Source organism: Bacillus sp. OV166, assembly GCF_900177675.1.
Classification (GTDB): domain Bacteria; phylum Bacillota; class Bacilli; order Bacillales; family Cytobacillaceae; genus Neobacillus.
This window is the reverse complement of sequence record NZ_FXWM01000001.1, coordinates 6,382,030-6,491,000: the sequence shown is the minus strand read 5'-3', so window position 1 is coordinate 6,491,000 and position 108,971 is coordinate 6,382,030. Positions and strand designations below refer to the sequence as shown.

At 42.5% G+C, this 108,971-nt stretch carries 113 protein-coding genes and 3 pseudogenes (1 of these 116 running past the window's edge); 88 read left to right on the top strand and 28 right to left on the bottom strand.

What is annotated here, in order from left to right; all coding sequences use genetic code 11:
* A partial coding sequence (locus CCK98_RS31755; protein ID WP_142292222.1) for a DUF2529 family protein occupies window positions 1–139 on the bottom strand: 139 nt, incomplete at its 3' end.
* Window positions 140–309: 170 nt separating this feature from the next.
* Between CCK98_RS31755 and CCK98_RS31750 the strand changes: the two genes are divergently transcribed.
* From CCK98_RS31750 to prmC, 11 genes and pseudogenes are all read left to right on the top strand, one after another.
* Complete coding sequence (locus tag CCK98_RS31750) at window positions 310–681, top strand: response regulator (protein ID WP_088090228.1); 372 nt, start codon at window positions 310–312, stop codon at window positions 679–681.
* 248 nt (window positions 682–929) lie between these two features.
* Entirely contained in the window at window positions 930–1,787 is an 858-nt protein-coding gene (locus tag CCK98_RS31745; protein ID WP_088090227.1) for a class II fructose-bisphosphate aldolase, read from the top strand.
* A 110-nt stretch (window positions 1,788–1,897) separates the two neighbouring features.
* Window positions 1,898–2,081, top strand: a pseudogene (locus tag CCK98_RS31740) (fructose-6-phosphate aldolase); the annotation flags it as partial.
* Window positions 2,082–2,264: 183 nt separating this feature from the next.
* Window positions 2,265–3,551: a UDP-N-acetylglucosamine 1-carboxyvinyltransferase gene (locus tag CCK98_RS31735; protein WP_088090226.1), complete on the top strand. Its 1,287-nt coding sequence runs from the start codon at window positions 2,265–2,267 to the stop codon at window positions 3,549–3,551.
* 143 nt (window positions 3,552–3,694) lie between these two features.
* Window positions 3,695–4,657 (top strand): class II fructose-bisphosphatase, encoded by a 963-nt coding sequence (gene glpX / locus CCK98_RS31730; RefSeq protein ID WP_088090225.1) that lies wholly within the window; start codon window positions 3,695–3,697, stop codon window positions 4,655–4,657.
* 494 nt (window positions 4,658–5,151) lie between these two features.
* Window positions 5,152–6,417 carry a transcription termination factor Rho gene (gene rho, locus CCK98_RS31725; RefSeq protein ID WP_088090224.1) on the top strand — a complete coding sequence of 422 codons (1,266 nt, stop codon included), beginning with the start codon at window positions 5,152–5,154 and terminating at the stop codon, window positions 6,415–6,417.
* 238 nt (window positions 6,418–6,655) lie between these two features.
* Window positions 6,656–6,871, top strand: coding sequence for a 50S ribosomal protein L31 (gene rpmE / locus CCK98_RS31720; RefSeq protein WP_088090223.1), 216 nt, complete (start codon window positions 6,656–6,658; stop codon window positions 6,869–6,871).
* Window positions 6,872–6,979: 108 nt separating this feature from the next.
* On the top strand, window positions 6,980–7,579 hold the full coding sequence (locus CCK98_RS31715; RefSeq protein WP_088090222.1) for a thymidine kinase: 600 nt from the start codon (window positions 6,980–6,982) through the stop codon (window positions 7,577–7,579).
* Window positions 7,580–7,825: 246 nt separating this feature from the next.
* Window positions 7,826–8,431: a hypothetical protein gene (locus tag CCK98_RS31710; protein WP_142292221.1), complete on the top strand. Its 606-nt coding sequence runs from the start codon at window positions 7,826–7,828 to the stop codon at window positions 8,429–8,431.
* Window positions 8,432–8,612: 181 nt separating this feature from the next.
* Window positions 8,613–9,686 (top strand): peptide chain release factor 1, encoded by a 1,074-nt coding sequence (prfA, locus tag CCK98_RS31705; protein WP_088090220.1) that lies wholly within the window; start codon window positions 8,613–8,615, stop codon window positions 9,684–9,686.
* Window positions 9,679–10,548, top strand: a complete 870-nt coding sequence (prmC, locus tag CCK98_RS31700) for a peptide chain release factor N(5)-glutamine methyltransferase (RefSeq protein WP_088090219.1) — start codon at window positions 9,679–9,681, stop codon at window positions 10,546–10,548. Before prfA ends, prmC begins: the two co-directional genes overlap by 8 nt.
* 73 nt (window positions 10,549–10,621) lie before the next feature.
* On the opposite strand, the gene CCK98_RS31695 is transcribed toward prmC, so the two are convergent.
* Window positions 10,622–11,029: a nuclear transport factor 2 family protein gene (locus tag CCK98_RS31695; protein ID WP_088090218.1), complete on the bottom strand. Its 408-nt coding sequence runs from the start codon at window positions 11,027–11,029 to the stop codon at window positions 10,622–10,624.
* A 188-nt stretch (window positions 11,030–11,217) separates the two neighbouring features.
* On the opposite strand from CCK98_RS31695, the gene spoIIR reads away from it, so the two are divergent.
* The 33 genes and pseudogenes from spoIIR (at window position 11,218) to nuoN (ending at window position 42,933) form a co-directional block, all read left to right on the top strand.
* Window positions 11,218–12,147 carry a stage II sporulation protein R gene (gene spoIIR, locus CCK98_RS31690; protein WP_179195988.1) on the top strand — a complete coding sequence of 310 codons (930 nt, stop codon included), beginning with the start codon at window positions 11,218–11,220 and terminating at the stop codon, window positions 12,145–12,147.
* Window positions 12,148–12,309: 162 nt separating this feature from the next.
* Window positions 12,310–12,756, top strand: coding sequence for a GNAT family N-acetyltransferase (locus CCK98_RS31685; protein ID WP_088090217.1), 447 nt, complete (start codon window positions 12,310–12,312; stop codon window positions 12,754–12,756).
* A gap of 184 nt (window positions 12,757–12,940) precedes the next feature.
* A complete protein-coding gene (locus tag CCK98_RS31680) occupies window positions 12,941–13,984 on the top strand; it encodes an L-threonylcarbamoyladenylate synthase (protein WP_088090216.1) in 1,044 nt (347 codons plus the stop codon).
* 405 nt (window positions 13,985–14,389) lie between these two features.
* Complete coding sequence (locus CCK98_RS31675; protein WP_088090215.1) at window positions 14,390–14,947, top strand: manganese efflux pump MntP family protein; 558 nt, start codon at window positions 14,390–14,392, stop codon at window positions 14,945–14,947.
* Between the two features lie 84 nt (window positions 14,948–15,031).
* The gene (locus CCK98_RS31670) at window positions 15,032–15,469 is read left to right on the top strand and encodes a low molecular weight protein arginine phosphatase (RefSeq protein ID WP_088090214.1); all 438 of its coding nucleotides are present in this window, start codon (window positions 15,032–15,034) and stop codon (window positions 15,467–15,469) included.
* Window positions 15,470–15,640: 171 nt separating this feature from the next.
* Entirely contained in the window at window positions 15,641–16,087 is a 447-nt protein-coding gene (gene rpiB, locus CCK98_RS31665; protein WP_088090213.1) for a ribose 5-phosphate isomerase B, read from the top strand.
* Between the two features lie 48 nt (window positions 16,088–16,135).
* The gene (locus CCK98_RS31660; protein ID WP_088090212.1) at window positions 16,136–16,702 is read left to right on the top strand and encodes a TIGR01440 family protein; all 567 of its coding nucleotides are present in this window, start codon (window positions 16,136–16,138) and stop codon (window positions 16,700–16,702) included.
* A gap of 268 nt (window positions 16,703–16,970) precedes the next feature.
* Window positions 16,971–18,212: a serine hydroxymethyltransferase gene (gene glyA / locus CCK98_RS31655; protein ID WP_088090211.1), complete on the top strand. Its 1,242-nt coding sequence runs from the start codon at window positions 16,971–16,973 to the stop codon at window positions 18,210–18,212.
* 333 nt (window positions 18,213–18,545) lie between these two features.
* Window positions 18,546–19,175, top strand: coding sequence for a uracil phosphoribosyltransferase (gene upp, locus CCK98_RS31650; protein WP_088090210.1), 630 nt, complete (start codon window positions 18,546–18,548; stop codon window positions 19,173–19,175).
* Window positions 19,176–19,770: 595 nt separating this feature from the next.
* A complete protein-coding gene (locus tag CCK98_RS36650; protein WP_256942513.1) occupies window positions 19,771–19,899 on the top strand; it encodes a hypothetical protein in 129 nt (42 codons plus the stop codon).
* A gap of 15 nt (window positions 19,900–19,914) precedes the next feature.
* Window positions 19,915–20,790, top strand: a pseudogene (locus tag CCK98_RS31640) (nuclease-related domain-containing protein); the annotation flags it as partial.
* A 127-nt stretch (window positions 20,791–20,917) separates the two neighbouring features.
* A complete protein-coding gene (locus tag CCK98_RS31635) occupies window positions 20,918–23,197 on the top strand; it encodes a S8 family serine peptidase (RefSeq protein ID WP_088090207.1) in 2,280 nt (759 codons plus the stop codon).
* A gap of 374 nt (window positions 23,198–23,571) precedes the next feature.
* The gene (locus CCK98_RS31630; RefSeq protein ID WP_088090206.1) at window positions 23,572–23,796 is read left to right on the top strand and encodes an AtpZ/AtpI family protein; all 225 of its coding nucleotides are present in this window, start codon (window positions 23,572–23,574) and stop codon (window positions 23,794–23,796) included.
* Window positions 23,797–23,798: 2 nt separating this feature from the next.
* Window positions 23,799–24,173 carry an ATP synthase subunit I gene (locus tag CCK98_RS31625; RefSeq protein WP_088090205.1) on the top strand — a complete coding sequence of 125 codons (375 nt, stop codon included), beginning with the start codon at window positions 23,799–23,801 and terminating at the stop codon, window positions 24,171–24,173.
* A 22-nt stretch (window positions 24,174–24,195) separates the two neighbouring features.
* Window positions 24,196–24,909, top strand: a complete 714-nt coding sequence (gene atpB, locus CCK98_RS31620) for a F0F1 ATP synthase subunit A (RefSeq protein ID WP_088090204.1) — start codon at window positions 24,196–24,198, stop codon at window positions 24,907–24,909.
* An 86-nt stretch (window positions 24,910–24,995) separates the two neighbouring features.
* Window positions 24,996–25,208 carry a F0F1 ATP synthase subunit C gene (gene atpE, locus CCK98_RS31615; RefSeq protein WP_348982654.1) on the top strand — a complete coding sequence of 71 codons (213 nt, stop codon included), beginning with the start codon at window positions 24,996–24,998 and terminating at the stop codon, window positions 25,206–25,208.
* A 99-nt stretch (window positions 25,209–25,307) separates the two neighbouring features.
* Window positions 25,308–25,838, top strand: coding sequence for a F0F1 ATP synthase subunit B (gene atpF / locus CCK98_RS31610; protein WP_088090202.1), 531 nt, complete (start codon window positions 25,308–25,310; stop codon window positions 25,836–25,838).
* Complete coding sequence (locus CCK98_RS31605; protein WP_088090201.1) at window positions 25,835–26,371, top strand: F0F1 ATP synthase subunit delta; 537 nt, start codon at window positions 25,835–25,837, stop codon at window positions 26,369–26,371. Before atpF ends, CCK98_RS31605 begins: the two co-directional genes overlap by 4 nt.
* Before the next feature lie 25 nt (window positions 26,372–26,396).
* Window positions 26,397–27,905 carry a F0F1 ATP synthase subunit alpha gene (atpA, locus tag CCK98_RS31600; protein ID WP_088090200.1) on the top strand — a complete coding sequence of 503 codons (1,509 nt, stop codon included), beginning with the start codon at window positions 26,397–26,399 and terminating at the stop codon, window positions 27,903–27,905.
* Window positions 27,906–27,999: 94 nt separating this feature from the next.
* A complete protein-coding gene (atpG, locus tag CCK98_RS31595) occupies window positions 28,000–28,857 on the top strand; it encodes an ATP synthase F1 subunit gamma (protein ID WP_088090199.1) in 858 nt (285 codons plus the stop codon).
* Between the two features lie 180 nt (window positions 28,858–29,037).
* Window positions 29,038–30,459 (top strand): F0F1 ATP synthase subunit beta, encoded by a 1,422-nt coding sequence (gene atpD, locus CCK98_RS31590; RefSeq protein WP_088090198.1) that lies wholly within the window; start codon window positions 29,038–29,040, stop codon window positions 30,457–30,459.
* Window positions 30,460–30,480: 21 nt separating this feature from the next.
* Window positions 30,481–30,888: a F0F1 ATP synthase subunit epsilon gene (locus CCK98_RS31585; protein WP_088090197.1), complete on the top strand. Its 408-nt coding sequence runs from the start codon at window positions 30,481–30,483 to the stop codon at window positions 30,886–30,888.
* Between the two features lie 1,354 nt (window positions 30,889–32,242).
* On the top strand, window positions 32,243–32,617 hold the full coding sequence (locus CCK98_RS31580; RefSeq protein ID WP_088090196.1) for an NADH-quinone oxidoreductase subunit A: 375 nt from the start codon (window positions 32,243–32,245) through the stop codon (window positions 32,615–32,617).
* Window positions 32,608–33,120, top strand: a complete 513-nt coding sequence (locus CCK98_RS31575) for an NADH-quinone oxidoreductase subunit B family protein (protein ID WP_088090195.1) — start codon at window positions 32,608–32,610, stop codon at window positions 33,118–33,120. The genes CCK98_RS31580 and CCK98_RS31575 overlap by 10 nt, the downstream gene beginning before the upstream one ends.
* 3 nt (window positions 33,121–33,123) lie before the next feature.
* A complete protein-coding gene (locus CCK98_RS31570) occupies window positions 33,124–34,350 on the top strand; it encodes an NADH-quinone oxidoreductase subunit C (protein WP_088090194.1) in 1,227 nt (408 codons plus the stop codon).
* A gap of 3 nt (window positions 34,351–34,353) precedes the next feature.
* Window positions 34,354–35,454, top strand: coding sequence for an NADH-quinone oxidoreductase subunit D (locus CCK98_RS31565; protein WP_088090193.1), 1,101 nt, complete (start codon window positions 34,354–34,356; stop codon window positions 35,452–35,454).
* Window positions 35,454–36,458 carry an NADH-quinone oxidoreductase subunit NuoH gene (gene nuoH, locus CCK98_RS31560; protein WP_088090192.1) on the top strand — a complete coding sequence of 335 codons (1,005 nt, stop codon included), beginning with the start codon at window positions 35,454–35,456 and terminating at the stop codon, window positions 36,456–36,458. Before CCK98_RS31565 ends, nuoH begins: the two co-directional genes overlap by 1 nt.
* A 125-nt stretch (window positions 36,459–36,583) precedes the next feature.
* Window positions 36,584–37,003: an NADH-quinone oxidoreductase subunit NuoI gene (gene nuoI / locus CCK98_RS31555; RefSeq protein WP_088090191.1), complete on the top strand. Its 420-nt coding sequence runs from the start codon at window positions 36,584–36,586 to the stop codon at window positions 37,001–37,003.
* On the top strand, window positions 37,000–37,518 hold the full coding sequence (locus CCK98_RS31550) for an NADH-quinone oxidoreductase subunit J (RefSeq protein WP_088090190.1): 519 nt from the start codon (window positions 37,000–37,002) through the stop codon (window positions 37,516–37,518). Before nuoI ends, CCK98_RS31550 begins: the two co-directional genes overlap by 4 nt.
* A complete protein-coding gene (gene nuoK, locus CCK98_RS31545) occupies window positions 37,515–37,829 on the top strand; it encodes an NADH-quinone oxidoreductase subunit NuoK (RefSeq protein ID WP_088090189.1) in 315 nt (104 codons plus the stop codon). Before CCK98_RS31550 ends, nuoK begins: the two co-directional genes overlap by 4 nt.
* A 206-nt stretch (window positions 37,830–38,035) precedes the next feature.
* Complete coding sequence (gene nuoL / locus CCK98_RS31540; protein ID WP_088090188.1) at window positions 38,036–39,907, top strand: NADH-quinone oxidoreductase subunit L; 1,872 nt, start codon at window positions 38,036–38,038, stop codon at window positions 39,905–39,907.
* The gene (locus tag CCK98_RS31535) at window positions 39,904–41,415 is read left to right on the top strand and encodes an NADH-quinone oxidoreductase subunit M (RefSeq protein WP_088090187.1); all 1,512 of its coding nucleotides are present in this window, start codon (window positions 39,904–39,906) and stop codon (window positions 41,413–41,415) included. The genes nuoL and CCK98_RS31535 overlap by 4 nt, the downstream gene beginning before the upstream one ends.
* Before the next feature lie 6 nt (window positions 41,416–41,421).
* Window positions 41,422–42,933, top strand: coding sequence for an NADH-quinone oxidoreductase subunit NuoN (nuoN, locus tag CCK98_RS31530; protein ID WP_088090186.1), 1,512 nt, complete (start codon window positions 41,422–41,424; stop codon window positions 42,931–42,933).
* A gap of 119 nt (window positions 42,934–43,052) precedes the next feature.
* On the opposite strand, the gene CCK98_RS31525 is transcribed toward nuoN, so the two are convergent.
* The 3 genes from CCK98_RS31525 to CCK98_RS31515 form a co-directional block, all read right to left on the bottom strand.
* The gene (locus CCK98_RS31525; protein ID WP_088090185.1) at window positions 43,053–43,622 is read right to left on the bottom strand and encodes a general stress protein; all 570 of its coding nucleotides are present in this window, start codon (window positions 43,620–43,622) and stop codon (window positions 43,053–43,055) included.
* Window positions 43,623–43,709: 87 nt separating this feature from the next.
* Window positions 43,710–43,880, bottom strand: coding sequence for a CsbD family protein (locus tag CCK98_RS31520; RefSeq protein ID WP_088090184.1), 171 nt, complete (start codon window positions 43,878–43,880; stop codon window positions 43,710–43,712).
* A 26-nt stretch (window positions 43,881–43,906) separates the two neighbouring features.
* A complete protein-coding gene (locus CCK98_RS31515; RefSeq protein ID WP_088090183.1) occupies window positions 43,907–44,221 on the bottom strand; it encodes a hypothetical protein in 315 nt (104 codons plus the stop codon).
* Between the two features lie 457 nt (window positions 44,222–44,678).
* Between CCK98_RS31515 and CCK98_RS31510 the strand changes: the two genes are divergently transcribed.
* On the top strand, window positions 44,679–46,184 hold the full coding sequence (locus tag CCK98_RS31510) for a mechanosensitive ion channel (RefSeq protein ID WP_088090182.1): 1,506 nt from the start codon (window positions 44,679–44,681) through the stop codon (window positions 46,182–46,184).
* A 110-nt stretch (window positions 46,185–46,294) separates the two neighbouring features.
* The gene (locus CCK98_RS31505; protein WP_088090181.1) at window positions 46,295–47,590 is read left to right on the top strand and encodes a hemolysin family protein; all 1,296 of its coding nucleotides are present in this window, start codon (window positions 46,295–46,297) and stop codon (window positions 47,588–47,590) included.
* 60 nt (window positions 47,591–47,650) lie between these two features.
* Here CCK98_RS31505 and CCK98_RS31500 read toward each other — a convergent pair whose 3' ends face one another.
* The 3 genes from CCK98_RS31500 to CCK98_RS31490 form a co-directional block, all read right to left on the bottom strand.
* Window positions 47,651–48,475, bottom strand: a complete 825-nt coding sequence (locus CCK98_RS31500; RefSeq protein ID WP_088090180.1) for an STAS domain-containing protein — start codon at window positions 48,473–48,475, stop codon at window positions 47,651–47,653.
* A gap of 252 nt (window positions 48,476–48,727) precedes the next feature.
* A complete protein-coding gene (locus CCK98_RS31495; protein ID WP_088090179.1) occupies window positions 48,728–49,456 on the bottom strand; it encodes a hypothetical protein in 729 nt (242 codons plus the stop codon).
* Window positions 49,457–49,514: 58 nt separating this feature from the next.
* On the bottom strand, window positions 49,515–49,784 hold the full coding sequence (locus CCK98_RS31490; protein ID WP_088090178.1) for a hypothetical protein: 270 nt from the start codon (window positions 49,782–49,784) through the stop codon (window positions 49,515–49,517).
* Between the two features lie 170 nt (window positions 49,785–49,954).
* Between CCK98_RS31490 and CCK98_RS31485 the strand changes: the two genes are divergently transcribed.
* Together CCK98_RS31485 and CCK98_RS31475 are read left to right on the top strand one after the other, a co-directional pair.
* A complete protein-coding gene (locus CCK98_RS31485; protein WP_088090177.1) occupies window positions 49,955–50,899 on the top strand; it encodes a magnesium transporter CorA family protein in 945 nt (314 codons plus the stop codon).
* Between the two features lie 356 nt (window positions 50,900–51,255).
* Window positions 51,256–51,621: a hypothetical protein gene (locus CCK98_RS31475; RefSeq protein ID WP_088090175.1), complete on the top strand. Its 366-nt coding sequence runs from the start codon at window positions 51,256–51,258 to the stop codon at window positions 51,619–51,621.
* Window positions 51,622–51,801: 180 nt separating this feature from the next.
* Here CCK98_RS31475 and CCK98_RS31470 read toward each other — a convergent pair whose 3' ends face one another.
* Entirely contained in the window at window positions 51,802–52,209 is a 408-nt protein-coding gene (locus CCK98_RS31470) for a hypothetical protein (RefSeq protein WP_088090174.1), read from the bottom strand.
* 206 nt (window positions 52,210–52,415) lie between these two features.
* Here CCK98_RS31470 and CCK98_RS31465 point away from each other — a divergent pair, with 206 nt between their 5' ends.
* From CCK98_RS31465 to CCK98_RS31430, 8 genes are read left to right on the top strand one after another with little or no spacing between them, the layout of a single operon-like run.
* A complete protein-coding gene (locus tag CCK98_RS31465; protein WP_088090173.1) occupies window positions 52,416–53,243 on the top strand; it encodes an STAS domain-containing protein in 828 nt (275 codons plus the stop codon).
* Window positions 53,244–53,245: 2 nt separating this feature from the next.
* A complete protein-coding gene (locus tag CCK98_RS31460; RefSeq protein ID WP_373408518.1) occupies window positions 53,246–53,632 on the top strand; it encodes an STAS domain-containing protein in 387 nt (128 codons plus the stop codon).
* Window positions 53,611–54,012 carry an anti-sigma regulatory factor gene (locus tag CCK98_RS31455; RefSeq protein WP_088090171.1) on the top strand — a complete coding sequence of 134 codons (402 nt, stop codon included), beginning with the start codon at window positions 53,611–53,613 and terminating at the stop codon, window positions 54,010–54,012. Before CCK98_RS31460 ends, CCK98_RS31455 begins: the two co-directional genes overlap by 22 nt.
* Before the next feature lie 14 nt (window positions 54,013–54,026).
* Window positions 54,027–55,025 (top strand): PP2C family protein-serine/threonine phosphatase, encoded by a 999-nt coding sequence (locus CCK98_RS31450; RefSeq protein WP_088090170.1) that lies wholly within the window; start codon window positions 54,027–54,029, stop codon window positions 55,023–55,025.
* 58 nt (window positions 55,026–55,083) lie between these two features.
* The gene (locus tag CCK98_RS31445) at window positions 55,084–55,428 is read left to right on the top strand and encodes an anti-sigma factor antagonist (protein WP_088090169.1); all 345 of its coding nucleotides are present in this window, start codon (window positions 55,084–55,086) and stop codon (window positions 55,426–55,428) included.
* Window positions 55,412–55,894: an anti-sigma B factor RsbW gene (gene rsbW / locus CCK98_RS31440; protein WP_088090168.1), complete on the top strand. Its 483-nt coding sequence runs from the start codon at window positions 55,412–55,414 to the stop codon at window positions 55,892–55,894. Before CCK98_RS31445 ends, rsbW begins: the two co-directional genes overlap by 17 nt.
* Window positions 55,860–56,657, top strand: coding sequence for an RNA polymerase sigma factor SigB (gene sigB, locus CCK98_RS31435; RefSeq protein ID WP_088090167.1), 798 nt, complete (start codon window positions 55,860–55,862; stop codon window positions 56,655–56,657). Before rsbW ends, sigB begins: the two co-directional genes overlap by 35 nt.
* Window positions 56,650–57,249, top strand: a complete 600-nt coding sequence (locus CCK98_RS31430) for a PP2C family serine/threonine-protein phosphatase (RefSeq protein ID WP_088090166.1) — start codon at window positions 56,650–56,652, stop codon at window positions 57,247–57,249. The genes sigB and CCK98_RS31430 overlap by 8 nt, the downstream gene beginning before the upstream one ends.
* 280 nt (window positions 57,250–57,529) lie before the next feature.
* Here the strand turns inward: CCK98_RS31430 and CCK98_RS31425 are convergent, their stop codons facing one another.
* On the bottom strand, window positions 57,530–57,988 hold the full coding sequence (locus tag CCK98_RS31425; RefSeq protein ID WP_088090165.1) for a Dps family protein: 459 nt from the start codon (window positions 57,986–57,988) through the stop codon (window positions 57,530–57,532).
* A gap of 233 nt (window positions 57,989–58,221) precedes the next feature.
* Between CCK98_RS31425 and cls the strand changes: the two genes are divergently transcribed.
* Together cls and CCK98_RS31415 are read left to right on the top strand one after the other, a co-directional pair.
* On the top strand, window positions 58,222–59,721 hold the full coding sequence (gene cls, locus CCK98_RS31420) for a cardiolipin synthase (RefSeq protein ID WP_088090164.1): 1,500 nt from the start codon (window positions 58,222–58,224) through the stop codon (window positions 59,719–59,721).
* A 40-nt stretch (window positions 59,722–59,761) separates the two neighbouring features.
* On the top strand, window positions 59,762–61,228 hold the full coding sequence (locus CCK98_RS31415; protein ID WP_088090163.1) for an alpha-amylase: 1,467 nt from the start codon (window positions 59,762–59,764) through the stop codon (window positions 61,226–61,228).
* 133 nt (window positions 61,229–61,361) lie between these two features.
* Here CCK98_RS31415 and CCK98_RS31410 read toward each other — a convergent pair whose 3' ends face one another.
* A complete protein-coding gene (locus CCK98_RS31410; RefSeq protein ID WP_088090162.1) occupies window positions 61,362–61,616 on the bottom strand; it encodes a GlsB/YeaQ/YmgE family stress response membrane protein in 255 nt (84 codons plus the stop codon).
* A gap of 161 nt (window positions 61,617–61,777) precedes the next feature.
* Between CCK98_RS31410 and CCK98_RS31405 the strand changes: the two genes are divergently transcribed.
* From CCK98_RS31405 to CCK98_RS31370, 8 genes are all read left to right on the top strand, one after another.
* Window positions 61,778–62,254, top strand: a complete 477-nt coding sequence (locus CCK98_RS31405) for a TraR/DksA C4-type zinc finger protein (RefSeq protein WP_088090161.1) — start codon at window positions 61,778–61,780, stop codon at window positions 62,252–62,254.
* A 155-nt stretch (window positions 62,255–62,409) separates the two neighbouring features.
* Window positions 62,410–62,730, top strand: a complete 321-nt coding sequence (locus tag CCK98_RS31400) for a general stress protein (protein ID WP_088090160.1) — start codon at window positions 62,410–62,412, stop codon at window positions 62,728–62,730.
* Between the two features lie 502 nt (window positions 62,731–63,232).
* On the top strand, window positions 63,233–63,490 hold the full coding sequence (locus tag CCK98_RS31390) for a DUF1146 family protein (protein WP_088090158.1): 258 nt from the start codon (window positions 63,233–63,235) through the stop codon (window positions 63,488–63,490).
* Between the two features lie 168 nt (window positions 63,491–63,658).
* Window positions 63,659–64,435, top strand: coding sequence for a YwmB family TATA-box binding protein (locus CCK98_RS31385; RefSeq protein ID WP_088090157.1), 777 nt, complete (start codon window positions 63,659–63,661; stop codon window positions 64,433–64,435).
* Between the two features lie 32 nt (window positions 64,436–64,467).
* A complete protein-coding gene (gene murA / locus CCK98_RS31380; RefSeq protein ID WP_088090156.1) occupies window positions 64,468–65,778 on the top strand; it encodes a UDP-N-acetylglucosamine 1-carboxyvinyltransferase in 1,311 nt (436 codons plus the stop codon).
* Window positions 65,779–66,160: 382 nt separating this feature from the next.
* Window positions 66,161–67,198, top strand: coding sequence for a stage II sporulation protein D (spoIID, locus tag CCK98_RS31375; protein WP_088090155.1), 1,038 nt, complete (start codon window positions 66,161–66,163; stop codon window positions 67,196–67,198).
* Window positions 67,199–67,277: 79 nt separating this feature from the next.
* Window positions 67,278–67,415 (top strand): hypothetical protein, encoded by a 138-nt coding sequence (locus tag CCK98_RS35795; RefSeq protein WP_179195987.1) that lies wholly within the window; start codon window positions 67,278–67,280, stop codon window positions 67,413–67,415.
* A gap of 278 nt (window positions 67,416–67,693) precedes the next feature.
* The gene (locus tag CCK98_RS31370; RefSeq protein ID WP_179195986.1) at window positions 67,694–68,653 is read left to right on the top strand and encodes a nuclease-related domain-containing protein; all 960 of its coding nucleotides are present in this window, start codon (window positions 67,694–67,696) and stop codon (window positions 68,651–68,653) included.
* A gap of 21 nt (window positions 68,654–68,674) precedes the next feature.
* Here CCK98_RS31370 and CCK98_RS31365 read toward each other — a convergent pair whose 3' ends face one another.
* The gene (locus CCK98_RS31365; RefSeq protein ID WP_088090153.1) at window positions 68,675–69,091 is read right to left on the bottom strand and encodes a VanZ family protein; all 417 of its coding nucleotides are present in this window, start codon (window positions 69,089–69,091) and stop codon (window positions 68,675–68,677) included.
* Between the two features lie 159 nt (window positions 69,092–69,250).
* Between CCK98_RS31365 and CCK98_RS31360 the strand changes: the two genes are divergently transcribed.
* From CCK98_RS31360 to CCK98_RS31350, 3 genes are all read left to right on the top strand, one after another.
* A complete protein-coding gene (locus CCK98_RS31360; protein WP_088090152.1) occupies window positions 69,251–70,090 on the top strand; it encodes a M23 family metallopeptidase in 840 nt (279 codons plus the stop codon).
* 198 nt (window positions 70,091–70,288) lie between these two features.
* The gene (locus CCK98_RS31355; RefSeq protein ID WP_088090151.1) at window positions 70,289–72,283 is read left to right on the top strand and encodes a penicillin-binding transpeptidase domain-containing protein; all 1,995 of its coding nucleotides are present in this window, start codon (window positions 70,289–70,291) and stop codon (window positions 72,281–72,283) included.
* Window positions 72,284–72,654: 371 nt separating this feature from the next.
* The gene (locus CCK98_RS31350; RefSeq protein ID WP_088090150.1) at window positions 72,655–75,495 is read left to right on the top strand and encodes an Ig-like domain-containing protein; all 2,841 of its coding nucleotides are present in this window, start codon (window positions 72,655–72,657) and stop codon (window positions 75,493–75,495) included.
* Between the two features lie 51 nt (window positions 75,496–75,546).
* On the opposite strand, the gene CCK98_RS31345 is transcribed toward CCK98_RS31350, so the two are convergent.
* Window positions 75,547–75,876, bottom strand: coding sequence for an MGMT family protein (locus CCK98_RS31345; protein WP_088090149.1), 330 nt, complete (start codon window positions 75,874–75,876; stop codon window positions 75,547–75,549).
* A gap of 463 nt (window positions 75,877–76,339) precedes the next feature.
* The gene (locus CCK98_RS35025; RefSeq protein WP_142292218.1) at window positions 76,340–76,570 is read right to left on the bottom strand and encodes a hypothetical protein; all 231 of its coding nucleotides are present in this window, start codon (window positions 76,568–76,570) and stop codon (window positions 76,340–76,342) included.
* 38 nt (window positions 76,571–76,608) lie between these two features.
* On the opposite strand from CCK98_RS35025, the gene spoIIID reads away from it, so the two are divergent.
* The 5 genes from spoIIID to CCK98_RS31320 all read left to right on the top strand — a co-directional run bounded on the left by spoIIID (window position 76,609) and on the right by CCK98_RS31320 (window position 80,326).
* Complete coding sequence (gene spoIIID, locus CCK98_RS31340) at window positions 76,609–76,881, top strand: sporulation transcriptional regulator SpoIIID (protein WP_088090148.1); 273 nt, start codon at window positions 76,609–76,611, stop codon at window positions 76,879–76,881.
* Between the two features lie 195 nt (window positions 76,882–77,076).
* Window positions 77,077–78,078 carry a rod shape-determining protein gene (locus CCK98_RS31335; protein ID WP_088090147.1) on the top strand — a complete coding sequence of 334 codons (1,002 nt, stop codon included), beginning with the start codon at window positions 77,077–77,079 and terminating at the stop codon, window positions 78,076–78,078.
* 460 nt (window positions 78,079–78,538) lie between these two features.
* Window positions 78,539–79,252, top strand: a complete 714-nt coding sequence (locus CCK98_RS35020; protein WP_142292217.1) for a DNA-directed RNA polymerase subunit beta — start codon at window positions 78,539–78,541, stop codon at window positions 79,250–79,252.
* Window positions 79,253–79,344: 92 nt separating this feature from the next.
* Window positions 79,345–79,779, top strand: coding sequence for a 3-hydroxyacyl-ACP dehydratase FabZ (fabZ, locus tag CCK98_RS31325; protein WP_088090146.1), 435 nt, complete (start codon window positions 79,345–79,347; stop codon window positions 79,777–79,779).
* Window positions 79,780–79,975: 196 nt separating this feature from the next.
* Window positions 79,976–80,326: a hypothetical protein gene (locus CCK98_RS31320; RefSeq protein ID WP_142292216.1), complete on the top strand. Its 351-nt coding sequence runs from the start codon at window positions 79,976–79,978 to the stop codon at window positions 80,324–80,326.
* A 39-nt stretch (window positions 80,327–80,365) separates the two neighbouring features.
* On the opposite strand, the gene CCK98_RS31315 is transcribed toward CCK98_RS31320, so the two are convergent.
* Window positions 80,366–80,803: a YwpF family protein gene (locus tag CCK98_RS31315; RefSeq protein WP_088090144.1), complete on the bottom strand. Its 438-nt coding sequence runs from the start codon at window positions 80,801–80,803 to the stop codon at window positions 80,366–80,368.
* A 245-nt stretch (window positions 80,804–81,048) separates the two neighbouring features.
* Between CCK98_RS31315 and ssb the strand changes: the two genes are divergently transcribed.
* Both ssb and CCK98_RS31305 read left to right on the top strand, forming a co-directional pair.
* Window positions 81,049–81,420, top strand: a complete 372-nt coding sequence (ssb, locus tag CCK98_RS31310; RefSeq protein WP_088090143.1) for a single-stranded DNA-binding protein — start codon at window positions 81,049–81,051, stop codon at window positions 81,418–81,420.
* Window positions 81,410–81,637 carry a hypothetical protein gene (locus CCK98_RS31305; protein WP_088090142.1) on the top strand — a complete coding sequence of 76 codons (228 nt, stop codon included), beginning with the start codon at window positions 81,410–81,412 and terminating at the stop codon, window positions 81,635–81,637. Before ssb ends, CCK98_RS31305 begins: the two co-directional genes overlap by 11 nt.
* A gap of 302 nt (window positions 81,638–81,939) precedes the next feature.
* Here CCK98_RS31305 and CCK98_RS31300 read toward each other — a convergent pair whose 3' ends face one another.
* Complete coding sequence (locus CCK98_RS31300) at window positions 81,940–82,353, bottom strand: helix-turn-helix domain-containing protein (protein WP_088090141.1); 414 nt, start codon at window positions 82,351–82,353, stop codon at window positions 81,940–81,942.
* Window positions 82,354–82,561: 208 nt separating this feature from the next.
* On the opposite strand from CCK98_RS31300, the gene CCK98_RS31295 reads away from it, so the two are divergent.
* From CCK98_RS31295 to CCK98_RS31280, 4 genes are all read left to right on the top strand, one after another.
* On the top strand, window positions 82,562–82,978 hold the full coding sequence (locus tag CCK98_RS31295) for a hypothetical protein (RefSeq protein WP_088090140.1): 417 nt from the start codon (window positions 82,562–82,564) through the stop codon (window positions 82,976–82,978).
* A gap of 355 nt (window positions 82,979–83,333) precedes the next feature.
* Window positions 83,334–84,473: a 3D domain-containing protein gene (locus CCK98_RS31290; RefSeq protein WP_088090139.1), complete on the top strand. Its 1,140-nt coding sequence runs from the start codon at window positions 83,334–83,336 to the stop codon at window positions 84,471–84,473.
* Between the two features lie 276 nt (window positions 84,474–84,749).
* Window positions 84,750–86,435, top strand: coding sequence for a hypothetical protein (locus CCK98_RS31285; RefSeq protein ID WP_088090138.1), 1,686 nt, complete (start codon window positions 84,750–84,752; stop codon window positions 86,433–86,435).
* 47 nt (window positions 86,436–86,482) lie between these two features.
* On the top strand, window positions 86,483–87,829 hold the full coding sequence (locus CCK98_RS31280; protein WP_088090137.1) for a right-handed parallel beta-helix repeat-containing protein: 1,347 nt from the start codon (window positions 86,483–86,485) through the stop codon (window positions 87,827–87,829).
* A gap of 196 nt (window positions 87,830–88,025) precedes the next feature.
* On the opposite strand, the gene CCK98_RS31275 is transcribed toward CCK98_RS31280, so the two are convergent.
* Complete coding sequence (locus CCK98_RS31275) at window positions 88,026–88,397, bottom strand: helix-turn-helix domain-containing protein (protein ID WP_088090136.1); 372 nt, start codon at window positions 88,395–88,397, stop codon at window positions 88,026–88,028.
* Window positions 88,398–88,575: 178 nt separating this feature from the next.
* On the opposite strand from CCK98_RS31275, the gene CCK98_RS31270 reads away from it, so the two are divergent.
* From CCK98_RS31270 to CCK98_RS31245, 6 genes and pseudogenes are all read left to right on the top strand, one after another.
* Complete coding sequence (locus CCK98_RS31270) at window positions 88,576–89,781, top strand: MFS transporter (RefSeq protein WP_088090135.1); 1,206 nt, start codon at window positions 88,576–88,578, stop codon at window positions 89,779–89,781.
* A gap of 306 nt (window positions 89,782–90,087) precedes the next feature.
* Window positions 90,088–90,912: an aldo/keto reductase gene (locus CCK98_RS31265; RefSeq protein ID WP_088090134.1), complete on the top strand. Its 825-nt coding sequence runs from the start codon at window positions 90,088–90,090 to the stop codon at window positions 90,910–90,912.
* 368 nt (window positions 90,913–91,280) lie between these two features.
* Window positions 91,281–91,796: pseudogene (locus CCK98_RS31260) on the top strand (methyltransferase domain-containing protein); the annotation flags it as partial.
* A 157-nt stretch (window positions 91,797–91,953) separates the two neighbouring features.
* A complete protein-coding gene (locus CCK98_RS31255) occupies window positions 91,954–92,271 on the top strand; it encodes a hypothetical protein (RefSeq protein ID WP_088090132.1) in 318 nt (105 codons plus the stop codon).
* Window positions 92,272–92,366: 95 nt separating this feature from the next.
* Window positions 92,367–93,425: a hypothetical protein gene (locus tag CCK98_RS31250; RefSeq protein ID WP_088090131.1), complete on the top strand. Its 1,059-nt coding sequence runs from the start codon at window positions 92,367–92,369 to the stop codon at window positions 93,423–93,425.
* A gap of 31 nt (window positions 93,426–93,456) precedes the next feature.
* The gene (locus CCK98_RS31245; protein WP_088090130.1) at window positions 93,457–94,011 is read left to right on the top strand and encodes a DUF4865 family protein; all 555 of its coding nucleotides are present in this window, start codon (window positions 93,457–93,459) and stop codon (window positions 94,009–94,011) included.
* A gap of 74 nt (window positions 94,012–94,085) precedes the next feature.
* Here CCK98_RS31245 and CCK98_RS36645 read toward each other — a convergent pair whose 3' ends face one another.
* Together CCK98_RS36645 and CCK98_RS35790 are read right to left on the bottom strand one after the other, a co-directional pair.
* Complete coding sequence (locus CCK98_RS36645) at window positions 94,086–94,220, bottom strand: hypothetical protein (RefSeq protein ID WP_256942512.1); 135 nt, start codon at window positions 94,218–94,220, stop codon at window positions 94,086–94,088.
* A gap of 167 nt (window positions 94,221–94,387) precedes the next feature.
* The gene (locus CCK98_RS35790) at window positions 94,388–94,534 is read right to left on the bottom strand and encodes a hypothetical protein (RefSeq protein ID WP_179195985.1); all 147 of its coding nucleotides are present in this window, start codon (window positions 94,532–94,534) and stop codon (window positions 94,388–94,390) included.
* Window positions 94,535–94,867: 333 nt separating this feature from the next.
* Between CCK98_RS35790 and CCK98_RS31240 the strand changes: the two genes are divergently transcribed.
* Entirely contained in the window at window positions 94,868–95,713 is an 846-nt protein-coding gene (locus CCK98_RS31240) for an STAS domain-containing protein (protein ID WP_256942511.1), read from the top strand.
* A 143-nt stretch (window positions 95,714–95,856) separates the two neighbouring features.
* Here the strand turns inward: CCK98_RS31240 and CCK98_RS31235 are convergent, their stop codons facing one another.
* The 3 genes from CCK98_RS31235 to CCK98_RS35785 form a co-directional block, all read right to left on the bottom strand.
* Window positions 95,857–96,279 carry a VOC family protein gene (locus CCK98_RS31235; RefSeq protein WP_088090128.1) on the bottom strand — a complete coding sequence of 141 codons (423 nt, stop codon included), beginning with the start codon at window positions 96,277–96,279 and terminating at the stop codon, window positions 95,857–95,859.
* 1,197 nt (window positions 96,280–97,476) lie between these two features.
* A complete protein-coding gene (locus CCK98_RS31225; protein ID WP_088090127.1) occupies window positions 97,477–100,419 on the bottom strand; it encodes a DEAD/DEAH box helicase in 2,943 nt (980 codons plus the stop codon).
* A 433-nt stretch (window positions 100,420–100,852) separates the two neighbouring features.
* Window positions 100,853–100,999: a hypothetical protein gene (locus tag CCK98_RS35785; protein WP_179195984.1), complete on the bottom strand. Its 147-nt coding sequence runs from the start codon at window positions 100,997–100,999 to the stop codon at window positions 100,853–100,855.
* 75 nt (window positions 101,000–101,074) lie between these two features.
* On the opposite strand from CCK98_RS35785, the gene CCK98_RS31220 reads away from it, so the two are divergent.
* Window positions 101,075–101,977, top strand: coding sequence for a PdaC/SigV domain-containing protein (locus CCK98_RS31220; protein WP_088090126.1), 903 nt, complete (start codon window positions 101,075–101,077; stop codon window positions 101,975–101,977).
* A 116-nt stretch (window positions 101,978–102,093) separates the two neighbouring features.
* Here CCK98_RS31220 and CCK98_RS31215 read toward each other — a convergent pair whose 3' ends face one another.
* From CCK98_RS31215 to CCK98_RS31200, 6 genes are all read right to left on the bottom strand, one after another.
* Window positions 102,094–103,725, bottom strand: coding sequence for an SWIM zinc finger family protein (locus CCK98_RS31215; protein WP_088090125.1), 1,632 nt, complete (start codon window positions 103,723–103,725; stop codon window positions 102,094–102,096).
* A gap of 1,030 nt (window positions 103,726–104,755) precedes the next feature.
* Window positions 104,756–104,893: a hypothetical protein gene (locus tag CCK98_RS35780; protein WP_168240856.1), complete on the bottom strand. Its 138-nt coding sequence runs from the start codon at window positions 104,891–104,893 to the stop codon at window positions 104,756–104,758.
* Between the two features lie 209 nt (window positions 104,894–105,102).
* Window positions 105,103–105,744 (bottom strand): cupin domain-containing protein, encoded by a 642-nt coding sequence (locus CCK98_RS31210; protein ID WP_088090124.1) that lies wholly within the window; start codon window positions 105,742–105,744, stop codon window positions 105,103–105,105.
* Window positions 105,745–105,885: 141 nt separating this feature from the next.
* Window positions 105,886–106,395 (bottom strand): CBO0543 family protein, encoded by a 510-nt coding sequence (locus CCK98_RS36885; protein ID WP_306298980.1) that lies wholly within the window; start codon window positions 106,393–106,395, stop codon window positions 105,886–105,888.
* Window positions 106,396–106,659: 264 nt separating this feature from the next.
* The gene (locus tag CCK98_RS31205; protein ID WP_088090123.1) at window positions 106,660–108,414 is read right to left on the bottom strand and encodes an alkaline phosphatase; all 1,755 of its coding nucleotides are present in this window, start codon (window positions 108,412–108,414) and stop codon (window positions 106,660–106,662) included.
* A 488-nt stretch (window positions 108,415–108,902) separates the two neighbouring features.
* Window positions 108,903–108,971 carry the 3' portion of a hypothetical protein gene (locus CCK98_RS31200; protein WP_088090122.1) on the bottom strand. It continues 141 nt past the right edge of the window, so only the last 69 of its 210 coding nucleotides appear in the window; its start codon lies beyond the right edge, outside the window — the gene reads right to left on this strand; its stop codon occupies window positions 108,903–108,905.

The following is a 108,971-nucleotide window of genomic DNA, read 5'->3' as shown; positions in this document are numbered from 1 at the left end:
CCGCCTTCATTTCCTTCGTGGCAAAAATATATATCGGCCCTTGCGCAAGCAAGCGGGCGCCATCTTCAAAGGAATATTCCTCTTTTTCCTCAATCCGCTTCAATAGACCGGTTAATTGAGTAGTAAACATTTTTAACATTAAAACCCTCCTATTCACCCTATTATTATAAGCATTTTTTCGCCACTGCAAAAATAAAAGAAAAATATCAAAATTTCTGCAGGAGAATTTCTCTTTCAGCGAGAAATATAACAAGTGAGAGATAGAGGGATAATAAAAAAGCAATTTAAAAATAAGGAAGAGGTGGAGTTATGAAAGACAAAATTTTAATCGTTGATGATCAGTTTGGCATTCGAATCTTACTAAACGAAGTGTTTCAAAAAGAAGGGTATCAGACCTTTCAGGCTGCCAATGGCATTCAGGCTCTTGAAATTGTAACAAAGCATGACCCCGACCTTGTCCTATTGGATATGAAAATTCCTGGAATGGACGGTATCGAGATTTTAAAAAGAATGAAAGTAATCGATCCGGAAATCCGCGTCATTATCATGACAGCTTATGGCGAGCTGGATATGATTCAAGAAGCGAAGGACCTTGGAGCGATCACTCATTTTGCCAAGCCGTTTGACATTGATGATATTCGTGCAGCCGTTCGAAAACACATCCCTCAAAAGATGAATTAACGTCATTTTTTTATAAAAAACATAAGAACTGTGGGAATAGTTAAATGGACGCGCTTTCATTATGACAGTTTATAAAACTCTGACTTTTTAATGGCATTTCGAACCTTGGTTTGATATGATACATATGAACTTTTTACTGGTTGGTTATCTTTTTCAAGTAATACATAATCCGTAAAATTGAGGGAAAACCTTAATACGGAAGGCCCATTTTTGAAAAAGATAGCGACCTAAACTAAGGAGGAAGAGAAATGCCATTAGTTTCAATGAAAGAAATGCTCATCAAAGCAAAAGCAGAAGGCTATGCGGTTGGGCAATTTAACTTAAATAACCTAGAATTTACACAAGCCATTCTTCAAGCTGCACAAGCTGAAAATTCACCAGTTATCCTTGGGGTATCTGAAGGTGCTGCCCGTTATATGTCTGGCTTCAAAACCGTTGTAAAAATGGTTGAAGGCTTAATGGAAGACTTGAAAGTGACAGTACCAGTGGCCATTCACCTTGACCACGGTTCAAGCTTTGAAAAATGTAAAGAAGCGATTGATGCAGGCTTCACATCTGTTATGATCGATGCTTCTCACCACCCATTTGAAGAAAATATCGAAATTACTTCTAAAGTAGTTGACTATGCTCATTCAAAAGGTGTTTCTGTTGAAGCGGAATTAGGAACTGTTGGCGGCCAAGAAGACGATGTTATCGCTGAAGGCGTCATTTACGCAGATCCAAAAGAATGTGAAGAACTTGTAAAACGCACAGGTATCGACTGCCTTGCACCTGCATTAGGTTCTGTTCACGGTCCTTACAAAGGCGAACCAAACCTTGGTTTTTCTGAAATGGAAGAAATTGGCAAGATTACTGGTCTTCCATTAGTCCTTCACGGCGGAACTGGTATCCCATTAAAGGATATCCAAAAATCTGTTTCACTTGGAACAGCAAAAATCAATGTGAATACAGAAAATCAAATCGCATCTGCAAAAGCTGTTCGTGAAACATTAGCAGTAAAAACAGAAGAATACGATCCACGTAAATATTTAGGACCAGCTCGTGATGCCATCAAAGCAACTGTTATTGGCAAAATTCGCGAATTCGGTTCTTCAGGCAGAGCGTAAGACAATTCTGAAAAACGGGAACAATGTCGTTTTTATATTTGTTCCAAATATGATAAAATGAAAACCGTCCTTACCAAAGGGCGGTTTCAGTTTGTGAAAGAAAACTGAAAATTGAATCAGAAATCATTGCAGCCTCCATTCGTAATCCAGTTCACGTGACAAAAGGCCGCATTAAGAGGCGCTCATATTGCAACCATTCCATACAAAGTATTAATGGGATTATTCCATCATCCATTAACAGATAAGGGCATTGAAGGCTTCCTAACAGACTGGAAAGCTCGTACAGAGGCATAAATTTCCAGTTTTATGAAAAAATTTTTCATTACCATACATGAAAATAGAATTTTGGTGTAAACTAAAGGATAGACAAACTGTCGGATTTTGACTTTTCGTGATGGAAAAATATACCTAGAGCCTCATTCAGTAATAAGCGGATGCGTACCGATTGACTTACAAGGGCTTAGAAGGGAGTCGAAAATGGAAAAACTTAAAATTGCGGGCGGATATCCGTTAAAGGGAACTGTACGGATCAGCGGGGCAAAAAACAGTGCCGTCGCGTTAATTCCTGCAACAATTTTAGCGGAATCACCAGTGACAATTGAGGGATTGCCGGACATTTCAGATGTTGAAATCTTGAAGGACCTCCTTGAAGAAATCGGCGGAAACGTTCAGCTTTCTGATAACGATATGACGGTCGACCCATCTACCATGATTTCCATGCCCCTGCCAAACGGGAAAGTAAAAAAGCTCCGTGCTTCTTATTACTTAATGGGTGCGATGCTCGGCCGATTTAAAAAAGCGGTAATTGGCTTACCTGGCGGCTGCCATTTAGGACCAAGACCGATTGATCAGCATATTAAAGGTTTCGAAGCACTTGGGGCCCAAATCACCAATGAACAAGGGGCGATTTATTTACGGGCGGACGAGCTTCGCGGCGCACGGATTTATCTTGACGTCGTCAGTGTGGGAGCAACGATTAATATCATGTTGGCGGCTGTTCGGGCCAAAGGCCGAACGGTGATTGAGAATGCGGCGAAAGAACCGGAAATCATTGATGTGGCGACGCTGCTAACAAGTATGGGTGCGAAAATTAAAGGCGCAGGAACGGACGTGATCCGTATCGATGGTGTGGAATCACTCCATGGCTGCCGACACACCATTATTCCAGACCGAATTGAAGCTGGCACGTATATGATTTTAGGCGCAGCGGTAGGCGAAGGCGTGTTAATCGATAACGTCATCCCACAGCATTTAGAATCATTAATTGCTAAACTGCGCGAAATGGGTGTTCGTGTCGAATCCGGCGATGATCAAGTGTTTGTTGACGGGTCAACAAAATTAAAGGCTGTCGACATTAAAACGCTTGTTTATCCTGGGTTTCCGACCGATTTACAGCAACCGTTTACAACGCTTCTGACAAAGGCTGCCGGCTCAAGTGTTGTGACAGACACGATTTACGGTGCCCGCTTTAAGCATATCGATGAACTAAGAAGAATGAACGCCAATATCAAGGTGGAAGGGCGCTCAGCCATCATAAATGGCCCGATTCACCTTCAAGGTGCCAAAGTGAAGGCAAGCGACCTCAGGGCAGGAGCCGCACTTGTCATTGCCGGATTGATTGCCGAAGGAATTACTGAAGTAACCGGTCTTGAACATATCGACCGCGGCTATAGTGACCTTGTCGGAAAATTAAACGGACTCGGTGCAACCATTTGGCGGGAAGCGTTGACAAAAGAAGAAGTAGAACAGATGAAGAACACATAGAAAAGCGCGAAGGACACTAGCCGCTGGGCGCTGGAGCTAGACAATAGAAAAGCGGAAGCGCCCGGTTTAGCCGCTGAGCGCTGTAGCCTAGACAGAAAGCAAAGTTCAGGAGATAAACATAAGACATAGGGAGATGGAGACCGATGGAAAGAAGTTTAACGATGGAGCTTGTCCGTGTCACAGAAGCAGCAGCACTAGCTTCAGCCCGTTGGATGGGCCGTGGGAAAAAAGATGAGGCCGATGGTGCAGCTACTTCTGCCATGCGCGATGTGTTTGACACCGTGCCAATGAAGGGTACAGTTGTCATTGGTGAAGGGGAAATGGATGAAGCACCAATGCTTTATATTGGTGAAAAACTTGGGACAGGCTACGGACCACGCGTCGATGTTGCCGTTGACCCGCTCGAAGGGACCAATATTTTAGCATCAGGCGGCTGGAATGCTTTAGCGGTTCTTGCGATTGCTGACCATGGCAACCTTCTTCATGCTCCTGATATGTACATGGAAAAAATCGCGGTTGGGCCCGAAGCAGTCGGACATATTGATATTAATGCGTCTGTTCTGGACAACTTAAAGGCCGTTGCCAAAGCGAAAAATAAAGATATCGAGGATGTCGTGGCGACTGTTTTAAATCGTGAGCGCCATGAGCATATCATTGCTCAGCTTCGTGAAGCAGGGGCAAGAATCAAGTTAATTAATGATGGTGACGTGGCAGGTGCCATTAATACGGCATTCGACAATACCGGTGTGGATATTCTCTTTGGTTCTGGCGGTGCTCCTGAAGGCGTTCTGTCTGCTGTTGCCTTAAAATGTCTTGGCGGCGAAATCATCGGTAAACTATTGCCGCAAAATGATGCGGAGCTTGAGCGCTGCATCAAAATGGGACTTGATGTCAATCGCGTCCTGCGGATGGAGGACCTTGTCAAAGGCGATGACGCCATTTTTGCTGCGACAGGGATTACCGACGGAGAATTGCTGCGCGGTGTTCAATTCAAAGGATCCTACGGTTCGACCCACTCAATCGTTATGCGTGCCAAATCAGGCACCGTCCGCTTTGTCGAAGGTCGTCATAGTTTAAAGAAAAAACCTAATTTAGTGATTAAATAGGCGATGCCGCAAGGAGGGTGCCTGACACCAGTGCGTGTCAGGCACCCTTCATGGCATCACCTCTCCTAAATTAAAAAACTCCTATTACACTCGATTAGGAATTTTCAACGAACTCCTTCAAAGAAAAAATTCCCAATGAATGAAAATAGAAAATTTAGTTGATTAATTTTTTGCATAGAGGGTAAAATAGTAATTGTTTTATGCATTTTTCTGCAATTCTATTCATTTCTTACTACTTCTATTTCAATTCCTCAACTCTCTTAATTATTATCTGATTGAAAGAAATGGCTGTGTTAGAGGTCATTGTTGATTTATAGCCTACGTTGATTGGAGCGGAAGGTGCGAAGACTCCTGCGCGAGGACGGGTCAGAGGAGACCCCACAGGCGCTTTGCGCCTAGGAGGCTTCCCAAACCGCCCGCGCGGCGCTGCGCACCTGGAGCGGAAATCAACGACCAAGTTTAAAGAGCCAAAAAAATAAAAGTGTGGTGCACAAATGGACTTAACAATTTCAAGTTTAGAAAATATGAAGCTGAAGGAGCTTTATGAGCTTGCTCGCGAATATAAAGTAACTTATTACAGCAAATTAACAAAAAAAGAATTAATTTTTGCCATCCTGAAATCTCGTGCGGAACAGCAGGGGTACTTTTTCATGGAAGGCGTCTTGGAAATCATCCAATCAGAAGGATTTGGATTCTTACGACCAATTAACTACTCGCCAAGCTCAGAAGATATCTATATTTCTGCTTCGCAAATCCGCCGCTTCGACCTTCGTAATGGGGATAAAGTTTCCGGTAAGGTACGACCTCCAAAGGAAAATGAGCGTTATTATGGACTATTGCACGTGGAGGCTGTCAACGGGGAAGATCCGGAATCAGCGAAAGAACGGGTGTACTTCCCAGGCCTCACACCATTATATCCAAACAGACAGATGAAATTAGAAACGACTCAAAAACATCTATCGACAAGAATTATGGACGTTGTCGCACCGGTTGGTTTTGGGCAGCGTGGCTTAATCGTCGCTCCGCCAAAAGCGGGTAAAACAATGCTGTTAAAAGAAATTGCAAACAGCATTACAACGAACCATCCGGAAGTGGAATTAATCATGCTGTTAATCGATGAACGTCCGGAAGAAGTGACCGACATCGAGCGTTCGGTTGCCGGTGACGTCGTCAGTTCGACGTTTGACGAAGTACCTGAAAATCATATTAAAGTAGCGGAGCTGGTGCTTGACCGCGCGATGCGTTTAGTCGAGCACAAACGCGATGTTGTGATCCTGATGGATAGTATTACGCGTCTGGCTCGTGCATACAACCTTGTAATTCCTCCAAGCGGAAGGACGCTTTCTGGTGGTATTGATCCAGCAGCCTTCCACCGTCCGAAGCGTTTCTTCGGGGCAGCCCGTAATATCGAAGAGGGCGGCAGTTTGACAATTCTTGCGACGGCTTTGGTCGATACAGGCTCACGGATGGATGACGTGATTTATGAGGAATTTAAAGGGACAGGTAATATGGAACTTCACCTTGACCGTCAGTTGGCTGAACGTCGTATTTTCCCTGCGCTTGATATCCGTCGTTCGGGAACGCGTAAGGAAGAGCTGTTGATTCCGAAGGATCATTTGGATAAATTATGGGCGATCAGAAAATCGATGTCAGATTCACCAGATTTTGCGGAACGATTCTTGAAAAAATTAAGACAAACTAAGTCGAATGAAGAGTTCTTCGCGCAACTAGGGGAAGAGCTGAAATCTAGACGTTCGTAGTCGATGCGGTGAAGCGGTCAAATTAAGCCGGTCCTAGTCAATTAGGTATCGGACAACCCTGGTAGATGGGACATGATGGGTTCCTTTCCGAAAAGAAACCAATAAATCCCAACTTGCCAAACATGGCTTTGCTTGTTATAATGGGTGCAGTGTGTTTTTAGTATTTCAGTACTTGGTTTTTGCAGGTGCTTTATATAACTCTGTTTCGAATGATTCAGGGCGGAAGGAGATGAAAAGAATGAAAGCAGGAATTCATCCAAATTATAAAATGGTACAGGTGACTTGTGCATGCGGAAACACTTTTGAAACTGGTTCAGTGAAGAAAGAAATTCGCGTTGAAACTTGTTCAGAATGTCATCCATTCTATACTGGTCGTCAAAAATTCGCTGAAGCTGGCGGACGTGTTGACCGTTTCAACAAGAAATACGGCATCAAGAGCCAACAGCAACAATAATTGTAAAAAGTACAGGCAAGCAGCAATTTACTTGCCTGTTTTTTATTTAAATAAAATTCAAATAATTGATAGATATTTAAGGATTTGCTTGGAAGGAGACGCCGTTTTATGTATTTAATGAAGCAAAGCGGATGGGTTGAGGTTATCTGTGGCAGTATGTTTTCTGGGAAATCGGAGGAATTGATTCGCCGCGTTAGACGTGCTCAGTTCGCCAAACAAAAGATAGCTGTTTTTAAGCCGAAAATTGATAATCGCTATCACGATCAATCTGTCGTTTCTCATAATGGATCTTCTTTTGACGCGAAGCCAATTACTCATTCGATTGAGATTCTTCACCATGTGGAAGCAGATATGGATATTATCGCCATTGATGAGGTTCAGTTTTTTGATGAGGGGATTCTCAGGGTTGTGCAACAGCTGGCTGATAGCGGTCATCGGGTGGTTTGTGCGGGTCTTGATATGGATTTCCGCGGTGAGCCGTTTGGGCAGATGCCTGCGTTGATGGCGATTGCTGAATCGGTGACGAAGCTGCAGGCGGTCTGTTCTGTTTGTGGTTCGCCTTCAAGCCGGACGCAGCGTCTAATTGATGGACGTCCAGCCTCTTACCATGACCCAGTCATATTAGTGGGTGCCTCCGAAGCGTACGAGCCCCGCTGCCGTCATCATCACGAAGTCCCAAAAACGGCGTCCTATACCGTTCATGCATAGACCAAGAAGTTACAAATGAATGTCAGGGTTGGTTGAGTTTACATAATTAGTGCCTGACACCATTGGAAAAACTGTCTGAGAAGGGGTTCTCAGGTAGTTTTTTTGTTTATTAGGGGGAAATTTGCGGTTTGGCGGAATGTTTGGGTAGTTTGCGGAATAAACTTCGAGTTCGGCGGAATTCTGGGTAGTTTGGCGGAATAACTTTGGAAGTTGGCGGAATTCTACCCAGTTTTGGCGGATTCCCTTGTGGGACCGCCAAATTCCTCCTCCCGGACTTGGAAAGAATTCACTCGACCTGTTGCTGCCGTGACCGGGCATGATAGTAATGGGAGGTGTAAGATGCAAAAATTTATGTTGTTTCTCTCATTAAGTATGTTGTTTTTAGTAAGCGGCTGTAACGGGAATCAGGGTGGGAATCATGGGAATGAAGAAGCTTATGACCTACGGCGTGACCAATCCGCACCCAATTATATGTCCAATCGTGGCAATGACCGCAACACGCCGACGAATATGTCGGATCGGGGCAAGAATAAGCAGCATATGGTCGAAGATGATATCACCAATCAAAATCCGAACTTCCTTGACCTGAAGAGGACAGGAAGCGGCAGCGAAGCTGGTGCGAATAATCAAGGCAACGATATCGAAAAGGCTAAGCAAGTCATCGCGGATTCCAATGAGTTTACGGCCGATTCCATCTGGATCAACGGCGACCGGATGTGGGTATCTGTTTATAAAAAAGGAATGCAGTCTGAGCGGGGAAAAATTAATGCCGAAGCACGACTCCATCGGAAACTAATCCAGGCCTTGCCGCGGTATAAAATTGAAGTACGTGTCAAAGAAGACCGAAGGTAGCATGCTCTGATTATCAGGGCATGTTTTTTCTACGGCTGTAGCTTGAGTTCCTTTTTAAAAAAAGGATTTTAACTTGAAAAATCACCCCGCGAAAAAATTTCCCCTTAATTTGGTTTTGACGGTTGTTTTCACCTATACTATAATTAGAATGTTATGGACAAAAAATTGAGGTGAATAGACCGTGTTTGATCGTCTTCAATCGGTGGAAGATCGTTATGATAAGTTGAATGAACTTTTGAGCGACCCACAAATTATTAATGATTCAAAGAAACTTCGTGAATATTCAAAAGAACAATCTGATATACAAGAAACTGTACTAACTTACCGTGAATATAAAGATGCGCGCGAACAACTTCAGGATGCTAAGGCGATGCTTGATGAGAAGCTGGATGCGGATATGCGTGAAATGGTGAAGGAAGAAGTTAATGAGCTGGAAGCGCAAATCGTTGAGTTGGAAGCTAAGATGAAACTATTGCTGATTCCAAAGGATCCGAATGATGACAAGAACGTTATCTTTGAAATCCGCGGAGCAGCGGGCGGTGACGAAGCGGCCTTGTTTGCTGGGAATTTATATCGCATGTACAGCCGTTATGCGGAAGCGCAGGGCTGGAAGACGGAATTGATTGATGCGAACCCGACTGGTCTTGGCGGTTATAAGGAAATTAGTTTTATGATCAACGGCCAGGGTGCCTATTCGAAGTTGAAGTATGAGAACGGCGCACACCGTGTGCAGCGTGTTCCGGAGACGGAGTCAAGCGGCCGGATTCATACGTCGACGGCGACAGTTGTTTGTTTGCCGGAAGCGGAAGAATTAGAAGTGGAAATTAATGATAAAGATATCCGTTTTGATGCGTTTGCGTCAAGTGGCGCCGGCGGACAGTCCGTTAACACGACGATGTCAGCAGTTCGGTTAACGCATATTCCAACTGGGATTGTGGTTTCGATTCAGGATGAGAAATCGCAGCACAAGAACAAAGATAAGGCGATGAAGGTTTTACGCGCACGGATTTATGATAAGTATCAACAGGAAGCGCAGGCGGAGTATGATTCTGTCCGTAAATCTGCGGTTGGTACGGGTGACCGTTCGGAGCGGATTCGTACGTATAACTTCCCGCAAAACCGGGTGACGGACCACCGTATTGGCTTGACGATTCAAAAGCTTGATCAAATTTTAGAAGGCAAGCTCGATGATGTCATCGATGCGCTGATTATGGATGATCAAGCGCGCAGGCTGGAAAGTGCCTCTAATGAGTAAAAAAGTCTATGAAGCTCTTCAATGGGCTTCTTCTTTTTTAGTTTCAGCGCGTCGTGATGAGAATGCAGGGGAGCTGTTACTTCGCCATTTCACCGGAATGTCGCGGGCGCAGTTGTTTGCGAATGTCCGCGATGACCTAGCTCCGGGCGTGTGGGAAGTCTTTGAAAAAGCGGTTGGTGAACACGTGAAGGGTGTGCCGGTCCAATATATCATCGGCACGGAGGAGTTTTACGGGCGCCCGTTTATCGTCAATGAAGAGGTGCTGATCCCGAGGCCGGAAACGGAAGAACTCGTCTACGGTGCACTTCAACGGATCAAGCAGCTGTTCAGTGGAGAGCAGGTTATCAGGTTAGCGGATATCGGGACCGGGAGCGGCGCCATCGCGATTACGATGAAGCTGGAAGAAGCGGAACTTCGAGTGTCAGGCACTGATATTGCGGAGGCGTCGCTGGCTGTGGCACGGGAGAATGCGGCCCGGCTTGGGGCGGAGGTGGAGTTTGTTCAGGGGGATTTGCTTGGCCCGTTTATGGTGAGCGGGGCTCGGTTTGATGTGATCCTCTCGAATCCACCGTATATTCCGCTCGGTGACATGACGGCGATGTCGGAGGTTGTGACGGAGCATGAGCCGCACCGGGCTTTGTTTGCGGGGACGGATGGCTTGGATTTTTACCGCCGCTTTATGGTTGAGCTACCGCGAGTACTAGAGAAGCGCGCGCTGGTTGGATTTGAAATTGGGGCCGGTCAGGGCGAAGCGGTAGCGGAGCTTTTTCAAAAAGCTTTTGAAAGTGTAAAGGTAGAGATTGTGAATGATTTAAATGGCAAGGACCGGATGGTGTTTGCGGAGATCGGCTTCGGGGCTTAGGTTCCGGTCATGTGGAGAATTTACTATAATGAAAATCATAAAAAAGCTCAGAGTATGATGGCTCTGAGCTTTTTTATAGTTCAATTAGATAGGATGTCATTTCTTTTATTTTGGAGTTATTACGGGAACTGGCAAATTGGTATACGTTACAGAATGCAAATTTCTTTTTGTTTTCTACGATTTGGGTACCGTTAACTGAGCCGTGATATCCGTGGGTGATAATGGTGTTAATCTGCAGTTCGGTTACTTTATTATTTTGGTTTTGTTTGAGGATTTCGATCACTTTTTCTTTTCCTTGGAACGGATGTTGGCCGATGATATTCCAGTGAAAATCGTCGGTGATATTCTCTGATAGAAAAGCGAGGTCGTTGTGTGCAAAAGCGATGCTAAATTCTTTGAGGTATGCTTTTTTGGGTGCGTTGCCGCAATCGTCGGGGCAAATTACTTTTAAGTCCACGTATTCCGATTTTGAATGATCCATTTTTTTACACTCCATTTCCCTTAGATTTATTTTCTACAGAAAGACCTTCTACATATTTTATCATATATTAGATTTTATCCTTTTGAGTGGAAGACATCCAATCGTTTCTTTGGAAAATATTAAAATTTAATAGTTTAAGATTCTGGCATTTTGTCCAAAATGAAGGTATCGAAGGGACGGTGCTAGAATTGAAAAGTAAAGTGATTGTTTGGGGATATCTTATCGTTTTGTCTTTAGGGACGATGTTGAGTTTATATATGCCGAAGACGGAAGCCGCAGCGAAAGAATCGATTGTGATTCCTGGTGAAGCGATTCGGCTCAGGATTCTTGCGAATAGTGATTTTGAAGAGGATCAAGCCATTAAACGGAAAGTCCGCGACGCGGTGAATGCACAGATTACCCTGTGGGTTCAGGATTTAACGTCGATGGAAAAAGCAAGAACGGTCATCAAGTCGAAGCTTCCTGAGATTCAAGCGATTTCGGAACAAGTGGTCCGCGATCAAGGGTCCGATCAATCAGTGAAAGTGGAGTTTGGCAAGGTTCAGTTTCCGACGAAATTATATGGTCAATTTTTATATCCAGCTGGTGAATATCAAGCGATTTTGATTACGTTAGGTTCGGGGGAAGGCGCGAACTGGTGGTGCGTGCTTTACCCGCCATTATGCTTTCTTGATTTTTCAAATGGGGTGGCTGTGAGTGATGGCTTTGAGGGAGAGAAAAAGGCGAAGGCAAAAACAGTGAGACCTGCTACTGCTAAGTCCGAGGAAAAGGTTGAAAAGGCCAAAACGGTGGCAACGGTTGAAAAGGTAAAAGAAGAAGTAAAGGAAGAAGCAAGCTCAGTTGAGGATACGAAAGCGGTTGAGGTTAAGGGAGAAAAAGAGGTTAAGGTCAAGTCTGAAAAAGAGGAAAAAGCCACAACTGTGGACGAAGAAGAAATGAAGAAGCCGGAGAGGTTGATCGAAAAAGATGCGCCGGTGTTCAATGAGATAATGGTTGAGGTTGAAGATGAGCCGGTAAAGTTGGCTAAAAAGGATGCGCCTGTGTATACTGCTGAAGATGAAAAGCCGGTGGAAGTGAAGTTTTTCGTCGTAGAGATGTGGGAGAAGATGTTTAATTAGAACCAGTTCCGGCAATGGGGCTGGTTTTTTGTGTGGAAAAATGCGGCGAGGCTGTGGTCGTTTCTTTAATAAAATTTTACTAGATTCCCGTTTCTAGCGGTTCTATTTGTTCTAGCTCATCCATATTCATAGAGTAGAATCTTAAAAAAAGAGGTGGAAGCGATGCAGGCATTGATTCGCAGAGCAAATAAACAAGACTTGGGCAGTTTACGACAGTTTTTATCCAGAGCCAATCTGGGAACGGATGGATTAACCGAGGATACGATTGACTATTTTTTGCTGCTAGAGAATGAGGATGGCATCTTAAAGGGTTCGCTTGGCATGGAGGCCTTCACGGAGTTCGGGCTCTTGCGCTCCCTCGTTGTTACACCTGGACAAGCTGAAAAGGAAATCTTCGTTCTTTTTGATCAAATGGTGCAATTAGCGAAAGAAAAAGGGATGAAAGGTTTGTTTTTGGCAACAAATAAGAGCGTAGCCTTACCATTTTTCGAAATATTGGGCTTCCAGAGGATTGACCGGGCAGAAATACCCAGCGAATTTTATCAATCTGAACATATTCGACACGTTTTAAATGTGGATAACTCTATATTTTTGAAATTTTCACTATAATTGTGGATATATCCACAAAGTTATCCACTATTTCAAGGAAGTTGTGCACAATTTGTGGATAACACTTGTATTTATGCCCACCTTCTTTTATACTTTCAAACGTATTGAGCTTAAAATATGAGTCTAGGTGACTAAATTCGCCAAATTTCGCTAGAAGACTCATTCGTGATAAAGGTGGATAATTATGAACACAAAGGTTTGGAAAGTGGATAAGTATGTGGATAATCTTGAAAATAATCCACAGGTTGTGGATGCAGCGAATTTTTTACGGGATAACGAAGTGGTTGCCCTGCCAACGGAGACGGTTTATGGTCTTGGAGGGAACGCGGAAAGTGATGTGGCGGTTGGGAAGATTTTTGCGGCCAAAGGAAGGCCGAGTGATAATCCACTAATTATCCACATCGCTGAAAAAAAGCAGCTGAGCACGTTTGTAACTGAGGTTCCCGACAAGGCTGAAGTGTTGATGGATGCGTTTTGGCCGGGACCACTGACGATTATTTTTAAAAAGAAAGAAGGCGTCCTAGCGGAAACGGCCACGGCGGGATTGTCGACGGTTGCAGTGAGGATGCCGGACCACCCTGTCGCACTGGCGTTGTTGAAAAGTTGTGGACTGCCAATTGCTGCCCCGAGCGCCAACAGTTCGGGCAAACCAAGTCCAACGAAAGCCCAACATGTCATGGACGATTTAAACGGGAAAATTGCTGGTGTAATCGACGGCGGCGCAACAGGAATTGGCGTGGAATCAACGGTCATCGATTGCACGGAAGCGATTCCGGTTATCTTAAGACCGGGCGGGGTAACAAAGGAGCAACTTGAGGCCGTGCTCGGTGAAGTACGTGTCGATGCCGCATTAACAGACGAGGCGGCCCGGCCGAAAGCCCCGGGCATGAAATACCAACATTACGCCCCGAATGCACCTCTATTTATGGTGTCAGGCACCACGAAGTTTCTCCAGAGTCTAGTAGAAGAAAAGCGGTTTGAGGGGTTGCGGGTCGGGGTGCTGACTACGGAAGAGCAGGCTGATGTGTATGAAGCGGATGTGGTGCTAGCTTGCGGGAAGCGGGCGGAACTTACGACGGTTGCCGCGGAGCTTTATGATACATTACGAAGATTTAATTTAGAAAAGGTCGATGTCATTTACAGTGAGGTATTTCCGAACGAAGGTGTCGGAAATGCAATCATGAACCGCCTTCAGAAAGCCGCTGGAAATAAACTGATCGCTGAATAAACACTAGGTTCTCCGCGAAGGGGACCTGGTGTTTTTTTTAAATGACGACATTATAAGGTTATAAACTTAGATAACTGTCTAGCTGCAGCGCCCAACGGCTAGTGGACTTCGCTCTTTTCCCTACGATAAGTCAACATCGAATCGCTACGCTCTCCGTGTTTCCTTTATCTCAGTCAAAGCGCTCCAGTCCATACGCCGTTAAACGGGCGCCTCCGCTTTTCTAAGTGTCAGGCACCAAGTATTTGCGGTCGCAAACACCATTATGTAACAAATTTTGGAATTAGAAACGAGGAAGAAGCGGTATAATAGACGTAAGCGGCCAATATTCCAGTTCCCGAACGAGACTTCTAAATTAGTTTGGACGTGCATATGCTAGGGTAGTTAGTCCAAGGAGGCGGGGTCCGAATGTCTGAAATGGTTGGCGAAATAGTAACTCTTATGTTAATGGCGTTTGCGCTAGGGATGGATGCATTTTCAGTTGGACTTGGCATGGGGATGTACAAACTTCGGCTCAAGAAAATTATTAATATTGGCATCACGATCGGTTTGTTCCATGTATGGATGCCGCTGCTTGGCTTAATTGCTGGGAAATTTTTATCAGATAAGTTTGGTACCTTTGCGACCTTTATCGGCGGTTTTCTGCTGATTTTACTCGGTGTGCAAATGGTGTGGTCCACCCTCAAAAAGAGCGATGAAAAGGTTATTTCCCCAGTTGGGTTCGGCTTGCTGCTCTTTGCCTTGAGTGTGAGTCTTGATAGTTTTTCCGTAGGGCTTACCTTAGGCATTTATGGTGCGAAGACGATTATGGTTATTTTGTGTTTTGGAATTATGGCAACCATCCAAACATGGGCGGGACTGCTGCTTGGCCGCAAGATGCAGGGCTGGGTCGGGTCATATAGTGAGGCACTAGGTGGAGCTATTTTACTTGCCTTTGGCTTAAAGCTGCTCGTTCCCTTCTTTTAACGGGCGGATCGGCCAACCATTTCGAATCTCTAACTTAAATATGATAAAATAAATTACATAAGATCTTGTAAGGAGGCAAACACATTGCAGCGCATTTTGTTTGTATGTACAGGAAATACGTGCAGGAGTCCAATGGCAGAAGCAATTTTGAAAAAAAAAGCGGTCGACGCGATCGAAGTGAAGTCGGCAGGCATTTATGCTGCGAACGGCAGCGAGGCATCGACACATGCAAAAAGGGTGTTAGAGGACAATGGGATCGTGCACAATCACCGTTCCAGTTTGTTAACGAGTGTTGAGGTCAAATGGGCCGACCTCATCCTAACGATGACATCCTCACATAAGTTGGCCATTCTGCAGCAATACCCTCATGTGAGTCAAAAGGTATATACCTTAAAGGAATACAGCGGGGAAGGCTTCAATCATGATGTCGTCGACCCGTACGGCGGACCGCTCGCCATATACGAAGAAACATTTCGTGAACTAAATGGATTAATTGATAAAGCGATTGGAAAACTAAAGTAAACGATGCTCTCTTTTCGAAGAGGGCTTTTATTTTTTGATTGAAACTTTATATTTTTGTGGCGGTATGTCAAAATTAATCAGGAAAGCAAAGATCCTTTTCGTGACGGACACTAGTGGCGAGGAGCTGGGGTTTGTCTGTAAAAGATAAATAGAATTGAGGAGGTTTTTAATATGAAAGTGGCATTAGCATCAGACCATGGCGGAGTGAATCTTCGCAAAGAAATCGCGCAATTACTTAACGAACTGGGAATCGAATTTGAAGATTTTGGCTGTGACTGTGAAACATCGGTTGATTATCCAGATTACGCCCTGCCAGTTGCTGAGAAGGTAGCGAGCGGCGAGTTTGACCGCGGGATTCTGATTTGCGGAACGGGAATTGGCATGAGTATTGCTGCTAACAAGGTGAAAGGGATTCGCTGTGCCTTGGTCCATGATACGTTTAGTGCCAAAGCAACGCGGGCTCATAATGATTCAAACATCATAACGATGGGTGAACGCGTCATTGGCCCTGGCCTGGCCAGAGATATAGCTGAAATCTGGCTGACGGGTGAATTTGAAGGCGGCCGTCATGCGAACCGGATAGGAAAAATTGGTGAATACGAGGATAAGCACCTCTAAATTAGCTCGGGCTGGACTGGAAATCTTTTTTAGTGGAGGTCAAGGCGTATGATTCAAACGTGTGAACAAGAACTGGAAGCGATTTTAACGGAATTCAAAGAGCAGGGTGCGTTAAGACAAGGGCAGCTGTTAGTGGTCGGCTGTAGTACGAGTGAGGTGATTGGGGAGAGAATTGGCACCTCTGGTACGGTTGAAGTGGCGGAAATGATTTACTGCTGTTTGAAAAACCTTCAAGCGGAGACGGGGATCACGCTTGCCTTCCAATGCTGTGAGCATTTAAACCGGGCCTTGGTCGTCGAACGTGTGGTTGCCGAGGAAAGGCGGTTCGATGAAGTGTCAGTTGTCCCTGTCCGTAAAGCAGGCGGGGCGATGGCCACTTACGCGTTTGGAGCAATGGAAGACGCGGTTGTAGTGGAGTTTGTGAAAGCGGATGCCGGGATTGACATCGGCAACACACTCATCGGGATGCACTTAAAACATGTCGCCGTTCCAGTCCGCGTGAAGCAAAAAAGCATCGGACAGGCCCATGTAACACTCGCCAAAGTACGCCCGAAACTGATCGGCGGCGCAAGAGCCGTATACGAACGGAATCAGGAAAACTCGAGCTGCTCTTAATAAACTTTGGTGTCAGGCACCATCATTAAAGTTTTTTATTAGCTGGAAAATTTTGATGTATCACATTAAAATACGAATGTTATTGTGATAAAAATTAATTTCGTTCGGAAATCAAAGTTCTGATATATAAAAATATTCCACATTAGGTAAAAAAATAATTAAAAACCGAAAAATGTTTCCCTTTTATTTTGAGGGTGTTTCATGCTAAAATGAATAAGAATTTTCGAAATTATCTATAGTGACTTACATATTAAGGGGGATTTTTGTCATGAAGCATTTGCCACAAGCCGATGAACAGGTTTTTCAAGCGATTCAAAAAGAATTAGGTCGTCAACGTTCAAAAATCGAATTAATTGCCTCAGAAAACTTTGTAAGTGAAGCAGTCATGGAAGCCCAAGGGTCCGTTTTAACAAACAAATATGCAGAAGGCTATCCTGGCCGACGCTATTATGGCGGCTGTGAATATGTTGATATCGTCGAAGATTTAGCCCGCAACCGCGCAAAGGAAATCTTCGGAGCGGAATACGTGAACGTGCAGCCTCACTCAGGTGCACAAGCTAATATGGCGGTTTACTTCACAGTTCTAGAGCAAGGTGACACCGTGCTTGGCATGAATTTATCCCACGGCGGCCACTTAACACACGGCAGCCCAGTTAACTTCAGTGGTGTTCAATATAACTTTGTTGAATATGGTGTGGACCAAGAAACGCACCGCATCAATTATGATGATGTGCGTGCAAAGGCACTCGAGCACAAGCCGAAAATGATTGTAGCTGGTGCTAGTGCGTACCCTCGCGCGATTGACTTTGCAAAGTTCCGTGAGATTGCCGATGAAGTCGGTGCATACCTCATGGTGGATATGGCGCACATCGCTGGACTCGTTGCGACAGGATTGCATCAAAACCCAGTACCGTACGCTGATTTTGTTACCACAACTACGCATAAAACATTACGCGGTCCACGCGGCGGGATGATCCTTTGCAAAGAGGAATTCGGCAAGAAAATTGATAAATCGATCTTCCCTGGAATTCAGGGCGGTCCACTTATGCATGTCATTGCTGCGAAAGCTGTTGCGTTTGGCGAAGCATTACAGGACAGCTTCAAAGAATATGCAGGTCAGATTATCATGAATGCCCAGCGCTTAGCTGAAAGCCTTCAAAAGGAAGGCTTGAAGTTAGTATCAGGCGGAACGGACAACCACCTCTTGTTAGTGGATGTAACGACGCTTGGATTAACTGGCAAGGTTGCTGAAAAGGTCCTTGATGAGGTGGGCATCACGGTTAACAAAAACACGATTCCATTTGATCAACAAAGTCCGTTTGTAACAAGCGGTATCCGCATCGGTACTGCAGCAGTGACAAGCCGTGGTTTTGTTGAAGCGGATATGGACGAGATCGCTTCAATTATCGCGTTTACCTTGAAAAACCATGAAGATGCGGCGAAACTTGAAGAAGCGCAAGGTCGTGTCGAAGCATTAACAAGCAAATTTACTCTTTATCCAGAATATTAATAAGAAAAGCGCAAGCGCCCTGTTCAGTGGCGTATGGCCTGGAGCGCTCCAACTGAGATAAAGGAAACACGAAGAGCCGAAGGTGCATGCGTGCTTGACTTATCGTAGGTTGGAGAGCGAAGGACACTAGCCGCTAGGGCGCTGGAGCTAGACAGTTGTCTAGGTTCAAAAACTTATACTTTCTTATTTTAGCAACAGAGAATCGGCCTATCGTGGGCCGATTTTTTTTGAAAAATCTAACTAGTTGAAAGTGCTGATTTCTATTTGCTCATTGCCTTATTTTTCTGTAAAATGAGACGAAGTGTTTATAATTTAAAATAAGGAGCGATGATTATGGCCAAGGTATTCGTTTTCGACCATCCACTCATTCAACATAAACTAACTTACATACGTGATAAAAACACAGGAACAAAGGAGTTCCGCGAGCTTGTCGATGAAGTCGCGACGCTGATGGCGTTTGAAATTACCAGAGATATGCAGCTTGAGGATATCGATATCGAAACACCTGTCTGCCCAGCGAAATCTAAGGTATTATCCGGAAAGAAAATTGGGATTGTGCCCATTTTGCGTGCAGGAATCGGAATGGTTGATGGCATCTTAAAATTAATCCCAGCTGCGAAAGTGGGCCATATCGGTTTATACCGGGACCCTGAAACATTGCTTCCGGTTGAGTATTATATTAAGCTGCCAAGTGATGTAGAAGAGCGTGATTTCATTGTGGTTGATCCGATGCTCGCAACAGGCGGTTCGGCGATTGAAGCAATTCGCTCCTTGAAGAAGCGCGGCGCGAAACATATCAAATTTATGTGTTTAATTGCGGCACCAGAAGGCGTGGAAGCAGTAAAGTCAGCCCACCCGGACGTGGATATCTATATTGCTGCATTAGATGAGAAATTAAATGACCACGGCTACATCGTCCCAGGCCTTGGTGATGCAGGAGATCGGTTGTTTGGAACGAAATAAGATACCGTTTGAAAAAAAGTCGAGAGTATTCGGCTTTTTTTTTGTTGGTTTTATTAAAAATAAGTCATTGTTTTTTGGAAAAAATAATGAGATTGGGAGCCTTAATTGTTTTTTTGGGGAAATAAAAGTCGGTTTTGGAACTCCAATTATTTTTCTTAAAAAAAGAGAAAATCCATACTGGAACCCAAATTGTTTTCGAAAAATACAAAATCCCTTTTGGAACCCGATATATTTCTCGAAATAAGAGAAAATCCATACTGTGGAACCAATTTATTTTTTAAAAAAAGAGCTCATTTTTGGAAAAAAATGTCTAATAACACAAAACACCTTGAAAATGGCACAAAACTCTAGAAATCGGCACAAAACCGGCCCAAAATAGCACAAAACCACCGAGAAATGGCACAAAACTCCAACGAGAACATTTTTGAACTTGAATAAAGAACATAAAACGATAACAAGAACCGAAATAGACTTAAAAAATAAACGGCAAAAAGACTATATTTCACTAAAAAGATATAATTTGCTTAATTTTTAAGGAGGATATCTAATCTTTTAATAGAAATTACCACTGAATATATATAAAGAGGTGATGTAAATGGTCGTTTTAGAACTGAAGTTACCAATTCAAGCTTACCAAGGTATGGCAATACTCCGCAGGGTATCGAAAAATCATCCAATCATGCCAACCGTCGAACGAGATTTAAGATCGTGGCTGAAGGGATAATACGGAGAGAAGGAATGCAGCTACTATCTTTCGCTTTTGCCAGAAGATCAATATTACATTTTTCATGGCCTGCGGCTAACTGACAAGAAGGCATTCCAAATTGATTTAGTGATCCTTTCAAAGAGGTTTATCTTCATGGCAGAAGTCAAAAATCTATCAAAGAAATTGATTTTTAACAAGGAAACCAATCATGTAACCAAGGAATTTAATAATGAAGAAGAGGGCATTTCGAATCCAATTCTTCAGGTGAAAAGGCAGAAACTGCAATTTGTAAATTGGCTCAGAAAGATGCAAATGCAGGGTTTGCCAATTGAAAAAGTGGTAATCATCAGTAAACCGACGACTAAAGTGGAAACAACCGCTGACAATCAGCAAATTTTCAATGAGTTGATTTATGCCGAGTCACTTCTGGACAAACTGGAAGTGCTTGAAATGAAGTATCAAAAACCCGTGTTTAGCAAAAGAAAAATCAGCCAATTAGTGGACCTCCTTTTAGCCCACCATCAAACTCCTATTCCTAATATTCTCCAAACTTACAAATTCTCAAAAGACGACATTATAACTGGAGTGTTATGTCCTAAGTGTCAAACCGTCAAGATGGATTATTATTCAGCAAATTGGCACTGTCCTAATTGCCTGTTAATCTCAAAAACGGCTCATCTTCCAACTGTAGATGATTATTTTCTCTTGATTGGACCGACGATTACAAGGAAGCAGTTTGCTGAGTTTACACATATTAAATCCACCTTTGTAGCAGGGAAACAACTAAGGGCGCTTAACCTCACGTCTAATGGCTCTAAACGAGGAACAAAATACACACTTCCGAAAAATCAACTCCTGTGCCCGCTCGATGAAAAGGAAATCAACGCATACACGATTCCAACCAAGTAAATAGGAAATCAAAGCATACATAGTTCCAACCAAGTAAATAGGATCTACCCGATTCCCGTTTCCCAAAATAGTCGTGCATACTTTCGCCCTTCTAAGAAAACGATATGGAAAAAGGGGAAATCTATCGATGAAACTTCTACTCGCGTTACTGCTAGCTTTTCAAACTCCGAAAATACTCATCCATCCTTCGATCACCAAAAGCACGCAGGAGACAACCGCCATTATAATCCTGGACAAACCACACACCGACCAGGAAATCCAGCAACTCATGAAACCTTATAAAGGCGTTAAGCTGCGCCGTGTTTTCCACCATGCGCTTGATGGATTCTCGGTCGAAGGCAGTGCAGAAACACTTGCCGAAATCGGCCGCAGCCATAAACAAATCAAAAACGTCTCGCCGGTTATTACCTACCAAGCCGAAACCGAGGAAAGCGTCAAAATTATTGGTGGGGAAGAAGTCCGCAGTTTTTTTGATGAAAAAAATGAACGGCTGACGGGAAAGGGGGTAACGGTCGGGGTCATTGATACGGGCGTCGATTACACCCATCCCGACCTCAAGCGCAATTATGCCGGCGGCCGTGACCTGGTTGACAACGACCGCGATCCGATGGAAACGCTGGCGCTCGGGAAGGCGACGATCCACGGAACCCATGTGGCCGGCATTATTGCAGCCAATGGAAAAATAAAAGGCGTTGCCCCGGAGGCAAAAATTGTTGCGTACCGGGCGCTTGGGCCGGGCGGGGGCGGGACCACCGAGCAGGTGCTCGCGGCGATTGACCAGGCGATTAAGGATAAAGTGGATGTCGTCAATCTCTCGCTTGGGAATGATATCAACGGGCCCGACCTGCCAATCAGCCTCGCGCTCAACCGCGCGGTCGACCGCGGAATTGTCGCCGTGGCGGCATCTGGTAATTCCGGGCCAAATGTTTGGAGTGTTGGCTCACCCGGGACCGCCTCCAAAGCGATATCGGTAGGTGCATCGACCCCAACTTTGGAGACACCCTATCTTTTAATAGAAGGAAGTCGGGATAAATTCCAGATTGAACCGCTCGAAGGCTCAGCCAAGTGGTCGCTCGACCGCTCCGCTGACATTGTCGATGGTGGCATCGGCAGACCAGACGAATTGAAAAATGTCGATGGAAAAATTGCCCTCATCAAAAGAGGGATTTTAACTTTTTCAAAGAAAGCGGAAAATGCGAAGCGGGCAGGGGCAAAAGCGGTGCTCATCTACAACAATATGAGCGGCGGCCGTTTCATGGGAAACCTCGATACGCAAATGTCGATCCCAGTTGGGGCCATCTCGAAGGAAGATGGGGTTATTTTACAAAAAGCCTTAAAAAGTCAAACCACCTCGGCAAGGGTCACGGTCAGCGAGGATTCAGACCGGCTCGCTGACTTTAGCTCGCGGGGCCCGGTGACGGGAACCTGGGAAATCAAACCGGATATTGTTGCGCCCGGGGTAGCGATTAATTCGACGATTCCAGGCGGCTATTTATCGCTCCAAGGGACGAGTATGGCGGCGCCGCACGTCGCTGGGGCCTGTGCATTAATTAAGCAGGCCCATCCGGACTGGACGCCCGAACAAATTAAAGCGTCCCTGATGAACACGGCAAAACCGCTCGCAAAGTCTAATAGCGTTGACCGTACGGCGACCATCCCGAACGGAGCTGGGCGTCGGACCACCGCCAACACTGACCGAACCCTTGGGACACGTAGTGAACCCGCCTACTACCGCACCTTTGAACAGGGGGCAGGCAGAATCCAGGTCGACGAAGCGATCCAAGCCACCACACTCGTCACACCAAGCAGTATCCGGTTTGGGAAATTTACGGAACAGAGTGACGCCCATAAAGCCTTTCTGCATGTCGAAAATACAAGCCAGCAAGACCAGCGTTATTCGTTTGATATCCCGCCGTATGTCGATGGACTGGAATGGAGGCTGCCGCTTTCGTTTACGCTCGAACCTCAGCAGACCAAGGACATAACGGTCGAGTTAACGGTTGACCCGCAGGTGTTTAAAGGGAAAATTCACGACGGGTACCTCCGCTTGCAGGCGGGCGGGGCAACGGTTCGCATTCCGTATCTATATGTACTAGAGGAGCCGGACTATCCACGGGTAATGGGCTTTGATTTTGCCGAAGGAGACAAACCAGGACAGTACCGCTATGAGGTGTATTTACCGGGCGGGGCGGAGGAATTTGGGATTGCCTTGTTTAACCCGGAGGATTATCGTTTTGTCGCATATTTAGATACGATTACCAATGTGAAAAAGGGACTTATTCGCAAGGACATCCCAGACGACCAGCTTCCAGCAGATGGGACCTATTTAATAAAGGTTTTTGCCAAAAAGGCCAGTAAAGAGGATCATATTGAACGGATGATCACGATTGAGAGGAAAGAAGACTAAATAGTAATTTTAAGAAAAGACCTTGTTCACACCAAGACATGGTCTTTTTAACAAAATCATAATAAAGGTTCATAATATTGTACCATTAGTATAATTCTAATTGTTCACAAAATAGACACAAAATGAACAAAATTCCTTCACAATTTACTCTACAATAAGATTGTTGAGTAAATACCAAATTGGAAAATACTACAGGAAATACTTTGTGGCATAATTCACGTAATTTCATTGACATTGACAGGGTGCTATTGTATGCTAACTAAGGGTGTAAATGATAGGGTTTTCATGTAAATAAATCTATCTAAGGATAGTATTTAGGTTATGGATTTTACTATTTGCCCGATTGACATTCTCTCAGAGTGAGGATGTGTTATATGCGTAAAAACAACCGCAACCCATTACAAGCTATGGCTTTAATGTCCGCAATTGTCTCCCAATTAGTAGGTTCCATTCTAATAGGTATTTTCTCAGGCAGATGGCTGGATCAGCATTGGGGTACCGAACCAATATTCTTAATAATCGGACTGCTTATAGGTCTTGGAGCGGGTACCTATTCCATGCTTCTTTCAATCCGTCATTTCTATTCAGGAGATAAATAACTATGCCAGATTTCAGAGTAATGTTCAACAGGCAGCGCAAATGGATTTTTTACTTGTTGTCCATTTATGTTCTAGGCTGGGGTTTCACCTCGTACCAAACCATATTTCTAGGGCTGATTCTTGGGACATGCTTTAGTTATCTAAATCTTTGGATACTAGTTAGAAAGACGGAGAGCTTTGATAAAAAGGTAACAGAGGGCAAAAAACCCAAGTCGTTAGGTTCGCTCTCGAGGATGGCTGTGGCGGGAATTGCTGCGTTAATCGCATTAAGATACCCAGAGCAATTCGATATGATTAGTTTAGTGATAGGATTAATGACATCCTATATTGTCATTATGATAGATTATTTTTACCATGCATTGCATGTACATAAATGAAGCGGAAGCGAGGTGAGTTTACATGCATCATGAGGTTCCAGAGTTTAAATTTATGGGCCTTTGGTTTAACGGCGCAAATATGCTGATGATCACAGTAGCAAGTCTAATTGTTTTCCTAATTGCTGTCCTTTCCACACGAAAGCTGGCAATGAAACCTACAGGGATGCAAAACTTTTTTGAATGGGTAATGGACTTTGTTAAAGGGATCATCAACAGCACGATGGATTGGAAAGATGGCGGGAGATTCCACATCCTTGGGATTACATTAATTATGTATGTTTTTGTATCCAATATGTTAGGTCTTCCATTTGCAATTGTGGTGGATGAAAAGCTATGGTGGAAATCACCAACAGCCGATCCAATCATCACTTTAACACTAGCAGTTATGGTTCTGGCACTATCCCATTATTATGGCGTCAAGCTAAAAGGTGTCAAAGGCTATGCAGAAGGTTTCTTCAGTCCAATGAAATTCTTATTCCCATTGAAGATCATTGAAGAATTTGCCAATACGCTGACTCTTGGTCTGCGTCTATATGGTAACATTTACGCGGGTGAGTTGCTTCTATCACTATTAGCAACAGGCTTAGCACATCAAGGAATAGTTGGTACCATTGCAGCTGTGCCGCTAACATTGGTATGGCAAGGGTTCTCTATTTTCGTTGGTACGATTCAAGCTTATATTTTCACAATGTTAACAATGGTTTACTTGGCTCATAAAGTGAGTCACGACCATTAATAATACACCGTTCATTTTTATGAACAAAATAAAAAATTAATTGATGTTTTATACATTTAAGGAGGAAAAAAGTAATGACAGGATCAATTGGTGTTTTAGCAGCAGCAATCGCAATCGGTTTAGCAGCAGTAGGTGCAGGTATTGGTAACGGTCTTATCGTAGGTCGTACAGTTGAAGGTATCGCTCGTCAACCAGAACATCGTGGTTTGCTTCAAACAACAATGTTTATCGGGGTTGCGTTAGTAGAAGCATTACCGATTATCGGTGTAGTTATCGCGTTCATGGTATTAAACCGATAATAGTAGAAAAATTCCAGATGGCGATGATCAACAAATCCTCGCCATTCATTTATGTGTTTTTGCTATCGTTAAGCAACTCTTGAAAGGAGTGAACCGAGGGTGTTAACAAACAGTTTAGTATTAGCCACTGCTGCTGAAGGCGGCGGCCACATTAATACTGGGGATATTTTCTTCCAGCTTATCGTTTTTCTTGTATTGTTAGCCTTGCTCAAAAAGTTTGCATGGGGTCCATTAATGGGCATTATGAAGACGCGTGAAGAGCATATTGGTAGTGAAATTAGTGCGGCAGAAAACAGCCGTTTAGAAGCAGAAAAGATTTTACAAGAACAAAAAAATCTGTTAAAAGAAGCACGTAATGATGCACAAAACTTAATCGAAAATGCCAAAAAGCAAGGTGAACTTCAACGTGAAGAAATCGTTGCGGCATCTCGTACAGAAGCTGAACGCATCAAAGAAGCAGCAAAGCTTGAAATTGAGCAGCAAAAAGAAAAAGCTATTGCCGCTATTCGCGAACAGGTTGCCTCACTATCTGTATTAATTGCTTCTAAAGTAATTGAAAAAGAATTAACTGCAGCAGATCAGGAGCAGCTCATTAACGAATATATTAAAGAGGCAGGAGAAGAGCGATGAGTAACTCAATGGTAGCAAAACGCTACGCGTTGGCTCTTTTCCAAATTGCGAAAGAAACTCAAGCGCTCGGAGTTATTGAAGAAGAACTTCGTGTAGTGAAGGAAGTTGTACAATACAATCCTGAATTAAAAAATATCTTAAATTCTTCTAAGCTTTCAATTGAAGCGAAAAAAGAAATCATTAAGTCATCTTTCGCAACAGTAAATGTAAATGTATTAAATACCATGTTGATCTTAATCGACCGCCACCGTGAAGACCAAATCGTTGACGTGGCAAATGAATTTTTAGAGCTGGCAAATGATGAGATGGGCATTGCCGAAGCGAAAGTGTACAGCACCCGTGAATTAACGGATGCGGAACGCGAAGCAATCTCGTCTGTATTTGCAGCAAAAGTGGGCAAAAAGTCCCTAAAAATTGAAAATATCGTAGATTCCAATCTGCTTGGCGGTATCCGCCTTCGCATTGGAAATCGTATATATGACGGGTCATTAAGAGGAAAACTCGATCGTTTAGAACGTAAATTGTTAAGCTAGATTCGAAAGATTAGGGGTGAAACTCATGAGCATCAAAGCTGAAGAAATTAGTGCCCTGATAAAAAAGCAAATTGAAAACTATCAGGCGGAAATTCAAGTGACTGATGTCGGTACAGTTATCTCAATCGGTGACGGTATCGCACGTGTTCATGGCCTCGACAATGTCATGGCTGGAGAACTTGTTGAATTTTCAAACGGCGTTATGGGTATGGCACAAAACCTTGAAGCAAATAACGTTGGTATTATCATTCTCGGACCTTTCACTGAAATCAAAGAAGGTGACGAGGTTCGCCGTACAGGACGCATCATGGAGGTTCCAGTTGGTGAGGAACTAATCGGACGCGTTGTTAACTCACTTGGACAACCAGTTGATGGTATGGGTCCAATCAATACAACAAAAACACGCCCAGTAGAAGCAGTTGCTCCAGGCGTTATGGCTCGTAAATCCGTTCATGAGCCATTACAAACAGGTATCAAAGCGATTGACGCTCTAGTGCCAATCGGACGTGGTCAACGTGAGTTAGTCATCGGTGACCGTCAAACAGGTAAAACATCTGTTGCGATTGATACCATTATCAATCAAAAAGGTCAAAACATGGTGTGTATCTATGTTGCGATCGGACAAAAAGAATCAACCGTTCGTAACGCGGTTGAAACGCTTCGTAAATACGGTGCGTTAGAATACTCAATCGTTGTAACTGCATCTGCATCACAACCGGCTCCATTGCTTTACCTAGCTCCATATGCGGGCGTGGCAATGGCTGAAGAGTTTATGTATGCTGGCAAACACGTATTGATCGTATATGATGATCTTTCTAAACAAGCAGCTGCCTACCGTGAGCTTTCCTTGCTGCTTCGTCGTCCTCCAGGTCGGGAAGCCTATCCAGGGGATGTTTTCTACTTGCACAGCCGCTTACTAGAGCGTGCTGCAAAAATTAACGATACACTTGGTGCTGGTTCAATCACTGCGCTTCCGTTCATTGAAACGCAAGCAGGCGACGTTTCAGCTTATATCCCAACAAACGTTATTTCAATTACTGATGGACAAATTTTCTTACAATCTGACTTATTCTTCTCCGGTGTTCGTCCGGCGATCAACGCGGGTCTTTCCGTATCGCGTGTAGGTGGATCTGCACAAATCAAGGCGATGAAAAAGGTATCTGGTACCTTACGTCTTGACCTTGCATCATACCGTGAATTAGAAGCATTTGCTCAGTTTGGATCAGACTTAGATAAAGCAACCCAAGCGAAACTTAATCGTGGTGCACGTACGGTTGAAGTTCTGAAACAAGATCTTCACAAGCCACTTTCAGTTGAAAAGCAAGTTGCAATCCTTTACGCATTAACACGCGGTTTCCTTGATGATATTCCATTAGAGGATGTCCGTCGTTTTGAATCAGAATACCTTAATTGGTTAGACCACAACCGCAAAGAGTTGTTAGACCATATTACAAAAACGAAGGACCTTCCTTCTGATGACGATATGGCTTCTGCAATCAACGCCTTCAAAAAGACGTTTGCAGTTTCCGAATAATAGGGTCTGACATTTAGAACGGTGAGCGCGCGGCACCCGTAAGGCGGGCCGCACGCCCAACCAGACATTCTTTGAAAAAGGGTGGTGAGAACCTATGGCTTCATTACGTGAGATAAAAACTCGTATCAATTCAACTAAAAAGACGAGTCAAATAACCAAAGCAATGGAAATGACCTCTGCTGCAAAGTGGAATCGTGCCGTCGTCAATGCAAAGCAATTTGTACCTTATATGGAAAAAATCCAAGAAGTAACGGCATCGATTGCAATTGGCTCAGGCGGAGTAAATCATCCCATGCTGACCAGTCGACCTGTTAAGAAAACCGGTTATATTGTTATGACTTCTGACAGCGGACTTGCTGGCGGTTTTAACAGCAACGTTCTCCGTCATGTTTATCAAACAATCCAAAGCCGTCATAAATCGAATGATGAATTCGCGATCATTGCAATCGGAAGAATGGCACGTGACTTTTTTGTCAAACGCGGCATGAATGTGGTCCTTGAATCGATTGGGATTCCAGCTCAGCCTAACTTTGCTGACATTCAAGACATTACCCGTGCAACGGTTGGAATGTTTACCGATGGAACTTTCGATGAATTATATGTCTATTACAGCCATTATGTAAGTGCCATTTCACAGGAAGTACAGGAGAAGAAGCTCCTTCCGTTATCGGACTTAGCGACTTCAAACAAACTCATTTCCTATGAATTTGAGCCGTCTGCTGAAGAAATATTAGAAGTTCTCCTGCCTCAATATGCTGAAAGTTTGATCTACGGAGCACTCTTAGACAGCAAAGCGAGTGAGCATGCTGCTCGGATGACGGCAATGAGAAATGCAACTGATAATGCTAAAGAATTAATTAATCACTATACACTAGTTTTCAACCGTGCCCGTCAAGCAGCGATCACCCAGGAAATCACGGAAATCGTTGGCGGTGCGGCAGCGCTTGAATAAAACCTTTATTTTAAAAATGAACCCGATGTAGAGGGTTTGACTAGATTTTGAGCAGGGAATGCTATGTCCGTTCCCACTCATTTTGTTCATTATAGAACAAGACGCGTGACCACAATGAGTTCATTTTCATAAAAATGCTTGTGATGGTTTCTGCGAGAGAGTAAGTAAGGAGGGAAAACGATGAGCAAAGGACGCGTTCTTCAGATTATGGGTCCGGTAGTTGACGTTAAGTTCGAAAGCGGTCATCTGCCTGCGATTTATAATGCGTTGAAAATTTCAAGTAAATCGAGTAATGCATCCGAAGTTGATATCAACATTACCCTTGAAGTAGCTCTTCATTTAGGTGATGATACAGTTCGTACGATCGCGATGTCTACCACAGATGGTTTAACTCGTGGAATAGAAGTTGAAGATACTGGTAAACCGATTTCTGTACCAGTTGGTGATGTAACACTTGGTCGTGTATTTAACGTATTGGGTGAAACGATTGACCTTGCGGCTGAGATTCCAGCAAGTGAGCGCCGTGATTCGATTCACCGCGAAGCACCAACATTTGAAAACCTTTCTACTGAAGTTGAAATTCTTGAAACTGGTATTAAGGTAGTAGACCTTCTTGCACCATATATTAAAGGTGGAAAAATCGGTCTTTTCGGTGGTGCGGGTGTAGGTAAAACCGTATTAATCCAGGAATTGATCAATAACATCGCTCAAGAGCACGGTGGTATTTCGGTATTCGCCGGTGTTGGTGAGCGTACACGTGAAGGTAATGACCTTTACCACGAGATGACTGATTCAGGAGTTATCAAGAAAACTGCGATGGTATTCGGACAAATGAACGAGCCGCCTGGCGCACGTATGCGTGTTGCTCTAACTGGTTTGACTATGTCTGAGTATTTCCGTGATGAGCAAGGACAAGACGTTCTTTTCTTCATGGATAACATTTTCCGTTTCACGCAAGCAGGTTCTGAGGTTTCCGCGCTACTTGGCCGTATGCCATCAGCGGTAGGTTACCAGCCAACTCTTGCTACTGAGATGGGTAAATTACAAGAGCGTATTACTTCTACAAACTTAGGATCAGTTACATCGATCCAAGCGATTTATGTACCGGCCGATGACTATACGGATCCGGCTCCGGCTACAACATTCGCTCACTTAGATGCAACAACAAACCTTGAGCGTAAGCTTTCTGAGATGGGTATTTACCCAGCGGTGGATCCTTTGGCTTCAACATCACGTGCATTGTCACCTGATATTGTTGGTGAGGAGCACTATAATGTAGCTCGCCAAGTACAATCAACATTGCAACGTTATAAAGAGTTACAAGATATTATCGCGATCCTTGGTATGGATGAACTAAGTGATGATGATAAGTTAACGGTACAACGTGCGCGTCGTATTCAAGTATTCTTATCTCAAAACTTCCACGTTGCTGAACAGTTTACTGGCCAGCCAGGTTCTTATGTACCTGTTAAGGAAACGGTTCGTGGTTTCAAAGAGATTCTTGAAGGTAAGTATGACCACCTTCCAGAAGATGCTTTCCGTCTCGTTGGCCGTATTGAGGATGTTATTGAGAGTGCGAAACGCATGGGTGTAGAGGTCTAAACAGAGCCTGGAGGGTAAAAAATGAAGACGATTCGAGTCAGTATTGTTACTCCCGATGGCCCGGTGTTTGATTCAGATGTGGAAATGGTAAGTACCAAGGCAACAAGTGGTGATTTGGGGATTTCCCCAGGCCACATGCCGTTGGTGGCTCCGCTCGAAATTACTTCCGTACGTCTTAAAAAAGACGGAAAAACGGAATTTATCGCGGTCAGCGGTGGAATTTTAGAGGTCCGTCCTGATCAGGTGACTATCTTAGCCCAATCAGCGGAAACTGCGTCTGAAATTGATGTTGAACGTGCCATAAGAGCGAGGGAACGCGCAGAACAGCGTCTGAAAGACCATCAAGCTGATCATACCGATTTCAGACGTGCTGAGCTTGCCTTGCAGCGTGCCATCAATCGCCTCGGCGTATCGGAAAGAAGAATATAGTGTTTTTGAAAAAGAAGTCGAACCCCTTTGGTGGCAATTAGTTTGCCGCTGGAGGGGTTTTTTTGTGGTTTTTTGGGGATGTGTGGTTATGGTTGTGGTGTGGAGGGAGGGGATTTTAGCGTATTCATGATGGGAAGAAAGAATGTTACTTAGCCAGTCTTGCGACTGGCTTTTTGGGTGGTTTGAGGGTTTATAGGGGAGTGGAGAGTATTATTAGGGAAGTGGACAGTAAATGGGTAGAAGTGGATAGTAAATATGAGGTTTTATTAAAAGAGGTATCTGGAAGAGCCTATGAGGTAGGGGTATTTCTTTAATTTTAGTAAATTAGATACCTAGCCAGTCTTGCGACTGTCTTTTTGGGTTGTTTTGTGGGTTTATAGGGGAGTGGACAGTAAACTGGGAGAAGTGGACAGTGAAGGTCTGGTTTTATTGAAAGAGGTATTTGGAAAGGCCTTTGAGGGAGAGTTATTTCTATAATTAGAGTAAATTAGATACCTAGCCAGTCTTGCGACTGACTTTTTGGATAGGTGGCGGTATTTAAGTTGTACTTCGGGTAATTAAATGGGAGGGGTTTTATTAAAAATGGTAATTTTAAAGAGTTGGGGTTGGAATTAGGTGGTCCGCTAGATATAGGGAATAAAAGTTACCTACCCAGTCTCCCGACTGGCTATTAAATCTGGAGCTAATTCCGGAATAAAGCATGAAAAGTTTGGGTGTGAATATGATTGTAGAGGGACATGTTTACATTAATGTGAGGTTGAGTTTTGTTTGGTTTGTTTATTACTTTTTTAGAAAAATATAAGTTGTTTTAAAAAAGAGATATTCGATGTATTTTTAATGACAAAACTCACTGACATTGTTCACATTTTATTGTTAAATAGGGGTTGTTGTCGAATTATTAGGTAGGTTATGGGGTTCTTGCGAACCCTTTATGCACGTCATCTTCCGCTACGCTCCAGATCACGTGTGCTAAAGCATGTCCTTTTAATCCAGTGTGGCGGGTTCGCTCTTGCGTCATCTCTGAAGTAATTCAGGATGTGTTTCTGCGAGATCACACAAACGCTCAGGGGAGGGGACTTCATGTCGACGACTTAGTTCAGGTGTAAATTGTAATTTTACCCGCCGGATGCTAGCGCATCCTGCGCTTCAGCTATCGCTGAAGCTTGCAAAATTCCTGATTGAAAGTCTCTTTTGAGAGCGAGCTCTCAAGAGCCTTTTAATCAGGAATTTCGCGGCGGATTGAATTCCAATTTTTATGAATTTGGTTTGTCGACATGGGTTTGTAACAATGCTATAATGAATTCGGTTACAATATTCATTAGTATGAAAATTTACAACATTGGAGGGGATAGGCATGGAACTTCTAAATGTATATCAGAATAATTATCTGGTCGTCTTTGCGTTCCTATGTCTTGGGGTGCTGCTGCCTGTGGTGGCTTTATATTTAGGTAAGCTTCTGCGTCCGCATAAACCGAGCGAAGCGAAGTATACCACATATGAGAGCGGTATTGAGCCTTTTCACGATTCCCGTGTTCAGTTTAATGTCCGCTATTATATTTTTGCCCTGATGTTTGTTATTTTTGATGTAGAAACCGTGTTTTTATATCCATGGGCGGTGGCCTATGATAAACTGGGGATTTTTGCACTAATCGAGATGTTGATTTTCGTTATTATGTTATTAATTGGCCTTGTGTATGCCTGGAAAAAGAAGGTGCTACGATGGAATTAAAATTAGATGGCATTTCACAACAAGAAATGGCCGAGTTACAGCGAAATGTATTTATGACTACGCTAGAGCAAATTAAAGCTTGGGCTCGAAGCAGTTCGATCTACCCGGTGACATTTGGTCTAGCTTGTTGTGCGATTGAGATGATGGGTGTAGGCGGAGCGAATTATGATTTGGATCGTTCGGGTTCCTTTTTCCGTACGTCACCACGCCAGTCCGATTGTATGATTGTGTCCGGAACGGTGACGAAGAAGATGGCACCAATTTTACGAAGATTGTATGACCAAATGCCTGAACCAAAATGGGTCATTGCGATGGGTTCTTGTGCGACAGCAGGTGGGCCGTATGTAAAGTCTTATTCCGTCGTTAAGGGAGTCGATCAGATCGTTCCTGTCGATGTGTACATACCTGGATGCCCTCCAAACCCAGCCGCTTTAATTTATGGAATCAATAAATTAAAGGAAAAGATTCGCTATGAAGCGAAGACTGGGAAGAAGGTGATCTAACCGATGAGTGGGGATAAAGATCTTGATCAGTTAAAAAAGGAAGCCGTTGAAAAGGCGAAAGCGGCAGCGGCGGCGAAACGGGCGGCGAAGGCTGCAGGGGAAGCCTCACCAACTCCGAAGCAGGAGGAGAAACCGGCGGAACCAGTTAATGCCGAAGCACCAGAGCCTGTACCGACAAATGACGGCGACGATCTAGCGAAGAAAAAGGCAGCGGCGGTAGCGAAAGCGAAGGCAGCAGCAGCGGCAAAGCGAAAAGCGATGGAACTTGCTGGCGGTACAGCCCCAGCCGAGGAATCTGCGCCAGTTGAAACACCAGCACCAGCGGCTGAAACTTCTGCCTCAGAAGACAGTGACGACTTAGCAAAGAAAAAGGCAGCAGCGGTAGCGAAAGCAAAAGCGGCGGCCGCAGCGAAGAAAAAAGCGATGGAACTAGCCGGCGGAGCAGCCCCAGCAGCCGACGCCGACACTGGTGAAGGCGATAACGTCCCAGCAGGAGACGATGCCAAGGCGAAAGCAGTGGCAGCAGCCAAAGCAAAGGCAGCGGCTGCGGCGAAAGCAAAAGCGGCAGGAGCAGGAGCAGGAACCGACTCAGAAGCAGCAGCAGGCGGCGATGACGAAAAAGCTAAAGCGATTGCAGCGGCGAAAGCAAAGGCAAAAGCAAAAGCAGTAGCAGCGGCCAAGGCGAAAGCAGCCGCCGCAGCAGGCGGAAAAACGGATGCCACAGCGGCACCGGCAGCCGAAACAAAGCCATCACCAAACCAGCCATACCTCGATAAGTATGTGAAGGTGATTACCGAACATCTGGGACCGGATGTTTTAGAAGATTCTTATATTAATAAACTATCTAAGGACGTTCCAACCCTTGTGGCGAAGCGTGATACATATTACAAAGTAGCTCAATTTTTAAAATACAATGAGCTCTTAGGGTTCGATTATTTATCAGAGCTTCATGGGACAGACTTTGAAACACATATGGAAGTTTATGTTCACTTATACTCATACAAAAACCGTCAGTCCGTCGCCCTAAAAGTGAGGATTGACCGCAGCGAACCAACAATTGAGTCCTTGCAGCCACTTTGGGCAGGCGCAGAATGGCCTGAATGTGAAGCCTATGATTTACTAGGAATCAAGTTTCCAGGACATCCAGACTTACGGCGCATCTTGCTAGGCGAAGAATGGGTTGGCCATCCACTGCGAAAAGATTACGAGCCGTACGACGTGGAGGTGTAACCAATGATCAGAACAGAAGAAATGATATTAAACGTCGGTCCTCAGCATCCAAGTACGCACGGAGTGTTCCGGCTGGTTGTTAAAATTGATGGGGAAATCATTACCGAAGCGAAACCTGTCATCGGGTACTTACACCGCGGGACCGAAAAATTAGCAGAAGACCTGCAATATACGCAGATTATTCCTTACACCGACCGAATGGACTATTTGTCCTCGATGACCAATAACTATATCCTCTGTCATGCCGTTGAAACGATGATGGGGATTGAAATTCCTGAACGAGCTGATTTCTTACGCGTGATTGCGATGGAATTGAACCGGATTGCCAGCCACCTTGTCGCCTGGGGTACGTATATCCTTGACTTAGGTGCAACAAGTCCGTTCATCTATGCCTTCCGTGACCGCGAAATGATTATCAATATGCTCAACGAATTATCAGGGGCCCGCTTGACCTTCAACTATATGCGCGTTGGCGGTGTGAAGTGGGATGCACCTGAAGGCTGGATTGAAAAAGTAGGCAGCTTTGTACCATACCTGCGCGGCCAGCTGAAAGGCTATCACGATCTTGTGTCCGGAAATGAAATCTTCCTCGACCGGGTCAAAGGCGTCGGTAAGTATACAAAAGAAGAGGCACTCCAATATTCACTGAGCGGACCAAACCTGCGCAGTACTGGCGTGAAATGGGATCTTCGTAAAGATGAGCCTTACTCCGTTTACAACCGTTTTACCTTTGATGTACCAACCTCAGAAGACGGCGATTGCTTAGCTCGCTACCATTTGCGTCTTGCGGAGATTGAAGAATCCTTGAAAATCCTTGAACAAGCCGTGGAACAATTTCCTGGTGAAGGTCCAATTATGGCGAAAGTGCCGAAAATCATTAAGGCACCTAAAGGGGAAGCCTTCGTCCGCATTGAATCACCGCGTGGAGAGATTGGCTGCTATATTTATAGCGACGGCAAAAAAGAGCCGTACCGCTTAAAGTTTAGAAGACCATCCTTCTATAACCTGCAAATTCTCCCGAAACTTTTAAAGGGTGAAAACATTGCAAACATGATTGCTATTTTAGGGGCAGTTGATATTGTCCTTGGGGAGGTTGACGGCTAATGATAGAAGAATTGCTCCAGTCAAGTCCGGGTTGGGCTAACTTTGGAATTTTCTTTTTACTCGGCGCTGTCTTGCTTTTAATCGTATTAGGATTTGTTACCTACGGAATTTTAGCAGAGCGGAAAGTCTTAGGCTACATGCAGCTGCGCCATGGTCCAAACCAGGTCGGCGGTAAATGGGGACTATTACAAACCGTCGCAGACGTCCTCAAGCTGTTATTAAAAGAGGACATCATTCCAAAGGCAGCCGACAAGCCATTATTTATCATTGCACCAGTCATCGCCTTCGCGCCATCCTTTATGGTCTTAGCGACGATGCCATTCACAGACGCCTTTCAGTTTGCTGACATTGGTGTCGGATTACTCTATTATATTGCCGTTAGCGGATTAACCACCTTTGGAATGCTCCTTGGCGGCTGGGCATCAAATAACAAGTACGCCCTCTTAGGAGGTATGCGTGCTTCAGCCCAAATGATTTCTTACGAAATCCCGTTAGTCATGTCCGTCCTAGGCGTCATCCTTTTATCAGGAAGTTTAAACCTAAATGATATCGTCGAAGCACAAAAACATGGCTGGTTCGTACTTTTACAGCCAATCGGCTTCATCGTCTTTTTCATTGCATCAATCGCCGAATTAAACCGGACACCATTTGACCTGCCGGAATCGGAAAACGAACTAGTCGCTGGATATCACGTAGAATATTCCGGATTCCGCTGGGCCTTCTTTATGCTCGCTGAATATGTGTACTTATTCGCAATGTCCGCACTCATTACCGTCGTCTTCCTTGGCGGCTGGCTGGCACCAATCAGCTTCCTGGACTTCATCCCAGGCGCCGTCTGGTTTGCACTTAAATTCAGCGTCGTCGTCTTTGTCTACATCTGGCTGCGGGCAACGCTACCACGTTTCCGCGCCGACAAACTCATGGAATTTGGCTGGAAAGTACTGTTGCCAATCGCACTAGCAAACATATTCTTAACAGCATTAGTTAAATCATTATTCTTTTAAAAAAAAGCTGTGTTAAAGGTCAGTATTGATTTTTATAACCAAGTTGATTGGAGCGCAAATCAACAGCCAAGTTTAACAGCGTAAATAAAGGAAACCATCTTTAAAATGTAAAAGGGGTGAAAAACGTGCTTGGATTAGCAAAAGGCTTGAAATATACCCTAAAAAACTTGACCAAAGAAAAGGTTACGTATGATTATCCAAACAAGCCGCTTCCACTGCCAGACCGGTTCCGCGGTATTCAAAAGTTTTATCCGGAAAAGTGTATTGTTTGTAATCAGTGCATGAACATCTGTCCGACGGATTGTATTAATTTAACGGGTAAAAAGCATCCGGACCCAACGAAAAAAGGGAAAATCATTGATACCTATGATATTAACTTTGAAATTTGCATCCTTTGTGACTTATGTACGGAGGTATGCCCGACCGAAGCGATTATCATGACCAATAACTTCGAGCTCGCTGAATACAGCCGTGACATGTTATTTAAAAACCTAGAATGGTTAGATGAAAACGATGAAAACATACGGCAGGTGAATAAACCATGACCTTTTCCGGCGAATTCCTCGCTTTTATGGGACTCGCACTTGTCGCCATTATCGGCGGTGTGCTTCTTTTAAATCTTACCAAGGTGGTTCATATGGTCGTTTCACTGATCTTCACCTTTGTGGCAATCGCTGGAATTTACGTGCTGCTGTCAGCCGAATTTGTGGCAGCCGTGCAAATCTTAATCTATTCAGGTGCGATTACCATCATCATGCTGTTTGGAATCATGTTAACAAAGCATAATGATGAACATGAACCACAAACAGGAAAATGGAGAAAAATCCTCGTCTTCTTAGGGATTCTCGGCTTTGCATTTGCTGTTTACCTTGGCATTTACAATTTCAATATCGAACAGGTTCCGACCACCTTGCATGAAAACAACACGATGCAAATCGGTAAAGCACTTTACTCAAAATACATCATTCCGTTTGAGTTAACGTCTGTTTTACTATTAGTCGCCCTTGTTGGTTCGATTATCTTAGCGAAAAATGAGAAGAAGGAGGCGGACGACCAATGAGTTCTGTTCCCGCTTCAGCCTTCCTGGCACTTGCACTGATCTTGTTTTGCATCGGTTTATACGGTGCACTTACCAAAAGAAACACCGTGATTGTCCTGATTTCGATTGAATTAATGCTGAACGCGGTCAATATTAATCTCGTAACCTTCAGCAAATATGGAATGGCGCCGTCCATTACGGGCCAAATCTTCGCCCTGTTCGCGATCAGCGTCGCAGCAGCCGAAGCAGCTGTCGGTCTAGCCATATTAATCTCACTCTACCGTGCCAAAAAGACCGTCAACATCGACGAAATTGACACAATGAAAAACTAAAAAAAATTGGGTGTCAGGCACCATGAAAAGACACTTCGTCATTTTGTCCACGGTGGACGGACACTACAACTTTGTGTTGAGTTGTCCACTGTACGCGGACATTTATGCGGATTTGTCCACGAAGGGTGTCAGGCACCAGATAAAAATAACTTTCGACAAAACTCGGGTGGTGACAGCTACCGCCCGTGTCTAAGGGGATAGTGATAATGATGGAGAATGCATGGCTCATACCGCTTTTCCCGCTATTATCGTTTTTGATCCTTCTTCTTTTCGGGAAGCGACTGAAGGAGGCGAGTGCGTATGTGGGGATTCTGCTCACATTGGCTTCGCTTGTCTACTCGATTTTGGTATTATTCGAGCGCTTTTCTGAGCCAACCTATGTTACGAAATTTGACTGGCTCACGATAGGAGATATGCATCTAACAGCGGGCTTTGAAGTGAATCAATTAAATGCATTAATGCTGTTTATCGTATCGCTCGTAAGTTTCTTAGTACATACCTACTCCAAAGGTTATATGCAAGGGGACGAGCGGTTTCCAGTATTCTATGCCTATTTAGGACTCTTTACGTTTGCAATGCTTGGTCTGGTGATTTCACCAAACTTGCTGCAAACCTATATTTTCTGGGAGCTTGTCGGTGTCGGTTCCTTCCTATTAATCGGTTTTTATTTTTACAAGGACGAAGCGAAGGCGGCCGCGAAAAAAGCGTTTATTATGACCCGGATCGGGGACGTAGGCTTATTTATCGGCATGATTCTGCTATTCTGGGAAACCAAAAGCTTTGAATATAGTGAAATTTTCGCTGCCGTTGATGCCGGTGCGGTGTCAGGCACCATGATCACCTTAACTGCCATTCTTATTTTCATCGGGGCGGTTGGTAAGTCGGGTCAGTTCCCGCTTCACACCTGGCTTCCGGATGCGATGGAAGGTCCGACGCCTGTTTCGGCCTTAATCCACGCGGCGACGATGGTAGCGGCCGGGGTTTATTTGGTAGCGGCACTATTTCCACTGTTCGCAGCAAGCAAAACAGCGCTCCTTACGATCGCCGTGATTGGTGCGTTTACCGCGATTTTTGCGGCAAGCATTGGTCTTGTGCAAACCGATATCAAACGCGTCCTCGCGTATTCAACGGTCTCACAGCTTGGCTACATGATGCTTGCCTTAGGGTCTGCCGGTTATGTTGCTGGGGTATTCCACCTGATGACACACGCATTCTTCAAGGCGCTATTATTCTTAGCAGCCGGCTCCGTCATTCATGCGGTACATACTCAGAACATCGAAGAAATGGGCGGACTTTGGAAAAAGCTCAAACTAACCGGACCGCTATTCTTAATCGGAACACTCGCGATCAGCGGTGTCCCAGGGCTTTCCGGATTCTTCTCCAAAGATGAAATTTTAGTTGCGGCCTGGGAAGGCGGACATCCATTCCTCTTCTTACTCGCACTTGCGGCCGCATTTATGACCGCTTTCTATATGTTCCGCTTGTTCTTCATGGTATTTACCGGTGAAGCACGCGGAGAACAAAAGCATGTGCATGAATCACCAGCCAACATGACTTACCCGATGATTCTCCTTGGAGTGCTGGCGATTGTTGCCGGTTATGTCAATACACCTTGGTTTGGAACGTTCCTTGGCGACTGGCTTGTTGATGGCAACGAAGCGCTCGCGCACCATGGCCACGTCGAAGGTCCAAGCTGGATCATGATTGCCGCAACGGTTGTTTCCTTAGCGGGAATTTACCTTGCTTACCTGATGTACAGCAAGCGGTCTGTGGCCCGCAACTGGTTAAGCGGCACAGGGGATACATTACACACGATTTTAACGAACAAATATTACGTCGACGAGTTCTATCAACTGACGATCGTCGCATTCACCAAAGGACTAAGCTATTTCTTACGTTTCATTGATGTCTTCCTTGTCGGCGGAATCGTCAAGGGTGTGGTTGGGATTGTCCAAGGTCTTGGGGCAGCAGGTTCGAAGCTGCAAACCGGACAGGTTCAAACGTACGGCGCGGTCGCCTTTATTGGGCTAGCGGTACTCGTTGTCATCTTTGCATTAACTGGGGGGTACTTACGATGAATTTAACATCTGTTCTTTCAATCCTAGTATTCTCCCCTTTACTAGGTATCATCGTTTTGGCTATCATGCCTAAAACGGCGGAAAAAGCGATTAAAGCGGTTGGCTTCCTAGCCACACTGCCGGCCTTACTGTTGGCCCTAGCGGCCTATCTTCATTATCAATTTGGCAAGGATTTGGCGGACTTTACCGTATCCGTCCCGTGGATTCAGTTCCGCGGCATGACCGGCGTCGAAGAGCCAGTTTTCTCGGTGTACTATGAACTTGCCTTGAGCGGCTTTCAACTCTTGTTGGTCGTCCTCACAGCGGTCGTAGCGACGCTGTCAGCGATTGCGGCGGCAAAGTTTGTGAAAAAGGAATGGAAAGGCTATTTCATGCTCTTCCTTCTGTTAGAAATCGGAATGCTCGGCGTATTTACCGCCGAAAACTTAATTCTGTTCTTCATCTTCTTTGAAATCACTTTAATCCCGACCTTCTTCTTAATCGGAAAATGGGGTTATTTTGAAAAAGAAAAGGCAGCTTACAGCTTCTTAATTTATAACGGCTTAGGGTCAGCCGTACTGCTTATAGTGATAATGATTCTGTTTGCAAAAACAGGGACAACAAACATTGATGCGTTAGTCCAAATAATGGCCGATCAAAATGCGCCGCTGTCTGGCGACTTGAAGCTTGGCTTGTTCATTTCCTTATTGATTGCGTTTGGTGTAAAATTACCGATTTTCCCATTACACAGCTGGATGCTGAAGGTACACGTTCAAGCGCCGCCATCTGTTGTTATGATCCACTCAGGGATTCTCCTGAAAATCGGTGCGTACGGATTAATTCGTTTTGGAATGGGGATTTTTCCCGAGCAATTTAAGACACTTGCGACGCTGATTGCTGTCCTTGGAGTGATTAACCTCCTCTACGGGGCGTTCCTAGCGTTCATTCAAACAGACTTTAAAATGGTTTTGGCTTATTCATCCATTTCTCATATGGGTATTGTGTTAATCGGACTTGCGGCGATGAATGAGGCTGGGGTTCAGGGGGCGATTTTCCAAGTGATTTCGCACGGATTGATTTCCGCGCTGTTGTTCTTCTTGGTGGGCATCCTTTATGAACGCACCGATACATCGCTGATCGAGAATCTGGGCGGAATGGCGAAGGGCATGCCGATTGCAGCCGGCTTCTTGTTGGCTGCAGGGATGGCGTCGCTTGGCTTGCCAGGGATGTCTGGATTTGTCAGTGAGTTTATGGCGTTCCTCGGTCTTTTCAAAGAAATGCCGTGGATTGCCGCAGTCGGTACGATCGGGATTATCATGACGGCGGCTTACTTGCTTCGCGCGGTGTTAGGGATTACGTACGGCAAGTCACATCGTGAATTTACCGGCGTCCTTGATCTGAAAGGCGTGGAATTCGTGCCGGTTGTCATTTTGATGTTGTTAATCGTTTTAATTGGTGTTTTCCCAAGTGTCCTCAGCGCACCGCTACAAACTACACTTGAAACGATCATGCTAGGGATAGGAGGGTGATGAAGGATGAGTCTTGAGACCTTGCAGCAAATGAATTGGAGTGCCATGACGCCAGAGTTCATCATCCTTGGTGTATCTGCACTTCTTACACTTTTAGATTTATTTATGCCGAAAAATATGGATCGAAAAATTCTCGGCTGGATCGGGATTGCGGCCATTTTTGCAGCGATCGTTTCTGTGCTTGGCATGGTCGGCGGACCAGTGACGTCGATTTTGGAGAATTCGTTCCGCTTAGATAGTTTTGCGATGGCCTTTAAATTATTGCTGCTTGCGGGTGCAGGTCTGGTCATGTTCTTGGCCGTCAGCTATGAGCCGAAAGACGGCTTGGAAGAATATCGCGGCGAGTTTTATTACTTGTTCTTATCGGCCTTGCTCGGTGCGATGATTATGACATCCAGCGGCGATCTAATTACCCTGTTTATCGGCTTGGAATTGTTAACTGTTTCTTCTTATATTTTAGCGGGGATCCGCAAGTATCATTTAGAGTCTAACGAATCAGCGATGAAATACGTCATCAATGGCGGAATTTCGACTGCGATTACGTTGTTTGGGATGAGCTATATCTATGGCTTAACAGGCTCCACCAACTTGCTCGACATTGCCGGCCGGTTGTCCACGGTTACGGATAGCCAGCAAGCGTACTTGTTAACCTTGGCATTTTTGATGGTTTTTGTTGGATTAGCCTTTAAATTAGGTGCGGCCCCGTTCCATATGTGGGCACCAGATGTTTACCAAGGGGCGCCAACACCGGTTACCGCTTTTCTAAGTGTGGTTTCGAAGACAGCGGGTTTTGTGATTGTACTCCGCATTTTGTTAACAGTATTTGGTTCTGCCGCATCGGTTGGAAATCCACAAATGCCGATTTTGCTAGAGATGCAGGACTATATCGCCTTTATCGCTGGGGCGACCATGATTATTGGTAACGTGATTGCTTTGAAGCAGTCGAACATAAAACGGATGTTTGCTTACTCAAGTATCGCTCATGCCGGCTATATTTTAGTGGCGTTAACATCTTTAAGCTCGAATATGTTTTATTCGATCTGGTTCTACTTGCTCGCTTATTTGTTCATGAACCTTGGCGCGTTTGCGGTCATCCAGGTGGTTAGCGAAAAAACAGGTTCAACGAAGATTGCTGATTTTGCTGGATTGTATCGCCGCTCGCCGGTGCTTGCAGTCGTGATGGGCTTACTGCTTGTTTCGTTGGCAGGTTTCCCGGGTACAGCTGGTTTCATTGGAAAATTAAACATCTTTATCGGGGCATTTTATGGTACACCGCATTATGTGCTTGCGTCGATTATGATTGCGACGACGGTCGTTTCGTATTTCTACTATTTCGGTGTGATGACGCAAATGTTCTTCCGTCCGGCAAGTGATGACAGCAAGTTCAATCTTCCATTCGGAATTATTGTGGTCTTGATTGTTGCTGTGGTTGGGTCGGTGCTGTTTGGTGTGATGCCGAATATCGCTTTAGATTTTATGCAAAATAACCTTGATATCTTAGCAGACTTTTTCAGCTAGTTGTTAAGGGAGAGTTAGGCTGCTTGGGGGAAGGCGGCCGGTTAATTTAAAGGGGTTTTATATGAATATGAAGAAGAAGAGGTGGGGGAACCTCTTCTTTTTTTGTATCTATTATTTACTTAATATTTGTTACTCAAGGCAGGGTTTCGATTTCTAATCGTATTGAATCGGTTTTCCTCATGATCAGGTGTTGGTTCTACGTCTAAAGGGGGCTCTTCTTCACTGTCGACCATATTATGGGCAGAGTCTTCTCTTTTCTTGACTAGGACTAAGATCTTACCTTCTTCAACGGACTCCCCATAATACCTGGCTTCATCGTCTGGAATTCCAAGTCCGATCAGTGCTCCAGTTAATCCTCCTAAACCTGCACCGGTTAAAGCACCCATTATGCTTGCGGCGATTGGACCTGCTGCGACAATCGGGCCAATTCCCGGTATGGCAAGAGCGCCAAGTCCAGCTAATAATCCTGTTGCGCCACCAAGTGCCCCACCTGTAATCGCACCTGTTGCTGCGGTATCTTCGACTGCAGTGCCTGTTTCTTCGGTAACGTAATCAACGTGATTGTGATCTTTACCGATTACACTGATTTCTGACTTATCGTATCCCCATTTTACAAGATCCTCAATTGCGGCAATAGCCTCTTGTTCGGATTGATACACACCTACAATGTTTTTTTCATGTTTGTTCATTTTACTCCTCCTCTTATTTAAAATTTGGATGTTTTATAAAAAATGAATATAGTAGTATCATCAATAGGCTGCCAATGTGAATGTTTACTATCTTGATAGTTTATCTTTTACTTCGCCAACGCCTTCTTTTACTTTGCCTTTTGCTTTATCCATTTTTCCTTCTGCTACCTTTGAATCATCATCTGTTAAATGACCCCATTGCTCTTTAGCCTCACCTTTTACTTGATCTACATTACCTGACAATTTATCCTTATTCATATTGTTTACCCTCCTAGTATTTGTTCTTATGGATTTTTATTATCTAGTTCATTTTTCTTTTCACCATCGCTAATACCATTATCTTGATCTACTCCATCACCAACACCGTTATCTTCTAATTTTTTCTCTACATTATTCATAGCTTCTTTCATGTTCGCCTTCGCGTCCTTCATCGTTCCGTTTGCTTCCTTCTGTGTATCATTATCTACGGCATCTTTTTGTTGTCCATCACTAATGCCATTATCTTGGTCGACTCCATCTCCACAACCGGCTAATCCGCCGAATGTAAGGGAAGCAGCCATTCCACCAACTAATAATTTTTTCTTCCAATTCCTAGTCATTGCTGATTCCTCCTTCTAATGGAACGGTAAGTATCTTTTAGAAGTGCCAAGAGCTGCGCTATCTGCTGTTAAGCAATGAAATCTCATCCAATAAGTAAACGTGGGAGGTTAATGGTGCCAATATGGTTATTGGATTTGCTATTAAACTCATACCTTTCAGCCCCTTTCGTTTGCATATTGGTTATATTCCCACTGTATAAAATACGAAACCTCATTTTTTTCGAGAGTAGGGTATGGATGATCCATACCAGAATAAAAAATCGTTTTCTTTCTATTAAAGGCCCTTTTTTGAGAGCCTCTGATTCCTATTTGAAAAAATTATTTTTGATGGAGTATGAACCAAATAGTAAAAAAAATAAGGTTTCATTTCTTTTATTAGGGTTATATATCCAATAGAAAACTTACTTACGTAAATAAGTTGGAAACTGAAAAAAATTAGGAAAAGGAGATCGATACGATGGATATGAATCAAATGATGACGGGTTGGTACTCTTATTTTAATCAGCTTCCGAACTTGCTGTTTGCCCTGCTTGTATTATTGGTTGGCTGGCTGATTGCAAAGAGTATCGGTAAAGGTGTCGAGGCAATTTTAAAGAAAACACGCTTTGATGATAAGCTTTTTTCAAACTTTGAAAAGAGAAAATACTCCTCTGAAGTGATTATTGGAAAAATTGTTTATTATATTTTACTAGTGTTTGTGTGGACTATCTTTTTTAATATGCTGAACTTAAGCTTGATTGCCGCACCACTGGTTCAAATGTTATCAATCATTACAGCAGCGATTCCGAACGTTTTAAAGGCTGCTTTAATATTACTACTAGCTTGGGCAGTTGCCTCACTCGTTCGTATGCTCTTTAAAAAGGCCTCAGCAATGTTTCATTTTGAACGTCTTTTAGTCCAATGGAAGATGACAAATAATCCAGCGGATGCTGTAAGTAAGGTAAATAGTATCGCAAAAGCTCTTTTCTACTTTGTTTTCTTACTATTTTTACCAGGTGTCTTAGATGCATTGCAAATGGAAGGTGTTTCTGAACCTTTCGCAAACACCCTATCAACTTTGCTTGCCTTTATACCTAAGTTATTTGCTGCCGCACTGATTGTCTTTGTCGGCTGGCTTATTGCTAAAATTGTCCGTGATATTCTAACAAACTTTTTAAGAAGTATTGGTACAGAGAGAATTGGTCAACGGTTTGGGTTGAGCCCGACAGGTGAGGGTACCACACTTTCAAGTATGATTGGCAATATTGTGTTTATCTTAATCTTAATTCCGACGATTATTACAGCCCTAGAAAAACTCGACCTAAAAGGAATTTCCGACCCGGCCATAACGATGCTTCATCATGTGCTCTCCCTCATTCCAAACATCGCTGTGGCGGTAATCTTAATATTGGTGGGCTTATGGCTTGGAAAATGGGTCGAAAAAATGGTTACTCAAATGCTTTGGCGCTTAAGATTTAATAATTTATTTCACCATATGGGCATTGGCTCATTAAATCCAGAGCAATCCAAGTACAATCTTTCACAAATCGTTGGTATGCTCGCAAAAATAGTGATTGTTTTATTATTTACAGTGGAAGCATTACAAATTGTCCACTTAGAGTTCTTAGTGACTCTTGCAACAGGCGTGATTGCTTATTTACCGATGTTATTCGCTGCACTAGTTATTTTAGGAGTTGGATTATATTTAGGTCATTTAGTAGAACGTATTTTACAAAACATTTTAAAGAACAGCTACTCGCGGACACTTGCAGCTGTTGGGAAATATGCAATCTTTGCAGTTACTGTCTTTATGGCATTAGACCAGCTTGGGGTTGCTCATTCCATCGTAAATGCTGCCTTTATTCTCGTATTAGGTGGAGTAGCATTAGCATTCGGCCTCGCCTTCGGTCTAGGAGGAAAGGAATTTGCCACGAAATATTTAGGTAAGCTAGATAATAAAATAGACAAGAAAATAGTAGAATAAAAGATTTAAGAAAAAGGGACAGGTTGTTACCTGATCGCACGAATAACAATCCGAAACTCAGATGATTTCGGATTGTTATTTTTAATAAAAGAGAGGGAGTGAAACTTCTCTTGATGATAATAAATTTACTTTTAATCACACTATTAATCGCACTTACTGGATTTTTTGTCGCAATTGAATTTGCCATCGTAAAAGTACGCCCATCCAGGATTGATCAATTGATTGCGGAAGGAAAGAAAGGTGCTGTTGCAGCTAAAAAGGTAGTATCCCATCTCGATGAATATCTTTCAACCTGCCAACTGGGAATCACAGTAACGGCACTCGGGTTGGGGTGGTTAGGAGAACCAACGGTAGAAAGGCTGCTGCACCCATTGTTAACGGTACTAAACCTAAATGAATCTGTTACACATATTTTATCCTTTGGGCTTGCCTTTGCTTCAGTTACCTTTTTACATGTAGTAATTGGTGAATTGGCGCCGAAAACAATAGCAATCCAAAAAGCGGAGATTGTAACGCTTTACTTCTCACGGCCAATCATATGGTTTAACAAAATCATGTTTCCGTTTATCTGGCTATTAAATGGTTCTGCCCGTCTGCTGGCTGGTCTATTTGGCTTAAATCCAGCATCCGAACAGGAATCAGCTCACTCCGAAGAAGAGCTGCGGATCCTCTTGTTAGAAAGCTATAAGAGCGGCGAGATTAATCAGAATGAATTACGATATGTAAACAATATTTTTGAATTTGATGAGAGATTGGCAAAAGAAATCATGGTCCCTCGCACGGAAATTAGCAGCCTTACGGTGGACGACACGATTAATGAAGTTATTAAGAGGGTGAAAAGCGAAAATTATACTCGATATCCAGTAACGGACGGTGATATAGATAATATCATCGGTATCATAAACGTTAAAGCGCTCTTAACAGCTAAAATAATGAATAAAGGCAATACGGAAGAGTTGAAGGTAAAATCCTATATCAATCCTGTTATTTACGTGATCGAAACCATTCCCATTCATGACTTATTGGTGAAAATGCAAAAAGAACGTACACATATGGCCATCCTAATGGATGAATACGGTGGGACTTCTGGGTTGGTTACAGTTGAAGATATTATTGAGGAAATCGTCGGAGAAGTTAGAGATGAATTTGATGCGGATGAAGTTGCAGAGATTCAAAAGATCAAGGAGAACCATTATTTAGTAGATGCAAAACTATTAATAGAGGACGTAAATGATTTACTCGGTACAAACTTAGCGACTGCAGGAATAATTACAATTGGCGGCTGGTTTCTATCACAAAACTTTGACTCCCAAAATGGTAGTGAAGTTATAACAGAAGGATATCAGTTCAAAGTCCACACGATCAGTGGTTATCACATTTCGAATTTAGAAGTAAAAAAGATTTAAAACAAAAGAAGGCTTGGAATATCCAAGCTCTTCTAATTATCATTCTAAATCCTGTGAGTCTTAAACAACAAGATGTTCATTTAATGTTTGCTGTAACGTTGCTTTTGTCTCTGTATAACTGTGAAGGTCAATTCCTAAATTAACCATTCTTCTTACAAGTTCAGGGCGTAATCCAGTTATGATTGATTTAGCACCCATCAACGTTACACCAATCAATACTCTTTGAAAATGAGAAATGGTACCTTCGTCCATGTCCGATATTCCCGAAAGGTCAATAATCAATGTCAGAATCCTTAACCTTGATATATCCGTTAAAACTTTTTCTTCAATAATATCCATTCGATAAGAATCAAACGTACCAATCAACGGCAATACAGCTACAGTTGTGCTAACTGGTATGATGGGAACCGAGAGATGTTCAACTAATTTCCTTTGTGAAAGAATTAATTCATCTTTAAAATGTGAATAGCTGATGAAAAAGGTGTTTAGAAATTCATCAATCCCATCATTAACCTTATGTTCCAATTCGAAAAAATCTTCAATATAATTGCCTTTCTCATTTAATTGATCATAAAGTTTTATGAAATGCCATAAGGCACGTCTAATGGCATGTACCCATTCTAGTTTGAACGCCAGAGTTAAAGAAAATCTCGCCCAAGCCACTCCTTCTTCATTAGCAAAAGCAATGAGTTCATCTGCTCTATTTTCCACAACGTAAAGAACTAGCCTTTGAGCATTTTTTAAAAGATCAATATTTCCAGCTTGTAAAATACGCTCAATATTAGAGGCAACATTGACAGCCTCGGATAACAGCTTATTCTGAAATTCTTCTTTGTTTTCGATAATATAAGCCGAAATATTTTTAGTGTCATAAAAGTTATTCAAAGTTTGTTCCTCCTCCTTATGTGATAAAAAATGTTATTTCAAAGCTTCGCAAAAGATTATACCTTTCCAATAGCTGTTAAATTACACCCTGCCAAGTATCAATACCCGCTTTGTGGAACAACGAAACATTTTTTTTTGAAAAAAAAAAGATAAGAACATAAAAAGTTCATCCCTGAGGTCCTCCGGGATGATTTTTTTGTTCTATTAGCTTTTTATGCTGCAAATTATGTCCTTTGTCCTAAAGTGTTTTGTTCAACTAAACTGCCTAGTTAACGAAGTATGATGTTTATTCTTTAAATTTTCTTCCATGATGTTCATATCATCTTTAAAATACTCGGTGATAACCTCTTTTTCTCCAAATAAAAACAGCTGATCTCCTTCATGGATTTCTTCGTTGTAGATGTTTCTTCTAATCTTCAATTCACCTCTTTTAATAAAAATGACAACAAACTCAAGCCGTTCATGTTCTTTTATCACTTGATTTATCGTTTTGAAAGAGAGAGAGGAGTCTTTATAGATATGCAGATTTAGTAGATAATCTTCCTTGTCTGTTAAAAATACGTCCCGGATGGGCAAATCACCAAGCTCAATATTCTGTTTCATTTTTTTATGAAATAATTTCGATAATAATTTCTGGATGCATGCCAGCTTTAATACCCCAAAGACTAGCAGGACACCACCTGCTACAAATAAAATGTGATTCATTCTAAGATCGTCAGAAAGGAAATTGCTAATTGATGAAATAATCACTGCAAGTGAGAAGGCTCCAAACAGGATCAGGAAAGTGGCAAGTTTTCTTCGAATGGGGTGACCTAAAATAAGCTCGGATTCTCCTGTAGTAAAGCCAGTGCCAGTCATTAAAGATATGACCTGAAACCTTGAAATCTCCAATTTGAGCCCTGTTAACCGAAATAAAACCACGTAAATTTCGATAACGGCTGTAATGATGATGAAATAGATGAGTAAAAAAAATAAATTCATTTTACCACCTCAAATGGTCAAAAAATTAGCTGGGGCAGTAACGTGCCCCAACCGATTATCACTGCATTTTCTCATTAAAAAATTGAACCGAATACATAGCCCCTTCGCTGACCATATTATTGTCTTCTAGATCATGTGGGTGCGGGTGTCCTCCTTTTTCAATAGGGAGTGTTTCACTTTTATCAAAAGGAGAAGGTTTAATTTTACGTTTCCAGTCTCTTAAGACACTTTCTGCTTTTACTCTGTTTGGTTTAGAAGATAACCACATCGCTACAGATGCCCCCATTCCAACCACAACCAATGATGTAATAGGCAAAACTCGTTTCATATCAAGACCTCCTTTAGATTTTAACAATCTCTTAAAATAGGACTTCATTTCAACTAAGTTCTATTAATCCTTTCATACCCGTTTCCTTACATTTAAAACCTATTTCTAATGTTTCATTTTTTTAAAATGAGGGGATTTAATTAGGAAAACTTTTATCAAAAGGAGATTCTATGGAGAAAACTATCGGACCGAACAAATGGAAGTGGTATCAATTTGACAAAAACGACAGGGAACGAATAGAACCAATTATTGAAAATGGTAACTGCGGGAGCACCGGATGGCTGGAACAGCTGCAGGAACATAAAACAAACTTCTTACGGATAAAAACACTTGATAATGGAAAGAAGGTTGTGACCGGCTCACTTATTTATCAGCAAAATTTTGAAGAGGAACTAGATTATAAAATCTTTCATTTTTATGTAAGTACGGATCAATTGATTACAGTTGATCTGATGCTGTCTTCCTTTAAACATATCCATACGGAGGACCTACTCAGGCTCATTGATCGAACGGAAAACCCGGTTGATGGCTTTTTAATTTTTTTGGGAGAACTTATGAATGAAATGTTGTTTGAGATCGATCAATTTGAAGATGCGTTAAAAACACTAATCTGGAGTGTCCGGAAACGAAATGAAACGAGTATTCTTGAAAAAATCTATACGCAAAGGCATGAACTATTAGTCTGGAAGAATCTATTAATCCCGATAAAAGAGTTAAAAATGGGGATAGAGGAGATCAATCTAAATGAGGTAAGCACGGGAGATATTTTTAAGACGACGTGTAAACGGATTGACCGGGCGGTTGAATTGCTTAATGAATATGAACATGAACTTGATTCAATCATTAATTTGGAGGAAGTCATCTCCTCCCATCGTGGAAATGAAATTATGAAAACCTTAACGGTCATCACAACGATCTTTACCCCAGTCATGGCGTTTGGGGCATTATGGGGGATGAATTTCAAGCATATGCCGGAACTAGAATGGAAGTTCGGCTATATAATGTCCGTCGTTCTAATTATAGCCTCAACCATCCTACTTTATGGATTTTTGAAATTTAATGGCTGGACCGGTGACCTATTAAGAGGGAAAAAGAAAGGCTCGTTTTTTAAATAATGGGTTATGTTAAAGCTTATTGTTGATTTTGGCACCCTGTTGATTGGAGCGGAAGGCGCGAAGACTCCTGCGGGAGGACGGGGCAGGGGAGACCCCGCAGGAGCGCAGCGACGAGGAGGCTCCCCGGGCCGCCCGCGAACCGCACGCGCCTGGAGCGGAAATCAACAGGCAAGTTTAACAAATTCAAATAATGGAATGATTGCCTTGATAGAAAAGGATTTCTATAGATGATAGATAGGTCAGAAGTAACAAATCTATCAAAAAGAGTTTAGGTTCCTACAAAGGGTGGTACAACATAATTAAGGTTACAAGTTAACCTGAAGTAAAATTTTAAAAATTAAAAGGAGGAAAATCAAATGGCAAAGAATACTAGTGAGACAATCAGTAGGGAAGAAGCAGGCCGTAAAGATGATACTACTTTTAAGAAACCCGAACAAGATGCATATCAGGAATTTGAAAATCCGCAAAGTGACGAATCCAATTCTAGGCAGTTTAATGAAGAAATGAGGCAGCCAGATAGAGAGGGCGATTCTAGGAATTTCAATCAAGAGATAAGACAGCCAGGAAGAGAGGCTGAGTCTAGAAATTACAACGCTCAAGAGATGAGACAGCCTGGTGACGATCTCAATTCCAAGAATTATAGACAAGAACCTTATCAAGAGACTGAGAAAAAGGATAAGAACGCCAATTCTAACAATCAGGAAACAAAATCGAATCTATAAGTCGGCCTAACTTGTAAGGAACTATAAAAATATAATTGAATGATAAGGATATGACGAGTGAATAATCACTCGTCATGTTCGCGTTTTAAATTCGACTTGTGCCAGGCCTCGTTTCTTTCATGTGATTGTCCAAACAAAAGTAACGGCCCCCTATAGAGGACCGTTACGAGGATGTTGCTGCTATTGGAGCGGATCGGGAATCAGATTTTCTTCTTCCAGTTGCTGAGTACCGGTTTTCATATTACTCATTTCCTTGCCGAGTTTCTTCATTTCACCTAAATCCCGTGCCATAGAGCCATTATTGTTTTTTTCTACTGATGGGGGTACGGATAATAGCTTTAATTCTTTCAGCATATCGAGTGCTGCACTACGGACCTGGAGCGGGACGGTATCATTTTCTTCAAAGTCGGCTTCCTCGAAATGAACGAACATACCGCCCTTTTCGGAGGTGGCCGTTTTTACGTACAGTGGGTAGGAAGCTCCTGTCACATCACTCATGATATGCAATCGATACGTGGAGTTCCCTAAATACTCCACTTGTTCAAATCCATAATCCTTAAACTGTTGAAGCATTGTCTCTTTATCCATTGCGTCTCCTCCTATTTGAAAAAATGAGTATACAACGATTCCTTGCTACCTTGTGTATACCCCTTTTTTTTCGTTTGAAACATGAAAGAGAGTAGGATTATGCACCTATGCTATATGATTCATTATTTAGCTAGCAAAAATTGGTATAATGTTACATAACAAGTAATTCTTCGAATAGCGAAGAAACCGTTTAGGTGGGAAAATGAATGGAAAAAGCAAATCAAATAGTAGAATATGTTCAAACGAATCGGGAGCAAATTTTAAAAGAGTGGTCAGAAAAACTAATCCTTATGGATGAACAAAGAGCAGCTAATTTGATATCAGAGAAAGTCTATATCAACATTTGCAATGATTATATAAATTTACTAATTAATGGTTCTACCAATCAACAGAAAAATAGTGAAAGCAAGATCAGTGAATTTACTCAAAAAGTAGTTCAACTCGGCTGGACATTAGGTTTTATTATGGACAGTTTAAGTGAATTTGGAAAAGTTGTTTTCTTTCCCATGGCAGATAAGACTTCAGAAAAGGAACAAGTTGAATTTATTTTGGATTATGACAAATGGATTAGTCCAATCAACGTTGCCGTGTTTAATCAGTTTGCGGAAACTTGGCAAAGAACGGTATCCTTACAAAAAATTGCGCTTCAAGAGCTATCTGCACCGCTTATCCCGATTTTTGATAATATTACGATCATGCCGTTAGTTGGAACCATTGACACAGAAAGAGCAAAGTCGATTATGGAAAATTTATTACAAGGGGTTGTTAAGCATCACGCCCAAGTTGTCTTAATTGATATCACAGGAGTTCCTGTCGTAGACACGATGGTTGCTCACCATATTATTCAGGCATCCGAAGCCGTAAGATTAGTAGGAGCAAAATGTTTAATCGTTGGGATTCGTCCAGAGATTGCACAAACAATCGTTAATTTAGGAATTAATTTAACTCAAGTCATGACAAAAAATAGCTTACAAAAAGGAATTGAGGCTGCCTTGGAAATGACGAATCGAAAGGTCATATCAACGGAGGAATAATAATGGTCGCTAGAATACCTATACTAAAGTTATATAACTGCCTGCTTATTTCTATTCAGTGGGAACTTGATGATCAAACGGCAATACAATTTCAAGAAGATTTGCTTCATAAAATCCATGAAACAGGATCGAATGGTGTCGTCATCGATTTAACGTCTATCGATGTGATTGATTCGTTTATTGCAAAAGTACTAGGCGATGTTATTAGTATGTCCAAACTGATGGGGGCAAAAGTAGTTTTAACTGGCATCCAACCAGCTGTAGCCATTACATTAGTTGAACTAGGAATCCATCTTCAAGAGGTGCTTACAGCACTAGATTTAGAAAAGGGGTTAGAGACACTACAACGGGAGTTGGGGGAGAAAGCATGGAGAACGAATCCTATGTGAAAATTATTACCGAATGGGATATCGTTGCAGCTAGGCAACTAGGCAGAAATGTTGCCAAAGAGCTTGAATTTGGTACAGTTGACCAGGCAAGAATCACGACAGCGATTTCTGAGCTTGCACGTAATATTTATTTATATGCAGGGCAAGGTGAAATACGGATTGAACGCATAAATGGACGTGATAAACGTGGGATAAAGGTGATCGCTGCTGATAATGGACCAGGAATTCAGGATATTAGAAAAGTGATGGAAGATGGATATTCTACATCAGGTGGGTTAGGAGCGGGATTACCGGGGGTTAAGCGCCTAATGGATGAATTTGATATTACCTCTTCACTAGAGGAAGGTACGATTATTAAGACGGTAAAATGGACTCGTTAGGAGGATGCTAGCGTATGGAAATTTTCAAATCAAGGTATCGGCATTTGCTTCGCAGTTATCTGAAAGAATCATCCGAAAAAGCGTTGTACCAAGCACAACTATTTAGTAGAAAATCGATTTTACAACAGATTTCTCCTGAGGAAATTGTCAGTTTACATAGTGAAGCGTTGAAAGAAATTTTTCCGGATATTCAAAAAGAGGTCTTATTGTCCTTTGATTTTCTTTTAGAGGTGATGATGGACTATGGCTTAGCCTATCAGGAACATCAAAGCATGCGGGATCAACAGCTTGAAATTAAATCGGAAATAGAAATTGCGGCAAGCATTCAAGAAAATTTACTAGAAACATCTATTCCTCAAATGGACGATTTAGATATTGGAGCAACAAGTATTCCTGCCAAACAAATGAATGGGGATTTTTATCACTTTATTCAAGAGGGGCAAAATATTCATATAGCCGTTGCAGATGTAATTGGTAAAGGAATACCTGCAGCCATTTGTATGTCGATGATCAAGTATGCAATCGATAGTTTACCAGAGTCTAGGAAAAGTCCTCACTTTGTTTTAGAAAGTATAAATAGAGTCGTAGAAGATAATCTGGATGAAGGTATGTTTATTACCATGTTCTATGGGATGTACGATGCAGTTAACCATTCCTTTACCTATGGAGCAGCAGGGCATGAACAAGGATTCTATTATCATTCCGTTACGAATTCATTTGAGGATCTCGTGACAAAAGGTCTAGTATTAGGCGTGGACCAGAACTTTACATATGAGCAGTATCAAAAACAAGTGGAACCCGGGGATATGATTGTCTTATTATCGGATGGAGTGACGGAAGTAAGAACAGAAGATGGTTTTATCGAACGTTCGGTGATAACTGACTTAATTCAAAAATATAAGCAATTAACCGCCCAAGAAATGGTGGAACAAATTTATCGTGATTTGGAAAAGATGCAGAACTTTAAAATGAATGATGATTTTACGCTAATTATTTTTCGAAGAAATGTTTAATCTTCCATGGGTGTGGGTATGTACATAAAAATAGATTAAATTCCTGAGGTGATAATGAATGGATTTAAAAGTTGATAAACACGAAAATAATAGGAAGACATTCGTTTTTGTTGCAGGAGAAATTGATGCATACACTGCACCAAAGCTACGAGAGGAATTATTACCACTCGCTGAAGAGCAAAACCAATCACTGATCGTCAGTTTAAAAGATGTGTCATATATTGATAGTACGGGCCTAGGTGTATTTATTGGTTTATTCAAACTAATAATGAAAAATGATGGTGAATTAAAGCTCGTGGACTTGTCGGATCGCTTGGAACGGCTCTTTCAAATTACAGGTTTAAGTAATATCATTGATATTTCTACGAACTCAGAGGTGGGGTACAATGAAACAATTAGTTGACTATATTGAAGTGAAAATGCCTGCTAAGCCGGAATATGTAGGGGTAATCCGATTAACGTTATCAGGAATTGCCAGCAGAATGGGATACGCATATGAGGAGATTGAAGATTTAAAGATTGCCGTCAGTGAGGCATGTACGAATGCCGTTCAACATGCTTACAAAGATAATGCCGGCGGAGAAACAATTGTTGGATTTGGAATTTATGAAAATAAACTAGAAATTATGATTGCTGATAATGGAGAGAGTTTTAATTTTGAACAGACAAGGGACAAACTAGGCCCATATTCCGCCTCAACTACAACCGACCAACTGGTAGAGGGAGGGTTGGGTCTATATTTGATGGAAACGCTCATGGATGAAGTCCATGTATTTGATAATTCCGGAGTTACGGTCTTCATGGTGAAGTATTTAAGTGGGGAGCGTGTAAGTCATGACACAACCATTTCGAGCTATGAAGAGAACTAAGGAAGAAATCAACGCCCTAATCAAAGACTTTCAGCTAAATGAGAGTAAGTCAGCTCAAGAAATATTAGTAGACCACTATACTCCGCTAGTCGGAAGCCTTGTGATGAAATATTCAAAAGGCGGCAACTTTCATGAGGATCTCATGCAAATAGGAATAGTCGGGCTATTGGGTGCAATACGAAGATATGATCCGGAACTTGGATCATCCTTTGAAACATTTTTAATACCAACAGTTATTGGAGAAATCAAACGTTACTTAAGGGATAAAACATGGGGAGTCCATGTACCGAGACGGGTAAAGGAATTATGGACGAAAATAAAGACAGTTGTTGATGAACTGACCAATAAACATCAAAGGTCACCAAAGATCCATGAAATTGCCGAGCATTTGGACGTGTCGGAAGAAGAAGTATTAGAAGCGATGGAAATGGGGAAAAGTTATCAAGCTGTATCTGTGGATCGTTCGATTGAAACGGGCTCAGATGGCAGCACGGTTACAATTCTCGACACTATCGGATCGCATGACGATGGTTTCAAAAGAGTCGATCAAAGGCTCTTGCTTGAGAGTGTTCTGCATGTTCTATCAGAACGTGAAATAGAAATTCTCCGTTATACATTTATCGATAATAAGAGTCAGAAAGAAACAGGAGAGTCTTTGGGGATTTCTCAGATGCATGTATCTCGACTTCAAAAAAAGGCGATTCAAAAATTACGACAGGCACTAAACAAAGAGGATGCCAATACAGGAGTAACAAATGCTTGAACTTGAATCAAATCAATATATTCAAACCTTAGTGTATCAGATTCAAAAGGAAGGTAATGTGTGTAACGGCGATAGTTTTTTTATTAAGACAACGGATAATTACTTCATTTGTGCCGTTGCGGACGGTTTGGGAAGCGGGATATACGCACATGCCTCGTCTAACGCGATTCGGGAAGTGGTAGAACAATACCATTATGAAGAGGTCGATGTATTAATCGATTATTGTAATAAAGTCCTTAAGGATAAAAGAGGTGCAACCGTATCTCTTTTTAAGGTAGACTTTTTACTTAAAAAAATTACTTATAGCTCCGTAGGAAACATTCGCTTTGTTCTTTATTCGCCCTCAGGTCAATTTTTCAATCCAGTCCCTGTCTATGGATATTTATCTGGAAAGCCGCAAAAATATGGAATTGAAACGTTTACGTATGAAAAAGATGCGAAGTTTATTATGCATACGGACGGGATTTATATTCCCGCCATTAAACATTTATTATCAAGTATTCGATCGATTGAGGAGATGTCGAATCATTTAAAAATGTATACCAAAACACGGAATGATGACTTAACCTATATTATCGGTCAACTCTTGTAACCTACTATTATAAGCGTAACAAAACACGTATCCAACCGTTTTTGGATACGTGTTTTGTTTTTTTCGTTCACAGTGCCTGTGAGAGAGAAAAAGGGCATCAGCTGTAAAGCTGACACCCTTTTTAAAAGATAAGAAACTTTTTGAACATAGATAACTGTCTAGCTTCAGCGCCTAGGGGCTCGGGGTCATAAGCCAATCCGTCAAGAAGGTTAAAGAGCAACCTTCTCGCCGGCTCGTCTTATGCCTGTCGCCCCTGAGCAAGGAGCTTACGCTTTTCTATTTATTCTGCCAGATAGGCTTCGAGCATCCATCGGTGCTTTTCTAAGGACGTGCGAATCGCAATGAACAGATCAGCCGTAGGTTGATCATCGTTGTCCTCGGCCAAGGTGATTCCCTCTGTAAGCTCGGTGCAGACGGTGTTAAAATCATCAGCCAGTGCTTGGATCATTCCCGCGGCATTTTCGTCGCCTGTGGCTTCCTTGATGGAAGAGACCTGTAATTGCTCCTTTAGTGTCGCCGTTGGTAAATTGCCTAGTGACAGCATTCTTTCAGCGATGGTATCAAGATGGAGTGCCGACTCCTTATACAATTCTTCAAATTTAGGATGCAGGGTGAAGAAATTTTCACCTTTTACATACCAGTGGAAGTGGTGCAGCTTCATATAAAGAACTGAGAAATTAGCGACCTGAGTGTTGAGAGCCTCTGTTACTAAACTATTTTTTTCTTTTACCTTTGCCATCTTCATTACCTCCGTTTAGTGGAATAGTGTTGATATCTATTCCATACCCCGTACTACATCGTTTGAAACCATATAAAAAATTTTTCCAAGAAAGTTTATCGAAAGGCGTAGGTGACTTTTCCCTCAATTGCGGGGGGCGGGCATCTTTTTTTTAGGAGCAGGATTAATCTTCGTATAAATCGGGTATTACCCCATAAGGGTATCTAGATAAAATTATGGGGGAGAACAACGTTATGAAAAAACGGAGAATGGAATTTGTTTTTGTCATTATGATGATTGCTCTAGCATATTTGGTGTTTTTTACAGACGTTCCTTTCCTGCCGAAAATGTTATCAATGGCATTCTACGGCGTGATTATCTTGATTACAGTGTTTTCCTTGATGCTGGAAAATCGGACGGCACAAAACACGCTTTTGTGGATACATATACTAGTGCTTTTACCGGTACTCGGATATATCATCTATGTCTATTCCGGGCAATTATTTTTAAAAGGTTACCTCTTTAAAAGTAAGCGCATCAAAGATCGTGAAGTGTTTGAAACAATTAGTAGGGAAAAACAGAAAGTCGAGTTTTCGCAGCTTAATCATCACCAGCATCATTTCGCTCACTATTTGGATCGGGCGACCTGCACACCAACGAATACCAACACGAAGACAAAAATATTAAAAAATGGCGAGGAAACTTTTCGAGAAATGAAAAGTGCGCTTAAGAAAGCAAACGATTTTATCCATATGGAATACTATATCTTCCGAGATGACCGATTAGGCAGTGAGATCATCGACATCTTAATCAAGAAAGTGCAAGAAGGAGTAGAAGTTCGCCTTATGTACGACGCGATGGGAAGTATCACACTTTCAGGTGCCGCTATTAAAAAAATGAAGGAGGCCGGAATCATGGTCCATCCTTTTTTGCCAATTAAAAGCGGCCTTTATAATCAAAAGTTTAACTTCCGTAATCATCGAAAAATCGTTGTCATTGACGGTAAGGCAGGATTTGTCGGCGGACTGAACATTGGGGTCGAATATCTTGGTGAAGACGAGGAAATCGGATTTTGGTGTGATACACATGTCGTCCTGGAAGGGGAAGCAGTCCAAACATTGCATGCCGTTTTTTTATTAGATTGGAGGTATGTTAGTGGGGAAATGTTGGTTATGGACGAACGCTATATGAAACCCATACCTGCCGCTGGAGATGGTTTAGTTCATGTCGTCGCCACCGGTCCCGAAACCGAACGGATGAGTGATCATTATTATGCGTTGATCTCATGTGCAACAAAATCGATTTGGATTGCATCGCCGTATTTTGTCCCTAATCAAGCAATTCGAACAGCACTAAGGATTGCTGCCAAAAAAGGGATTCAAATACGAATTATGGTGCCTGACACCAATGACGGTTTTCTCACCCAATATGCTTCACGGTCGTATTTACCTGAACTTCTGCGTTCTGGAATTGAAATTTATGCGTACCAAAAAGGGTTCCTCCATAAAAAGGTGATGATTGTTGATGGGGACCTTGCCACAATTGGAACAGCCAATATGGATATGCGCAGTTTTCGTCTCAACTTTGAAGTGAATTTATTTTTAATAGGCACAGATTCCATCCAAGACCTAGTGGCCCATTATGAGGAAGACCTAGAGGATTGCCTGAGAATTCGCCCAGTCGAATTTTACAAAAGAGGATTTACTGAAAAGGCAAAAGAATCATTTGCTCGTCTATTTTCGGGAATTTTATAAAATTTCTAATATAGAAGAAAAAAAAAAGGGGGAAACAAACATGAAACGAAATCATACGATGATGCAATTTTTTGAATGGAATGTAGAGCCAGATGGTACGCATTGGAATCGCCTGAAGGAGTTGGCTCCCGAATTGAAAAGGAAAGGAATCGATTCGGTTTGGATTCCACCGGTAACAAAGGGTCAATCAGGAGAAGACCAAGGATATGGTGTATATGATCTGTATGATCTAGGTGAATTTGATCAAAAAGGGACGGTCCGCACGAAATATGGAACGAAGCAAGAGTTACTGGATGCGATTGCAGCGTGTCAGGAAAGTGGGATGGATGTCTATGTAGATGTGGTCATGAATCATAGAGGGGGAGCGGATGATACAGAGCTATTTCAAGTCATTGAAGTGGAACAGGATGACCGAACAGAAGAAATTTCTAATCCGTTTGAAATAGAGGGGTATACGAAATTCACCTTCCCAAATCGAAAGGACGAGTACTCAACTTTCAACTGGGGATTTGAACATTTTAATGGAATAGATTACGACGCAATGACAGATAAAACCGGGATTTTTCGGATTGTAGGGGAGGGTAAAAAGTGGAATGACCATGTCGATGATGAATTTGGAAATTACGACTATTTAATGTTTGCTAATATTGACTTCAATCATCCAGATGTGCAAGAGGAAATGATCCAGTGGGGGAACTGGCTAGCCGATACTTTACAATGCAATGGTTACCGTTTAGATGCGATTAAACATATTGATTATCATTTTATTAAAAGTTTTGTAGATAATGTAAGGCAGGAGCGAGGAGAAGAGTTTTATGTTCTAGGTGAGTTTTGGGTCCCGGAACTTGAAGCATGCCAAACATTTTTGGAAAATGTTGATTTCAAACTGAATTTATTTGATGTTCCGCTTCATTATAAATTACATGAAGCGTCTAAAGCGGGTGCTGATTTTGATCTGACAACGATTTTCGATGATACATTAGTGAATGTGAATCCAGAACATGCGGTCACTTTTGTGGACAATCATGATACCCAACCAAACGAAGCCCTTGAATCATGGGTGGAGGATTGGTTTAAGCAGAGTGCTTATGCGCTTATCCTGCTTCGCCAAGATGGACACCCATGTATATTTTACGGAGATTATTTTGGCATTGGGGGAGAAGAACCAATCAAAGGAAAACAGACAGCGATGGATCCGCTCCTTTATGCTCGTTACCATAAAGCCTATGGTGAACAAGAGGATTATTTCGATGACCCCCATTTGATTGGATGGGTCCGTCTGGGGCTTGAGGAAATAGAGACTTCAGGCTGCGCCGTCCTCATTTCCAATCAGGACGAGGGCGAAAAAAGAATGTTCGTCGGTGAAGCGCGGGCTGGAGAAGTATGGGTCGACCTAACAGGAACGAGAGACGATCATATAATAATTGAAGAAGATGGATTTGCCACCTTCTTTGTTAACGGTGGCAGTGTCTCGGTTTGGGCTCATTCTGAACAAGCCGAGGAATAGTTGCTATTTTAAAATAAGAATCAAAAAGGAAAGCACCTTATTGTTTTAAGGTGTTTTCCTTTGTCTAAAAAATGCTACATAAAAAGAGACTGCATGATTAGCAGCCTCTTGAGTGAAAGTTATCCAATTATAATTATGCTGTATGTCTCATACTTTTAAAAATGAAGCCAACGATTAATGTGAGAATAATGGCTCCTATGATAGCTGGAATAAGATAAAAACCGCCAACTTCAGGTCCCCAATCTCCTAATAGGAACGATCCGAGAAAAGCACCAATAAATCCGGCGATGATATTTCCAATTACACCTCCAGGTATATCACGTCCAATGACAAGACCACCTAACCACCCGATGATTCCTCCGATAATTAAAGACCAAATAAATCCCATGAAAATTCATCCCTTTCAAATTTTAATGTGAATCTACTAATGTAAGTACCCGTTATTTCAATGGACAAACCTTTTTTTGTAAAAAAATTCTATCCGCTATAGTTTTAGAATTTTGCGTTAAAGGGTATGTACCCATTAAGAAAAGAAAGGGAGGGAAAAACATGTTATCAGAGAAAGATCTGCTTTTTTTAAAAGATAAATTAATCAAAATCAAAAATGAAACAATCGAAATGTTAGAGTCCAACCCGCCATTAACGTTTGAAGACTTTGGGGAGTTAACCAGCTATGACAATCATTTTGCTGATACCGCCACTGAATTAGAGGAAAGAGAAAAACAAATGCTGTTAATTGAAAATGCAAAAAGCCGCCTCGAAGAAGTGAATGAGGCGTTAGAGCGGATCACTAATGGAACCTATGGAGTTTGTGTCGAAACAGGTGAGGATATCCCTTATGACAGACTTGAAGCCCTTCCTTATGCGAAACGAACTGTGGAAGCGCAAGAAAAACTGGAAGACGAGACCATCCCAAGGCGTCAGGGAGATCAGTCATTTTCCACGCCGAAGGAAGATGAAAGAGGAGATAAACGCATTCAAACAGCGGATGAGCTCCAGTACCTGCACGGCAATTCATCGTCTTAACTGACGGGAAAATCGTTAGGGAGAACAGTTAATTTTCATAAAAAAGGTTTCAACTTTTTAAAAAGGGTTATATATCAAATAGAACAACAAGATGCATTTCAACTTACTTACAAAATCAAGATGGTCACACATTAAAAATTGAGGAGGAAGTTAAAATGACACAAGTAAAAATAGTAGAAAATGGACTTCAAGCAAAAAAGGAAATTGAACAATTTTTAAATCAAGGGTTCGAAAAAGATGAGGTCTACTTATTGGCCCACGGCAAAGAACGTTCAGAAGATTTGTCAGATGCACTGGATACCAATGAAATTGGGGTAAACGAGCAAGGCGTCTTTGATTCAATCGCAAATGTTTTTCGCTCACGCGGGGACGAACTACGCTCTAAAATGGAATCCTTAGGATTAACCGATACAGAAGCACAACAATTTGAAAAAGAATTGGACAGGGGACGCGTATTGGTGGTCGCTGCAAAATAAAAGTAACACAGTTTTACTAGGTTAGTATAATGATAGGAAACAAAAAGGAACTTTCCTTTTGTTTCCTATCCCTTATCATATGAAGAAAGGGGTAAGGTGGATGAAATTTTCAAGAGTGAACTTAGGTGATTTTTTTGGAGGAAACATCAGAGCCCGGCGCAAAATTAGAGTAGATCATAGTTGGGATTCAAATTTTGAAAATCCGATCATACACAAGGAAATACAGGGCGAGAAAGTATATGTCCCATTAAATCTAGGCAGGGTTTGGAATCAGGTAAATTAATGGTAAGTGCGTGGTTTATGTATTTTTGTACGGTATTAGAAACCGAGGTCGTATCAAGAGACCAGATAAAGCAATAAAAATTCGCCTTCGAATCGAGTCATTAGGAAGGTGAATTTTTTTTTGAAAATGTGTTTATTTTTTAAAAATGGATACAAAAGGAAACTTTTCTGACCTTCTTTGTGATAGAATAAACATTGTGTGAAAAAAGGAGGTTACCGAGTGATAAATGATTTTGGGCAAATTGCCGTGTTAAGTATCCTGTCTCATTTAATTTTTATAACGATTTCCTGGTGGGCCCTACAAGCAATCCGTTTAGAAAAATTGCTGAAACCCAACCATGTATTTCAGGCGCGCTTACTTTACATATTATTAGCAATTTTCGTCGGATCATCTGTTAGTAACTTTTTCCTTGATTATCTCCAATGGTCTAGACAACTACCTTTGATCATGCAAAATATACAATTGGTAAAAATTTAGGTCTTCGTACATGTTCCAATTTGTTAATAAATTGAGTACAATCGTCTTTATGTGGAAAAATAACTTCAAATGAATTGTCATAAAGTTTGGAACTTGTCTAAAAGTGACGACATTTCCCAAGTATGCTACTCCTCTACATGGTAACAATGGTAATGAGGGGGAGTAGAGATGAAGAGAAATCGTAAGATCCTTTTGAGCGTGATAACAATCATCAGTTTAATCCTGGTTGTTATTGGGAACCAAACTGAAGCAAACGGTGGCGGAATCGGCTCCATTTTTCAAAAAGAAATGGACTTAACGAAAATCGGCTCTATTTTACAAGCCGAAGATATTTTGCTCGATGATTGGACTTTTTATGCAAGAGAGCATTTGGATGGCCTAAAAAGTGAGCAGGAAGTTAAGGAATATGCTAAAGAGCTTCAAACGAAGTTTCCTGATTGGGAATGGTCTGTAAAAAGTACCAGCGAAAAGTGGGAAGTAACGGCAGTATCTCCAACGACTAAACACCGCATAGAAAAGCTTCAAATGATGGCAACCCACACAAAACAACCGGTTAATGCGTATATAGTATATAGTATCAGTGGTAAAGAGTGGAACAAGTCTACCGAGGCCTATTTCACGACCCGTCAATTTAAATCTAGGCTGTCTGACATATTTCGAGGGAAACCAACAATTTTCTCTTGTATGAAAGGTACGGTCGGTGATAAGATGGATACGGCTTTACCCAAGACAGCGAATCATTTGCTGTCCGTATTTAAGGCAAAAGAAATCGAAGCGTTAAAAGAGGAGACATTCATGTCTGTTTCGGCGAACTCGCCGATGTTTAAAGGCTCCATAGAAGATCAAAGAGATAACATGAATTTACAAATTGGCATACGCTCCGAAGGATTGGGCGGTAAGACTACCATCGTAGTTGGCACACCAATCATTACGATTGAATATTAATATAGAGAAAATGGACGCGGAGGGGAATACTCTTGGAAAAGATTATCGTCCGCGGCGGAAAAAGGCTTGATGGAACTGTTAAAGTAGAAGGCGCAAAAAATGCTGTCTTGCCTGTACTCGCTGCAACATTATTAGCAAGTGACGGAAAAAGTGTAATTCGTGATGTACCTACACTCTCCGATGTATACACAATTAATGAAGTTTTACGCAACTTAAACGCTGAAGTGTCGTTTGAAAACAATACAGTCGTAGTAGATGCATCCAGAGTGTTAAAGGATGAGGCGCCGTTCGAATATGTTCGAAAGATGCGCGCGTCTGTGCTTGTCATGGGATCATTACTCGCTCGAAATGGCCGTGCACGTGTGGCCCTGCCGGGTGGCTGTGCTATTGGATCCCGTCCTATCGATCAGCATCTCAAAGGCTTTGAGGCCATGGGAGCGTCAGTTAAGGTAGGAAACGGTTTTATTGAAGCGGAGGTTAATGGCCGCTTAAAAGGTGCAAAGATTTATTTGGATTTCCCAAGTGTTGGGGCTACCGAAAACATTATGATGGCTGCAACTCTTGCGGTTGGTACGACCATTATTGAGAACGTGGCAAAAGAACCAGAAATCGTTGACCTTGCAAACTTCTTGAATAAAATGGGCGCTAAGGTTCGCGGCGCTGGCACTGGGACCCTTCGTATTGAAGGTGTGGACGTGTTATTTGGCGCAGAACACCATATTATTCCTGACCGAATCGAAGCGGGAACCTTTATGGTAGCTGCCGCGATTACAGGCGGAAATGTATTGGTAAAGGGCGCAGTTCCTGAACATTTATCTTCTTTGATTGCAAAAATGGTTGAAATGGGTATCACAATCCGTGAGGAAGAAGATGGTGTTCGTGTCATCGGAACCGATCGTTTGAAGGCTGTCGACATCAAAACGATGCCGCATCCAGGTTTCCCAACCGATATGCAATCACAAATGATGGCGTTATTGCTTCGCGCAAACGGCACCTCGATGATTACAGAAACTGTGTTCGAAAACCGTTTTATGCATGTTGAGGAATTCCGCCGCATGAATGCCGACATCAAAATTGAAGGCCGTTCTGTTATTTTAAATGGTTCTTCCAATTTACAAGGTGCGGAAGTGTCTGCAACAGATCTACGTGCCGCTGCCGCATTAATTTTGACTGGTTTGGTTTCTGAAGGCATGACACGCGTGACCGAGTTGAAACACTTAGACCGCGGCTACGTGGACTTCCACGGCAAGCTAGCAAGCCTGGGAGCCGACATCGAGCGTATTACTGAAGCAGACGAAATATTCACAGAAGTCCAAGACTACGTATCGGACATGAACGCTTAGTTTCTTCTAGTAGGAAGCTTAGCACGGATTTGGTGGGACAGAAATGTCTAGCCTAGGATCAAATCTTAACTATAAAGTTGAACAAACACAAAACAACGGGCCCTGATGTAGAATCAGGGCCTTTTTTATATTTTCCGGGAATCGTGGCGTGGCGCGCATATGGTGCGTGTGGTGTGAGTGTACGTGTAGTGTGGACATTTGTGTTTGGATGGTGCCTGACACCATGGAAAGACATTTGTCCACGAGCGGTGCCTGACACCAGTTTCATTATTTATATAAAAAAACCGTAATAAATGCTTGTCCGCCTCCATATGTATTAATTGAGACGCAACCCGCCTGTGCTGTAGGCGGGGTTGTGAATTTGCAAACTGGAGGCACTATCATGAAAAAAATCAAACCTTTCGTCGTACTAGCAGCAGTCCTCATTGCCTTGACATTAATTATTCCCGCAGTTCTCGTGTTACCGTTCTCGGATGAGCATCGGGCGAGTGGAAAGTTAGGCGAGGATTTAACCAAGACCCCGGCCAAAGAAACCAAAGCGGTGCCCACTTCTTCCGATCCGGCCGTCGAAGTTGCGGTGTTCCGTACCTCAAAATCCCAAATTGAGAATGTACAATTAGAAGATTACCTCGTTGGTGTGGTAGCAGCTGAGATGCCGACAGAGTTTAAGGAAGAAGCCCTGAAGGCCCAGGCACTAACAGCGAGAACATATATCGTGAAAAGGTTATTAAGTAAGGATACGCTCGGCGTCCCTAAAGGTGCGCAGGTAACGGACACCCAAATCCATCAGGTTTACATGAATGATGATGAACTAAGAAGGGAATGGGGAATGGAGTACGACGCGAAAAGGAAGAAGGTTTTAAATGCTGTTCGGGCAACGGCTGGGCAAATTTTGGCCTATGATGGTGAGCCGATTGATGCATTGTTCTTCTCCACTAGTAATGGTTATACGGAAAACTCGGAAGATTATTGGGCAGGCAACATCCCATACTTAAGAAGTGTATCCAGTCCATGGGATAAAAATTCCCCGAAATTTAACAGTCAAAAGGTAATGACGGTTCATCAGTTTGAAGCGCGGCTTGGAGTGAAGCTCGGTTCGGGGTCAACGATTGGAAAAATTGTCGACCGGACAGAGGGGAAACGTGTCGGCAAGGTTGAATTTAATGGAAAGGTTTTGAGCGGGCGCGATATCCGCGATAAACTGAATCTGCGGTCATCTGACTTTGCCTGGAAGCGTAAGGGCGATAATATTGTGATTACCACCAAGGGATTCGGTCATGGCGTCGGAATGAGCCAATACGGGGCTAACGGAATGGCAATGGAAGGGAAGAATTATAAGGAAATTGTGAAGCATTATTATCAGGGAGTCGAGATTACGTCGGCGGATCAAATGCTAGATACGGTTACTGCGAAGAAGTGAATATGTGGGGAGCCAGGCTGGGTTGGGAAGATGCCTGGCTTTTTTTGATGGGATTTTAGGTGGGAGGAGTTGAGGTTGGGTGGGTTCGACAGTAAAAGAGGGAAAGTGGACAGTAAACCTAGGGAAGTGGACAGTAAAGGTTAGAAAGTGGACAGTAAATCCTTGGAACCGGACAGTAAACTGTTCAAAGTGGACAGTAATCGAAAGCTTTTTCTAAAAAGTGTAATTAAATAGGATTTACGAAAAGGAAAATAGCTTTAAAAAGTGTTCCTTCTAAATAAAGGAGCTTGGGTTAGAAGGGAAATTGGAAATTTTTGTGGTTTTGATGTGGTTCGACAGTAATAGTGGGAAAGTGGACAGTAAACCAGTTTTTCGAAAAAAAGGAAGAAATAATTTTCAAAGTAGTGTCGATTTTTGCAGGAATTTGAGGAGGAAGAAAAGAAATATAGAAAAAAAAGGAAAGGAATGATGCGTTTGTTTTGTAAAGAGTGCACGATGTCATTAAGAATCCAGAAACTAGAAGTTCTCCTTCAAGGCGGGAGGCTGCCATACAACCATCCGATTTATCCTGAAGTAGTGGCGGAATATAAAAGTAGGATGGCTGGCTATCGGGGGGAAAAGTCCCTGGTCTTTCACCTAAGCATGCTTCCCGATGAAAAATACTACATTTTCCACGGTATACGACTATTATATCATGGTTACTATTTTCAAATTGATTACTTAATCCTTTGTTCAGCATTTGCCTTAGTTCTTGAAGTGAAAAATATTAGCGGGGAGTTGAAATTTGAAAAAGACTTTAACCAGACTACTTGTAAAAAGAACGGGAATGAGGAAAGAATCAAAAACCCTGTATTACAAGCAAAGCTCCAGGCGAAGAAACTGAAAGGATGGCTAAAAGAGCATAATTGTACGGAAATACCAATTCATTATATTGTTGTAAACAGTAATGAAAAAACCACGATCACATCATCCTCGGGAAACGAACAGATCACTCGGCATATTTGCAATAGTGAGGATTTAATAGACAAAATAGATCAAATTGCAAATTTTAATAAGCAGGAGAAATTAGATAGTAAAGAGATGAAAAGAATAAAACGGCTTCTCCTCGCAAAACACACTCCCGAAAATCCAGATATTCTTAAACAATTCAACCTATCTCCATCAGAACTCCTCCCGGGCGTAAAATGTCCCATCTGTATCTATGTACCTATGAACTTACACCATGGAACATGGTGCTGTCCAAAATGTAAACTGAAATCCAAAACCGCCCATATACCAACAATCAACGATTATTTTCTGCTGGTAAAGCCTTCAATCACGAATGCGGAGCTGCGGGAGCTCCTTCAAATTGATTCGACTAGTATCGCAAGTAAATTCTTAACCTCAATGAAATTACCTTTTACAGGAACATATAGAAACCGGGTCTATCATCAACCACCAAACAATCAAAAATAACCACCGCAAAAGTTGCAATGGCTACACACGCCCCAGTACCTTCCTAAGCCGCGTAAACTTCCCTTTAAACAATGCCCCTCTGATAAAATAAAAACAAACCAAGATCCCTGTGAAGTCTTTTACAAGGTCAAATAGCGATGAAGAGCGATAGGAATAGAATGATTGGTGGATTTCGTCGCTAATGCCGTAGAGGGCAGCGAAGACTGCGCAGGCTATATTCAACGCCGGTGTGAAGGCGTGGCGGCGAGTTAACATCGCTAGCACGAGCAAAACATACAAAATCGCGAACTCTATTAAATGCAACGATTCCTTTATAAAGTGGTCGACTTGGGAATCGGGCAGCTTTACAAAATGATCCGCTGGCAGACTCGACATAATCCAAATGGCCGCCATATAGGCAAACGGGAGCACCCGCCACACCCATTTTATGATTTTCATGAAAATTTCCTCCTATATCGTAAAAACACTTTTAAAATAATTTTTCACCCTTCATGCATAAAAACATAAACACTGTTAAAAAATAAGTTCAAAAAAATTTTTTTCGCTCGTGTATATAATTCTACTTATCTGTTCAGAATGATTGCTGAGGTGATGAAAATGAGAGAGGAAGAAAACAAACGATCTTCTCAAAGTTCCAGCGTAAAACGCTTTTTCAAAAAGCGTTGGGTATTTCCAGCCATCTATATTGCAAGTGCAGCACTCATTCTGACCGCAGTACTATGGTATCAATCGAGCAACAGTGCGACAGACAAATACGATTACAAATCCACTGATATTGCCGGTAAAAAGAACCAAGAACCAGCGATTGAAGTTAGCAAAACACTTGAAAACTTCAAAATGCCAGTGGAAAATGCGGATGCAGCCGTCGTTAAAACGAAATTCTATGATTTCAATGGAAAAACAGAAGACCAGGAAGCGGCATTGGTATTTTATAACAATACCTACCAACCAAACACTGGAATCGACGTTACCATGAAAGATGATGAGTCCTTTAATGTCGTTGCAGCATTAAGCGGTACGGTCACACGAGTTGATGAAGATGCAGTCCTTGGGAATGTCATTGAAGTGGAACACGACAAAGGTATTGTAACACAATATCAATCCGTAAAAGACATAAAGATCAAGGTTGGCGACGAAGTAAAGCAGGGACAAGTTCTTGCCACGGCTGGACAAAGCTTGTTCAATGAAAAAGCTGGAACACATGTACATTTTGAAATTCGTAAAGATGGAATTGCTGTAAATCCCACTAACTATTTTAACAAATCGTTAAGCACGTTACAGGAAGCAGAACTTTCGAATGATAAAGCAAGCGAATCAGTAGAGACTCCACAAATGAAGGAAGAACAACAAAAGATTGAAGACCCAGCAAACTCTTCCGACCAAGAAACAAATGTGGACGAAGAATCATCTACTTCTACAAAAAATACAAATTCATAATATCGTTACAAAGGGGAAGGGGAATTCTTTCCTCTTTTTTTTGTCCTTATTTTCACAATTACCCATTTTATGTATATTAACGGTATAATTAATAATATTGGTGCCTGACACCTGGTTAGTGTCCGCCTACCGAGGACAAATTACTAGAAGTGTCTTTTTGTGGTGCCTGACACCATTCATATTAAGGGAGGGATTTGCTTGAAGAAGTTGGTAGGGACCATGCTGGTGATGCTGCTGTTTGGGGTAGCTTTGGCTGGCTGTAGTAAGGAACCAACGCCACAGGATCGATTTTCTAAGTACATAGCTTTGTGGAATGAGCAGAAGTTTGATCAGATGTATGATTATCTTTCAACGGATGCCAAGAAAAAAATCACTAAAGAAGAATTTACGAACCGCTATCATAAAATCTACAAAGACCTTCAGATTACTGACCTCAAGATTGACTTCAAAAAACCGAAAGAGGATAAGCAGGCAGAAAAAGAGCAAGCCCAATATTCTTTAAACGCCAAAATGAATAGCATTGCTGGGTCTATTCAATTCACCCAGAAGGCTAAGTTGCAAAAAGAAGAAAGAGACGACAAGAGGAATTGGTATGTAGACTGGAATACTGAGTTCATTTTTCCAAAATTGCAGGAAGGCGATAAAATCGGGATTAGTACGGATGCGCCGCAAAGAGGGGAGATTCTTGATCGCAATGACATCGGGCTGGCGGTGAATGGTCAGGTGTACGAGGTTGGGGTGGTTGCGGGGAAGGTGACGGACCAAGTGTTGGAACCGTTAGCCTCTCTGTTAAAAATGAGCCCGGATCAAATCAAGAAGGCGATTACGGCGAGCTGGGTTAAGCCGGAGTTGTTTGTGCCGTTGAAGCGGGTGTCGATGCAGGATGAGGAGCGGATTGCCCAGTTGATTGCGCTCGAGCCGGTTCAAACGAGGAAGGTGGAGGCACGGATTTACCCTTATGATCAGGCTGCGGCGCACTTGATTGGTTATGTTGGGGCGATTACGGCGGATGAGTTGGAAAAGTTGAAGGATAAAGGGTACACGAGCAGTGATATGATTGGAAAAAGAGGGCTCGAGCAAGTGTATGACGAGCAGTTAAAAGGGAAGCCCGGTGTGCAGATTACGATTAAAAAGAAGAATGGTGACGCCGAGGTGCTCGCTGAAAAGCCGGTCGAGGATGGAAAGAATGTCAAGCTGACGATCGATGTGGATGTTCAGGCGGCGATTTTTGATGAACTTGGCAAGGAAGCCGGCACGGGTGCGGCAATAAACCCTATGACGGGTGAAACGCTGGCGCTTGTAAGCACGCCTTCGTTTGACCCGAATCAAGCGATGCTTGGCTTCTCGGCGGCTGAGTGGAAGGCGCTGCAGGATAATAAGCAACAGCCGCTCTCAACGCGGTTTAAACAGGCCTATGCGCCGGGTTCGGTCATGAAGCCGATTACGGCAGCGGTGGCGTTGTCGAGCGGGGCGATCACGCCGGAGCTGGCGGTGCCGATTCTAGGGTCGAAGTGGCAAAAGGATAAATCATGGGGCGGCTATTTTGTGACGCGGGTCCATGGCGGCAGCCCGATTAACCTTGAAAAAGCATTGGTGTTCTCCGATAATATTTATTTTGCTCAGGCAGCGTTGAAAACGGAGAAGGATGCGTTTGCGGATGGGCTGAAGAAATTTGACTTTGAGGAAGATTTGGCGTTTCCGTTTCCGTTGGAAAAATCAACGATTGGTGCGTTGGATCGGGACATCGCGCTGGCGGATTCCGGTTATGGCCAAGGGCAGATTCAGATGAGTATTGTTCATTTGCTGTCGACGTATACGCCCTTTGTGAACAATGGCAGTATGATTAGGCCGATTCTTTTGGCGGATGAGCAGAAGGGTCAGGTGCTGAAAGAGGCGGTGGTTTCGCCTGAACACGCCGGCGTGATTGCGGCGGATTTACGGAAGGTCGTTGCTGACGCTGCTGGGACGGCCCATGCTGCCGATATTAAGGGATATCCGTTGGCTGGTAAAACGGGGACGGCGGAGATGAAACAGAAGCAGGGCGAAACGGGTACTGAAAATGGCTGGTTTATTGGTTACAACACGGAGTCGCCAAGTTTGATGGTGACGATGATGGTCGAGAACGTCCAGGGCAGGGGCGGTTCGCTGGTGCCCGTGAAGAAAGTGAAGGAGGTTTTTGAGTTGGTGCGGTAATTGGAGGGTGGATCGGTTGGTGTCAGGCACCACCATGTGGACTTTTAAATAGATTTGAGATTACACCTAGGCGGCTAGGTGTTTTTCTTTGTTTTGAGTTAATTTTTAGTTGGGGGTGTTTGCGGGAATACCTATTTACTGTCCAACTCCCCGACCATGCTTCAATTTTCAGAGGGACCCACCTGGACAATTCAGCGAGCCATATAAGTAAACCAGGAAGACAATTATTCGCCCTCATTACGGTGTCAGGCACCAAAAAATCAGGGGTTTTTTGTTGGTTTTTACCAATAGAAAGTGGAAATAAGATATTGAAATATGGGATGTCAGCCACGATAATAAATATGATAAATCTATTAATGGAGAAGAATCGGATGATTTTTTATCATAAATTTCTGCAAATCTTTCTATCTACTCTTTTATTATTGACAATGTTCCCAATGAAGAACCACGCGGAAACCGCTACTAGCGGCAGTACGATATCCGGCGTGATTAGTGAAGATCGAGTGTTGACAAAAGACGGCTCGCCCTATTATCAAACGGGTATGATAGAAATTAATTCGGGAGTAACCCTTACGATGGAGCCGGGGGTCGAGTTGATTGGTCAAAATGGGTCATGGATTTCTGTGCGCGGCCAATTGAAGGCGGTTGGGACCGAGCAAGAACGCATCCGTTTGCAGGATGTGTATGTACAAGGCAGTAATTTTGAGGGAAGTTTTGTTCAGATTGAATATGCGGACCATTATCGTCAATCAAGGTACAATGGCGGGTTTCTTGTGACGACGATTGGCAAAAATGCCATCCTTCGCCATAACCAATACAAAAATGGCTCGATTTCTATTTCCTCATCAAAATTGAACTCATCTATTGAATATAACTTTTTTAGTGAAAAGGCGGACTTAAGTGTTGCGAATGGACCAGGGGAAATTTTTGTTAAAAATAATACCTTTATGAATCCAATCGACTCTTATAATGATCTGACTGTAAGAGGTGACTATGGGGACGGCGGGATTCCCAATATCCACATGAACCAAAATAATTTCTTTGGATGGCCACACACCAAAGTGATCGTGCAGGTCTCAGGGTATAATCGACTGCTCTTTGATGCGAATGATAATTATTGGGGTGTAACCGATCCACTTCGAATCGAGCGCGGAATTACGGACGGGAACGATAACAGTAACTTTTTGGGTAAGTTAGACATTGGTACAGTTGCTTATAAACCGTTTGAAAACGGCCACCCAATTGGTACGCTAGAAAAGCCGTTTGTTGAAAAATTAAGTGACCGGGATACATTGGTGAGTGGCATTACTGACCGGGATAGTCAGGTGGAAGTTTACCAGGGAACCGAGAAAATTGGCGAAGGACCATCTGGCACAGATGGGAGCTTCCAGATTCCAATTCCTCCGCAAAAAAGTGGAGTGGAGCTAACGATCAAATCGACGGATAGTTACAACCGGGTAAGTCCAGAGACCGTTGTCACAGTTGGGGATGAAACCCCGCCAGAGGCGCCTGTTGTCGATGCAGTGACCGAGCATTCTCAAGTAATCACCGGTAAAGCCGAGCCGTTTTCGACGGTCGAGGCCAAAGCAACTATTTCCCTTGGAAAAATCGAGGCAGATGAACAGGGCCATTTTTCGATCGCGATTGAAAAACAGACAGCAGGAACGATGATTCAGATCACCGCCACGGATGTAGCCGGGAACATCAGTCCAGCTGCGACAGCCATAGTGGCGGACATAACAGCGCCCGCCGCACCGCAGTTAAATCAAGACTCGATCACAGACCAGACGGATTACATTAGTGGATACGCAGAAAAAGGGGCGCTCATTAGCGTGATGTCAGGACAAACCATCCTCGGTTCATGCTATGTGCCTTCAGATTATTTTTCGATTATTTTTGAGAGGCAACCAGCAGGAACGGAAATCGAAGTTAGGATAGAAGATGCCTCCAAGAATAAAGGGGAATCGATTTACTTTACTGTAAAAGATGTAACCCCTCCATCGCTGAAACTTTCGTTGGACACTCCAAATACAGTGACAACGGAGGAAATAACCGGCGTGGCAGAAGCAGGAGCTCATATTTCGATTTTTAATGAGGACGTCTTGATTGCCGAGGGAGATGCCAACCCAGTTGATGGTCTTTTTAAGATTCCGATTGGCAAGCAAAGATCAGGTACTTACCTGCGCGTGATCGCTACGGATGCTGTGAATAATGTCAGCCCACCTGTATTTGTTACAGTGAAGGACATAACCCCGCCACCTATTAAGATAAATACGGTGACAAATAGAACAACTCAAATCACAGGTGTAACCGAAGCCGGCTCCTCTGTGTCGATTGCCATGGTTGGCCATACTTATTTCGGTTATGCGGATTCTGACGGGAAATTTTCCTTTCAGATTACCCCGCCAACTCCTGGTGCAACTTTTTACGTGACTATAGTGGATGCCGCGACAAATCAAAGTTTACAAAAGTTCGTGGTCGTTAAAGTGCCGCCCAATAGCCCGACGGTGAACCCTGTTACCAATAAAGCGACCACAGTGACGGGTGTAACGGTAAAATCTGCTGTGGTTACGGTAAAAGCAGGAGCATCCTCCTATAAAGGCAATGCCGATGCCAATGGAAAGTTTACGGTGGCAATTCCTGCCCAAAACAGCGGCACGGTCTTAAGCGTAACTGCGACGGATGCAGGGGGAACGAGCTTACCAAAGACACTACAGGTAACGAGAATTGCCCCTAACATCCCAGTGGTCAATGCCGTTAACAACAAATCAGCATGGGTTACGGGCAAGACTGAAAAGTATGCGATTATGACTGTTCAAATTGGTAGTAAGTACTATAATGGGAAAGCTGATAGCGTCGGTAATTTCAAGGTGGGTATCCCGATCCAAAACAGCGGGACATCCCTTAAAATTACAGCAAAGGATGCAGCTGGGAAGATAAGCAATCCAAAATCACTCACGGTCGCACGTGTGGCCCCTAATCTGCCTGTTGTGAATGCTGTCAAGTATACCGCAACCTCAGTTACTGGAAAAACAGAAAAGCTAGCCGTCGTGAAAGTGTGGATTGGTAAGAGGATGTATTGGGCAAAGGCCAATAGTTATGGGAGCTTTAAAGTAAACATCCCGAGGCAAAAACGAGGAACTTCTTTTTCTGTAACGGCAACGGATGCAAAAGGATTAACCAGTGCCGCCCGAACGGTAAAAGTATATTAAACTTTAGGATAGTAAAGTGGGAAAGGGGCTGATGGATGCCCCTTTTTTTCGTTAGGTTACTTCAGTGGTGGGAAGGGAAGGCTTCCACTGATAACGCTCCAGATCAATGACTCCGTTTAGACCGATCTCCACGCCTTCTGCCTCTAACGACAGCCTTTGCTCATTGTAGGACTCGTCATCTTGGAGGGCGATTTGCCCCTTAGCGTTGATGACGCGGTGCCAGGGGAGGCGGTGCTTCTTGCTCATGGAATGGAGGGCGCGGACGACTTGGCGGGCAGCACGGGGGCTTCCAGCGAGCCCTGCGATCTGACCATAAGTCGCAACCTTGCCTTCAGGGATATTTCGAATAATTTCTATCACATTTTCCGTAAAAGGTGTCATCGTGCTCGTCCTTTCAAAACGTACATATCAAAAAGGTATCAAAAATATAATAAATTGAACAATCCTTTTTGTAAAAAATTGCCCCAAATCATATTAAGTACGGGCTTTTGAATCTTATAATTAGCCCTCATTCCAATAATTATCGCCATTTTTGAATAATTTTCTCTCGACAAATTTCTCGGGAAATAAATGCTAAGAACGTGATATTTCCAGCCAAAAACCCTTATATCATGCGATTATGGACGATTCTCCACGATTGTCGAAAATAAGTAAGAAGTCCAATTTTCAAAAAACTATGGAATAACATCTTGTCCCGATTGAGTATTTATAGCATAATCCCGTATCCAAGCTAATAAAATGATTACAAACCTTTACAAAGAGAGTGTTTGAGGTGAAGAGTCGTTTGAAATTAGCGGATATTCAGTCGGGGACATGATTATTCATCGTATAGTCAGAAGGTAAATTACTTTCTGCCGTCTGGTGCCTGACACTCATCAACGGAAGTGTCCTCCATTGGTGGACAAATGTCTTTTAATGGTGCCTGACACCAAAATAGTAACACCAAAATAGTAAAACCAAAATGGTGATACCAAAATGGCACCAAAAATGACACCACCATGACACCAAAATTGATGACACCAAAACAGACACCAGAACGGAAGCAGAATTCGTCGAAGTGATAAGCGGGTCTCATTTCACACTACTCACATCCAATTTAGGGAGGGCGAGAGTGTGCACGATTACATCAAAGAGAGAACTATCAAGATTGGAAAGTATATCGTGGAGACGAGGAAAACGGTTCGCGTGATTGCGAAGGAGTTTGGCGTATCCAAAAGTACAGTCCATAAGGATCTAACTGAGAGACTTCCTGAGATTAATCCAGAGCTGGCAAATGAGGTTAAAGGTATTCTAGATTATCATAAATCGATCCGTCATCTCCGGGGGGGAGAGGCAACGAAAATGAAATATCAAAAAGAAGAAAAGGAAGGCGAAACTGTAAAATAGATCTCAATTTCCGAATCATTCAAGCTGAGAAAACAAAAAATTTCAAGAGCATTCTCTAGAATTCCTTAACTCGACATCCTTCTGCAAAATATACCATCTTTTATTTTCTAAAAGTATGGAAATTTTAATGAGTATGGTACAATATACAATTAGGAAAAGTATGTGGATACCGTTTTAAGGAGGAAAGAAAAGAGAATGTTTGCAAGAGATATTGGGATTGATTTAGGTACGGCTAACGTGTTAATTCACGTCAAGGGCCGTGGAATCGTATTAAATGAGCCGTCCGTAGTGGCAATTGACAAAAATACAAATCGCGTACTTGCTGTTGGTGAAGAAGCCCGCCGCATGGTTGGTCGGACACCTGGGAACATTGTAGCGATCCGCCCATTAAAAGATGGCGTGATCGCTGACTTTGATGTGACAGAAGCAATGTTAAAGCATTTTATTAATAAGTTAAACGTAAAAGGCTTTCTATCGAAGCCGCGCATTCTGATTTGCTGCCCAACGAATATTACAAGCGTTGAGCAAAAGGCAATCAAAGAAGCTGCTGAAAAAAGCGGCGGGAAAAAGATTTACTTAGAAGAAGAACCAAAGGTAGCTGCAATTGGTGCGGGAATGGACATTTTCCAACCGAGCGGAAACATGGTAGTGGACATCGGTGGAGGAACGACGGATGTGGCTGTTCTTTCAATGGGCGATATCGTGACTTCCTCCTCCATCAAAATGGCCGGCGACAAGTTCGACATGGAAATCCTCAACTACATCAAGCGCGAGTACAAACTGTTAATCGGTGAGCGCACAGCTGAAAATATTAAAATCAACATCGGGACAGTTTTCCCAGGATCACGCTCGGAAGAAATGGAAATCCGCGGCCGTGACATGGTTAGCGGCCTGCCGCGTACCATCTCTGTTCGTTCGGAAGAAATCGAAGGCTCCTTGCGTGAATCAGTGGCCGTGATCGTTCAGGCAGCAAAAAGCGTTCTTGAGCGCACACCGCCGGAACTATCGGCTGACATCATTGACCGTGGTGTGATTTTAACGGGTGGCGGAGCATTACTGCACGGCATCGACATGCTGCTAGCGGATGAATTAAAGGTTCCAGTCCTTGTCGCAGAAAATCCAATGGATTGTGTGGCAATTGGAACAGGAATTATGCTAGATAACATCGACAAAATTCCAAATCGGAAGTTTGGATGATTTTCCCTGAAAAATTGTTCTTTGCCTGTGAGTGGAAATTGGATAAACAGTTAATCACTTTGGTCCATTCTAGGTTTGCTGTTGTATGACATCATACCTTGGATACAAAAAGTCTAATGAAGCAGGCAGGACAAGCCTCGATCATTGGGCTTTTTTATTTGGGTTCGGGGGAATAATTTTGCAATAATACACCTTAAAAAACAAAGAAAGCGACAAAAATTGAGCTATTTCTACGTTTATTGACTATTTCCTGTAAAAAGTTGATGAGTATTTTCAATTTATTTTTTATAATAGAGGTAATGAATTGGAAAAATTATTTTTTTAAAATTATAAATTGAATGACTCAGCAACATGAGTTGAACACAATTAATGGTTATAATATGTACTAACTCACTGAATCCGGGGTCAACCATGCCAGATAAAAACAAATGGACGGCTTCAGTTAAAGGGGAATTAAGGAATGTCAGTAAATAATTCAAACCATGAACAATATAGAACGAGAGAAGATTACAAGCACGCTAAAGCCGAAGAGCTGCAAAGGAAAAAGGACGTAGAGAAACAGGCCAGGGATGAGGTGCGGCAAATAAAGGACGCAGAGAAACAGGCCAAGGATGAGGCGCGGCAAATAAAGGACGCGGAGAAACGGGCCAAGGACGAGGCGCGGCAAATAAAGGACGCAGAGAAACAGGCCAAGGACGAAGCACAACAAACGAAGGTCGTAGAGAAACAAGCGCCAACAAAGATTGTTGAGATACTAGTCAAGAACGTAGCAGGTAGACTAAAGGGGTTAAAAAAACCAACCTTGAGTATCGCAAGAAAAACTCAGGATGCGGGTCAACAGGCAAAAACCAAACAGCTGCGTCAGAAAAGCGAGACGCCAGGGGTCAAAGAAACGAAAACCAGCCCAACTCGTGAGGCCCAAAGGTCCAAGGAGTCAAACACCACGAACAGCGCCGGTAAGAATGCGGAGACAGAACCTGTTTCGTACCAACTTATCAGAATACGGCTCATTCCGATTTGGCTGCGGCTCGTTCTATTAGTAGTAATGGCCATCTTCTGTGTGACGGCAGGCGCTGTTGTCGGTTACGGCCTGCTTGGCGGCGGAAAAGTGGCAGAAGTTTTCCAAGAATCCACTTGGACACATATAATTGATTTAGTTCAAAAAGGAAAATAAATGGAGGAAGGGACGTAAATCCCTTCCTTTTTGTATACCTTAAGTAGTAGAATAGGAAATAGACACTTGTTACTAGTAGGAGGTACTAAAAAATGCTCGATATCGAACAAATCAAAGAAATCATTCCACATCGCTACCCATTTTTGTTGGTCGATCGAATTTTAGAAGTGGAAGAAGGAAAAAGCGCCGTTGGGATTAAAAACGTCAGCGCCAATGAAGAATTTTTCAACGGACATTTCCCAGATTATCCAGTGATGCCTGGTGTGTTAATCGTGGAAGCACTGGCACAGGTTGGGGCTGTCGCTATGTTGAAAAAAGAAGAAAACCGCGGCCGCTTAGCCTTTTTTGCAGGAATTGATGGCTGTCGTTTTAAAAAGCAAGTCAAGCCAGGCGACCAGCTTCGTCTTGAAGTGGAAATCGTACGCTTGCGCGGACCAATCGGCAAAGGGAAAGCCGTTGCAACCGTTGACGGCGAAGTTGCCTGCGAAGCGGAAATCACATTTGCGTTAGGCAAGAAAAAAGAATAAACAAATGAAAGCGACCGGAGGATTCTGGTCGCTTTTTCGTATGCTATTATGTGGGCGCGCAAAAACATAGAAGCAGCAATGACCTTCAAAACATTTTTGTAAAAAAATGCTTGCTATCATTTGAAAGACGTCGGGAACCCTAAAAACAGACCAATAAAAGATAGGTCAAATTATGTTTGGAAGGGGTACAATGATTTTGAAAAAAAAGTTATTTCTTTTGCTCTCAGGATCGATCTTATCTGCTGTCGTGTTAACAGGCTGTAATAACGACAATGATGACCAAAATCCACCACCACCGGCTGTAAATAATCCAGCAGACGTGAATAATCGAACAGATTTGAACAACCGAACAGATCTGAATAATCCAAATGGTATTAAATACGATGATGACAACATCGATTTAGACAACAGGAACAACCATTATCCAAACACAGAGGACAAAAATACCGATACCGACAAAGATCCAATTAAGGATAGCAACACCAAAAAAGAAGAAATAATCGAAGATGATATTGACAGGAATGACGCAGACAATAAAGATGAATAAGTAAAAAAAAGGGACTGGCATCTGCCTGTCCCTTTGCTTCTATTTTATTTCGTTTTTTACTTTTAGTTTCGGTTTGCTTTTTATTTTATCCCTAAATTCGGTAAGCAGCGCAGGACCCTCAAGCCCTTTTTGGAGGAGACTTTCGAGCAGTAGTTCGGAGTAATCGCTTTTGTTGCGGCGAATGCTGCCTTCGAACAAAACGCTGATATGCTTTTCGAATTTAGTCAATGAACAAATTTTTGTTTGAAAATAAGCTGGAGCATTTTCCTTCTTGGTAATGACAGCTTCGACAATAATGTCGCGGTCTTGCTCGGAAATTTTTTTGAAATAATCATAGAGGGACAAATCTGTATACGCCTCAAGCAGCCATGTCGAGCGCTCGTCTTCCTTATTAAGAATCAAGCCATCCACCAACGGAACTTCAACTGAAGCATCATCTTCGACCACATCTAAAGAGTACAATTTAAAAGATTTCATCACAACCTCCTGATTTCTTTTTCCTAAATTATAACATAGGTTCGCTTAAAGCAAATGTCGAATAATATTTGTCGAAATTTCAAAGATCCATTTTCCTGCAAAAAAGGCCCTTCATTTTTGACAAAAACCCCCAAGAAAAACCGATTATCCTGCAATGATCAGCCTCGATAACTTCCTTTTCCTTGTTTTACAACCATCAGTCAACGGGCTATGCTAGGACCATCAAACAAAAAGGAGATGAAAAAATGATCAATCAAGTCACATTGGTTGGCAGATTGACGCGGGACCCGGAATTAAAAGAGACAACAGAAGGGACACAAGTGTCTCATATCACTTTAGCAGTGACTCGTCACTATCGCAATCAAAACGGCGAAATTGAAGCAGATTTCGTTCAATGCACACTTTGGCGGAAAGCGGCAGAAAATACATGCAAGTATTGCCGTAAAGGTTCAGTCGTTGGGATCACCGGGAGATTGCAAACCCGGAACTACGATAACAAAGAGGGGAAAAGGGTGTATGTGACCGAGGTAATCGCCGAAACAGTCCGCTTCCTAAGCTCGAAGCCGCATGAAGCAGCGCCTGAGCCAAAAAAGGAGGAAATGACGATTGGGGTCTAACAATGAAATGGCCAGCAACCTCGAGCAATTACTGGAAAGCTTAATTAAGATGGTGGGAAATGCCAACAAAAACGTCGACAGCCTCCAAAGGCGCGTCTGCCAATTAGAATGGGCCATTAAGGAACAACAACATGAAATCAAGGAAAGAGACAACCTCATCAGAGTTTACTCCTCGAATCCACACGATTCTTCACAAAACATTCCTTTTCGTTTTTGAGTGATATTCAAAAAAATACGCCTTGGTTGCATCATGTTCAAGCTGCCAGGCGAATATTTTAAAAAAATATCCCCGCAACCGCCTATTTAAATAGAAAATCAAACACAGCTCCGTGTTTATCTCCATTTTTCCGGCAGGTAATTGCCGGAATTTTTTTGTTGCCTACAGGTATAAAAATAATTAATCAGGATAAACTATAAAAAAAACCCCCCTGTTTTTTTAAAAAAGAAGCCGCTGAACTCGTCAGCGGCTTCTTTGATGTTTATACGTTTGTAAACTGCTTAAGCAGGAAAACCTTTTTCTTAAAACTTATCCTTATGATGCTTACTCACTTTAATCTGGCTGATAAATGAATCAATGTAAAAAGCCTTCCGCTTGGGTGGCATGAGATAAAGCTCTAATAAGGCCATTTTAAAATCAGCTTCTTTCTGAAGAAACTGGTTAATAATGAGCAGATCGTGATCGTCGCTGGTTTCCTTCGCGATGAATCCGGACCCCTCCGTTTTAGGCAGCAGCTGATCGAGCTCCTCCACCAAATATTCCATATCGACCTGGTAAATTTCCGCAAATCGAACAACCGTCTGATATTTGGGAATACTTCTACCCGTTTCGTAGCGACTTACTGTGGACCGATCCATCCTCAACATGTCGGCAAGCGTTTGCTGGGACCAGTTTCGGTTATCGCGCAATTTCCTTAATTTTTCCGATAAAGACATCTAATTCACCGCCATTAAAACAATTCATGGTTTTAACTTAACGGGAAAACAGAACATTAAGTTTGAATGTGTGAATTATTTGTGAAAAAAATGCACGATGTCGACAGAATATGTGCTGGCGGAAAATCGCAATAAAGGAAATTGGAAATTATCGTCGAATAATGATAGTTGGTGTAAATAATTGTAATATTGGGAGGTTCTTATATTTGTGGAAAAAAACTTAATCATATTTATTGGTAAGCAAAACAACAACCAAAAAGTCGAAATCAAAAGTAAACCCAGTTTTTTCGATGCATTACAACTTTCTACCCAGTCGCCCCATACAACAGGAGATATTCCATACCAATCCATCCCGTTTTATAAAAAAGCAATCATTCCCATTCAAATCAATAATTCCAATATTCAAATCAGCTACCACCGTCACCGTCATTCGCTACAAATAGTTAAAGAAGATATCGATCTAACAGAAAAAGAAGTGTTCGAGCTCCTCAATCATTTTGCTATAAAAGAAGATAACAAGGTTTCCTTTTTAGCCGTATTCCCGAATAGTAAAAGAAGACTTAAAGGAGCGAGAAAAGCATCCATTCGCGCGGAGAGCAGGGAGTTGAAGGAAGAAGAGCGATAAATGTGTATTTAATATGAGGTGCGCAAAAACGAACGGAGAAGAGTGGATGCACTGGCAACATAGAAAAGGTTCCGAAGATATATTCGAGACCTTTTCTTGCGTTTGCCCATTAAAATGCCAGGCGCCCAGCCTGGCTCAGGTAACTGCTCACCCAGGTGCCTGACACCAAAAAATTCCAACGCCAAAAATCCCCACCCACAACTGACATTCCACCGCAAAAAGAGGACACTGTTATGACACAGAATTGACACTTTCACGTGTAATATGACAAAAAGTGATGTACTTTTAATATTTCTGTAACATTACTGGTACATTTATCTGGTATAAATAGAGTACTAAGGAGAGGAGAAAGCGTATGCAAACGACAAAAAAGCGTATCATTCTCGTGTTACTTACAATCATGCTATCAGTAACGGGGTCTATGGTTACATATGCACAAACAAGCAGTGAAGCCCTACATAATGCCAAGCAACAGCTGGAGCAGAAACAAAGAATAGTAGAGCAAAAAGCCCAAGAAAAGCAGACTGTTAATCAAGAGATAGAAAAAATTCAACAAGAATTGAACTCTCTTTACAGCGATATTACAAGGAACAAAGAAACAATGGCAAAAACGCAACAAAAAATAGACGCAACAAATCAACTCATTGAAAAAAAGAAACAAGAAATCGTCGTCCTAGAAGATAAAATCCTTGCACGTAAAGGGATTATGAAGCAACGGGCCGTCGCACTTCAACAAAATGATAACGTCAATGTAATGATCAACCTATTCTTCGAGTCTGATAGTATCTCAGAATTTATCCAACGCGCGAGCGCCGTTTCGGCCCTGATGGATGCGGATAAAGATATCTTAGGTGCCCAGAAGGAAGACCTTCAAAAGATTGAAAATGATAAAAAAGAGATTGATAGACAAGAACAAATTTTATTAAAAGACCAAGAGAATCTTGAGAATCAACAAGCTCTACTTGATCAAAACATGCAAAAACGACAACAAACCTTAACCGTTATGCAACAAAAATACAGTCAAATCCTTAAACAAATGGCGCTAGCCGAACAGGAAAAAGCCGGCGTTGAGTCACAAATGAAGGATATTCAAGCGAAAATCAAAAAAGAACAAGATGAGGCCAAAGCACGTACAACTGCAAAAACAACAAAAGCAGCGCCATCATCATCAGCAGAAAACATCACAACAACAGCAGCAGCAACAACAAGTGGTAAGGAGATGTATGTTACCGCAACAGCATACAGCCCGGAAGAGTCCGGTTCCATTACCGCGCTCGGCTACAACATTCGTAAAAATCCGAATATGAAATTGATTGCCGTCGACCCTAGAGTCATTCCACTTGGTAAAAAAGTCTGGGTAGAAGGTTATGGCGTTGCCATCGCAGGTGACACAGGCGGCGCAATTAAGGGCCATAAAATCGACGTATTAGTGCCAAATAGAGCAAAAGCATTACAATGGGGTAGAAAGACCGTGAAAGTTATCGTTTTAAACTAATTCCGGCAATAATCTCAGCCATCAAAAAAGATCTAACAGCTAAATGTTAGGTCTTTTTTTTGAAATAAGATTTATATCGACCTCTGAACAACATAGGCTGGCTAATGGCTAAGCTAGCAGCAGCGGCAATCACATGGTCCAAGGCAGTTTGCTCTTTAATAAATCCGGGGAAATCCAAAAATTTTGATCCATGTCCACATTGCTGATTTTGTTATTATGAAATAAAATATATTCATAATGTCATAAATTAGAAGAGTGAGATAGGGATGGGGAACGATGATTGAATTAAAGCTGCGTTCGATTTTAAAGCAAATTAAAAGTGAAAGTCCGCAAAAAAGACTGGAGGCATTTCAACAGCTTTCTGAATATAAGCATCAAGAAGGACTCGAGGTTCAAATCGATGTATTAATGGATATGATCAAGACCGCTGCGTCAAAATTTCCAGAGCGTGTAGATAATTGGGACAACCCATCATTTTATCTCATTGACTTTGTCTGTGATTTTCCGATGCCGGAAGTGGTGGAGGGACTCCTAAAGCATTTCGACGGTCTGGATGTACAGGCAAAAGAGCGGGCTATTGAAACGTTGCTAACAACTGAAGATGAAGAGATATTCTACGTGCTCGAGGAAAAAATAATCGGGTTAATCCAGACAGAGGATTTCTTTATTCCAGTTAAAGACCTAGAACCGTATCCGATGCTGATCAAGGGAATCCTTGATAAAACACTCGAGCATCTAAATACCAAACACTATAAATTCATGCTGTATGATTTGTTATTATCGCTAAACTCTTCCGGCTTAGAACAAGGCTATAAAAAGGAGGTAATCCTCCAGACCTTGCTCGAAGATTATCAGGCAGAGAAACAAGCTTACTTGAAATATGATCCCGATTTTACTAGCAAATATGTGTACACGGCATGGAAGGATAGCTATTTTGTCCTTCGTTCGAGAATGCGATTGTTTATTAGCTTAATGGAATATTATTATTCAACAGACATGGGCGCCGAGCTAGAGCAGGCGATGTCTTTCCGTGATCCTTTTATTAAAACAGAAGCGCTGATCATATCCATCGCCAAAAACCTTCCATATAATCAAAACACACTAGTAGAGGTTTCAAATCAAATTGAAAGTGCAGAAATGGTTTATTGGGAATTGAAGGAAAGAAATCTGGAACATCTGTATCCAATCACTAAAGAAAAGCAGCCCCATTTGGCGAAATCCAGGCTTTTTTCGACAATTATCAACCTGCCAGAGGAAGAAGAAGGAGTCATCCGCTTTCCTGAAGACATTCAGATCATCGATAAAATCGATACAGAAAACACCTATGGCCAGCCGATCCGCTATTACTTATTGAGTTTCTTGCATATCGGGACCCGATATGCTGGCTGGGCAGGCGGCTATACGCTCGAGGATGGCGACGATACGGCCGAACTATGGGACGGCAGCTACGCTGATTTTGTCGAATTTGATACAGTAAGCATCGAAGAACACAAAGCCGCTTTTTTCAATAAAAGAGCAGAGGAAAAACAAGAACATGAAACCAGTGTCTATTTTGAAAGTTCACCACGGCTCAGCAAAGGCGCCTGGTTCTTTCTCGGCCTCGCGGTTGTTAACTGGATTAGAGAGGCTGTCGGAGGATTTTCAGAAGACTCGATTCCTTACTTGATTGTACTAACCGTTATCGGCGGTGCTGTGTGTCTATATGAACTTACAAGAAATAAGAAAAGAGCCATCCAAGTCGTCGGCCAGCAGCTTGTGATGAAGGACGGATCCAAACAGCATGAGATCGGAATACACGAAATCAAAAAGGTTGAATACAACAAAAAGCATGTTCTCGTCTACGACAAGAAAAACGAACTTGCGTTTAAATTCCCGCTCCGCTGGGTCCGATACGACCTGTTTTACGTTCACATGATGGAGCATACCGACCATCTAAAAGACCGGCCATTTATACAATCATAAAAAGCTTGCCTAAGTCGTATAAAATCTCTATAAAAAAGGAGCGTAAAATGAAAAAAGTTACTCTATTAATTTTATTTTCACTAACGCTCCTTTCATTCTATATCGTTACCAAACAGGTGAACAATCCTTCGGGGTCCAGTGTGAAGAATTATGGGGCAAAAGGTGATGGATTAACCGATGATACAAAATCTTTCCAAAAGGCAATCGATACCGTTGCAAAAAATGGCGGGGGCGATGTGAACATACCTGCTGGAGCCTATATTTTGCAGCCGATTTTTGTAAAATCAAATGTGAATCTAGTGGGCGAGAATCGCGATACGGTTACTCTAAAGCTTTCCAATACCGCAAATGACCAAAAACAAACACGATTAGTTAATGTGAATGAAGTCAAAAATGTCCAAATCAGAAATCTCACCATCGATGGCAATTACGAAAATCACACCGATGGCATCGAACATATGCACACGATCTTTATTTGGGATAGCAACAATATCGTAATCGACAATAACAGGCTCCAAAATGCTGTTGGCGACGGGATTTCTGCCTCCGGATCAACAAAAGCAAGCAACCATGTGACAATTTCCAACAACATCATCCTAAATAACCATCGTTCCAACATTGTGGTCGAGCAAGTAAACCATATTAAGATATTTAATAACATGAGTAAATCATCCGTCGGTCGTCCAGCTCTGCATTTCGAACCTTGGGAAAAAATAAACCTATATGATGCGAAAATTTACCATAACACATTTGAAACGAACGCAAGCGATACCTATACCATCCAAATAGAAGGAACGAAGGGAGCGGGGAATTATTATCATGATATAGAGTTTTATGATAACAAGGTAAAAGGCAGAAATGGAAAGTTCATGATCAAAGAAACAAAGGATGCCAAAATCCACGATAATACATTCTTAGTGCAAGAAATGTATGTATGGTTTAAAAACGCTGGTCTGGGGATTTCTAACAATACGATCGATACTCAGAATGGAATGGTCATCGAGGGACATTTAGGAGCTTCCGTTGGGACAAACATAACCAATAATAACGTAACAACCACTGGTAATGGGATAACCATTAAAACTAGTGCAAAAAATACAGTATTCACAGGAAACACAATTACCGGAACAGGTAAAGGTAAAGCCGTTTATTTATGGGCAAAAGGTCCCGATATTAAAAACACATCATTTGAAAAGAACACCTTCAATACATTCAAACGTGGGATTGAAACAGCCTCCTATAAACGTTTTATCATCGATGGGCTAACTATTAAAGGCAACACATTTGAAAACATAAAAGGGAAATCAGTTAACACAACAAGAGAGTCTAGTCGGAAGGTTACCGTTGGAGAGAACAAATATAATAACGCAGGGGCAATATATGTAGAAAAATAAACCTGTGCATGAGTAAACCATGATAGGTGCCTGACACCGGAAAACACTATTGGCAGTGGACGTAGATCACAAACGGTGCCTGACACCGGAAAACACTATTGGCAGTGGACGTAGATCACAAATGGTGCCTGACACCAAAAACAATATTGTCACAAGACCCATATCACTAATGGTGCCTGACACCAATAAAAACCATCTATTTCAAATGATCATTCAATACATTGTCCTCCAGGACAGAAAACTTATCCCCGTAGACCCTCGTAATATGATTCTCGCCCCATGTACAAAGCGAATTAAGAATCCCCTCCAAGCTCCGACCGTACTCACTTAGCTCATACTCAACCTTCGGCGGAATCTGATTATAAATAATCCGATTAATCACGCCATCCTCCTCCAACTCTCGCAGCTGCTGCGTCAGCATCTTCTGCGTAATATTCGGCATCAACCGCTTCAATTCACTCGTCCGCTTTTTCCCATGCGTCAAATGGCAGAGAATTACACACTTCCATTTCCCCCCAATCACCTCAAGCGTCGCTTCCACCGATATATTGTATTTCTTCTTCTCCATTACACATCTTCCTCCTCATTCATACAGGCACCGAAAAGTACCTACCGCACCAAAAGGTACCTATATCACTTTAAAGTGCGTACTTCCTAATATTCCTCATATAAACCATAATAACATTTGCCGGATGAAAACAATCATACCCTTTTAAATAAACCTACACAAATGAGGAGGAAAAATCATGCCTTTAAATAAACAGCAAAGCACACTCGCACTACTGGCCCTAGCCGTCAGCGCCTTCGCGATCGGAACAACCGAATTTATCAGCGTCGGCCTGCTGCCGCTCATCGCCAAAGATTTGCATATACCCGTCACAACGGCCGGACTAACCGTCTCCCTATACGCCCTTGGGGTCACATTCGGAGCGCCCGTCCTAACATCACTGACATCGCGCATGTCACGCAAAACCTTATTACTATGGATCATGATCGTCTTCATCATCGGTAACAGCATTGCCGCAAGCGCAACAAGCATCAGCGTCCTACTCGTCGCTCGCGTGATTTCCGCACTGTCGCACGGCGTCTTCATGTCGATCGGCTCCACCATCGCCGCCGACCTTGTCCCGGCCAACCGCCGCGCCAGCGCCATATCCATCATGTTCTCCGGCCTCACCGTCGCCACCGTCACCGGCGTGCCATTCGGAACATTCATTGGCCAACAATATGGCTGGAGACTCGCCTTCGTCATCATCATCGTCGTAGGTATCATCGGCTTCATCGCCAACTGGATTCTCATTCCTTCTTTTTTGAAAAAAGGAACCCAGACCAGCGTTCGAGACCAGTTCAAGCTCCTAACCAATGGCCGGCTCTTACTTCTATTCACGATCACGGCACTGGGGTATGGCGGCACATTTGTTGTCTTTACTTATTTGTCACCATTATTACAGGAAATAACCGGCTTTAAAGAAGGCTCAATCGCAATAATTTTACTAGCCTACGGATTAGCGATCGCCATTGGCAACATGGTGGGGGGAAAGCTCTCGAACCGCAATCCGATTGGATCCCTCTTCTATATGTTTATCGTTCAAGCCGTTGTTCTCTTTGTCTTGATGTTCACGGCACAATTCAAAATCGCAGGCCTCATCACGATTATATTTATGGGATTGCTCGCCTTTATGAACGTACCAGGGCTGCAAGTATACGTCGTCATCCTCGCGGAACGCTACGTCCCGAGTGCCGTCGATGTCGCATCCGCCCTCAACATCGCCGCCTTTAACGCCGGAATCGCCATCGGTTCCTACCTAGGCGGCACCATTACCGACACACTAGGCCTCATCCACACCACCTGGATCGGAGCCTTAATGGTCCTCGCAGCGGCTATCCTAACAGGATGGAGCCGAGCGTTGGAGCGGAGAGTCCAACCAGTTTTATTAGAAGAAGCTTGCTAAAGCCATAATAATTAAAAGCACCTAGCAAAAATATTGATTCGCTGAAAAAATCGTGTTTCCGCTGATAAATGACTTAGTTTCGCTGATAAAATTTATTTATCGCTGATAAAAGGAAATTTTCCGCTGATATATCTTAAAATCGGTTGACGGGGTGTAATTTTATCCTAAATTTAAGCGGCTAAGGCATTTAAAAGTAGAAAAAAGCAGTAAAAAGCAGTAATCTTTACGAAAACATCCTAACAGAACATGTAAAACGATCTTGCTAGGTTAAAATAACAACTTTTATATCTCGAGGAGGAACATTAGATGAATTTACAAAGTACAACAACATTAAATAATGGGGTAAAAATGCCTTGGTTCGGACTTGGCGTCTTTAAAGTAGAGGAAGGACCGGAGCTCGTGAACGCGGTGAAAACGGCGATCCAACATGGCTACCGCAGCATTGATACAGCGGCCATCTATGAAAACGAAGAGGGCGTCGGACAAGGAATTAAGGAATCTGGGATCGCCAGAGAAGACCTATTCGTCACCTCAAAGGTTTGGAATGCCGACCTTGGCTACGAATCCACATTAGCGGCCTATCAAACAAGCCTAGATAAACTAGGTTTAGAGTACTTGGACCTCTATCTGATTCATTGGCCTGTGGCGGGCAAATACAAGGAGGCGTGGCGAGCATTAGAGACGCTTTATAAAGAAGGGCGCGTACGTGCGATTGGGGTAAGTAATTTCCAAGTGCATCACCTTGAAGACCTGATGAAAGATGCAGAGGTCAAGCCGATGGTAAACCAAGTCGAATACCATCCGCGCTTAACCCAAAAAGAAGTCCAAGCATTCTGCCGCGAACAGGGAATTCAGATGGAAGCTTGGTCGCCATTAATGCAAGGCCAATTGTTAGACAATGAAGGATTGGCAGCAATCGCCGCAAAATACAAGAAATCAGTCGCCCAAATCATCTTGCGCTGGGATCTGCAAAACGGCGTCGTCACCATCCCAAAATCAACAAAGGAACACCGAATCATCGAAAACTCACAAGTATTCGACTTTGAGCTAACACAAGAAGACATGCTCCAAATCAACAACCTAAACCAAAACCACCGCGTCGGCCCAGACCCCGACAACTTTGACTTTTAAAATTACCTTTGTGTCATCAATGGTGTAACATTTTTGGTGTCATCTTGTTGTCATATTGGTGTCAGGCACCGTCCGTGGACAACTGCGCTATTTGTACGTCTCGAGTGGACAGACCAATCTTGCTATGAGATTGGTCTTTTTTCTATTCTTTCATTTACCGTCCAAGGCAAAAATCAGGTCGTGCATAAATGGAGAGCCGTTTCATATACCGCTCAAAGAAAAAAACCGCTTCGCCGGTAAATGGAGGGAGCTAACAATAATGGTGTCAGGCACCATTCGTGGACATTTGTACTTGTACACGGGACAACCAGCAACAAATTTTTCCAGACTTTTGTTATAATGTTTAGCAAAGTACCAACTTCAAGGTACAGGACGCTGTGAACATGGGGTACACCAACGAGTTTGATGCGGTGTTCTCTAATGCTACACTTCATTGGATTAAAACTCCGAAACAGGCTCTCGAGTCCATTTATAATGCCTTAAAACCTGGGGGCAGATTTGTCGCTGAATTCGGCGGGAAAGGCAACGTCCAGAAGATTACCGCCGCAATCCTTAATCAGTTAAGCGAACAGGGAATCATTTATAAATCAGAGCAGCTCCCTTGGTACTACCCAAGCATTGGCGAATACACATCCATAATGGAACAAGTAGGATTTCGGGTCACCCACGCCCAACATTTTGATCGGCCGACCCCTTTATCTGGAGAGCAAGGCTTAAGAAACTGGATCGAGATGTTTGCAACAAGCATGTTCGAAGGCGTGACAAGCGAAACCAAAGAGTTAATCATCACAAGAGTGGAAGAGAACTTAAGAGAAGTTTTATTCCATGATGGTAAGTGGATCGCGGATTATAAGCGGATTCGTGTGCTGGGGATAAAAGAGTAATCACGGGGACCAAATTGGGTCCTTCTTTTGGTTAATCCTGGTAAATGGTTCTGTACCTCTGTGAACATGGAACCAATATTAAAAAACCAATAATTGGAACCTTTTTGCGGAAAATCCGTATATAGAGATAACTATTTTAAAAGGGGAGGTAAAAATAATGAAAAGACTAATTACCATCATGATTACGTTTTTAGTTTTAACAGGATTGAGTTTTGGCATAACGTATTATACCCATACAAAATTCATTGATTATTCATTCTTTGTTGGATTAGCAGTTACTGTTATGATTTGGTTTTTTACGTCAAAAGGCGGGCACACTTCAAGATATTTAGATATGACAGTTCAAGGCACCACTGGGGTCAAAGTTGATCAACAAAAGTATGAGTTTTCACCAAATGTTGTTTTCCTTACCTCCCTGGCCTATACCATCATTACCCTTGGAGCGATGTTATTTCATTACAGAAGTTATTTCTAAAAGTTCTAAACATTTTTATAGTGCATTAGTCTTTTTGAAATTGGATATTTATGTTAAAATAATAGTGTCAAAGTACGTTCAGGAGGTAACAATGAATGATATCTCTGTCGAAAAATAAATGGATCTGGTTCACTGTCGTCCTCTCTTTTGTGATCGGTTCAAATCTATTAATCTATCGGCTGGAAATCTTAGCGCCACTCCCAACTGGAATCGCTTTAGGATCCCTATTTGATTTCATCCTTACCATACCCTTACTTGTGTACTTCTTTATCCTAAGAAAACGTTACTCGCTAAAATATATACTCCCAGTCATGATCGCGGGCTATGGCGCTGCGGTCCTAATAATTCCACATGGCCTCCTGTCAGCCTACTCCTTCGTAAAATATATCTTATCAGCGGGCGAGGCAGTTTTTTTCCTGCTCGAACTTTACGTCGTCATTAATTTGATTGCAAAAATACCAGCCATCATCAAGAGTTACCGCACAAACGCCAGCGAAATTCCAACCTTCTCATTTCGAATGAAGCAGGCCTGGGATCAGCATTTACCACCATCCCGGGTCCAAGAAATCTTTTTCTCCGACATGACGATGTATTATTACAGCCTATTTTCTAGGCGGAAAAAAACGATGTTACCTGATGAACGGATGTACACCTATCATAAAAAAACTGGCGCCATCACGGTATACGTCATGCTGATCCACGCCCTATTTTTGGAATCCGTAGGTTTTCACTTCCTCCTTCACTCGTGGAGTCCACTAGTAGCCACTATCGCTCTGGTACTTAATGTGTATACGTTATTATTCTTTCTCGCTGAAATCCAAGCGATTAGAAATTGTCCGATTATGATCACCGACCGGCATTTATACCTGCAAATAGGGCTCATCAAACAGTTAATCGTTCCGCTTGCGGAAATTAAAAGCATCCATCATTACGATGGTCCTGAAAGATTAACAAATGACGAATCAAAACAAGTTTTCGACGCGGTCCTTGCTGATTTTTTCAAAGAAAAACCCACATTTGAGGTGGAGTTTCATCATCCAATCGAAGCCAGGTTCATCTACGGGATTAAGAAAAAGGTCACCAAGGCCCATCTCCGCCTCGACGAACCACAAAAATTCTTTCATGCGCTCACTACAAAAATAAATGCTGAGTGATTCTCAAAGACTCAAAAGGAGGAATTGATAAATGATCGCCACACAATACAAGATTACCTTACCAAGTGATTATGATATGAATATAATCAGAGACAGAGTCCGAAATAATGGTCATAAAACAGATGGATTTGAGGATCTCAAATTTAAGCTTTATTTGATCACGGAAAAAGGAATCCATAATAATTTACAAAATAGTTATTGCCCATTATACCTTTGGAACGGCAGCAACGGGCTAAACAAGTTCTTATTTAATGGGTATTATGACAATATAATCAACTCTTTTGGATGGCAGCGAGTAAAGGTTGGAATTCCACTAATTGATACAACGACATCGAAAATCAAAGAGAATAAATATCTTTTCCAAATCACAAGGGACATACCACCACAACAAAGTCTAAATAACTTAAAAGATAAAATAGGAAAAGAAATACCAACGATTGATCATACAGAGTATCTAGTTATTTATAATCCCGAGAAATGGAAGTATGATGTGTTTTACTTTTTAAACGAAGTAAGCATTGTACAAGAAATGAGCGGAGTAATTTATCAAATCCTACATATATCACAAGAAAAAAGCAGCAAGTAAAAAAGCGTTCCTGTATAGAACAGAAACGCTCGACCAGAACATCAGGAGGGGCAGGTTCACTGTCCCTTTTTGGTTTACTTATTATGACTCTTTTGGGCCTTTAATGCGACTTTTTCAAAGCCATTTCCTCGTTCTTCCGCAAATTCCAAATCTGCTTTTGGCAGAGCCGTATTATGTTTCTTAAATTGGTTATTCTTAGTTTTAGCCATTTTTTCACCACCCATGTAGATTTCCCTCGTCAGGATGCAAAAATTTCGGCACCCCACGAATTTAGTTTGCTTTCTTTTTTTGAGGCTATGCTAGTTGAATTTCTTTCTTAACATCAAAAAAATGAAGCCTTCCACATTATGAAGGCTTCGTTGACTTATAAAATGGATTAATGGACCCGGATAATCTCGTAAATATATTCATCGTGGTGAACCCTGGTATGTTTTGATTCTAATCGTTCGAATTCGTGGATTTCATCCATTGGCTCGCCAAGCAACCAGTTTTTGAGTTCAAACAAAAAATCAGTAAGCATCATGAATCCTCCCTGGAATGGGTTATTGGATACCTTATAAACTTATTATACATGTGAATCACTTCACATAAAAGCGGTTACATAATAAGCGAAATAGCAAAATTATACTGAAAAATAAGAGAAGTTTGTCTCAATGTGAGGGGACAAAAAGGAGCGACTAAGCGCGTTACTTTTATTTGAAGATCCAGCTCCTTTTTTGGTGGCTTCTCTTATTGTACTAACGGAGCAGGTTAGTATAATAAGGAGGTGTATGCAGCAAGACTTAATTGGTAAGATAAGTTAAAATTTACTTAGTATAATGTATATAATATTGAATTGATGGAGGGGGGATTTAAGTTGCATAAAAATAAAGAATTACACTCGTTTTTATTGGCTAAGGCAAGAAATCTTACAGAGGAATGGTATAATTCTCTAGATAAAAATGACTCGTCAGGAGTATATGCCTCGGATGACCCTAATATAATCAATACTTTAAAAAAACAAAACTTTGATTTCCATTTACATCTTTGTGAGGCTTTTATTAGAGAGGAAACAGCGTTCCTGGAAGAATTTCAAAAATGGATCCTTAGGATTGCTCAAGATCCACAGCATTTAAACACACCAATCCATTTTATGTTAAGAGAATTTTTCAGAGTGCGGGAACAGTATCTTGATTATATTAAAGATTTTGTTTCTCTACATATGGGTGAGTTTCCCAATGAGGTGATAGATAGCTGGAATCGAATGATTTTAAAAGCATTTGATAAAGTTATGTTAGGTTTTGTCGAAGAACGTCAATACTATTTACATCAAAAACTATCTGCTCAACAGGAACTTATACAGGAGTTAAGTTCTCCGGTTATTACTCTTAACAACGAGGTAGCATTGCTTCCTCTTGTGGGCGATATAGATACAAGACGGGCAAAGTTAATGCTTGAAAATACATTAAACCAGTGTGCAAATCTAGGAGTAAATTTTCTTGTTATTGATTTATCAGGCGTTCCAATGATTGATACAATGGTAGCACATCAAATTTTCCATCTGATAAAAGCATTGAGATTAATAGGGGTGACATCTATCCTTACAGGAGTTAGACCTGAGATAGCACAAACGGCTGTACAGCAAGGACTCGAATTTAATGGTGTTCCCACATATTCTACTCTACGACAAGCTCTGATTTCGATGGCTATCATCAAAAGATAACATTGTTTTTTGTTTGTCGATTAGCTACCACAAAACGGTAGCTTTTTTATTTAAATTAAAAAAGGGGTTGCTGCGACGATACCTATTGTTCTTAAACTAAAGGGGATAAACAGGGTATATAAGTACCCTGCTTTTAGAATCAGTTATTTAATTCGCTTTAAAATTGGGTGGTCTTCTTTTAACTCAAGCAAATCCCATAAGTTCCCGTATAAATCCTTAAATACTGCAACCGTTCCATAAGGTTGCTCTTTTGGCTCTCTTACAAATTCTATTCCCTTTGAGGTCATCTCATTATAATCTCTCCAAAAATCATCGGAGTTTAAAAATAGAAAGACTCTCCCGCCTGCCTGATTACCTACAAATGGTTCTTGTTCAGGTTTAGATGCTTTTGCGAGTAGTACTGTTGTACCAACAGAACCAGGTGGAGCAACCACTACCCACCACTTATTCTCCTCTGGTAAATAAGTGTCTTCAATTAATGTGAAATTAAGTTTATTAGTATAAAAATCTATTGCTTCATCATATTCTCTAACAACTAATGCGATGTGAACAATTGATTGAATCATTTGCTTACCTCTTTTCAGCTCAATATCATGGTTTATTTATTAACATATAGGAAACCATCCTAAGTTTAACCAAATTTTTAATCAGGAGAACAATTTTGTCAACTGAAAATAGATAATAAAGTATCTGTTATTTACTTTGCCATTTGGGGTGCCGTTATTAAATCCTTGCAAACTTGAAATAAAGTGAATGGACCTTGTTTAACTAACGGGTGCAAGAGTTGTAGATCAAGCTGTCATTTTGGCAGCTTTTCTTGTGGCACTAAAGGGGCAGAATAGCTAAATAAAGAAGGAGATATACTAAGTTAAATAATTCCTTTTGGATAAGGGGGGTATTAATATGTCAATGAAAAAACAGTGGTTACTTAATATTGTAATGATATTACTCTCGTGGCTTACAATACCTTTGTTAGGATGGCGGACTATAAAGAGATTTTTACCAGCCTCAATCCTTGCTGTTTGTTCTACTATGTAGTTTGGATGCTCAAATTGGAAAAAAACGCAGATGATGGTCTTTTTATAATAAACCACAGTCCTTTATTCAAAATGAATTTCCTTTTCTCATAGGTCCAATGTTGGCGATGTCTTTATGGACATTAAAATGGGGATACGGAAATTTTAAAAAGTTTATTATGTTAAATGTTATTGGCGAAGCAATTTTTGTATCTCCAATTACAAGGTTATTCACAAAATTAAAACTCTATAAATTAGTTCAATTTAACGAATTTCAATTCTTTCTATATTTCTTTTACAAGGCTTTTTTATTATATGGATTTCAATATCTTTTTGAAAAATACAAGAAAACTAATGACTTTTAAAGTAGCGGGTGCGACTCTTCAAGATGAAGGTTGCCTTTTTTTATTCCACAATAAACATTGAGGAATTTTGCACTTAAACTATCGGGTGCAAGAGTTTAACAATGAGCTGATGGAGCTTTTTCTTTTCAATACCGTTGTATTTTGTTGTATTTAGCTTTTTCCTCCCATTACACAGGAAATTTATAAACTGCAAATCCTAATTTAGGGATATTCTTCCAAAAAAAGAGTTGCCTATAAACAAACGGGGGACTATAAGTGAAACAATAAAAAACGCTCAGAGTGGTAATCTCTGAGCGTTTTTTCATTGTATGTTTTTTGGGTCGACACGATGGTGCCTGACACCATTACCATCACAGGCACCATCATTACACGAAAAACCACGTTACCCCAGATACACCAAGTCTTTCAGCTCATCCGTCGATAACTCGGTGATCCAGTTCTCACTCTGGATAATCTGGTCATTCAAGAATTGCTTCTTCTCTAGCATCGCATCGATTTTCTCCTCGAGGGTACCCGTGCAAATCATCTTGTGCACATGAACGAAGCGCGATTGACCGATCCGGTAGGCACGGTCGGTGGCCTGGTTCTCAACAGCCGGATTCCACCAGCGGTCGTAGTGGATGACGTGATTAGCCGCCGTCAGATTCAGCCCGGTTCCGCCTGCTTTCAATGACAGCAAGAACACAGGAAACTCCTGATTCTGGAATCGCTCAATCATCTCGTCACGCTTCACTTTCGGCACACTTCCGTTCAAGAAAGGCACCTCAATGCCAAACTTCTTCTTCAATGTGCTCCGAATCATTTCGCCCATTTCGATATATTGGGTGAATATTAGACAGCTTTCGCCCTGCTCCAAAACGGCATCAATTAATTCAACAAGTTTCTCAAGCTTATTCGAACGCTCCAGCAGCTCGCGCCCAGCCGATTTTTCTTTCAGATAGAGGGCAGGGTGGTTGCACAACTGCTTCAATCTACTTAACATTTGTAAAATTAACCCCTTGCGCTCAAAGCCTGTCAGTTTTTCAATTTCTGCAAACGTGTCATGGATGAGCTGTTCGTACAACGACGCCTGCTCAGCGGTGAGCGGGCAATATTCCTTTTGCTCCAGCTTGTCAGGGAGGTTAAGGGCAACCTCTTCATCCTTTTTCGTGCGACGCAGCAAGAACGGCCGGATCAACGCTTGCAGCTGCTGAACCTTGTCTTTCTTCTCATCTTTTTCAATCGGAATCACGAACTTTTTCTGGAATTGGCCCAAACTGCCAAGATAGCCATGATTGGTAAAATCAAAGATCGACCACAGCTCCGATAAACGGTTTTCCATCGGTGTTCCTGTCAGCGCGATGTGATGACGGCCGCGCAGCCTGCGAACTGCCTTTGACTGTTTTGTCTGGGCATTCTTAATGTTTTGCGCCTCATCAATCGCAATCGAACTCCAAATCAGCGACTCAAACTCCGCCAAATCGATGTGGCTCAGGCCATACGAAGTCAAAACAATATCGGCATCTTTTGCCTTCTCCGCAAAAGCTTCCTCTTTCAGACGGTTGGACCCGTAATGCAAATACACCTTCATCTCCGGTGCAAAGCGCTCCAGCTCCTTCTGCCAGTTTCCAAGTACAGAAGTCGGGCAAATAATCAACGCAGCCTTGGTTGGAACTTTAACTGCAGACGCATCCTCATCCTTCTTGCGGCGTTTTTTCGCCTCAGTTTGGGTGTCAGGCACCACAGCCAATTCATCCCCGACCACATCTTTCACCTTCAAAAGGTAAGAGATCAGCTGAACGGTTTTACCGAGACCCATGTCATCGGCGAGGCAGGCGCCAAATCCGTACTGGCGCAAGAACCAGAGCCAGCTCATGCCGAGCTGCTGGTAAGGACGGAGCTCACCCTGCAAACCAGAAGGGACGTCCTCGAGCGGAATTTCGTGGACTTCCGCCAGCTGTTTGATCATTTGCTTCCATTGGCGGTTCAACTCAATTTGAATCTTCGCAAATGCCTTTGGATTATCCAGTTCATCCTCGGTCGCATCTGACTCCAACAATTCCTGTTCCAGCAAATCACGGACATGCAGGCCCTCTTTTTCAGCACGTTTCATCATATCTTGTATTTGTCGAATAAACTGCGGGTCAAGCTTCACCCAACGGCCGCGGATGAAGACAAGCCGCCTTTTCTCCTCGACAAGTTTCCCAAACTCATCTTCGGACAAGTCGACACCATTCATCGAAAAGCGCCAGTTAAAATCAAGCATAGCCTGAAGCCCGACGAATGAAGGCCGGTGACTCGAGCCACCCTTCAGCGAAGCTTTCACTTTTAGATTGGCATTTTTCATCGCCTGCCACCAGGAAGGGAGAAGGATTTCGACATCCAACGCCACCAGCGTCTCACTCGCCTCCGTCAAAAACATCCACGCTTCTTCCTCGCTCAGATGCGTTTTGAAATAACCGTCTTCACCCAACCACGGAATCAATCGCACCCAGCGATCCCGCTCGCGGTCAACTTTTTCTAAAAATGGACGCCACTTCGCTGGGATCTTGGTGGTCCCATCCACATCATAAACCTCATCGACGTTTTTCTTTCCTCGTATAAATAGATCCAGACTCCACGCACCTTCGCCATCAACCGGCTCATCTAAGCGCAGCCCAATCGTAAACGGTGTGTCGCTTTCCTTAATTCCGACCCATTCCAGCCAGCTTTCTTCATCAAAATAGCGAGCGAGCTCGCCGCCGGAAATATTTTGCTTCCGGAGCAAATCAAGCTTCGGTCCGAATAACTCCTTCATTGCTGAATTCCGCGTCAAATAGCCATCGAGGGCATCGTTGTACAAAGCTGAGATATAGTTTTTGGTCGTCCCAAGTTCATGGCCTATCAGTTCGTCGACGGCTTGCTCGGGCTCCTCAATCCTTTGTTCCCAAAACGATGGGTCAAACTCATCCTTCACGCGTTCAGGAAGCTTCCAACGGAAATCCCCGTGCTCCCAGACCGAAAAGTCCGGCAGCCAATCCTTCTCGACGATGCCTTCATACAGCGAATGGGCGGCCGCCAGACAAATCTCAGATTGCTCATTCCAATCCCATTCGATATAGCGATTAAACGACTCCTTAGCAAAAAGCGAAACCAGATGCCAGCCGCTCACCACCACACCCTCGACGTCGTTCACCGTCTCTGTCTCAAGGAGCGTACCAAAGAAGCTTTCCTCATGACTGCTGAAAACGAGATTCTTCCATCTAGACGGGCTCATCACATGACCCCGCTCATCCTCCGCAGTAAGAAGAAAGCGACCTTCCCCTAATTTAGTTGTCAGCAATTTCATAAACCTTGTTTTAAGCATCGATCCAAAACTCCTTTATTGGGGGAGAGAACAAAGTCAGATAAAAATTTCTAGAAAATGTCTAATTATACAAAACCCCTTAAAAATGGCACAAAAGCCCCCTGAAATGGTACAAAACCTTATTAAAATGGTACAAAACCTTATTAAAATGGCACAAAACCCATCCAAAATAGCAAAAACAAATTTCCCCTAAAAATAAACAAGCCACAATACCAGTCAACCTAGCTAATTCAAACCAAATGTCCGCTCCGTATGGACAAAATCAATAAAGTGTCCACGAGCGGTGCCTGACACCATAAATAACAATCTAAATTACTCCATAAAAATCCATATCCTCTATTATACCCAAAAAAGTGTGGTTAGAGGAGGGCGAGACTTGAAGTTCTTCCGTAAGTAGTATATTTGTACGTGGTTTGTTGTTAAAAAAGGTAACTTAAAAGTAGTCCCCGGCAGGGATCCATCCCCCTAATAAGTTCTGGTTCTCCATAATCGGAAAGATAATGACCTGAGAAAGGAAACCGCCAGTAGTAACATAAAACGAATAAATTGGCATATAATTGATGGCGAAATCTAGTTTCATCTGGACCCACCAATGGAAGCTTCAGCTTTGATTTTTTATTGTATTAATTAAGGGCATAAAACGAGGAGATCGTATATGGGAAAGAAGAATCTCATGATAACGCTATTAATATTTTTACTTCTGTTGTTAACCTCTTGCAGCCAAGGGGATAAAACGAAAACGAGTGGTGACGCACAACCCGAGCCAGCAACTGAAAATCCAAACGAAAAACCTGCTGAAAAACCGGATGCTAAGCCCGATACCGCCGAAAAACCTGACACCAACCCCGGCGTAAAGCCCGCCGAACCACCCGACCACAATAACAACAATAGCAGCCCTACCAATCCAAGTCCATCCAGTAATCCCTACGAAATAACAAAAGCAAACTACACAGAAAACAACATCAAAATAAATTATCCCCAACTCACGAAATCAAGCGATCAGCAAAAGGAGAAAACCATTAATCAACTTTTAAAAAATGAGGCCATCAAAGTACTAAACTACTACCTGCCCGAGGTTCAAGACCTAACCCTCGAAATCAATTATGAAATCAAATCCAAAAGTCCCAGCCTGCTGAGCATTCAATACACAGGAGTGGGGTACATGAACGGTGCAGCCCATCCCAATAATCATTACTATACAACCAATATCGACATCGAAACGGGAACTATTCTACAATTAAAAGACATGATCAAAATCGATGAAAACTTCGTTGGAAATCTCAAGCAAAACGCTAAATCCATGAAGCCTGAACACCAAGGCATCCTGAACAGCATACACCCAAGCGACCTACTAAACATGCTCACAAACGCTGATTCACTCGACAATATCGGCACCGAAAATCAGTCCGACACATTTAGCTATTTCACCAGCGACTCTCTCGGAATCAGCATTCCCGTCAGCCATGCAGAAGGGGACCATGCAGAATTCGAAATCACCTATCAGGCCATAGCCCAAAACATACACTCGTTATTGTTACTTAGCCTGCTTCAACGGTAACTATCCCAGTTCAAATTTACATTCGAACGAACCTGCACCGCCGCCCCATGGTAAAAATAACAAAAATAAAAGGTGCCACGAGAATTGGCACCTTTTGCTCTATCAAGAAAAAACCATCAACCCTCAATCAACTTACTCCGTTTACACTCCTCATGAAACGCCCGCAACCGCTTCGTCCGCTCCATCAAGGTATCCAAGAAATACTCCCAGTCATCGACCCGTTTCAGCTTCTTATACAGCGTCCGCAGCTTCTTCAAGTGCCGCACCGCCATCCGGTAACTCGCCCGGTTCTTCTGATCAATCTCACGCTGCGCCGTCTGATGCAACATCGCCAGCAGCACCTCAGGCCGCTCCTTCTCCACAAGCTTCAAACGGTCCTTCGGCAACTCATAATAATCCAAGCCCACAAACGCCTGCAGCTCACCCCAGCGATCATACTGCCCGCGCTCAAACAACACATACTCATAATCCCCAAAACTAAAGGGGAGCATCGAAAGCATCGCCCGCTCATACAAATCCACCCGGTCACTCTCCGCACAATAAGGCGCCACCGCCCGCAGTGCATTCCGCACAAACGTCGCACAACTATGATAACCGCCAAGCCACTCCAAATAGCCCTTCACCTTTTGCAAAAACAACTCAATCACCGGGCCAACCCGCTTCCACGCCTTCAGCCCCGACAAATACTCAATCCAATACACCAAATAAGGCGCAATCTCCTCATCGCCAAACGGACCCGTCAACTTCAACGCGGCCTCATCATCGCTAAGCAAGAAATTCAAATGAATCCCAGCGAGCAGCAGCGACGCAGGGCTCTCCCAATCCTCCAGCCCCTTCAACCGCGACTGAATCTTCAACAGCTCTTCCTCACGCCACGCCTTCTTCTTGAAAAAATGAATCCACAACAACCGATACAAGAATATCCGTTCATACGCCAACCCCTGCGTACACGTCAACAGCTCAAACGTATCCTCCCGTAACTTATCGACAAACTCATCAAAATCAAACGGCAGCGACTGCACGCCAATCTTCATCGAGAGCTCTTCCGCATCATCCATCAAATTATGGAACAAATGCAAATAAGCTCGCTTCACCATATCCTCATCATGCCCGAGCTGCTCACTCAGCCGTGCCAGCTTCCGAAACGAAACCACAATCCCGACCAACTCATACAGCAAACGCCACTCCTGCTCAACCGGCGCACTCGCATGAATCCGGCGCTCATAAATCCCAAACAACTCCGGAATCATATACGGACTCGTATACTTCTTCGTCGCCAGCAGCGTATCAAAACTCACCTCAAACGAATGAACCCAACGCCCATAATCCGGCTTCGACACCCCATTCGCCTTAATCAAATCCTTCGCCGTCTGCAGCCCCCAGTCCGAAACCGCCTTCGACTCACGCACCGGCTCCCGCCATTCAGCGACCCAATCCGCCACACTGCCAACCCGAGAATAAGCACTCAAAAACACCGCCATCTGATGCCGGCAAAACCCTTCAGTCGGACACGTGCATTCACTCTGCGACAAAAACTCAAAATTCAACTTCACATAACAAGGCGTCACATCTTGCACCATCGCCGTAATTTGCTTATCCCATATCTGTAACTGCTTCACCAGCCCTTGCCGGTAAATCATCAAACCCTTCTGAACAAGCTTCGCATCCTCCGTCACCGTCGGGTGCAGCAATTCCCGCACCTGATCCCCAAAAAGCTCAATCCGTTCACTTGCAGGCGTCGACTCCAAAGCCACAACCCCCTCCAAAAAATCCATATTCCTCTATTATACCCAAAAACTCACCCAAAGAGGAAGGCAAGCCTCAATCCAAAACACATTTTTGAAAAATGAACCCCAAATCGCCCTCGCCGAATAAGAAACGTTTGCGAAAACTCCATCGCACCGCAATTCATCTCAAAGCAATTATCGTGGTGCCTGACACCAATACTCCTTCCAGCGTCGTGGTGCCTGACACCAAACTTCAGACTGTGGCAGGGTTTTAATAAAAAAAGGTAACTTAATGGTTTTAGGTTTTGAAATTAGGCTGGTCCGCTGCAAAAAGGAAAGACAATAACCTGATCCAGGATGAACGCCTGGATTTTTAGTTTTTTAGTGGTTTTCTAGGAGGTTTGGAGCAGGAAACAGACAAGTGGCCGATAAAATGCTTGAAGTGGCCGATAAAATCGAAAAGTGGCCGATAAATTGAAAAAGTGGCCGATAAGATGTTCAAAGCGGCCGATAAATCCTGAAAGTGGCCGATAAATTTTTCTTAAGGTAAAAAGTTGGCTGTGTTTTTATTAAAAAAGGTAACTTAATGCTTTTATGTCTTGAAATTAGGGTGGTCGAATGGAAAAAGTAGAAAAAAGTTACCTGAGCCAGTCTGGCGCCTGGCTTTTTGGGGAGTTTGAGGTTGAATGGAGGGAGTGGATAGTAAATAGGGGAAATGGACAGTAAGTTGATAGAAGTAGTCAGTAAAAATCAAAGGTGGACAGTAAAGTGAAAGAAGTGGACAGTAAACTATGAAAAGTGGACAGTGAACCATGGAATGAATCCACTGGTTGCCAGTATAAATCCGGAAATCAGCGGAATCTCTGACCAAGTTGGCGGAATCCCATCGCAGTTTGGCTGAATTCCTCCACAAATCGGCGGAATTCCTCCACAAGTAGGCGGAATCCACAATTTGGAGGTTTGCCAGAATAAAATCCAAAAATGCCTGAAACCCCATTCTCATCCCCTAACACAGTAAAATAAACACAAAAAAAAAGCCACTCCTCACAAATTAAGGGGTTGGCTCGATCTTCGTACCTTCATTTTTTGTCAAACTAGAAAAATATTCAAACAAACTGGTAAGATAGCTGTTAAGCTCAAAACCTTCCTCGCTCGCAAACTCTGACAATAACAACCTATTCTCCTTCACCCTCATAACCCCCTCGAATATGGAACTATCATCATTATTGCCAAACTATCACTCTCTTATACCAGTAAACTTGAGTTGGGGTATGCCCATCGCAAAAAAATCTAACTACATCATTAGTTAGATCAGCCCATCTATAAAAACATTTAAAGACCCCTTCAAGATTCGAAGCGGTCTTCGTCCCAGTTATGGTTGTAATGGTCTCTCTGCTATCACCGATATCGATGATACTGAGGAGCGTATGGTGTTTGTGGGTATTGTGGATATTGGGGCTGTTGATACGGTTGATGTACATTTTGATGAGGTATATTTTCTCTTGCTTTGTTGCAGTCCTTGTATGGACCTATATATGTTGAGGGTTTTACAGGTGCAGTTACTTGTTTCCATTGAGTTTCATCAAGACAATAGGTATGCGACATGATGTTTGCAGGAGTAAATTTTAAAATGTCAGATCCTAAAATTACTTCTGGAGTTGGTGCATTAAAAATAGCCAATAGATGAGTGTTATCAACCGCAGCTACTTCATAATGCCACCAACCTTGAGGAACGTTCGCCACTTGTCCAGGAGTAATCGTGTAATTGAGTATCTGTTTTGTAAAGGGGTTCAGGATGGATACTGTAGCAGTACCTGAAATACAATAGACTAGCTCGGCTGCATTTTGGTGATAGTGCGGTTCTACAACATTATTAGTACTTAGGAAAATGTCCAGCAGAGACACATTTTCCAGTGTATTCAACTGTTTAATACCTAATACATTAATATAGTTTTGGTTATCTTTTATGAACAGGGGGCTTTTGTTTACGTCAAAAGTGTATTGAGTTGATGGAGATGTATAATCCATATAGGAAGCCATTAATTTCTTCACCTCTTATTAGGTATCAAAATAAACATATAGGCATGTTATGCACCTACAATAAGTTCGGTGTGATTAAGTATTAAATTTTTATAAAGTCTGAAATCAACGGTAAAAATCTTTTTTCGTTGTTTACTTGTGTTAAGGCAACGGAACATGAAAATAAATGACAAAAAAAGCAGTAAATAAAATAGAAACCAACCAAGCTGGTATCGGCTTAAGGTAATGAAATCTCAACAAAATAACCCATATGAAATTAAAGGCGATTGACCACCAGAAATTCCACCCGTTATGATAGGTGATTTTTCCACCAATAAACATTATTCCTTCGATACAAACAAGAATTGCTACCGATATTAGTAAATACATTATTTGATTCTTCCGATTATTAGGTGAATATGACAAAAATAGTATTACAATACATGGGAAAATGATGAAAGTTTGAACTAATACTGAAAAGGCATGGTTTAATAAAAAATCAGGTTCCAACTTCCATAGAAAATATTTTCCGTTAACAAAGAAGCTATATAATAAATTATTTACAATCAGGTATAAAATAGTGGGATAATATTTTCTCCAATTTTTTAGATCTCCAAATTTCCAGCAGCAAAGTACCAGAGTTAGGCACAAAAAAACACGCAATAGGAACACCCAATTTCAACAGTTTTTATTTTAAAATTTACCAAAAAGCTTAAAATTATTACTATTGTCTCTTCAACTGACAGGTGCAAAAAAATCCCATTCTTTCACTATATTTGAATCTATACCGTAAAAATTTCTTATTTCAAAGTTTGAATCTTTGTACGCTAGGAATAACTACGATATTATGACTCAAAATAAAAAGGATACAAAATAGACGATTCTATTTTGTATCCTTCTTATTAAAAGCCTGCTGTTCTACAGGTATGATCTTAATTAATTTGGAACGGCTTCGCGTTTGCGCTTTTTCTCCATTTGGATTTCATGCGCACGTGCGTGGGCTTTGTGGCGGTCTTCTTCGACTTCTGCAGACATTTTGATACCCATAGGCACCGTGGTGGCTGCAATTTCCTTTATCCCTTTCTGGTCTTTCTCATAAACAAATGACGCTCTTGTTGAAATATCTGCTCCCGGCTCAGTTACGAATGGAACGACACGGTAATCTGCACGCCATTGTTGCGGAGTGACCTGGCAGCGAACGTAACCGCGGTAATTATTAAAGAATTTGATGTGCGGGTTGTCCGCTAAAGATTTGGCTGTGTCTGCACGCCAATCCGATCCGTTTCCTCCTGTAGTAATCGATGTTCCCACAAACTCTGCTCCAAAAATCGGAGCGTCTGGATTGTTGTAATCCGTTGTCAGGTTAGAAGCCCAGCTTGCATGGACATCTCCAGTAATGACGATTAGGTTGTTGATGTTATGTCCAGCAACGAAATCCGTAACGCGCTCTCGTGCGGCCGGATAGCCATCCCATGAATCCATGCTGTATTTCGGAGCCGTGCTGCTTCCGGATTTGCGCTGCGCAAAGAAAATCTGCTGGGCAAGGACGTTCCAATGAGATTTCGAGTTTCCTAGATTGCCAAGCAGCCATTTTTCTTGTTCTGTTCCAAGAAGAGTGCGCTTTGGATCCAAGGATTCCGGTGTATGAGCTTTCGTTCCATCACCATTCGCCTGGTCATCACGGTACTGGCGTGTATCAAGAACATAGAAGTTCGCCAAATCACCATACGTGAAATCCCTGTATAATTGCATGCCTCCGTCGTGCGGCAATGACGACCTGCGAAGCGGCATGTGCTCGTAATAAGCCTGGTAAGCAGCGGCCCGGCGCTTGATAAACTCTTCAACAGACTGGTCTTTTTCTGGAATGACATTTGCGTAGTTGTTTTCCACTTCATGGTCATCCCATGTAACAACCCACGGGAATGCAGCGTGTGCAGCCTTTAGATGTTCATCTGAACGATATTGGGCATGGCGAGTGCGGTAATCTTCGAGCGCGATAATTTCATCGCCTTTGTGGGCACGGACATTGCCTGTGGGAGAAAGATACTCGTTCGTACCGTATTCATATATGTAATCGCCAACGTGGAACACAAGATCGAGATCTTCTTTCGCCATATGCTTGTATGCAGTATAATACCCGTGTTCATACTGCTGGCAGGAAGCGAATGCGAACGTCATGCTTGCTACACTGGCACCTGCGGCAGGAAGGGTTTTTGTTTTTCCAACAGGGCTTAGTTCATTTCCGGTCTTGAAACGGTAATAATAAACCGTATTCGCCTTCAGGCCGCTCACTTCTACATGGACAGAATGGGCGAGGGTAGGCGAAGCATGTTCTGCTCCTCGTTTGATTACGCTGCGGAAGTTTTCATCTGTTGCAAGCTCCCAATTGACGGGAACGATATGAGAGGGCATTCCTCCGCCATTTAACGGATCCGGAGCTAACCTTGTCCATAAAACGACACTGCCAGATTGCGGATCGCCAGAAGCAACACCAAGAGTAAAAGGATATTCGCTGAAATTCGGAGCAGCATCTACTTTAAATCCTCCCATTGATTGAGCAATAGCCAACCCTAGGGACAGCCCCGCAATCTTGCCGGCTCCATGAAGAAAGCTGCGGCGGTCAATATTCTTTTGCAAATTTTGTTCGTTAAAATTCTTTATTAAATGATCCAAAGATCTCTCATTTGTCATGCTTCATATTCCCCTCTCAGATTACATTTCTTTACCACGGCTTTGATTATAAATGGGATTTATTAATTGAATATGAAGATATTGTAAATAGAAAAATAGTCTGGTAGTCGATAGACAGTTAATTTAGAATAGGACTTTCGATTTAAAAAGGGATAAAATCTATATTTTTTCCAATCAACGGCAATTTATATCTATTTTATATAGTCATTTCATACCGTTTTTTTAAATATTATCTTAATAAAAAACTTACAAACGACCATACCGTTCGAAGCTTAGAAAACTTATGACAGAAGCATCCTAATCCATTGGTCCAATAAGAAAAGCCGCCAAAAGGGCAGCTCCGATCTTTACCGCTTGCATCCGGTAGTTAAAAAAGGAATATTTGTCTAAACCGCCCTTTAGTGAAATCCACTTTTATTCCCCTATAAAATAAACGAAGTGCCAACTTCTCTTTAATAGAAATTGGCACTTCGTTTATTCGCTATACGTTATCGTGTCGCTTTTGGAGGTTGGCACACGTCACATTTACGTTGGTCATTATTTTTAAATTTCGTAAA

Excerpts from the sequence above, each read along its gene's own strand:
- CCK98_RS31750 (WP_088090228.1), top strand. The coding sequence starts at position 310 with ATGAAAGACAAAATTTTAATCGTTGATGATCAGTTTGGCATTCGAATC.
- CCK98_RS31745 (WP_088090227.1), top strand. The coding sequence starts at position 930 with ATGCCATTAGTTTCAATGAAAGAAATGCTCATCAAAGCAAAAGCAGAA.
- CCK98_RS31735 (WP_088090226.1), top strand. The coding sequence starts at position 2,265 with ATGGAAAAACTTAAAATTGCGGGCGGATATCCGTTAAAGGGAACTGTA.
- glpX (WP_088090225.1), top strand. The coding sequence starts at position 3,695 with ATGGAAAGAAGTTTAACGATGGAGCTTGTCCGTGTCACAGAAGCAGCA.
- rho (WP_088090224.1), top strand. The coding sequence starts at position 5,152 with ATGGACTTAACAATTTCAAGTTTAGAAAATATGAAGCTGAAGGAGCTT.
- rpmE (WP_088090223.1), top strand. The coding sequence starts at position 6,656 with ATGAAAGCAGGAATTCATCCAAATTATAAAATGGTACAGGTGACTTGT.
- CCK98_RS31715 (WP_088090222.1), top strand. The coding sequence starts at position 6,980 with ATGTATTTAATGAAGCAAAGCGGATGGGTTGAGGTTATCTGTGGCAGT.
- prmC (WP_088090219.1), top strand. The coding sequence starts at position 9,679 with ATGAGTAAAAAAGTCTATGAAGCTCTTCAATGGGCTTCTTCTTTTTTA.
- CCK98_RS31695 (WP_088090218.1), bottom strand. The coding sequence starts at position 11,029 with ATGGATCATTCAAAATCGGAATACGTGGACTTAAAAGTAATTTGCCCC.
- CCK98_RS31685 (WP_088090217.1), top strand. The coding sequence starts at position 12,310 with ATGCAGGCATTGATTCGCAGAGCAAATAAACAAGACTTGGGCAGTTTA.
- CCK98_RS31680 (WP_088090216.1), top strand. The coding sequence starts at position 12,941 with ATGAACACAAAGGTTTGGAAAGTGGATAAGTATGTGGATAATCTTGAA.
- CCK98_RS31675 (WP_088090215.1), top strand. The coding sequence starts at position 14,390 with ATGTCTGAAATGGTTGGCGAAATAGTAACTCTTATGTTAATGGCGTTT.
- rpiB (WP_088090213.1), top strand. The coding sequence starts at position 15,641 with ATGAAAGTGGCATTAGCATCAGACCATGGCGGAGTGAATCTTCGCAAA.
- CCK98_RS31660 (WP_088090212.1), top strand. The coding sequence starts at position 16,136 with ATGATTCAAACGTGTGAACAAGAACTGGAAGCGATTTTAACGGAATTC.
- glyA (WP_088090211.1), top strand. The coding sequence starts at position 16,971 with ATGAAGCATTTGCCACAAGCCGATGAACAGGTTTTTCAAGCGATTCAA.
- upp (WP_088090210.1), top strand. The coding sequence starts at position 18,546 with ATGGCCAAGGTATTCGTTTTCGACCATCCACTCATTCAACATAAACTA.
- CCK98_RS36650 (WP_256942513.1), top strand. The coding sequence starts at position 19,771 with ATGGTCGTTTTAGAACTGAAGTTACCAATTCAAGCTTACCAAGGTATG.
- CCK98_RS31635 (WP_088090207.1), top strand. The coding sequence starts at position 20,918 with ATGAAACTTCTACTCGCGTTACTGCTAGCTTTTCAAACTCCGAAAATA.
- CCK98_RS31630 (WP_088090206.1), top strand. The coding sequence starts at position 23,572 with ATGCGTAAAAACAACCGCAACCCATTACAAGCTATGGCTTTAATGTCC.
- CCK98_RS31625 (WP_088090205.1), top strand. The coding sequence starts at position 23,799 with ATGCCAGATTTCAGAGTAATGTTCAACAGGCAGCGCAAATGGATTTTT.
- atpB (WP_088090204.1), top strand. The coding sequence starts at position 24,196 with ATGCATCATGAGGTTCCAGAGTTTAAATTTATGGGCCTTTGGTTTAAC.
- CCK98_RS31605 (WP_088090201.1), top strand. The coding sequence starts at position 25,835 with ATGAGTAACTCAATGGTAGCAAAACGCTACGCGTTGGCTCTTTTCCAA.
- atpA (WP_088090200.1), top strand. The coding sequence starts at position 26,397 with ATGAGCATCAAAGCTGAAGAAATTAGTGCCCTGATAAAAAAGCAAATT.
- atpG (WP_088090199.1), top strand. The coding sequence starts at position 28,000 with ATGGCTTCATTACGTGAGATAAAAACTCGTATCAATTCAACTAAAAAG.
- atpD (WP_088090198.1), top strand. The coding sequence starts at position 29,038 with ATGAGCAAAGGACGCGTTCTTCAGATTATGGGTCCGGTAGTTGACGTT.
- CCK98_RS31585 (WP_088090197.1), top strand. The coding sequence starts at position 30,481 with ATGAAGACGATTCGAGTCAGTATTGTTACTCCCGATGGCCCGGTGTTT.
- CCK98_RS31580 (WP_088090196.1), top strand. The coding sequence starts at position 32,243 with ATGGAACTTCTAAATGTATATCAGAATAATTATCTGGTCGTCTTTGCG.
- CCK98_RS31575 (WP_088090195.1), top strand. The coding sequence starts at position 32,608 with ATGGAATTAAAATTAGATGGCATTTCACAACAAGAAATGGCCGAGTTA.
- CCK98_RS31570 (WP_088090194.1), top strand. The coding sequence starts at position 33,124 with ATGAGTGGGGATAAAGATCTTGATCAGTTAAAAAAGGAAGCCGTTGAA.
- CCK98_RS31565 (WP_088090193.1), top strand. The coding sequence starts at position 34,354 with ATGATCAGAACAGAAGAAATGATATTAAACGTCGGTCCTCAGCATCCA.
- nuoH (WP_088090192.1), top strand. The coding sequence starts at position 35,454 with ATGATAGAAGAATTGCTCCAGTCAAGTCCGGGTTGGGCTAACTTTGGA.
- CCK98_RS31550 (WP_088090190.1), top strand. The coding sequence starts at position 37,000 with ATGACCTTTTCCGGCGAATTCCTCGCTTTTATGGGACTCGCACTTGTC.
- nuoK (WP_088090189.1), top strand. The coding sequence starts at position 37,515 with ATGAGTTCTGTTCCCGCTTCAGCCTTCCTGGCACTTGCACTGATCTTG.
- nuoL (WP_088090188.1), top strand. The coding sequence starts at position 38,036 with ATGATGGAGAATGCATGGCTCATACCGCTTTTCCCGCTATTATCGTTT.
- CCK98_RS31535 (WP_088090187.1), top strand. The coding sequence starts at position 39,904 with ATGAATTTAACATCTGTTCTTTCAATCCTAGTATTCTCCCCTTTACTA.
- nuoN (WP_088090186.1), top strand. The coding sequence starts at position 41,422 with ATGAGTCTTGAGACCTTGCAGCAAATGAATTGGAGTGCCATGACGCCA.
- CCK98_RS31525 (WP_088090185.1), bottom strand. The coding sequence starts at position 43,622 with ATGAACAAACATGAAAAAAACATTGTAGGTGTGTATCAATCCGAACAA.
- CCK98_RS31520 (WP_088090184.1), bottom strand. The coding sequence starts at position 43,880 with ATGAATAAGGATAAATTGTCAGGTAATGTAGATCAAGTAAAAGGTGAG.
- CCK98_RS31515 (WP_088090183.1), bottom strand. The coding sequence starts at position 44,221 with ATGACTAGGAATTGGAAGAAAAAATTATTAGTTGGTGGAATGGCTGCT.
- CCK98_RS31510 (WP_088090182.1), top strand. The coding sequence starts at position 44,679 with ATGGATATGAATCAAATGATGACGGGTTGGTACTCTTATTTTAATCAG.
- CCK98_RS31495 (WP_088090179.1), bottom strand. The coding sequence starts at position 49,456 with ATGAATTTATTTTTTTTACTCATCTATTTCATCATCATTACAGCCGTT.
- CCK98_RS31490 (WP_088090178.1), bottom strand. The coding sequence starts at position 49,784 with ATGAAACGAGTTTTGCCTATTACATCATTGGTTGTGGTTGGAATGGGG.
- CCK98_RS31485 (WP_088090177.1), top strand. The coding sequence starts at position 49,955 with ATGGAGAAAACTATCGGACCGAACAAATGGAAGTGGTATCAATTTGAC.
- CCK98_RS31475 (WP_088090175.1), top strand. The coding sequence starts at position 51,256 with ATGGCAAAGAATACTAGTGAGACAATCAGTAGGGAAGAAGCAGGCCGT.
- CCK98_RS31470 (WP_088090174.1), bottom strand. The coding sequence starts at position 52,209 with ATGGATAAAGAGACAATGCTTCAACAGTTTAAGGATTATGGATTTGAA.
- CCK98_RS31465 (WP_088090173.1), top strand. The coding sequence starts at position 52,416 with ATGGAAAAAGCAAATCAAATAGTAGAATATGTTCAAACGAATCGGGAG.
- CCK98_RS31460 (WP_373408518.1), top strand. The coding sequence starts at position 53,246 with ATGGTCGCTAGAATACCTATACTAAAGTTATATAACTGCCTGCTTATT.
- CCK98_RS31455 (WP_088090171.1), top strand. The coding sequence starts at position 53,611 with ATGGAGAACGAATCCTATGTGAAAATTATTACCGAATGGGATATCGTT.
- CCK98_RS31450 (WP_088090170.1), top strand. The coding sequence starts at position 54,027 with ATGGAAATTTTCAAATCAAGGTATCGGCATTTGCTTCGCAGTTATCTG.
- CCK98_RS31445 (WP_088090169.1), top strand. The coding sequence starts at position 55,084 with ATGGATTTAAAAGTTGATAAACACGAAAATAATAGGAAGACATTCGTT.
- rsbW (WP_088090168.1), top strand. The coding sequence starts at position 55,412 with ATGAAACAATTAGTTGACTATATTGAAGTGAAAATGCCTGCTAAGCCG.
- sigB (WP_088090167.1), top strand. The coding sequence starts at position 55,860 with ATGACACAACCATTTCGAGCTATGAAGAGAACTAAGGAAGAAATCAAC.
- CCK98_RS31430 (WP_088090166.1), top strand. The coding sequence starts at position 56,650 with ATGCTTGAACTTGAATCAAATCAATATATTCAAACCTTAGTGTATCAG.
- CCK98_RS31425 (WP_088090165.1), bottom strand. The coding sequence starts at position 57,988 with ATGGCAAAGGTAAAAGAAAAAAATAGTTTAGTAACAGAGGCTCTCAAC.
- cls (WP_088090164.1), top strand. The coding sequence starts at position 58,222 with ATGAAAAAACGGAGAATGGAATTTGTTTTTGTCATTATGATGATTGCT.
- CCK98_RS31415 (WP_088090163.1), top strand. The coding sequence starts at position 59,762 with ATGAAACGAAATCATACGATGATGCAATTTTTTGAATGGAATGTAGAG.
- CCK98_RS31410 (WP_088090162.1), bottom strand. The coding sequence starts at position 61,616 with ATGGGATTTATTTGGTCTTTAATTATCGGAGGAATCATCGGGTGGTTA.
- CCK98_RS31405 (WP_088090161.1), top strand. The coding sequence starts at position 61,778 with ATGTTATCAGAGAAAGATCTGCTTTTTTTAAAAGATAAATTAATCAAA.
- CCK98_RS31400 (WP_088090160.1), top strand. The coding sequence starts at position 62,410 with ATGACACAAGTAAAAATAGTAGAAAATGGACTTCAAGCAAAAAAGGAA.
- CCK98_RS31385 (WP_088090157.1), top strand. The coding sequence starts at position 63,659 with ATGAAGAGAAATCGTAAGATCCTTTTGAGCGTGATAACAATCATCAGT.
- spoIID (WP_088090155.1), top strand. The coding sequence starts at position 66,161 with ATGAAAAAAATCAAACCTTTCGTCGTACTAGCAGCAGTCCTCATTGCC.
- CCK98_RS31370 (WP_179195986.1), top strand. The coding sequence starts at position 67,694 with ATGTCATTAAGAATCCAGAAACTAGAAGTTCTCCTTCAAGGCGGGAGG.
- CCK98_RS31365 (WP_088090153.1), bottom strand. The coding sequence starts at position 69,091 with ATGAAAATCATAAAATGGGTGTGGCGGGTGCTCCCGTTTGCCTATATG.
- CCK98_RS31360 (WP_088090152.1), top strand. The coding sequence starts at position 69,251 with ATGAGAGAGGAAGAAAACAAACGATCTTCTCAAAGTTCCAGCGTAAAA.
- CCK98_RS31350 (WP_088090150.1), top strand. The coding sequence starts at position 72,655 with ATGATTTTTTATCATAAATTTCTGCAAATCTTTCTATCTACTCTTTTA.
- CCK98_RS31345 (WP_088090149.1), bottom strand. The coding sequence starts at position 75,876 with ATGACACCTTTTACGGAAAATGTGATAGAAATTATTCGAAATATCCCT.
- CCK98_RS35025 (WP_142292218.1), bottom strand. The coding sequence starts at position 76,570 with ATGAGACCCGCTTATCACTTCGACGAATTCTGCTTCCGTTCTGGTGTC.
- CCK98_RS31335 (WP_088090147.1), top strand. The coding sequence starts at position 77,077 with ATGTTTGCAAGAGATATTGGGATTGATTTAGGTACGGCTAACGTGTTA.
- CCK98_RS35020 (WP_142292217.1), top strand. The coding sequence starts at position 78,539 with ATGTCAGTAAATAATTCAAACCATGAACAATATAGAACGAGAGAAGAT.
- fabZ (WP_088090146.1), top strand. The coding sequence starts at position 79,345 with ATGCTCGATATCGAACAAATCAAAGAAATCATTCCACATCGCTACCCA.
- CCK98_RS31315 (WP_088090144.1), bottom strand. The coding sequence starts at position 80,803 with ATGAAATCTTTTAAATTGTACTCTTTAGATGTGGTCGAAGATGATGCT.
- ssb (WP_088090143.1), top strand. The coding sequence starts at position 81,049 with ATGATCAATCAAGTCACATTGGTTGGCAGATTGACGCGGGACCCGGAA.
- CCK98_RS31300 (WP_088090141.1), bottom strand. The coding sequence starts at position 82,353 with ATGTCTTTATCGGAAAAATTAAGGAAATTGCGCGATAACCGAAACTGG.
- CCK98_RS31290 (WP_088090139.1), top strand. The coding sequence starts at position 83,334 with ATGCAAACGACAAAAAAGCGTATCATTCTCGTGTTACTTACAATCATG.
- CCK98_RS31285 (WP_088090138.1), top strand. The coding sequence starts at position 84,750 with ATGATTGAATTAAAGCTGCGTTCGATTTTAAAGCAAATTAAAAGTGAA.
- CCK98_RS31280 (WP_088090137.1), top strand. The coding sequence starts at position 86,483 with ATGAAAAAAGTTACTCTATTAATTTTATTTTCACTAACGCTCCTTTCA.
- CCK98_RS31275 (WP_088090136.1), bottom strand. The coding sequence starts at position 88,397 with ATGGAGAAGAAGAAATACAATATATCGGTGGAAGCGACGCTTGAGGTG.
- CCK98_RS31270 (WP_088090135.1), top strand. The coding sequence starts at position 88,576 with ATGCCTTTAAATAAACAGCAAAGCACACTCGCACTACTGGCCCTAGCC.
- CCK98_RS31265 (WP_088090134.1), top strand. The coding sequence starts at position 90,088 with ATGAATTTACAAAGTACAACAACATTAAATAATGGGGTAAAAATGCCT.
- CCK98_RS31255 (WP_088090132.1), top strand. The coding sequence starts at position 91,954 with ATGAAAAGACTAATTACCATCATGATTACGTTTTTAGTTTTAACAGGA.
- CCK98_RS31250 (WP_088090131.1), top strand. The coding sequence starts at position 92,367 with ATGATATCTCTGTCGAAAAATAAATGGATCTGGTTCACTGTCGTCCTC.
- CCK98_RS31245 (WP_088090130.1), top strand. The coding sequence starts at position 93,457 with ATGATCGCCACACAATACAAGATTACCTTACCAAGTGATTATGATATG.
- CCK98_RS36645 (WP_256942512.1), bottom strand. The coding sequence starts at position 94,220 with ATGGCTAAAACTAAGAATAACCAATTTAAGAAACATAATACGGCTCTG.
- CCK98_RS35790 (WP_179195985.1), bottom strand. The coding sequence starts at position 94,534 with ATGATGCTTACTGATTTTTTGTTTGAACTCAAAAACTGGTTGCTTGGC.
- CCK98_RS31235 (WP_088090128.1), bottom strand. The coding sequence starts at position 96,279 with ATGATTCAATCAATTGTTCACATCGCATTAGTTGTTAGAGAATATGAT.
- CCK98_RS31225 (WP_088090127.1), bottom strand. The coding sequence starts at position 100,419 with ATGCTTAAAACAAGGTTTATGAAATTGCTGACAACTAAATTAGGGGAA.
- CCK98_RS35785 (WP_179195984.1), bottom strand. The coding sequence starts at position 100,999 with ATGAAACTAGATTTCGCCATCAATTATATGCCAATTTATTCGTTTTAT.
- CCK98_RS31220 (WP_088090126.1), top strand. The coding sequence starts at position 101,075 with ATGGGAAAGAAGAATCTCATGATAACGCTATTAATATTTTTACTTCTG.
- CCK98_RS31210 (WP_088090124.1), bottom strand. The coding sequence starts at position 105,744 with ATGGCTTCCTATATGGATTATACATCTCCATCAACTCAATACACTTTT.
- CCK98_RS31205 (WP_088090123.1), bottom strand. The coding sequence starts at position 108,414 with ATGACAAATGAGAGATCTTTGGATCATTTAATAAAGAATTTTAACGAA.